Origin of the sequence: Flavobacterium frigoris PS1, from assembly GCF_000252125.1 — a bacterium.
GTDB lineage: Bacteria > Bacteroidota > Bacteroidia > Flavobacteriales > Flavobacteriaceae > Flavobacterium > Flavobacterium frigoris_A.
In genome coordinates, this window is the sequence record NZ_AHKF01000020.1 from 1 (window position 1) to 115,343 (window position 115,343).

The window sequence follows — 115,343 nt, forward strand, 5'->3', positions numbered from 1 at the left end:
GAGATGGCTGGAAGTTCGTAACCGCTCAATTTTCGGATTAACGGAAACTTGATGCGAAACGGCAATTCCACTAAACTCCAGCTATATCAAAACAGCTGTTGTAGGCAGTTTTTATTCCATTAATCTGAACCAATCTTTGACAGTTAATTCAAGTCTAACGATTTCGTCTTCTGCTAAAGGACTACAATGTGCAATTGGACCTCTTAATTGGTTCAAACTATTCATTATTTTTTGAAAAGCTCTTATTCCTCTTTTGAATAAACTTTCAAAAGCTTCCCAATTTGAAGTAACCAAAACATTTAGTTCACCGAATGTCGTATAATCTATTTTTTCTACAGATCGAATCGTAAAACCTGAATCTTCTTCACGTTTAATATTTTTCTCAACATTCTTTTTCAATTCTTCGCTCACTCTTTCATCCCACCAATTTTCTCCATATTTTTCATTCATCAAATCAACAATTAAACTCCTAATTGATTTTTCTAAACAGTAAAACACTTCATAATGATGAGCCATCATTTTAGCTTCCTTTCTATAATTAGAGCTAAATTGTAAATAGTAACTTTTGTGTTGTACTTCTAGCTTTTCTTTTCTTCCTAAATCAATTTCTAACTCGGATTCAACTTTATCTAGTTCATTTTCTGTTAGTGAATTAGCAAGTGTAAAAAGCTTTATTTTTGATAGGATATCTTGATTAATCATCTAATAAATTTTCTTTCAAGGATTTAAAAATAGCATTGTAGATTGCTGGGTCGTCAGTTTTAGGTAATACTAAATTGATTGTGTAATTAATTCCAATACTATTTTTTTTATTCCTATGTATTGGATTGTGCATAGGTTCTTCGTGTGATACTACTTCATTTACAACTTCTTTTATTTCCTTTTTTTCTTTTGTTTCTTTAACTTCGCTCTTAACGGATTTCGCTTCAAAATCAGCAAACTCTTTAGCATTAAAATATGAATTAACTATTGCTTTAACTGTTTGATTATCGTGAGCTAATCCAGTTGTGTCAGTTACTAGTTTTGTAAAATCAGGTTTGGTAAGTAAATGAGCGTATTCATTTCTGACATACAACTCTGCATATCCTTTTTTTAATGAGTTAGCCATTGATATTCCTCTATATTGAGGATTTCTAAAATCTTTGTAAAGTTGAGTTGGTGTTCCATCTTCAGCTAATAATCCACATCTTTTTGCCCATGGAATAAAAGCCCTTTGATTACCACCAGGAAAACCAAGTTTTGTTCCTAGGAAATCACCATTAAAATTTTCTGGTATGGAAGCATCACAAATCTTTTGCAAGATTTTCGATAACGTTCCCGATGAAACCATGTAAGGTAAATTTACTGCCATTTTTTGTTTGTTTTATGTTGTTCTGTTTTCGTTTTCGCTAAAATTGCCTACAACTCGTAAATAACACCAAGAACGCGTACCTGTTTTAGTACATTATTTACGTAACTGTAAATAGACACTTTAAAAACCATAACCACAATACCCACTTTTAGTGATATATGTAAATTCTGTCAAACAATGTTTAATAATGATATTATTCTAAATATCTTTACGCTTCTATAATTAGCTATTATTCAAATGAAAAAACTTTTATTTATTGCGTTTTTCGCAATTACTGCAGGCGTTTTTGCCCAAGACAACAGTGCAAGTACTGTTAGTGAAAACTACACTAAGAAGGAAGTGCAGATTAAAATGCGTGATGGCGCTACTTTATTTACTGCCATTTATTCGCCAAAAGACACTTCAAAAAAATATCCTATCATCATGCAACGTACGCCTTATAGTTGTGCGCCTTATGGAGAAACTGAGTTCAAAAAGAGCATTGGTCCCAGCGAGACAATGATGAAAGAAGGCTACATTGTAGTTTACCAAGACGTGCGTGGGCGCTGGATGAGTGATGGTTTGTATGACAACATGCGCGCTTTTATCCCCAATAAAAAAGGAAAAACCCAAGTTGATGAAGCTTCAGATACTTATGATACCATTGACTGGTTAGTGAAAAATGCAGCAAATAACAACGGGAATGTAGGTGTTTGGGGAATTTCTTATCCTGGATTTTATTCTACCTATTCTTTGTTGAGCAATCATCCTGCCTTGAAAGCGGTTTCGCCTCAGGCTTGTATCAGCGATTTCTTTTTTGATGATTTTCATCATAATGGTGCTTATTTGTTGAGCTATTGGAAAGCAACACCTTTATTTGGTATTCAAAAAACAGAGAAAACAACAAAGTCTTGGTACACACTTCCTGATGTAGGTGCTAAGGATGACTACCAGTTTTTTCTGGATGCAGGCCCTTTGTCTAATCTGGATAAATTTTACGGTAAAGACAATGAATTTTGGCAACAGCTAAAAGACCACAGCAGCTATGATGATTTCTGGCAAAAAAGAGGGATTCTACAGCATTTAAAAGACATTAAACCTGCAGTAATGACTGTAGGCGGTTGGTTTGATGCCGAGGATTTATACGGTCCTTTGAATACCTACCAAGCGATTGAAAAAAGCAGTAAAAACTACAATACGATTGTTATGGGGCCTTGGAGTCATGGCGATTGGGCTAGGAATTCGGCAACGGCTACTATTGGAAATATAAAATTTGGAGATAGCATTTCTAGCTTTTACCAAAAAAATATTGAGGCTAACTTTTTCCGTCATTTCTTAAAAGACAATGGTAAAGGAGAGAACAAATTGCCAGAGGCTTATGTTTTTGATACTGGTGCTAAAGATTGGAAAACCTATGATGTTTGGCCTCCAAAAAACGTCGTAAAAGAGAGCTTTTATTTGGCACAAGACAAATTAACCACTACGGCCCAAAATAATGGTGAATTTCAGGAATTCATCAGCGATCCTAAAAAACCAGTTCCTTTTACCGAAGATATCAACCAAAGAGGGATTACTCCACGTAAATACATGACCGATGACCAACGTTTTGCTGCGAGACGTCCTGACGTTTTGGTTTTTGAAACGGAACGATTAGAGGACGACACTACTTTGGCAGGAGAAATTTTGGCAGAATTGCAGGTTTCGACTTCTGGAACTGATGCGGATTGGATTGTAAAAGTAATTGATGTGTTTCCTAATGAAGAGCCAGAAACTACCGAGGTTGCGCCGTATTTAAAGATGAGTAATTATCATATGATGGTGCGTAGCGAGGTAATGAGAGGCCGTTTTAGAAACAGTTTTATCAATCCGGAACCTTTTGTAGCGAATCAAAAAACAGCGGTGAATATCAAACTGCAGGATGTAATGCATACATTCAAGAAAGGGCATAAAATCCAAATTCAAGTTCAGAGTACTTGGTTTCCTTTGATTGACTTGAATCCGCAAACTTTTGTAGATAATATCTTTTATGCAAAATCAGAAGATTTTAAAAAGCAAACACATCGCGTTTATTCCGACTCTAAAATATCGTTTTCTATTTTGAAATAATAGAAATTCTCGTTAAGCAGAAACCCAATCCTAGTAATAGTGATTGGGTTTTTGCTTTTAGGTATTTGGGAATTATAATTTTGCGAGTGTAAGCGCTATTGCTTTTTCGAGTAGTAGCGCCATTACTTCATATCCTGCTTTATTCGGGTGGACTCCGTCATGTGAATAGGCGAGTGGCAACCCATTTTGGTGATCAGCCATTGCTGTGTGATAATCAACAAAAGGGATTGTGTTATCATCAGCATAATTCATTAATACCCTGTTTAAGGCAATGATTTTATTGGCAGGATCTTGCTTGGGTTTCCAAGGAAAATCAGCTGCAGGTAAAACAGAACATAGGATTACTTTGATGTTATGGGCTTTCGCCAAATCAATCATGGAGAAAATATTATCTGTTATCATCACTACTGTTGAAGGTCCCGTATTGCCCGCGATATCATTTACGCCGGCAAGGATAACAACAATTGTTGGTTTTAAAGCAATTACGTCAGCTCTAAAACGCAATAGCATTTGCGGGCTTGTTTGTCCGCTAATACCACGATTAATGTATTTGTGGGTTTGAAAATATTCTGGTGCTTCACGGCTCCAAAATTCGGTTATCGAATCACCCATGAATACGACTTTGTTAGGAGTAGGCGCCATATTTTGTATTGCGAGGTTGACTTGTTGATACTTGTGTAAATTAGGCCAGTCTTGGGCTATTGATTTTGTCCCCATAAAATTGATTAATAAAGGAATACTAAAAATGAGTTTTAATAGTCTAATTGCGCATTAGGATTATTGTTTAAAATGAGTTTGTTAAAGTAGCAAAACCAATTGCTATCTTACAAATAACTAAAAATGATTAGCTAAAAACAACTCCATTTTAATTATATTTTTCACCTTACATAAAAAAAGTATTTGTTAATACTTTTTATTTTTGTGAATTAAAAATTAAAAATGGAATAGTACATTTATAAAGTAATAGGAAAGTAAAGTTTTTGAAATCAAAATTACCTTTTATACTCAATATTTTAAAATCGGTAACATTTATGCTTTTATATAAAAAATTATCCAAAATTAGTTTTCTTCGTAAGAGGTATGTTTTTAAGTTTCTTTTTGTAGCTTTTATCGGAATTCATATGCCTCTAATTGGATTGTTATTTTTTGTCCTTTATGGAGATTTTTCGATCGCGCCTAATACCATTTTAATTTTTGCTCTTTTTATAACCTTATTAGCAACAGGGATTACACTTTTTATTTTAAAACAATTGATTATACCTATAGAGATTGCGTCAAAAGCGTTAAGAAGTTATCGAGATGAAAGACAATTACCAGACTTACCATTGAATTACTATGACGAAGCCGGTTTTTTAATGCGCAATATTCAAGAGTCTATTCAAGAGCACGAAAAATTCATAGTCGAGAAACAAGACTTAATTTATTTATTATCGCACGATTTAAAAACGTTTGCGGGCCAACCACAGTCACTTGCAAGGTTAATACTAGATGAAAAGCCCACGGATACAATTAAAGAATTGGCAGAACTAATTTACCTGTCTTCTAATCAGCAATTCATGTATATTGGAAATTTTTTAAAGTTGCTTAAAGATCAGGATGAGGTAGTAAAAACGAGTACAGATTTAAAACTGCTACAGTTTCAACCTATGATTGCAAATGTTGAAAAACTCGTGAAACAGTTATTAGAAATAAAAAAGATAAAACTAACAGTATCAATCGAGGTTCAAGAAATAGAGCTTTTAATTGGAGAAGAGTTATTAGTTCGTGTCCTAATGAATTTAATAAACAACGCTATTAAGTTTTCATATCCCAATAGTGAAATTCAGTTAAAAATTTATCAAGAAAATACAAAGACAATAATTAGTGTTTTGGATAATGGAGTTGGATTTAATCAAAATCAAAGTGAAGAATTATTTAAAAAATTCACGAAAATGAGTCACCTTGGAACTTCAAATGAAGCTTCAACCGGAATTGGTTTGTACTTGTGTAGAAAGATAGTTGAAAAAAATCGAGGTCAACTTAGTTGCATAAGTGCCGGTCATAATAAAGGAGCTGTTTTTACGGTTACTTTTTAATGAGTGAAGTAAATTTAATCAATAGAATAGTTGGTTGAGAGCGTATTGTAAAAAGGGCAGATTGTTATTTATTAGGGAAAAATAACGAATACTTGATTTATTGTAACCTAAAACGGGGTAATAGAATCGCCTAAGAGTATCACTTTATTAGTAGTAGGCTCCTTATTTTGCATTAAGAAATCGTCTTTTTGATACTTGTTTAAATTAGGCCAGTTTTGTGGCTATAGTTTTTGTCCGATAAAAGAGGGTATGAGTAGTATTTCTAAAAATAATCTGTAAACCCTAATACGCAATCAGATTAAGTGGTTGAAAACAAACTTAGTAATACAGAAACAATAAACTAGAGATCATTTATGAAAGAGTAGGCATGAATCTCTGCCGGAGCATAAACTAAATTTTAGTTAAAAAAAGTATGGACTGAAAAACTTACATTTTAAAAATGTTAGCTTTGAGAAAACTAAAAAAGAACTCATTATGAAAAGAAATGCAACAGCAGTGTGGAACGGTTCCCTAAAAGAGGGAGCAGGAAAATTGACGACTCAAAGTACACTTATCGAAAACGCACAATATTCATTTAAATCCCGTTTTGAAGAAGGAGTGGGTACAAACCCAGAAGAATTAATCGCAGCAGCGCACGCAGGTTGCTTTACAATGCAGCTTTCGGCTTTTATTGGCGAATTGGATTTTGAAATTGAAAGTATCGAAACCAAATGCGATATCGAATTGGTAGATGGTACAATTACCACTTCTCATTTGACGGTGAGTGCTAAAATAAAAGGGATCTCAGATGATGATTTTCAACAACAGGTGACCAAAGCTGAGAAGAATTGCCCAATTTCTAAAGTGTTGAATGCCGCTATCTCTACAACTGCGACTTTAGTATCATAATTCCTGTTTTAGTTTTGATACGATATTCTTTAGAAAGTTATTCGAACTAACAAAGGTTAAAATTAAATTGCCCTTATTGGGCTGAAAATTTATAAACAAAGGGCGCTACTTAGCTAAGTAGCGCCCTTTTTATAATTTAAATGATACTGATTTTAGGAGATTGTCTTCTGAAAGCAAACACTGTCTTCAATCAATTCATATTGTCCGTAATTAGCTATTATGCCGTATCCGTTTTTCTTGTACAGAGCAATAGCTTCAGGATATTTTTTACCAGTTTCTAAAATGCAACTTTTGAAGTTTTCTTCTCTCGCCCATGATTCTAGTTCTTTCAGTATTTTTGAGGCAACCCCTTTTCCACGATCCTCTGGATTAACAAACATCCTTTTTATTTCGGCAACTTCGTCCTTATACGCTTTAAAAGCGCCACAACCAATGGCTCTTTGGTCTTCATAAACCACTATCGCATGTTTGATGCTGTCTGTTTTATTAAACTGCGCAAAGAAGGGGTGTTCCGCTCCATCTCGTTTTTCAATATCGATGTCGAGATCTTGTATTAAGGTAACGAAATCAACGTTGTCAGGAGAAGTCCTTGTAATTTGTATCATATTAATCAAATAAATCTGATGATAAATAGCGATCACCTCTGTCGCAGATTATTGCAACAATTACACCTGATTCTAGTTCTTCTGCAATTTTCAAGGCCGTAGCCACTGATCCACCACTGCTCATTCCTGCAAATACTCCTTCTTCAATTGCCAGTCGTTTGGTCATGTCACGCGCTTCTTGCTCGCTTACTTCAACGATTCGATCTACTTTAGAAGCATCGAATATTTTAGGCAAATATTCCTGAGGCCATTTCCTGATTCCCGGAATTTGAGAGCCGTCACTGGGTTGTGCTCCGATGATTTGTATGGCTGGATTTTTCTCTTTCAAATAAGTTGAAGTCCCCATAACCGTTCCTGTGGTTCCCATTGCCGCAACAAAATGGGTTACTGTCCCATTAGTATCGTTCCAAATTTCTGGGCCGGTAGTTTTGTAATGGGCTTTCCAGTTGTCATCATTAGCAAACTGGTTTAGCATCACATAACCGCCTTCGGCCACTTTCTTGTCTGCATAATCTCTAGATCCTAAAATTCCTTCCTTTGCAGAGGTTAAAATGACTGTTGCACCATAGGCACGCATGGTTTGAGTACGTTCTTTGGTAGAATCTTCTGGTAGGACTAATTCTATTTCAATATTGAATAGCTGTGCTATCATTGCTAATGCAATTCCTGTATTTCCACTGGTGGCTTCAATCAGTTTGTCCCCTCTTTTTATGTCTCCTCGTTCTAAGGCCGCTGCAATCATGTTGTATGCTGCACGGTCTTTGACGCTTCCTCCTGGGTTGTTCCCTTCAAGCTTCAATAGAAGTTTTACTTTTTTGTTTTTGATCAAATTGACACTTTCCATTAAAGGCGTATTCCCAATCAGATCTAATAGTTTTTTTGGCTCCATATTATTTTAGCTCTTTTATTTTTACTTCTGTCGTTGTGGTATTGGTAACCAGTGATCTTGGCGGAATGGACTTCGTAATCCATGCGTTTCCTCCAATAATACTGTTTTTGCCAATGACTGTTTCTCCTCCTAAAATCGTTGCATTGGCATAAATGCATACATTTTTCTCTACGGTAGGATGTCTTTTATTATCCTTCATGTCTTTGCTGACGCTCAGTGCCCCCAAGGTTACCCCTTGATATATTTTTACGTTTTTTTCGATCACGGTGGTCTCTCCAATTACAATACCAGTTGCGTGGTCAATAAAAATAGGCGAATCGATACGAGCGCCTGCGTGAATGTCTGTTCCGGTGATGCGGTGGGCGTATTCGCTCATCAATCTGGAAAACAGCAGCAGATCTAAAAGATATAATTCGTGACTCAGCCTATAGATCGCAATGGCATAAAATCCTGGATAGGCTAGATATACTTCCTCAATACTATTTGAGGCAGGGTCATTTTCCATAAAGAAGTTGGCATCTTGATTTAGCTTTTCGAGGACGGAGGGTAATTTTTCAAGAAAATTATCCCAAATGGAATCGCATATGCCTTTGGGCTTTTTACAGGCAATTACTGATATTTCTTTGAAAAGAAACTTCAGTTCGTCAATGCTTTCACTTAAAGGGGCATTCGAATCAAACAAAGTGTAGAAGAGTTTTTCTGTGAAAACTTCCGTTTTTGTTTTGATTCCGTAATTAATGTTCGTGTGACTCTTTAAAGAGGCAATATTTTTGATAATCAGATCTTTTGTCATGATTACGGGATTGAATTGTTAGTAGAAAAGGACTTGAAAAAAAGTGTTTTTAAGAGGGGCAACAACAATTCCAAGAGGAAATCGAAAAGGTAATGTTGGAAAATAGGTGATTGTTGCTCATGACTGTATTTTTTTGGTTCAAATAAAAAATGAAACAAATATATTGAACTATTTCGAATAATAGGGTAAGATCCTATAGAGTCTACTAATAGCTTTATAAATAACAATTTGAGCTAAGCATGTCGACACTATTATTTTAACATAAATAATTTTAAATGCGTAAATTAGCTAGGTAAAAATAGTAGAAATGAAGCGGATTCCAACATTTATCAGTGATTTATCAAAGAATGAATTTCCATTGACTGATAAGGTTTCTGGGAAAATCATTCGCAAACCCATTTTAGCTTTGTTGAAAGCCGATTTTCCAGATTTCACCACCGATCAGTTCTTATCGATCACGGAGCTGAACTTGTATAGGGAAAGATATATTTCTAACTATTTATCCAATGAAATAGGAGAGCTGTCTAAAATAGAAGATACCGTTTCGGAAGAATTTACGGAATCTAGCTCCACGGTCAGTAAAATGGAAGAAAAGCTGGAAGTGAGAACTTTTGGGCAATTGGTAGCAGATAACGTAGCCGATTTTGGTGGAAGTTGGAAATTTATAATGCTGTTTGGCGTGTTCATCGTACTCTGGATTTTGGCTAATATTTACATTCTGTACAATAAAGGATTTGATCCCTATCCTTTTATTTTACTAAATCTGATATTATCTTGCCTTGCCGCACTTCAGGCTCCGGTGATTATGATGAGTCAAAATCGTCAGGAGGAAAAAGATCGAGAAAGGGCCAGGAAGGACTATATGATTAATTTAAAATCAGAACTCGAAATCCGAATGCTGCATGAAAAACTAGATCATTTGGTGAGGCATCAGCAGGAAGAATTAATAGAAATTCAGAAGATACAAATCGAAATGATGAATGATATATTGGGTAGAATAAATAAGTAAGTCTGTTTTTTAACTACGATATTCAAATCAAATGTGTTTGTAAATATAGCCAGCAATCATAAAAAGGACGTTAATGATAGCAACTATAAAAATTAATTTTTGAGAAAAAAAGCGGCTGTTCATAAAATGAAATCCAATAAAACCTAAAAATAAAAGGGTCGTAAATAAGGCGGGATAAATCTGGAAAGAGGCTGCGTATTCTCCTTTAAAAAGCAGGACCAATGACCTCTGAAAACCGCAGCCCAAGCACTCCACTCCAAAGAGTGTTTTGCTAATGCAGGGGAACATGTATTTTTCTAAATTCAATGGTTTTGTTTTTTTGCAATTTACAAAATAATAGCAATCGTGATTAATAAAAAAGGAAGGCTATTTTAAATTTATTACTTTTGGAATCTGATATGTAAAGAAATGAAAAAAATTATAATTCCAATTATGATTGTCGCGATAGTGGTTGCTTTTTTTGAGCAGGTGAGTGACGATAAAAACGTGTATATAACGGTTATTGCAATCGTTATATTTATGTATGGGATGATGCGGTTAAGTGCAAAAACACCAAGTAAAAATCAAGAAAAAGACGATAAAGATGTTCAATAAGGGAGACAAGGTGACAGTGCTCGACGAAGCCATCAATGGAGTGGTGTTGTCAAGCAAAGATAAGGAGGTAACGATAGAAACGGAAGATGGATTTGTGATGACATTTTTTGTCAACGAATTACTTAAAGTAAACGAAACCAGTAATTTAATGGATTCTATTAGAAGAATTGATATAGATGAAATTGCAAAGGAGAAAGCGATACCAAAACCGCGTAGTTTCGTTAAAGAGCGCAAGGATAAACACGAAATTTCGGCTCCTGAGTTCGATTTGCACATCGAAAAACTAGTGCCTAACAAACGGGGAATGTCAAATTATGATATCCTGACTTTACAATCGGAAACGGCAAAACGTCACATCGAATTTGCCATTCGAAATCGCATCCCTAAAATTGTTTTTATTCACGGAGTTGGTGAAGGAGTGCTTAAAGCAGAGCTTGATTTTTTATTAGGACGATATGATAATATTGCTTTTCAGGAAGGCAATTATCAAAAATATGGACAAGGTGCTACGGAGGTTTTTATAAAGCAAAACAGCAAATAAAAGTCTTGGATATTAAATAAAAAGCTCCCTTTTACAATTGTAAAAGGGAGCTTTTTTGTGAGGTGTTTTAGGTAAATATTTAGACTTAATTTGTCGTCAAAAGTTCGCCATAAATAAAATTATCACCTAGTAAAAAACTGTTGTTTGCTTTCTTTAAAGATACTTTTTTAAGTACGATTGTATGCTTGAAGCTGCCTGGTCCGTTAGTTGTTGTGGTTACCTCAACGACACCACTTATTCCTGTCACGCCAGTTACACCATTCCATTCTTGACTCAAAGCTGGAGTAGTGGGTGTTATTGCATTACAAAAATAAGCAGCCGTAAGTAGTCCCGAAAATAAACGATAGGTAAGGATATTTGTAGTAGTTCCAATAATTCCTGTTCGCGGACTATTTAATGGAGTTACTTCATTAACAATTAAACTTGGATCGATATTTAGCATCAAAGCTTCGCTACTGGTATAGTTATATATTTGATTTGAAGTAGAGCATTTTTCTACCGTTTCATCAAAAAGGAAAGGCAAAGCTGTTGTTGTAGTTACGTAATCTCCAAAAGGGAATGTCTCATATACTTGTGTGCCAGTACTCTTGGCAAAAGTGATATTCTTGAAAACAATATTATGATTGTATCCTGTAATTCTAGTGCTATTGTCAGTAGTATTTGTTGTTTTTATCGCCGTAGTGAGGATTTGAATTGTGCCATCAGTTGCGGTCCATTGATCAGTTACAATGGGTGTTGCTGCTGGTATTGTCTCGCAGATGTTATCTGCTGATACGGTACCATTAAAAAAGCGATAAACTACCCGATTGCTGCTGCTTATGCTAATTTCTTTTGGGGTATTAGTCAAAGATGGCTCTGTTGTAAATGAAGTTACCGGAATTTCAAGAAGTAAAGCTTCTTTGTCGTTTAACTTGTAAATAATATTATTAGTATTACAACTTTGCATCGTCGCAGATTCAAAATTGATATCTTCTTGAATTAAATTACCGTCATCACAACCATTCAATAGTACCGCAAAAACCAATAGGCTTAGAACTCTTTTCATCTTAAAATATATTTTTACAAAAATAGCGAAAAAAATGACAATTGATAAGTGAGAATACACAATTGATATTTCATAACTTTGCAGTAATGAAAAAAGTATATCTCGATAACGCATCAACGACAGCCATTCGCGCCGAAGTCATTCAAGAAATGACAAAGGTAATGGCGGAAGATTTTGGAAACCCTTCCTCAACTCATAGTTTTGGCCGCAATGCAAAAAGCGTTTTGGAACTCTCTAGGAAATCAATCGCCAAGCAACTGAATGCAACGGCTCAAGAAATTATATTCACATCCTGCGGAACAGAAGCTAACAATTGGATTCTTCGTTCAGCTGTTGTAGATTTGAAGGTAAAACGCATTATAACAAGCAAAACCGAGCATCATGCTGTTTTATACACAGTGCAGGCGCTGCAAAAAGAATTTGGTATTCAGGTTGATTATGTTGCTGTCAAGCCGAATGGTGACATCGATATAACGGATTTGGTGGAGTTGTTAAGGCAGGATCATAAAACGTTAGTGAGCCTGATGCATGTGAACAATGAAACAGGGACTGTATTAGATATAAAGAGAATAGGGGTGATTTGTGCAGAACACAATGTCTTGTTTCATTGTGATACGGTACAATCCATAGGGAAAATAGAATTGGACGTACAAGCGTTTCCTATTGACTTCCTTGTTGCCAGCGCCCACAAATTTCACGGGCCTAAGGGTGTTGGGTTTGCATTTGTGAGGAAAAATTCAGGATTACAGCCTCTTTTTTATGGCGGTGAACAAGAAAAGGGATTGCGTGCAGGAACGGAAGCGGTACATCAAATTGCAGGCATGGCAAAAGCATTAGAGCTTTCGTATGCTAACTTAGACACAGAAAGGATACATATATCCGAATTAAAGAAATATTTGATAGAGCAGCTTGAAATTGAGTTTCCGGGCTATGCTATAAACGGAAATCAGGACGGGTTTTATAATATACTAAATGTTTTGTTGCCTTTGTCAGCTGATAAAACGGCAATGATTTTATTTCATCTGGATATGAAAGGAATTGCAGTTTCCAGAGGAAGCGCCTGTCAGAGTGGTAGCATTAGAGCATCGCATGTTTTAGCGGAAATGCTCTCCCGAGAGGATTTAAAAAAGCCAAGCCTTCGTATTTCCTTTAGCCATTACAACAGCAAGGAAGATATCGATTTGCTGATAGAAGGCTTAAAGAATATCTAAAAACAGAAAAACTGCCATATGGCGGTTTTTCTGTTTTTAGATGATAAAGGTTCGGTTTTATTCTACAACGCCTTCTTTTGCTTCTTTATCTTCTTTAGCCTTTTTTCTTTTTAACAGAATTGATTCTCTAGTTTTGGCAGTGACCATCAGTCCAACCATCATGACCAAGGCGGTTAATAGGATAACTTGAATAATCACGGATTTATTAATCAATAATATGTTATGCTCAGGAGCAATCGAAAGGAATAATAGGATGGTTATAAGTCCTCTTGGTGCCACGAATAGTAAAGGGAAAAGTGGGATTTTTGAAATTTTTAGTTGAATTATTCTCAGAGCAAAAACGCCTAGCACAATACCAACAGACCACACTAAAGTATCTAAGTTTATTATTTCTGAAGTCTTTATCAAATATCCAAATAAAAGAAAGAATAAGGCTCTAACTAGAAAAGTGGCTTCAACTGTAAGTTCTTTAAACTTAGAAACTTCCTTATTTAATAACAATAAATCAAGTCTGAAATTTTGGATCCATTTGAAATGCTTTAGCTCATCCAAGTTCCCAATTGATAATCCAAACACCAAGATGAAAATTAGCGCTGGTAAATGGAATATTTTTGAAATTTCATAAATAAGTATGATAAGTAAGATGATAGGTACAAATTTGATATGATGGTCAATTTTCTTTAGCAGAAAAGAAAGCAAAATAGTTGCTACAAATGAAATCGCAATAATAATTAAGATCTCTAGACAGAAATACCCAAAAGTTTCTAAACCAAAACTAGTGTTATAGATAATAAAGTTGAAAAATATTACCCCAAAAATATCAGACAAACTGCTTTCATAGATAATAAATTCTTTTTGACTTGAAGATAGGTTTCTTACGCTAGGAATGGCAATGGCGCTGCTTATTACACAAAAAGGGATTGCATTTGTTAAGCTGTCTTTAAACGAATATCCTCCATAATAATGCAATAGGTAGGCTAGGGAAAAGGCCAAAATTATCAAAGGAAGAAATGCTCCTAATGATGATTTTTTTATAAGTCCAATTTTAGACTTGTTAAGTTCAAGTTCCAATGAACCTTCGAGTACGATAAGAATAAGTCCTATGGTACCCAATACTGGAAGGGTAGAGGAAAGATCAGGAACATCAATACCGAATAAGTATGTAGCTTCCCTTACTATCCAGCCCAAAAGAAGTAATAATATTACAGAAGGTATTTTAGTCCTTGCCGCAGTAAGATCAAATAAATAAGCAACCAGTAACAATAGACAAAGTGAAATTATTATTGTCATAGAAAATTTTATTTTTTTATAAATTTTATTGGGTGTCCAGTAATAGTAATGGATTCAGCCGACCCGAAATATAATACATTTGATTGTTAAAACATAAAAATTAGTTTAAATATCAAAAAATAGTTGCCATTTGTTAATTTCATTTCCTTCACTTAGCTGTGTGTCAATGAGTCATTTTTTTCGTACGTTCTTTTTTATCATATACAGCATTGCTAAATATTATGAATATTTTTCCATTCTCTCGACAATATTCATTGGGCCATCCGTCTTGGCATAGCCTATGCAGGATAAATTTCCATCTTGAACTGCCCTGAATAGAATATGAAGTGTGTTTCTGTCTTTATACACCGCTGGATTTAAGAAAGTAGTGTTTTCAAATTCGAAATTCCAAGGATTTAGTATCGCACTAAGCTTTTCTATAGTAACCGTAATTGGGTATTTGGGGTTTCTTTTTGTGTACTATTTCCTTGCCCTATTTTCTCTGTTCACGTAATTTTTCTCTTTCCAATTTTCTAAAGTATCCTCGGAATAGAAAATTGTGTTTTAAGGCTTCTAAATCCTCATTCAAACGTATGCTTGCTTCGTTCAGGTTGGTCATTGTAGAATCAATTTTTCGCACTAATCCAGGATCATTTGAAAGATAGTTCAACGCCCCTTTACCGTCTTTTATATTTAAAATAGTTTTATTCACATTGCCAACCGTTTTATTAATCTCGACAGTTGTCTTGTCTAAATTGCTTACTATAGCTTTCATCCTATTGGCTACAGCCGTATCTTTTAAAATACCGATGACATTGTCCTTATTGTTTAAGGAAGCGATGAGTCGATTCAGATTTGATATCGATTCGGAGGTTTTTTGACTTGATGTTTTCAAATAGCTCATAGTTGTTTTTAGGTCTTTTGCCATGGCCATATCATTGATAAGTAAGCCCACAGTTCCTTCTCCTTCGTTAATTTCATTTGTGATTTTAAGTAAATTCTCTGTAAGCCGTTCGGCATTTTTATTCGTTTTACTAAACGTATTTAAAAGGTCATCTGTGCGGATCCGATTTAGGGAACTGATTTCATATCCTGGCTCAACTAAAGCTGCCGTTCCACTTCCTGGTAAGATATTTATGACCATGCTTCCCACCAATCCATCTGAACCTATGGTGGCAACTGCATTTTTTTTAATGTGTTTAAATATGTCTTCGTCGATAATCATATCTACTCGAATATTGGTATCTCCAATCATTTCAATGTTTCGTACCGTTCCTACATTGACGCCAGAATAGCGTACATTATTGCCTAATTGCAAACCATTAACGTTATTGAAACTAGTTGCTAGGTGTACAGTATTTCCAAACATTTTTTGCTTATCGCCAATTAAATAAGTGGCTAAAATGAAAATTAATAGCCCAATTATTACAAAGAGGCCTAGTCTTATTTTTTGTGATGTTGTTTTTTCCATGTCTGTAGTTATTTAAAGAAAGCCTGAACTTTAGGGTCAGCATATTTTGATAGTTCTTCAAAAGTGCCTTCTGCGTAATTGATGCCGTCGACGAGTAAAATCATTCTATTTGAAATCACTCGAGCACAATCGACATCATGGGTAATTATAATTGCTGATGTATTGTATTTATCTTGGATTGATTTCATAAGGATCAATATTTCTTTGGCCGTTATGGGATCTAGTCCAGTTGTTGGCTCATCATAAAGTATAATTTTGGGTTGGAGGATTAAGGTTCTGGCAAGGGCGATCCTTCGTTTCATTCCTCCTGAAAGCTCCGCAGGCATTAAGTTAACTGCATGTGCCAATCCTACGCTCTCGAGCGCCTCCATTACTAAGGGCGTCGTGTCTTTTAATACTCCAAATTTTTTGGTATGTCGGCGTAATGGGAATTCTAAATTTTCGCGAACGGTCATAGAGTCATAAAGTGCACTTCCCTGAAATAGAAAACCAATCTCCGTTCGGAGTTCATCTAGTGCAGTCCGGCTTAGCTCTGCGATGGTTTCTCCCATAACCTCTATAGTACCACTGTCAGGTCTTTCTAATCCAATCAAGCATTTTATCATTACAGATTTTCCGGAACCAGATTTTCCCATGATTACCAAGTTTTCTCCTTCATTTAACTCCATATGAAAACCATTCAATACATGATTGTCACCATAACTTTTTCTCAAGTCTTTGATTTCTATAATGGGTTTATTATTTGGAATGGTTGTACTCATAATTAGTTATAAATCATAAAAAATATCGGTAACGAAAACAGCTATAAAGTCAATAATAAAGAGGAGCATGGAGGTGAAAACTACCGCTGAGTTAGCAGCAACACCAACACCCGCTGTGCCTTTTTTGCAGTAATACCCTTTGAAACAACCTACAAGTCCTATTGCAAAACCGAAAAAGAAAGTTTTGATTGTTGCTGGCATCAAATCTCCAAATTCCAAGGCATTAAAAACTTGATTGAAATACAATAAAAAGGAGACGTTTCCTTTTACGTTTTCAACGAGATAGGAGCCAAATAGTGCTATTGCATCTCCAAAAAATACCAGTATGGGTAGCATAAATGTAGTTGCCATAATTCGAGTGACAACCAGATATTTGAATGGATTGGTACCAGACACTTCCATGGCATCAATTTGTTCTGTTACTCTCATAGAACCTAATTCGGCACCTATGCCTGAACCTATCCGGCCTGCACAAATAAGTGCTGTTATAATGGGCCCAATCTCTCTTATGATAGAAATACTCACCATTGAAGGCATCCAAGAAACCGCACCAAACTCCTGAAGTGTGGGACGTGATTGCAGGGTAAAAACCAATCCGATAATAAATCCTGTAACAGCAACAAGTAATAGAGAACGGTTTCCCATATTATAACATTGGCGAAGAAATTCCTTAAATTCTACAGGACGTTTAAATGATTCTCTGAAAAAGCGGGCGGCAAAAAAAGAGAGCTCACCAATTTCAAGTAAAAAAGATTTGAAAACTTCGGTTATTTTAAAAATAGCATTCATAGGCATCATGAATAAATTTTTAATAGTAAAGTGGCTACTCAAATATACGTACTATTATGTTGAATATCAGATATTTCTGCTGTTGTTAATCCATTTTTTTGATAGTTTTGTCGATAAAGTGAGTTTAAGGGAAGGGTAATTTGAAGTTTATTAAATAAATTCCCTCAAAAATTAAAGGAATAAAGAAGTAAAGTGATTTTAGTATTGCAAGAGATTTTTTCTGTAAAAAGACAGGAGCTACTTACGGAGAGGAGTAGGTAACACTGTGGTAAGAAGCTAGTTTTATGTTTTGTAATTTTATTTTAAAAATAAGATTGTTTTTTAATTCAGAGGATCGATCAGTAAATCACTAATGTCGATCTGGTTGCTTTCGTGAGGAATAGTGTTGCAGGTAATGATTTCCTTTGCACCTGAACTTTTAATTTCTTGGAAAGCATTTCCTGCGAAGACGGCATGTACGCCAATACAAATAGCAGGTTTCATTCCTACAGTTTTTAAATGACCGATGGTCTCGATCATGGTACGTCCGGTAGAAATAATGTCATCTACTAAAACGGGGATATGGTTTTTGTAAGTATGAAAATTAGGAATAGAAACTTCCACTTCGCGATCGCCATGTCTAATTTTTGTCAAAATTATGTAAGGAGCATTGGCATTTCTAGCCACTTCTGAGACCCATTGTTCACTTTCACTATCAGGACCGATTAATAGGGGGCTGGCAATATTGTTTTTTATCCATTCTGAAATATGATTTGCCGCATGGGCTACTTTGGAGGGAATGGTATAAATTTCAGATAAGGAAGGTCTTCGATGTAAGTGTGGATCAATCGTGATTAAAGAATCTACAAAACCTGATAGCAGATGGGCAAAATAAGTAGAAGTAACTGCTTCTCCTGGATTAAAAATGGTGTCTTGCCGCATATAGGAAAGATATGGAGCAACTAGCTGCACACTCTTCGCACCCAATTCTTTTGCTGTTTTAGACAAAAAATAAAGAGGGAGTAATTTAGCGTCTGGTTGATGGAGGGTACAGACTAAAACGACTATTTTATTACTTACACTTGATAATATCCTAATGTAGGTTTCTCCATCGGGAAACTGTCTGATATCAACGTTTCCTTTGTCCGCATTTTCTCTTTGAACAAGTATATCAGTCAGGTCTTCGTTTCCTGGTAAAGCAAAAAATATCTTTTTCATGACACTGATTCTAATAAAATAATATCCGGTTCGGTTTTCATATACTCTAATGCGTATTTTAATTCTCCTTCTGTTTCTGCATAGATACAAAAAAGCACATCTCCCTTGTTGACCATAGTATTCAAAGGGGTATAAAGTAGTACGCCTGCCATGCAATCATGCGGAGCACCTGCAAGCTTTGCGATTTTAGCAAGTTTCCGGTTATCAATTTCGGTTACGATTCCTGATTTTTCAGCATGGATATCGATTTTATAAATGGCATATTCAGGTTCCTTGAAGCCACCTTGGGCGATACAAATAGCCATGAATTTTTCGTATGCCTTTCCTGAGGAAAGTATTTCTTCGGCTAGATCGAACCCATTTTCATTTGGTTTATTATGTACGAGATCTATTATACTTGCCGCAATATCTAATGCTTTTTTTCTTAAATCTTGGGGAGCATTTTTTTCATTTCGCAATACGCTTAGCACGTCCATGGCTTCCAATGAGGGACCAATTCCCCTACCTATGGGTTGCGAACCGTCAGTAAAAAGTACTTTTACTTCTATACCAATTGCTTTTCCGACCACATTGAAGTAGTATTTAAGTTTTTCGGCGTCTTCTTCTGTTCTCACCTTGGCTGTTTTTCCAATTGGAATATCAATAACTACATGAGTGGAACCTGCCGCTGATTTTTTTGATAATACGGAAGCAATCATTTGCCCTTCTCCATCTACATCAAGAGCTCTTTCAATACGAATTAGAATGTCATCGGCGGGACTTAATTTTATTGAGCCTCCCCATACAAAGCAACCATTTTCTTTTCTCACCACTTTTTGGATTTCTTTAATCGAAAGGTTTACTTCTGTCATAGTCTCTAAAGTGTCAGCCGTTCCAGCTGGAGAAGTAATGGCACGAGAAGAAGTTTTGGGTATAGTAAGTCCAAATTCAGCAATGATTGCGACAACAATTGGTGTTGTGCGGTTTCCAGGAAGGCCACCCACACAATGTTTGTCAACAACAATTTTTTTATTCCAAGACAACTTTTTACCTGAATTAACCATTGCTTTTGTAAGGCCAATTATCTCGTGAATGCTGAGGTTGTCTCCACCACAAGCAGTTATGAAAGCGGCAATTTCAATATTGGAATATTGTCCCTTGACAATATCATCAATAATGTTTTGGAAGGCTTCATAGTTTAATTGTTTCCCGTACATTTTAGCGCGAATGCTACGCATAGAAATGACAGGTTGTACATGAGAAAAACTGACTTCATCATCTTCTTTTGCATTTAAATCGTTCCATGCACTTTCAGAGATCCCCGCTTTCCCAGGTTTCAGAATTCCATCTGTAATAATATATAAAGTTGCTATTAAAGATTTTTCTTTTACTGTTATTAATACCCTGTTAAGTGCCTCAAAACCTTCGGATTTGCAGATGTAGCAGTCCTTACGCATGAATACAACATGTTCTTTTTGGGTATCAATACCAAGATGAACCAGTTTTAGGCTATTGAATTTAGTTTCCATTCCAATTAATTTAAATAAGAATTAAAGTTTAAATAAAAGAAGGCAGTGCTAAGTGGTTAAAAGAATGGTATGATATTAATTCTTAAAATCAGACTTTAGCGAAGTCTTCGAATTAATTGTTTCAGTATGCTTTAAAAGAAATGACAACTATTTCTTTATTCAATTAACACCTAAGGAATTATTTTTTCAATTTTCATACAAACGCAACCTGTTTCTAACAGCCGTCAATTCTTCTTTCAAAGAATCTATTTTTTGTAGTAAATTAAATACCACATCGATACCTTCGAGATTGACATCTAGTTCTTGGTGCATTCGAATCATTTTCTCAATTTCATAAATGGAATCCTGATGAATATATTGGATTTGCTCAACCATTTGGATTTCTATCAATCCAATTTCGTTTAAATTAGAGAAAAAAGATAGTTCCACGTTATAATGGGTACATAAGTTTTCTAGGGGAATGAAGTTTTCTGTGCTCATATGGTTCTTAACTTTGAAAGTTCGGTGAATAGTTCCTTCTCTTTTTCAGAAAGGGTTGTGGGTATTTGTATTTGATAGCTGATGTATAAGTCGCCAAATTCGCCTTCCTTTTTATAAATAGGAAAGCCTTTTCCTTTCAGTTTTATTTTTGTATCATTTTGCGTTCCCATAGCCACTTTTAGTTTTACTTTTCCGTCAAAAGTATCGACTGTAATTTCACCGCCTAATATCGCGGTATATAGATCTAGGGCTATTGTTGAGTATAAGTTACTTTTGTCTCGCTTGAAATTAGTGTGATTTTCTATGGTGAAGGTGATATACAAATCTCCCTTTGGACCGCCGCCAGATCCTGCAGCACCATGACCGGTAATTTTTATTACCTGACCATTTTCAACCCCTGCCGGAATAGTGAGTCTAATGTTTTTGCCATTAATGGTTAAGGTACGCTTGTGTGTAGTATAGACTTCCTTTAGGTCAAGGTGAAGTTCAGCATTAAAGTCTTGGCCTTTAAATTGAGGACTGCGTCGCCCACTGCCTCCTCTAGCAGATTGATCGCCAAACATAGATTCAAAAAAATCAGAGTAATCGCCACCGCCACTGAAGCCTCCAAAACCGCCTTGTTGGCCATTTCCTTGATATTGCTGCTGTTGCTGCCTTTTCGATTGTTCATACTGTTCCGCATGTTGCCAATTTTCCCCATATTCGTCATATTTTTTGCGGTTTTCGGCATTGCTCAATACTTCGTTGGCTTCATTTAGTTCCTTGAATTTTTTTTCTGATTCTTTATTGTTCGGATTTAAATCAGGATGGTATTTTCGGGCCATCTTACGATATGCCTTTTTTATTTCAGCTTCTGTGGCCTTTTTGTCCACCTCAAGAACTTTGTAATAGTCTATAAATGCCATTTATGATGTTTTTTATAATTATTATTTGATATTTTAAGTTTTCTTGGTTTATGTAAATTTTTGACATTTAATTGAATCTGCAGCTATAGGTTAGCTTAAATAATCAGCATATAAAAAGACCATCTTGATTTGTGATTTATTCAAAGTTGAAAGCAAATAGCACGATTTTTCAATGACAGATTTATTGTCAATAGCTATTACTATTTTTTGTGTTTTCCATGTCATTTAGATTGTTTGATGATTGCTGTACATATCAGTTTTTTTGATACTTGGATATAGCCCAATTCGAACAAATGTACTATCAAATTTAATCAATTTTTAACGGATAAAACAGAATAAATAGTTTTATTTCAATAAGTTATAAGGGTGGTTGTTTGGGTTTATACTCTTTTAGATGTTAAAAGAATTGAGTTTATCACTTCAATCAAATAATGCGAATTTCATACGCTCCCGTGTTTATTTATGATAGACATTTGTCCGGAATAGTATGCCGTACGAGAAATAATTATTCCAAAAGCTTCGACTTTTGTTTTACAGCTAAATTCTTTTGTTGTAATTGTGGATTCCCAATTTTCATCAGTTTGTTGTTCGATAATTGCCAATACGCTTTTGAAGACATAATCAGAATATTCTTTTAATTCAGCGATATTAGTCCATTCTCTAGTATCTTTTTCTGTAATATCTGTTTTTATAATTAGCTTAAGATTAATAGATCCCAATACGTTTTTTGCAAATAGCAATTCCACATCCCTAATATGACGTGTAAGAAATTCAAAATTATAAGAAAAAGGAATTAGTTTCTTTGTTAAATCATTTTCTGTAATTTGTTTTCACTTATTTGTAAAGTGAGCTCCGGTTTCTTGCCAAAGTTCAATAAGTAATTGTTTATTTGGTTTCATATTAAATGGAATTTTTAAATTAGCTCGTATTGAAAATCTTCAATTATTTGTAATAAAATAGTGTGATTCAAAGCTAAAGAGTAAAATTCTTTTTGCTTCAAGCTTCATTTTATAACTTGAAAGATAGTTAGGATAATTATAAGAATCATTATCCTTGAGTAGATGCGTTTGTTGTATTTTGCTAACCAATTGGGTAGATAAATATCAAAATTGTCTTTTGTGGAATCGGAATATTTGCGCGCTATAATGGTTAATGGACAAAAGAATTTAAAGATTAATAAGATGATGCCTTCCAAGACTATTAATGCATATCCAATCCAGAGCCAAATGTCTACTTTGTTTATAATTACGGCATACAGCATGTAGAAAATCACAAAATTGAAAACTACCCAAATCAAAGTATGTAAGATCTTAATAAGTACCAGTTTTGTTTTCATTGTTGGGGCTATTCTTTATGTTGGTTTTCTAACTAAAATGCCAAGAGCTTTAAAACGGAAAAGTCTCGCGTGGGCACGTTTTGGAGGTTTGGTTTCTATCTATTGAAAAAATAACATTACATCAGCAAAGAGGCCGCTTTATTGTCGCTTGCATCTCTTTTCTTTTTTAATTCTTTGAGATAGGACTTGTAACCAATAAACTCTGTGTCTTTTGGGTTGATTTGAAGGACAAAATTTATTTTTCCGATCATGTGTTCTAGGAAGTTAGCTTGATTGATTTCTTTGTATTCGCGATGTTCATCAATACCAAATTTCTGGATGTAGTACATTGCTTGTCTCAGTGCGTTGCGTTTGTGGAATACGACTTGTGGCTTTTCATTTACAACAATTCCTGTTACGGTTTGTCTAGAGTCAGGGGTCATCAATTTTGTTTTGCTTTGGTTTATTTTTAGTCTGAGTTTCTCAACAGCTTCATTCACTATATTAAACAGTTCTTTTTCGTCAAAATCTCCAGAAAAACTCAGGTCATCTGCGTATCGGGTGTATCTTATTTTTTTCTCAAGGCAATATTCAGAAATGGTTTTATCAGCGTCTTCAAAAATGAGATTTGAAAGATAAGGGCTTGTTGGAGCTCCTTGCGGCAAACTTCCATCACGAGTGCATAATTTGGATAATAAATCGGAAATGCCTTTGGTATAGCCCAAATCGGTGAAGACTTTTTCAACACTTTCGATGCCAATGGAGGGAAAAAAGTTTTCTAAATCCAGGGTGAAGACTTTAGGTTGGTTTTTATGAAATTTTAAGTTTTCGATAAGACTCACATTGGGTTTATAGGCTTTGGCAAAAGCACTGACCGCACGTTTGTATAGTATGTTTTTTAGAATCCACTGCTGAATTTCTTTTAAACTGGGTAAGGGCTCCGAGATTGCTCTTTTTTGACCGTTCTTTTTAAGGATTTCAAAATCACGATAAAAATATTTGGTATGGAGAGCAGCTTTTTTTAGGTATTCTTTTTTGTATCCTATTAGTCCCGCAAGATGGGAGGAATTATAAATCACTGGGACATCATTAGAAAATAATATTTCGGCATAATCCAAGCAGCGTTCTATCTTCTGCGAACTGTACCCCATTTTGGTGGCTTCCTTTGTAAAAGTATCTTCGTAGTGTGAAAAATCCATAACGTTAAAATCGTTAATGGAGTGAGGACTTTTTTGTCACTCACTCCAATTAGGAATACGGGTTTAAAAGGTTCGAAGCTCTGCGGAGAGCCTTTTAAATCCAGTGCTTGAAAAAGCATTCAATTACAGAACAGTGACTCACCGTTCCGGTGTTAGCTGGGCTGACAAAATTGTCAAAAACGAATTAGAAAGGCAGTTCTTTCTGAAGAGGGATGTATATGGTTTTCTTATCCAATTTTGGGATTTTACTCTTCAAATCCTTTGAAATCCATTCTTCTTTTTTTTTTCGTTTCAACTGCTTATTTATTTCCATTTTAAGAAAGTATAATTGGTCTCGTTTAAGTGTATTTTGTTTATAAGTATTTTTATATCAATTACTTATGTTTGACTACTGCTTAATAAAGTTACGAAAAAATATATTTACAACCCTTATTTTAAATGATTTTTTTACAGTGTTAGTTTAAGATAAAAAGCCTCCAAAATAATTATTTTGGAGGCTTTAATTTCAGACAAAAAGTATATTATTTCTCTATTTTGTAGGAACCATTATCTTTTTACTAAGTATTTGATGTTTTTGACTTTTCCGTTCACTACCGTTTTTAAGAAATAGAATCCTTTTCTTAATTTTGATAATTCTAAATTCGTTACTGATTTTCCAGCACTTACTTCTTGGGTTGTTTGGCTAACTAATTGCCCAAAGAAATTGTAAACTAAGAAGTCTACTTTGCCATTTGTAGAACTGTTAATGCTAACATTTACATCATTTACAAATGGATTTGGATACACATTAACGTTTGTAATGCTGATTGGGGTATTATTTATTGAACAGCTACCTAAAACATCCCCATGAGCTAAATGCCATTTTACCGCATGTTCATCAACACAAATAGCTTTTCCATTGTGGCAAATTTCGACTTTAGGATTTCTAGGGTTATTTCCACAACGCACATCTTCGACGTTTACCGTTCTTTCAGAAAGGGCGATGCAACCATTAGCATCAGTTACTGTTAGGGTATAAGTTGTAGTTTGTTCTGGACACACTTTGATAGTACTTGTTGTCGCATCATTGCTCCAGGCATAAGAATAAGGTTGTACACCACCCGAAATTCCTTCAGCAGTAAGCGTAGTACAAGATTTTTCATTGTATCCGCGATAAACAGTTACATCTTCAGCTGTTGGAATCTGAATTGCTGGGGCTTCAGTAAGTGTAATCTCTTTTGATATTGTATGGTTTAAAGCATCTTTAACAATAACAGAATAATTTCCAGCTGCAAGATTTGTAATGTTATTTGTAGTAGCATCTGTACTCCAAGTATAAGTGTAAGGAGGAATCCCTCCAGAAACATCGATACTTGCTGTACCATTTTCTTCACCATTACAAGTAACATTGGTTACAGTTAAATGATCAACATTCATTAGTTTCATTTGTAATCTCACTGAAACTGGGAAGTGGTCAGAAGCCGTTTTTGTATAGTCACTAGAGTAAAATTCATAATGAACTCTTGCAGATTCAGGAATATATAAATCAGATAATTCATTAGATAGTGTAATGTGATCAATCATATTTTCATACGTTACGTACGATCTAAATCCAGCATCACTTAATGATTTTGTAGGAATAAAATAATTTGTAGCATCATTTACATACGCTGCATAAGATGAAATGGTTGTAGGAACATCAGATACCGTTTGATCAACGTCGTCATTATAATCTCCCAGTAAAATTAAATTGGCATTTGGATATTGAGCATCTAATGTGTCTTTTAAGACCTCAACATCAAATTTACGCATGTCGTATTTGCCTTGAGCATCACCGCTAGTATTTGCTCTAGCATGTAAGTCAATGATATTAATTTGCTTTTTGTTACCATCAATAGTAACATTTGCAGTTAACATAAAGGGCAATCTTCCGCTGGCAAAAAAGCGAGATTTATCAGCATCTGGATAATTGGCTAAAGCCGAATTATCTCCGCCATTATAATAAGGGTGAATTGTTTCTAATAAAACTTTAGTGCTAACCGCTTCAACTGTTTTGTTTTTATAAATGAATCCTACTTTTTGTTTAGGACCAGAAGCATCATTGGGGTAAGAAGTAGCTTCAGATAATACATAACTGTAATCATTCATTTCGCTTACCATTTGTGCTAATAAAGTATCATCAGAAACTTCTTCTACAGCATAAATGTCTGCATCTAAAGTTTGCAATATGTTTTTGACAGCTTCTTTTTGTATCGCATCTGAGTCCGTTTTTCCAGCTGCAGGTGAATTGGTTTCATCTCCAAACCAAGCTACGTTCCAAGTTGCGATATCCAAAGTTTTATCTTTAGAAATACTCAAATCACTTCCTGATTGTTGAAATTTATCTGCACAAGGGAAGTCGGTTCTCATTCTTGGTAATAGTTGTTGTGTAGTAAAATAATTACCCACAACACCAATAATTTCAGAACAAGTTTCTGGTTGACCGAGACCAACTAGCTCATTCACATCAGCATCGATTCTTAATTGTGCTGTACCGCTTGCATCAGTTATATCAGTATTTGAATTACCAAACATTATTGCTCCTGGTTTTGGGAAAGTTGTATTTTCGATACGAACTAATTCTGCAGGATGATTTACCATTTCACTCAAGGTGATTGTAATTGGTTGAATAGGCTGATTGGCTAATCCATTATTGGTAACAGCGCTTACTGGGCTAATTTGAGCTTGATCGCTATAGTTACTTCTTGTACCGGTAACTGTAATTGAATCTCCTATTTTGAAAAGTCCTGTACCGTGAACTGTTTTATCGAAAACAGCAATTGCTCCAGTTGCATCTTGTATATAAGCGGATCCTGAAAATTGATCAGAAACAGTTAAAACACCAGTTACGGTCACTATTTCCCCTTCTGTTTTTGCTCTAGCCTCAGCAATTGGGATTACGACTACTATATCAGCCGCATTTCCAAAAAACTGTCCGGAATTTATTGCTCCAAAAGTAGTGTTGGCAGCTTGCCAGATAAAATCAGCATAAGTATATCCCGCTCCTGTTAATTGAAGTGAAGTTCCAATTGCTGCTGTACTTGCTTCAGCAATACCAACATCAGTACTTGTCATTCCTGCAGCAGGACCATTAGTAGCAGTAAAACTACCTTCGTAGCTTAAAAATTGAATTACTTTTCCAGTAGCATCTACTAATGCTAAACCATCAGGAGCTCCATTTTGCAATCCAGGAATATTCACAGATACCGTTCCATAACCATTTAATTGGTCGGGGATAATTCCTGAAAGGTTGCCAGTAGGAGTATAGCTTGCCCCGCCCGAACCGTTGTAAGGAATAATACTCCATCCTGTTAAATCAGTTCCTGCATATCCAGCAATCTCAACTGCTTCACCAACATCCGTTCCTGCATTGTCGTAATGGATTTCGTTGATAAACACTAAATCTCCAAATTTCTGTCCCACATTTACTTTACTAAAAGTGCTAACTGCAGCTTCCCAAATAAAGTCAGTGTACTGAGTCCCTTTACCTACTAATTGAAGAGAAGTTCCTACTGTAGCTGTACTTGCTTCAGCAATACCAATATCAGTACTGGTCATTCCTGCAGCAGGACCATTAGTAGCAGTAAAACTACCTTCATAGCTTAAAAATTGAATTACAGTATTTGAAGCATCCACTAATGCGATTCCATCAGGTGCCCCATTTTGTAGCCCTGAAATACTCACTGAAACAGTTCCATAACCATTTAATTGATTTGGAATAGTCCCTGATAAATTTCCTACTGGAGTATAAGAAGCGCCACCATTACCATTGTAAGGGATGATTTTCCATCCTGTTAAGTCGGTTCCAGCAAGACCAGCAACTTCAATTCCTTCATCAATATCTGAACTCGCATTGTCATAATGGATTTCATTGATAAATACAGATCCAGTAGGTGCAGGTGTAACGTCATTATTAAGTGTTGTTACACTAACTTCATTACTAGCATCAGACGTGTTATCATCTGAGTCTAACGCTCTAACGGTGAAGGCATAAGTTGTATTGGTTGTTAGACCTGTAATAGAAAAGCTTGTTGCCGTTGTAGCAGCAATTTCTGTCGCTCCATTCAAAATTATATAAGAAACTCCATTCGAAGCATCCCAAGACAAATCAGTTGTTGTTTTAGTAATGTTATTAGCAACTAAATTTGTAGGAGCGGTTAACACAACTGCAGTAGTTGTGAATGCTTGTCCGTTATTTATATTTCCATATGTACTTGAAGTACCATTCTGCCATATAAAATCAGTATAGTTTGTGCCAGAACCAGTTAATTGTAAAGATAATCCTGTTGCTTCTGTCCCTGTTTGAGAAGCACCAATATCAGTACTTGTCATTCCGTTTGCAGGGCCATTTGTAGCTATAAAAGTACCTTCATAACTTAAAAACTGAATTACATTACCTAGATTGTTGACTAATGCAAGACCATCGGGAGCTCCGTTTTGCAGCCCGTTTATAGAAACGAATACGGTTCCAAAACCGTTGGATTGATTTGGAATTATACCTGATAAACTTCCCGCTGGAGTATATGGTGCTCCGCCGTTTCCATTATAAGGGATAATACTCCAGCCAGTAAGATCAGTTCCAGCAGTACCGGCAACTTCAACTCCTTCACCAACATCAGTTCCTGCATTATCATAATGTATTTCATTCATAAAAACTACAGAAGTAGCTGGTGGTGTTCCTGCAACTGTTGTAATTGAAACACTATTACTTGAATTTGAAACATTTCCTGCGGCATCAAATGCTTTTACAGACAAATTATAATTTGTGTTTGTAGTAAGCCCTGATAATACATAACTTGCAGTTGAAGAAGACCCAATTTGAGCCGTACCGTTGTACACTCTGTATCCTAAAACGCCTATATTATCAGAAGATTGAGTCCATGATAATGTAGTCTCAGTTTGTGTTGTATTTGTAGCGTATAAATTTGCAGGAGTAGTTGGCGCTTCAGTATCTAGTGTAACACTTCCGTCAAATCTATTTTGTGCTTGTGGTCCGCCCCAAATTGTTGTTGCAAATGCAGGATTGTCAATAAAAGGGTTTCTGTTTCCCTGAACTCCCTCTAAAATTGTATTTCTATTAATTTCTACTTGAGATACTGGATCTTCAACATTCCATTGTAAGAATATATCTGCCATGTCTGCGCTGTAATTTTGTGAGCTTACAGCAACTGCACTTGGTACACATTGGTCTCCGTAACGCAAATGCATGTACATTATCATACGAGCGACGTCACCTTTCCATTCATCCCCCGGATACCAGTAGGCTCCGTTAACTAGTGTAGCGTTACCTGATCCAGCACCAAAAGGGTAGTTGTTTCTTGTAGCGTTTAATGTTATATCTGAGGCTCTTAAATGATGTGCATCACTTCCAGGTCCTGTAGTTCCTAAATTTGGATTACCCAATGATTTTGCAAATACGTGTTCTCTGTTCCAGTTTCCTTGATTTCCACCGTTTAGATCTTTTGAACGAGTTCTGTCATTTGTAATGTCCGCATCTGAATCATTGTAACCATAAATAAGCAAAACTTTACTTGGGTCATTCGGATCTAAGTCTGTTTGTTTTAACGCATCCCATACTCCTGGGGTATAACTCAAGTTAGTGGTATTACTACTAATTAAAGTCGCAAGACTTGTTTTTAAGGCATTTCCCGTTTGGTTTATATTGGTTCCATTGTAATAGGAAGGAACCTGACCAAATGATAAAAGACTTAAAAAAGAAAATACTGCGACTAATAGCAGCTGCTGTCTTAAGTAAAAGTGTTTCATATATTTATAAGTTTATTAAAAAAGCAAAAATATAAATATTACTAATTTCTTACAAAAAATAATATTAACAAATTGTTATTCTTGTCAAAAAAATCAGCAAAATAGCACACAATTATTTAACAAAAGTGAGTTACTTGAATAATTATTGAATTTATCGCAAAACCATTCAATCTAATTTAAGTTTTTTGGCTACGCAGTTTGTGGATTTTAATAAAGTTTTTTGAGTCGTTTATAAGGGAAATAGGTCGCAATGTTTAAGATCATTCTTGCGGTCCAATAGGATAACCAATTAATGACATCAGAAGGTATGGTATTTCTTTTTTTAAGAGATTCCGGAGTTATTCTTTGACATTGTGCTATTATTTCGTTGAGATGCCTTATGTAGCTGCTGGAAAATGCTGAAGATTTAATTTCAACATTCATTTCAAGACTCGCATAAGAGCTCAAATTATTTAGATTGAAAGAACCAATAGTAGTCCAACTACCGTCAACAACTGCTGCTTTTCCGTGTAAAATAGTTTTATTCCACTCATATAACTCAATATTATTTTCTAGAAGTGAGGAATATATATGGTAGGTTGCCCTTTTTGAAAGAGTAACATCTGATATGCCAGCGAGGATTAATTTAATTTTGACCTTATTTTTTGCTGCTTTTTTAAGTGCATTGGTCATTCTTCTGCCGGGAAGAAAATAACTCCCCACTATGATTATTTCTTGTTGTGCATTATTAAAGGAATCGATGTAAGAATCATAAATTTCGTTTTTTCTTTTCAACCAATCATTTTGAATAATGCGAATGACCGTTTCTTCTTGACTAGGTATAATGGATTCTAATTTTTTTTTGAATAGGTATTTTTTCTTGAAAAAAAGATCCCAACAAATTAATTGAAGCGCTTTTGCCATTTTTATATCGTTTATCTGCACGGAATAATCTAGCCAAGGTTTTTTGGCAGGAGTGCCATGATATTTATCCGAAATATTTATCCCTCCTATTAAGATTACTTCTGCATCAGCTACAACTACTTTGTGATGTAATCTTCGGCCAATGTAAAAAGAGTTTGCCGAAAAGAAAGGGGAAAATAATCGGAAGTTGATACCAAGTTTTTTTAGATCAACGATCACTTCTTTTGAAAAGGAATAAGAACCAAAACCATCCAGCAAAATATATATTTTTACCCGGCGGCTGGCTGCTTTTTTTAATTCTTCTAAAATTTTAGTACCTATAGAATCATTGCTGAAAATATAGAATTGTAGGTGAATCTCATATTTGGCGTTTTGAATAATATGTTCTAATCGTGAAAAATAGTCAGTTCCACTGTGAACTAATTCTACGCTTTCAAGAGCAGCAGTAAAGTTGTTATTAATTGGCATCGACTTTTTTTATTTAACCCCTTTTATTAATAGGAACTCCAAAAGGTTTTCGGTGTCTAATGTACCTACTAGTTCATTGTTTTCCATGACTAGCATTAAATTATTTTTGTTTTTGTAAACCAATTCGAAGATATTTTCCAAAAGTGTTTCCACGTCCAAATAAATTAAGTTTTTGTTCATGGCAGAATGAATTACACTATTTTCTCCTTTTTCAGAAAGAGCCATTATAATTTGGTCTCGATTTAATGTTCCTATCGGTTCATTTTTTTCAGTAATCAAAAAAATTTTCGATTGGGAATCTAATAATAAATTGATTGCTATTTTTATGGGTTCGCCAGCATCAATGGTACTATATTGCTTCATTAATACATCTCTCACTTTGTAGCCTTGGAGGGAATATTTGGAATCGGCATGTTTACTTTCCATCTGGGCGCCCATAATGACAAATAAGCCTATAAAAATCAGAAAGGGATTATATAGAAAACCGAGAAGTATAAAACCCATCGCCAAAAATTGCCCTATCCTAGCGGCTATTTTTGTTGCTATATGCCTTTCAAATTTAAAGGATAATAATGCTCTGAGTATCCTTCCTCCATCCATTGGGAAGGCAGGGATTAAATTAAAAATAGCGAGTATGATGTTAACGATAAAAAAATTAAGGAAAAAATTACTAGCATTTACACCAGTTGATAATTCTTGAGCAAATTCTTCTGAAGTAGCTGGAAAACTGATAAATAGCCCCGTTATGAATGCAAGCGCAATATTGACTAACGGCCCAGCAAAAGTGACAATCAGCTCCTCTTTGGGTTTCTCAGGAAGACTTTCTAATCGGGATACTCCACCTATGGGTAGTAGGGTAATGTCTTTTGTTCCTATATTAAATAATTTTGCAGCAAAAGAATGACCAAGCTCATGTAAAAACACGGTTATAAAAATACAAAGGATGAACACAATAGACCAGACGATTTGTATTGCATAATAGCCTGTCCTATAGTTGATGTAAATTATAAATGCGATGAGTAATGAGAATGTCCAATGTACAAATATGCCAATGCCTCCTATTGTCCCCAGTTTGATTGATCCTTTCATCTTTTATTCAGTTAGTTGTAAAGGGATTGCAATAAAACACACAATTAATTAAAAATCAATAAATTGTAAGTTGGCTGCAGAGATTGAGGCTTCTCTTTATCTATACTAAAATACGACATTTTTTTTACAAAACTCAAAAAAATAAAGTTTAGAATATTTTCTGTTCCTTGGCAATATAGCAACTTAATAATACTTGCTATTTCGCCTAATGATCCATTTTTCTATTTCTACTGCCCAGAAAACGACCGTTGATGCGATAATGGTTACTGCTAATTCAAAAACAGTAAGTGGTTGGGTTTTAAAAATAACATTACAAAAAGGAATATAAATAATCAGTAACTGCAATGTTATGGTAATTAGTAATGCCCATAGGAGAGGTTTATTTGACAGTAAACCTATTGTGAAAAGGGAATTCCGTTTAGAACGAATGGCCATCACATGTCCCATTTGGCTAAAACAGAGGACTGTAAACGCAATGGTTTGCCAATGTGGAATTTGTTGTTGTATCGCCCATGCTTGTGTCCCAAGGGTTACCATGCCCATTAGAAATCCGACCCAAAAAATGTGATAGGCCATCCTTTTTGTAAAAATATTTTGTTTTGGATCTTTTGGTGGATGTTTCATAATGTTCAATTCCTCCGGCTCAGAGGCCAGAGCTAATCCAGGAAGGCCATCCGTTACTAGATTTATCCACAAAATATGGATTGCCAGTAAAGGAAATGGCAACCCGAAAAATGGCGCTAGAAAAATAGCACATATTTCCCCGAAATTTCCCGTGAGAATATATTTTATAAATTTCAAGATATTGTCAAAGATCATTCGTCCATGTTTAACAGCAATTACGATGGTGGCAAAATTATCGTCCAATAATATCATGTCGGCCGCTTCTTTGGAAACCTCCGTTCCATTGACTCCCATAGCAATCCCAATATTAGCAATTTTAAGAGCAGGGGCATCATTTACCCCGTCACCGGTCATGGCTACAAAATGGCCTTTGCCTTGTAAAGCTTTGATTATTTTTAATTTCTGTTCCGGATTGACACGGGCATAAACGCGCACTTTATCAACTATGTCTTTAAACTGCTGATCCGTTAAAGAAGCTAATTTGGATCCACTCAATATGATGTCTTCTTCAGAAGTAATAATTCCAAGTACCATGGCAATTGCTTTTGCAGTAAGTTTATGATCACCAGTAATCATCACAGGAATAATACCTGCTTCTTTACATTGTGCAACAGCTTGTTTCGCTTCTTCCCTTGGTGGATCGATCATTCCCGCTAATCCTACAAATAGCAGTGAGGATTCTAATACTTCGACGTCTAGAACCTCCGGTAATTCATCGATTTCTTTTATTGCATATCCAAGTACGCGATACCCTTTGTTAGCCATTTTATCTGCTTTTTGCTCAAATTCATAAAGGAGAGTCTTTTGATTTTTAATTAAATTGGGTAATAGAGCATCTACAGCCCCTTTAGTAATGGCTATATATCCTTTTTCCGTTTGATGAATTGTAGTCATGCATTTTCTGGATGCGTCGAATGGAAATTCTGCGACCCTTGGAAACTTTTTTTCCAAGTCAATTTTTTCCACCTTTTCATTAAATGCATATTGGACTAGCGCGATTTCCGTTGCATCTCCAAACCATTTATTATCACTTTTTTGTGTGACATCATTATTGAGAGCCATGGCATTGAGTAATGCATTATGCTGGAAAAAGGCTGATTTAGTTTTTATATCGGTTACAACATAAATTTCCTGTACCGTCATTTTATTTTGAGTCAACGTTCCTGTTTTATCGGTGCAGATATAAGTAACCGAACCTAATGTTTCAACTGCTGGAAGATTTCGAACGATTGCATTACTTTTTATTAACCGTTTGGCTCCAAAGGCTAGGGCAATGGTAACTAAAGCAGGTAATGCTTCAGGGATGGCTGCAACCGCTAGTGAGATAGAAGTTAATAACATGGCCAGAATATCTTCACCGCTTAGCCAGCCTATTAGAAAAATAGAAGTACAAATTAGGAGGATTACAATGGATAATTGCTTTCCAAAAGTGGCTAGTCTGATTTGTAAAGGGGTTAATGTTTCGTGTGTTTGAATCATTTCAGCAATGTGGCCGAGTTCCGTTTTCATACCGGTTGCAGTTACATAGGCAGAACCGCGTCCATTTGTTACAAAAGTACCTTTGAAACCTAAGTTTACTCGGTCTCCTAAGGGGTAATCCCCTTTTGCTAATTGTTCCACTATTTTTTCTACCGAATGTGATTCACCTGTAAGAGTCGATTCATCCACTTTTACTTGATGCGTTTCAACAAAACGGACATCAGCGGGAATTCTATTTCCGGCTTCGAGCAAAATTAGATCGCCAGGCACTAAATTGTCAGAAGGGACTTCAATCGTATTTCCGGATCTAATAACCCTTGTCTTGTTTGGTATGATACTTCTTAAGGCTTGCATTGCTTTTTCGGCTTTGAATTCCTGTATAAAACCGATTCCCGCATTGACTAGAATTATGGCTAGAATTATAATAGTATCTGTTATGCCTCCTATAAAACCAGATATAATAGCTACGACAATAAGGATGAGAATCATAAAACTGGTCAATTGTCTAAATAAAATACCTATCACGGTCTTAGTTTTCTTGTCAACAATCTTATTTTTCCCGTATTCGGCCAAGCGTTTTGAGGCATTTGTTTGCTCAAGTCCAGACGAACTTGTATCTAGTAAACGGGATACTTCGGAAAGTGGAAGTAAATGCCAATTCATTTGAGTTTATTTTAAGAGTTATTTCTTTCCCTCTTTCTTCAATTTTAATAGGATTATAAGATAGGGAAACGAACGACGAGCCATTTTTACAAAATTATAATTGACCCTAATGTCTGGTATTAAGGACAAATTTTGCAAAGGAACATTTAGTTTAATTCGTTTTCGCAAATGCCTTCGTAGCCTTCAGCTGGTTTTAAAGTATCTTCGTTTAAAGCTTGTTGAGTATATTCTAATTGATGCTTGCCATGTATCGCGTTTTCGATAAATGGTCTGTCAAAGTCATAAACGCTGTACATTAGAATTTTCATAATTTGTTATTTTATAAGTGATAGGCTATTTTATTTTTCGGCATGATCATATTTCTCATCTTTAGAAATTAGTGTCAGTTCAATACTTACTTCTGGATCTAAATGAATGTTTGCTTTAAGAGTGTTAAGAATCAAACAAGAATTTTTACTCATTTCCAATATGTATCTGACTCGTTCTGGATTTTGAAAATAGGGAATTACTACTTTTGGTCTTAGCATAATTTCAGTTATCGTATCTGTTCCTTTTATCGTTTCAATTGTGCAGCTGGAGCTACTTTCAAAGCTTATAATTTGAATAGTTGAGTTTTCGATAGCGGTTAAAAAGCTCGCCATTAGACAACTATTTATAGAAGCAAGAAGTAAATGCTCTGGTGAGCAGGTTTCTTCCATTATTTTTTGCAAATCCAGTACTGCTTTTTGTTCTGAATCTTGTGGAAATATAGATTCAATTAAAAAACCTTTTCTTTTACTTTTTGCCCTTAAATTTACTTCGAAAGTATTCATATAAAATAGTTTTCAGTTATGAAATTAGTTAATGAATTATTGGGCGACAAAGCCGCCGTCCACAGCCATTGCATGTCCGGTCACAAATGAAGCTCCGTCAGAACACATCCAAATGACAGCATTGGCGATTTCTTCAGCTTGGCCAAATCGGCCTACAGGTTCTAAATTAGTAAATTGTGCTATAGCTTCTTTATCGTTTCCGGTAAGTCGATCAATCATAGGGGTTTGTATTACTCCTGGACAAACTGCATTCACACGTATTCCTAGTTTAGCACATTCTAATGCGGATGTTTTTGTCAAACCTATAACGCCATGTTTTGACGCTACATAAGCAGGTAAACTAGAAAATCCTACCAATCCAGCTACCGAGGAGCAGTTAACTATAACTCCTTTTCCTTGTTTAATCATTTCGGGGATTTCATATTTCATGCAGAGCCAAACTCCTTTCAGGTTGACTCCAATAGTTTTGTCCCAGTTCTCTTCTGAACAATCCTGCACGGGAGCTGACTCACCCTCAATTCCAGCATTGTTGAAAGCATAATCTAATCGTCCAAAAGTCGCAATAGTTTTTTCTACCATCGCTTTGACATCAGAGGATTTAGAAACATCGCATTTAATGAACAGGGCCTCACCGCCGGATTTTGTAATGAGGTCTATTGTTTCGGTATTTTCTTTCCAATCCACCACAACGACTTTGGCTTCTTTTTTGGCGAAAGCCAGAGCTGTTGCCCTACCAATCCCAAAGGAACCACCCGTCACGATTGCCACTTTATTTTTGAATTCAGATTCCATAATTGATTTGTTTTAGGTGGTTACAACCGTACCGTATTTTTCTTTTCTGCTTCCAATATGTTTTCAATTCCTTTTATCATAGCGTCCGGATTAAAGGAAATGCTGTCGATTCCTTCCTCTACTAGGAACTGTGCAAATTTTGGAATATCACTAGGTGCCTGACCGCACAGACCTACTTTTATTTTGTTACGTTTTGCTGCATGAATCGTTTCTCGAATTAAATTCTTTACAGCTGGGTTTTCCTCGGTAAATAAATAGCTTACCAATGCTGAATCGCGGTCCAAGCCAAGGGTGAGCTGTGTCAAATCATTGGAGCCAATTGAAAAACCATCAAAAAGTTGGGCAAATTCGTCAGCCAGAATCACATTACTCGGAATTTCGATCATTACGTATATTTCAAGATTGTTTTCGCCTTGAGTCAATCCGTTTTTTTTCATTTCTGCTATTACTTTTTTCCCTTCTTCTATAGTTCTGCAAAACGGAATCATTAGTTTTACGTTTTGAAGCCCCATTTCGTTGCGTACTTTTTTCATAGCCTCACATTCCAAAGCAAATCCTTTTTTGTAAAAATCACTGTAGTAACGAGAAGCACCGCGAAAACCAATCATGGGGTTTTCCTCATCGGGTTCGAAATATTTCCCTCCTATAAGATTAGCATATTCATTACTTTTAAAATCACTCATGCGTACAATGACATCTTTAGGGTAAAAAGCGGCTGCTACGATGGATACGGCTTCCGCCAATTTATCGATGAAATAGTCTTTGCCGTCTTCGTAGCTTTTGGTTAAATTATGTATCTCGGTCGCTACATCCGAATCAGTTATTTTTTCCGGCTCACACAAAGCTAGCGGATGGATCTTTATACTATTAGAAATGGCAAATTCCATTCGCATTAAACCAACGCCTTTGTTGGGGTAAAAACTCAATTCAAATGCTCTTTCTGGGTCGGCTAAAATAAACATGGGGTCTGTTTCCGGCAAAGCTAATTGACTAAAATCCTGTTCTGTGATTTCCCATTTTAGTTTGCCGTCATAAACGTTTCCGTCTTTACCTTCGGCACAGGATACCGTAATTTGTTGTCCATTTTTGATAGATGTTGTGGCTTCTCCACATCCTACCACTGCGACAGTTTCTAGTTCCCGTGCAACAATGGCAGCATGACTAGTGCGTCCTCCTTTGTTGGTAATGATGGCGGACGCTTTTTTTAGTATAGGATCCCAATCGGGGTTCGTTAAGTCTGTTACGAGAATCTCTCCTTCCAGCAGCTGGTTTCCTTCTTGGGGGTTATGAAGTATTCTAGCTTTTCCACATGCTATTTTGTCTCCCAATGCGATTCCTTGGGTAATTAGCTGTCCTTTTTCTTTGAGTTTGTAAATCTTCCGAACTTGTTTTTTATCTTTTCCATAAACCGTTTCCGGGCGTGCCTGAACAATATACAGCTGGTTGTTGATTCCGTCTTTTGCCCATTCAATATCCATGGGTTTTTTATAATGCTTTTCTATGGCATAACACCATTTTGAAAGTTGGACGACTTCTTCGTCCTGTAGGGAAAATTGGTTTTGTCTTTCTATTGGTGTTTCATTATTTAGGGTGGTTTCTTCAGCAGAGGTTTCTTTTGATTGTCCTGCATAAATCATAGTAAATTCTTTTCTGCCACAATGCCTTTTCAGTATGGGGTTGAAGTTTTTATTTTGCAAAGTAGGCTTGAATACCATCCACTCATCAGGAGTTACGGTTCCTTTTACGATATTTTCGCCTAGCCCCCAACTGCTATTAATAATGATTGTGTTTTGAAATCCAGTATCCGGATCGATGGTAAAGGCAACACCGGAGGAGGCTTTGTCGCTTCGCACCATTTGTTGTATACCAACAGAAATGGCAATATCCATCTTTGCGAATCCCATATCATGGCGGTATTTTATGGCCCGGTCCGTAAACAGAGAGGCATAGCAGCGATGGATGGCTTCCTCGAGCTGCTTCTCTCCGCTAATGTTCAAATAGGACTCCATTCGCCCAGCAAAACTTGCTGTTGGCAAATCTTCGGCTGTGGCACTGCTGCGCACTGCAACCGCTAGATTTTTAATGCCACTTTGTTTGCAAAGAAATTGGTAGGCTGTTTGGATTTCTTTTTTTATTTCGGGAGATAGTCTGGCCGATAAAATGTATTTCCGTGTTTTTTCTCCGATTTCCGTAAGGTTAGAATAATTTTCTGAATCGAGCGAAAGTAGTAATTTAGTTAAAATCGATTCTATATTATTTTCTTTTCGAAACAATCGGTACACATCGGCAGTTATGGCAAAACCATTAGGGACGCTAATCCCCAACGGATTTAATTGATTATACATTTCACCTAATGAGGCGTTTTTACCGCCCACTTTTTCGATGTCGTTTATATTAATTTTATTAAAAAATAGGATGTGTCTTGAATTTTCCATGACTTATTTTAATTTACGCATTAGTGAGAACAAACGATGAATTATAGTAAATGGATTCTAAAGGGCAAATAATAGTATTTTCAATGTCGACTTGACCGTAGGTATTTGTAAAAGAAGGTAGTAGGATTTTCTTCTTGATGTCCGCTTTATAGTAAATTTAGTGAATATATTTTTTTTGGAAACAAAAAAACTATTTATTTACGCGTTTTTTAGTTGTAAGTAATTGGTTAATAGTATTTTGTTTTAATTTTTGATTTGAGGTAGGGAATTTCGTTTTTGAAAGGGCAATTTACTTACATTTCGATTATTATAATATCCATGTTTGCGCCTAGATCGTGCAAGTCTTTAGTAATACTTTTTACGAAGTTAGCTGGACCGCATACATAAAAATGCTGTCCAAAGTCGGAAATATGATCAATCAGGTAGGTACGATCAATTCGTCGACCTCTGAACCCCAAAACATTTTGACGGGTAAAGAGTTTAATGAAATTATCTCCTAGCATTTCCTGGAGTTCGTCCTCCATGATAACGTCTTCTGATGTTTTATTGCTGTAAATAAGGCTGTTGTTTTCAATTTTGTTTTTATGGAACAAGTCACGGAAGATTGAAATAAATGGGGTGATGCCTGCACCTCCAGCAATGAAAACACCTGGACCTTTGTATTGAATAGCCCCAAATACATCATGTAAAATCAGTTCAGCACCTGCATTCGTTCTACCTAACATATTGGTGACGCCTTCATGATCTCGGTAAATCTTTATCATAAATTCAAGTTGGCTCTGATCCCTTCGGCAGGTAAAGGTAAAAGGGCGTAATTGATTCTTCCATAAGGGTTGGTTTATGGATACTTCTGTTGCCTGACCGGGTATAAAATCAAAGTCAACAGGTTTTTCAACTGTAAAGCACTTTACATCATGGGTGATATACACTGCTTTTATCACTTTAACAATATGACTGTTCATAAGGATTCGTTTAAAATATTTATAGCAAGACTACCTATGGTTTCACAAGGATGTTTTGGTTTTTGGCTGGCATAGGTTAAGGAGGTTAATAAATTTAGTAAAATAAAACCGAAAGTCAATATTATTAAGTAGTTAAGTTGCTTGTTTTTAAAGCTTTGTTGTTTTTTGTTTCTTTAAAGGATGGATTTTTTGACATGTTTAAAACAAAATAGATATTAAATTTTGAGTATTATCTGATGTTAATTTTATTTGGTCTATTTTAATTTCATTTTTGAATAATATTATGAGTGGAAAGGGAGTTGTTAATTTAATAAAAAAAAATTATTTTTGTACTACATTAAAGTTTATTATTACTGTTAATTAGGAATTTACCCGTTTTCTAATTGGATATAAAAAACATTCTACATGAAAGAAATTCCTACTACTTCTAAAGAACAAGACCGTCTAAAGGCACTTGAAAGCTATTCAATTATGGATACTTTTCCGGAAAGTGAGTATGATGCAATAACGCAGTTGGCCTCTTATATTTGCGGAACTCCAATAGCCTTAGTCAGTTTAGTTGATAAAGACAGACAATGGTTTAAGTCAAGTATAGGGTTGGGGGTGGAAGAAACAGCCAGAGATATTTCTTTTTGTCAATTTACCATTTTGCAAGATGAGGTTTACGAGGTAAATAATGCATTAGAAAATATATTGTTTGCAGATAATCCATTAGTCACAGGGAATCCTGACATTCGATTTTATGCTGGTGCGACTCTAAAAGATGCGGATGGATTTAATTTAGGATCACTTTGTGTTATTGATACAGTGCCAAGAATATTAAAGGAAGAACAAAGAAAGTCTTTAAAAATACTGGCAGATCAAGTGGTTTTATTATTGGAACTACGAAAGAGGAATGTCGATTTATATAATACCCAAAAAGAATTTCAGAATTTTATTGAACTTTCAAAGGATTTGGTTTGCATAGCTAATGTGAGTGGATTATTTCATAAAGTAAATCCTGCTTTTACGGCCGTATTAGGATATTCAAAAGAAGAATTAGAAGGATCCGCTTTTGTTGATTTTGTCCATCCTGATGATTTAGAAGACACTTATAAAGAGGTGGAGAAATTGTCATTAGGACACAAGACCATCAGTTTTGAAAATCGCTACAGATGTAAGAATGGAGAATATATTGTGTTAAGCTGGAATACCTCTCCAGATCCGGCTACTGGAAATTTATATTGTATTGCGAGGGACATGACGGTTGAAAAACAAAGGGAGAATGAAATTCTAGAAGTTACTGCAGATTTAACGGCTATTCTAAACGCTTCTGAATTTTCTATGATAGCAACTGAGTTAGATGGAACTATTAAAGAATTTAATAGGGGGGCTGAAATATTACTGGGCTATAAGGCCGCAGAAGTGGTAGGGAAGACCTCTCCCGCTATTTTTCATATTTTAGATGAAGTTATACAACGGTCTGAAGATTTAACTCTTGAGCTTGGAGAAAAGGTGGAGCCTGAATTTGAAACCTTCGTTATTAAAGCATGTAAGACTGGGCTAGCTGATGTGAATGAGTGGACTTATGTAAGAAAAGATGGTAGTATATTTCCAATACAATTATCGGTTACGCCCATTAAGAGTGTTTTAGGAGATGTTACAGGGTATTTAGGAATTGCTAAGGATATTACAAAAGAAAAAGAAGCAGAATTAAATTTAATAAATAGTAATCATTTATTAGACGAATCTCAGAGTATTGCCAAAACGGGAAGTTGGAAATTTGATTTAGTCACAAAGGATTTAATTTGGTCCAAGGGGAATTATAAAATTTTCGAACTTGACGAATTGCCTGCCAATAAGTTATTTGAGGAATATAGAAAACTACTTCGCCCCGAAACACTGACTCGACTTGATGCAGCAATAGCAAAAAGTGTTGCTTCAGGTCAGAATTTTGAGTTTCTTACCGATATCGAATTTTCAGACAATAGGGTGAAATATGTTTTAACATTAGGCCAACTTATTAAAAATGAATTTGGGGAAGTAGTTGCTGCACAAGGAAGTACTCAGGATATTACTGAGAAAATGCTTGTGGAGCAAAATTTAATAAATAGCAATACCTTATTAGACGAATCGCAAAGTATAGCAAAAATAGGAAGTTGGAAGTTTGATTTAGCTACCACTGATCTTGTATGGTCTAAAGGACATTATAGCATATTTGAACTAGAAGAATTAAGTTCTGATAAACTATTTGAGGCATATCGGGCAAGAATATTTCCCGCTGATTTGCAGATTTTAGATAATATAAAAGGAGACAAAGACTTTAGTACTAATTATAGAATCTTACTTCCCGATGGTAGAATAAAGTATATAGCAGAAATAGGGAGACCTTTTAAGAATGAGCAAGGAAAAGTGATTGGACTTAAAGGTTCTATTCAGGATATTACAGAAAAAACTATAGCTGAACGAAAAATTAAAGAAAAGTCTAAAGAAGTAAATGATATCAGAGCAGCACTAGACGAATCTTCCATCGTTACAGTTACAGACCATAAGGGTGTAATTACTTTTGTTAATGAAAATTTTTGTTCCATATCTAAGTATTCAGAGCACGAACTTATCGGGAGATACCACTATGTTGACAACCCTGAGTATCAATTAAACAAATTCATAAAAAATATTTGGTCAACTATAGCCAGTGGGAACGTCTGGAAAGGAGATATCAAAAACAGAGCGAAAGATGGTTCCTATTATTGGGTGAATTCAACGATTGTTCCATTTTTGGATAATAAAGGGAAACCATATCAATATATTGCTATAAGCTCTGACGTTACGGATCAAAAATTAGCCAAAGAAAATTTAGATAATGTATTAGTAGATCTTGAAAAAAAGAATAAAGAACTAGATCAATTTGCCTACGTTGTATCGCATGATCTCAAGGCTCCGCTAAGAGCCATAAATAACCTTTCAGAGTGGATTGTCGAAGATATGCCAGAAATGCCAAAGATGGTTAGCGATAATTTTGGCCTTTTGCGAGGACGTGTGCAACGAATGGAAAATCTAATCAACGGGGTTTTAGATTATTCTCGCATTGGGCGAACAGAAATCGCGACAGAAGAAGTAAATGTAAAATTGATGTTACATCAAATTGCAGAAACATTAGTGCCAAAGAATGAGTTTGAAATTACTATAGCTGAAAATTTCCCTATAATTAACGAAGCGAATATTTTATTGTATCAGGTTTTCAGTAACCTAATTAGCAATGCAGTCAAGTACAATGACAAAACACATGGAATAATAAAATGCTATTATGATTCTCTGCCTAATTTTCATCAATTTACCATTACAGATAATGGACCAGGAATTGCTGAAGAGTACCATTTGAAAGTATTTAAAGTCTTTCAAACGATCGAAGCTCGAGATAAAAAGGAAAGTACAGGTATCGGATTATCAATCGTTCAGAAGATAATCGAAGAAAAAGGAGGAAGTATCAAAATCGAATCAGAAGAAAACAAGGGAGCAAGTTTTATTTTTACGCTTCCCAAATAAATGGATATGAAGGAGTTAAAGAGTAACTATGAGGAAGAGTTAAATGCTCTTAAAAAGGAATATGAAGAGTTTGTTTATATAGTGTCACATGATATAAAAACCCCAATGAGGGCTATTGTTAACATTGCAAATTGGATTGAAGATGACTTAGGTAGTAATGTAGATCAGGATATTTTAGATAATTTTAGTTTGTTGAAGAATAGGGTAGGACGTCTTGAAAACATGATGAATGCTCTACTTGAGATCTCAAGAATTAATAGTACTAAAATGGAAGTATATGAAGTCAATATTCCAAAATTAGTTAATGATTGCGTGGAAATGTTAGATAATAGGTCAAATGTAGAATTTCACATTGCCTATCATATTAAAGACGAAAAATGCATTACCTTAGGGAAAAAACTGGAAAAAGTGGTATTTAGTTTGTTGGATAATGCGATTCGATTCCATGATAAAGAAAAGAAGAATGTGACTATTGAAGTAATCGAAAATGATATAGACTATATATTTTCAATTTCTGATGATGGACCCGGGATACCAGAAGAGGTGCAGGATAAGATTTTTTCTATATTCTACACCGTAAATTCAAAAGATGTGGTTGATACAACTGGTGCAGGATTAACAATTTCGAACAGAATTTTAAAAGTGGTTGGAGGAACATTAGAGTATGCTCCAACTATAAATAAGGGGTCCCTTTTTAAATTTAATTGGCCTAAAACAATAAGCAGATAAAAATTAAAGTTATGACAAATAGATTAGTAAATATTTTATTGGTTGAAGATGATGAGGTTGATGTAATGAATGTTAAAAGGGCGTTTTCAAAAAACAACATTCAAAATCCACTTTTTGTCGCTGGTAACGGGGTCGAAGCATTGGAGATGCTAAATACTTCCATTGTTCCCTTGCCAAGAATCATTATTTTGGACATTAATATGCCTAAGATGAATGGGATCGAATTTCTTAAAGTATTGAGGGAGACGGAGAAACTTAAGAACATATCGGTATTTGTGATGACGACCTCAAATGAGGACAGCGATAAAATTGAAGCCTATAATTTGAACGTAGCGGGATATATCCTAAAACCATTGTCCTTTGAAAAATTCATCTCATCTGTGGCAACGCTAAAGAATTTTTGGCAATTATGTGAAATGTAACAATTAATAGAAATTAAGATATGATTTGCTCAAACATTTTGTTGATAGATAGTGATAAAATTGATGTTGTTAGTACTAAAAATGCTTTTTCAACACTGTGTATAGGAGCTATGTTGCATTTTGCGGAAAGCGAAAATGAAGCTTGGTCACTACTTCAGGGTGATCATAAAATATCCCCGACCCCTAAAATTATTCTGATTGATATCAATCAGAATGGTAGCAGCGGAATGGAGTTATTACATAAAATAAGGAATCATCCCGATCTAAAATCAATATTGGTGTTTGTGATAACAAAAACAAATAATGAAGAAAATAAAGTTGCCGCTTTAAATTTAAATATAGCAGGATATCTAAGGAAACCTGTTGAAAACGGAAGTAATATCGATTTTTTTTCAAGGCTAAATGATTATTGGAATATTATTGAATTTGCAAGTGAAAAAAAATAAAAGAACATGGCCACAGCTTTAAAAATTTTGATAATTGATGACGATAAAGTTGATTTAATAACTATAAATAGATCAATTTCTCAATCAGGTATAGTAGCAGATGTTGAGAATGCTTTTTCTGCCAAGGAAGCAATAAAAAAACTTGATACAGCTAATTATGATTTAATTTTCCTAGATTATCTAATGCCAGATAGTGATGGAATTTCTTTCCTAAAAAAACTACGTGATTTAGGAATCGAAACACCGGTTATTTTTGTCACTTCCCAAGGTGACGAGAAGATAGCCAGTCAGGCTATTTTGGGTGGAGCCTCGGATTATATTCCCAAAACATTATTAACTCCTGATGGTATTTCACAAAGTATCAGAAATGTACTTAAAATTCATGAGAGTGTCCTGCTTCGAAAAAAAACAGAACTGGAGTTAAGTATAAATGCGAACCGACTGTTTGAGGCCCAGAAACTAGCCAAGATAGGGAGTTGGGAAATAAATTTAAATGATGGCGATGTGTTTTTTTCGGAACAATTCTACTCTATTTTTGAAATAGATGAAAATTGTACGCCTTCCTTAGGATTATTAAAATCGCGCTTTATTAGTTCTGATGATGTAGAACTGTTTGAAAAAAATCTTAATTATGTAAAAAGCAGTAATTCGGAGATCCAGTTTAGTCATAGTTTGTTATCTAAAGGCGGAATATTAAAATACATCAATGAATACATAAAATGTTTAAATGATGAGCACAATGAGCCCTTTAAAATTTTAGGAACAATTCAGGATATAAGCGAGCAAAAACAAATAGAGAAGGAGTTGATACTTGCAAAAAATTTAGCGGAGCAATCGGTAAGGGTAAAAGAGCAGTTCCTGACAAACATGAGCCATGAAATCCGGACACCGATGAACGGAATCATAGGATTTGCAAGGATCCTAGAAGGTACAAATTTAGACAGTAGCCAGGAGCAAAGTGTAAAGGCCATAAAAACGGCAGGGAAAAACCTGATGGTAATTATTAATGACATTCTTGATTTTTCTAAAATAGAAGCCAATAAAATAGTACTGGAAGAGTTTGAATTTTCTTTATCCAAAACTGTTAAAACGGTAATAGAATTACTTTCTACAATTGCGGAAGAGAAAAACGTGAAATTATTGTTCAAAATTGATCCAAACATAAAGGATTTTTTGATTGGTGACCCAACACGACTGTCACAAATTTTAATAAATTTGGTAGGTAATGCTTTGAAATTTACTGCAAAAGGATATGTCGAATTGATCGTTTCTCAAGAGAATCAATCTAGTTCTGATACTTTTATTCGCTTTACGATAGTTGACACGGGTATTGGTATTCCTGAAAATAAGATTCACTCGATATTTGAAAGTTTTACTCAAGGATCAAATGAAACAACAAGGAAGTTTGGTGGTACTGGTTTAGGTCTTACTATTACCCGAAAGCTTATCGAATTACATGGCGGTTTAATAGTTGTAAAAAGCGAAGTGGAAAAAGGAAGTGAATTTACATTTTCAATACAATATAAAAAGGCAGAAGAGAGAAGACCTGATGGGGTTGCCGTAATAAGAGAACAATTATCTCCTGAGTTCTTAAAAGATATTAACATACTCTTAGTAGAAGATAATGAATTAAATCAGCTTTTAGCAATAAAAATATTTCAAAGATGGGATAAAGAAATCACAGTAGCTGATAATGGAAAAACAGCTATAGATAAAATTGAAAAGAATGATTATGATCTGATTTTAATGGATATCCAAATGCCAGAAATGGACGGGAACGAGCTTACCAAATATATACGCAAGAATATGGGGGCTAAATCCAATGTGCCAATTATAGCATTGACCGCACATGCCACGTTAGCGGAAGAAAAACGATGTTTAGAAAACGGCATGAATGATTATTTATCCAAACCTTTTCACTTCAACGTATTGCTTGAAAAATTACACGACAATTTAATGAATATTGATAGAAACACATCGGCTGACTCACAGGAACAAGAAATCATAACTGAAAACTTAATTAATTTCAGTTATTTAAACGAATTTGCAGATGGAGATGCCTCTTTTATAAAAAAAATGGTATCTATGTTTTTACATAATACACCAATTTCGCTACAGTTAATACTGGAAGCAAATAAGATGGATGACATAGCAGTTTTAAAATCTGAAGTCCATAAGTTGAAATCTTCAATGAGTTTGTTAGGGATATCAAAAGGATCAAAATGTATTGAAATTATCGAAAATGAAATTGAAATTAGCCCTTTAGGACAAAAAAGAAAAGCAGAAGTGGAAAAATTTAACGATATTTGTGAATGCTGTTTCAACGAATTGGAAATCACGCATGGTTTTTCTATAGTATAATAGGGTGTAGGTACGCCATAACTAATTAACTGAAAAAGTAATACTTATGATTTTAAATACTAGTTTTTAAACTATTAAATAACATTTTTGGGAAGTGTTTTTTCCCCTGAAAATACTGTACTCATTGATGTTAAATGATTATTTCCCCAAATAATAATTAACCTACGAGAGATGAAAATTTTAATTGCCGAAGATGAAGAAATGATGCTTAAAACAATGGAGTTTAAGCTTAAGAAAGAAGGATTTCAAGTAATTACATGTTCGAATGGTGAAGAAGCCATGGAAAAAATTGTATCTGAAAATCCTGACATTATTGTGACGGACATCAGAATGCCCTTTATAACGGGGCTTGATATCGTCAGAAAGGTCAAAGTTGAATTAAAAATGAATATTCCAATAATTGTTTTGTCGGCAGTTGGCTTAGAGAAAACGGTTTTAGAAGCTTTTGATCTTGGTGCGGATGATTTTATCACAAAACCATTTAGCCCAAATGAATTAATTGTAAGAGTTAGAAGGCTTTTGATATCGGTATAGTGCTTAGCTTAAATATATCACATTAAAAACAATTCTGTTACTAATACCAATAACCACCCTATGGCCTGAAAGGATCATGGAGTGGTTTTTTATGTTTTGTACTTCTAGTGAATGAAAGCGTATATTCACTAGGCCAGCTTCCTTATTATTTAAATTTAGACTGCGTTAAGCCTGCTAGAGTCTCACTATTTCAGCATTTTTACATTTCTATTGGACATCGGCTAAAAAGATTTACATTTGCAATTCTTATAAAAAGGCAAATTCAGCCTATTTCCTAAAGTAATTTTACTTTTTCTAGGTCTTGTTTAAGTGAGTGCACCTGCTTTTTATTGGTTTAGGTCAGCTGCAGATTTATTCATCTTTCCAAAACCATATATTTTACAAATTTTTACAAAAAAGAATGAAACAGTATTTAAATTTATTTGACTTTACGCAAAAAGTTAATTACAGGACCGAAATTTTGGCTGGTTTAACGGTCGCTATGACGATGATTCCAGAATCTTTGTCGTTTGCTATATTAGCGGGTTTTCCGCCCTTGGTAGGGTTATATGCGGCATTTATTATGGGTTTGGTTACCGCTATTTTTGGAGGAAGACCAGGTATGGTATCTGGCGGAGCGGGAGCAACAGTGATTGTACTAATCGCCTTAATGAAATCCAGTGGACTTGAATATGTGTTTGCAGCTGTTGCTTTAGCAGGAATACTGCAAATTTTGGTAGGGTTATTTAAGTTGGGTAAATTTATCCGACTCGTGCCGCAGCCCGTAATGTTTGGTTTTGTTAATGGATTGGCCATCATTATTTTTATGTCGCAGCTCGAACAATTTAAGACAATGGTGAACGGCGAGAGCGTATGGTTATCTGGAAATCCGCTATTTATTATGTTAGGTTTAGTACTCTTGACAATTGCAATTGTATTATTTTTTCCAAAAATCACCAAAGCCATACCAGCTTCGTTAGTGGCTATTATTGTAGTCTTTGGACTGGTTTTATGGTTGGGAATTGATACCAAAACAGTATCAGATATTGCTTCTATCAGTGGTGGGTTTCCACCGTTTCATATCCCAAATATTGAATTAACTTTTGAAACCTTAAAATTGATTTTTCCTTATGCTTTAATTATGGCTTCAGTAGGATTGACGGAAGGATTATTGACTTTAAACCTTGTTGATGAAATGACTGGGACTAAAGGAAAAGGAAATAGAGAATGTATTGCGCAGGGAAGTGCTAATGTACTTAATGGGTTTTTCTTTGGTATGGGAGGCTGTCCTATGATTGCTCAAACACTAGTAAACCTATCTGCAGGTTCTAGAGCTCGTTTGTCAGGAATCGTTGCAGCATTAACGATTCTTGTGATTATTTTATTTGGAGCGCCTATAATTGAGCAATTGCCTATCGCTGCACTTGTAGGGGTTATGGTAATGGTTGCTATTGGTACTTTTGAATGGATTAGTTTTAGGATTATTAATAAAATGCCGAAACAAGATATATTCGTAGGAATGTTGGTGGCGGTTATTACTGTATTATTACACAATTTAGCTTTGGCTGTTTTGATTGGAGTTATTATTTCTGCTTTGGTGTTTGCATGGGAAAGCGCTAAACGCATTCGCGCCAAGAAATATGTTGATGCTGATGGAGTGAAACATTATGAAATATATGGCCCGTTATTTTTTGCCTCCACTACTGCTTTTGCAGAGAAATTTGATGTCTTAAATGATCCAAATGAAGTGATTATAGATTTCAAAGAGAGCAAAATTGCCGACATGAGTGCAATCGACGCGGTTCACAAACTTACTGAACGCTATGCTAAAGAAGGGAAAAAGATTCACTTGCGTCATTTAAGTGCTGATTGTCGTAGACTACTGCATGATGCTAATGATGTTATAGATATCAATATAATTGAAGATCCTACTTACAAGGTAGCAGCAGATTAAATAAAAAAAAGGACCTGAAATTTTTCAGGTCCTTTTTCATTTTTATCCAAATTTCGGTTTTTATATGGCAGTAATTCCTTTAATGATTAAATAGGTATTGGGCTGAATTATTGTTTTGCCTTCTAAAATATTCTCCTTTGGGTTTATTTTAATTTCTATTGGTCTAGTGCTGAAATTAAAGTAACATTTGATATATTTACCATTATGATTCCTGACAAAAGAAATGCAATTATTCGAAAAGGATAATTGAGAATATTTTCCATATTGTAACACGGGTTCTGTATTGCGTAATGCTATTAGCTTTTTATACCTATTCAGCAAAGAATTGTTTTGCGCTTCTAAAGAGGCTACGTTTATTTTCGTGTAGTTTGGATTCACTTTTATCCATGAAGACTTATCCGAAAACCCTGCTAAATGTTCAGCATTCCATTGCATTGGACTTCTTGATTTATCCCGATTATGGTCGTTTCCAATTTTAAGCGCTTCCGTCTCAGATTTGCCAGCTTTTATCGCTAAATCATAGTTAATTCGTCCTTGCACGTCCATCATTTCAGAAACAGTATTAGCTTCAATATTTTCCATACCAATTTCTTCACCATAGTATATAAATGGAACCCCCTTTGCAGTAAGCATTAATGCTGCCAAGGCTTCAGCTCTTTCGGGATTGTCTTTTGCCAAACGGTCAACAAGGCGTGGCATGTCATGGCTTCCGAAAAATAGGGTAGGGTAGCTCTGCATGTTTTTCTCCATGCTTTGCAACTCATCGTATATTTTTTGTGCCGAGAATTCCTTGATGCTTCCAAAATTGAAATTAAACACCACATCTAATAATTCGGGAGATTGGTATTGTTTTAAAACTTCTATTTTATCGCTGCCTATCTCTCCCACAATAAAGCGGTTTTCATACTCGTTTACAACGGATTTAATCGATTTCATGGCGGTTTTCACGCCCTTTTGATCAATGTCATTCAGATGTTCTTGATTTCCATCTTTCATTGGATTATCTTCAGTTATTCCATCAGTAGTCAAGAAATTAATCACATCCAAGCGGAAACCATCGACACCCAAATCCAGCCAGAATCGCAATACGTTCTGAATTTCTGCAACCACTTTTGGGTTTCCCCAGTTAAGATCAGCCATTCTAGTGTTAAATTGATGGTAGTAATATTGGTTAGTCGTTTTATCTAATTCCCAAGCTGAACCTCCAAAAAATGATTCCCAATTGTTCGGTTTATCTTTCCATATGTAATAATCCCGATACGGATTGTCTTTTGATTTTCGAGACTCCTGAAACCATTTAGAATCGGTTGATGTATGGTTCACCACTAAATCCATAATTATTTTTATGTCCTTTTTATGCGCTTCCTTCAAGAAGAATTTAAAATCTTCAAGTGTGCCATAAGTGGGATCCACTTTGTAATAATTGGAAACATCATAACCATTATCTACTTTGGGAGATTCCAGGAAAGGAGTCAGCCAAATCCCTTTTATTTCCAAATTTTTTATATAATCTAGTTTAGATGTTAGCCCTTTAAAGTCGCTATATCCGTCTCCATTTGAGTCTTTATAGCTAGGCATATAGATTTCGTAGAATACCGTTTCTTTCCACCACACTTTATCCGACGAAGTTTTTTTCTCTTTATTGCAAGAGAATAGTAGGAGAATAAGTAAAAGTAGTATCGCTGGTTTCATAGTTTCAATTATTATAGTTTTCTTATTATTGTATGTACTATAGAAAATGGACGAGTAACTTACTATAGTCATCGTCCATTTTTGCTGTTAAGTAAAGAAACGGATTACCGCTTTCAGTAATTTTATTTTACTTTCTATTGAAAGAGTAATTTACAAATAAGAAACCACAATATTGTTAGCGTAATATTTTCCATCCTTTAATACAATTTTGGAACGGGAAGGGATTTCAATAATTAACCTTGACGAGAGCCCCGGTATCGTTATTTTGCCCACTTTAGAAACGTTTTTCAATAGAACTTTATGCGATATAGCATCATATAAATCTACGTTTGTGGTAGTTTGAGTCTGGTATGTCACCGTTTTTTCTCCATCGAAAGGATTGTACATTAGAAAAGTAGGGTAGGCTTCCCCACGATAAAAATCAGTAGCCAGACAATTTAGCTTTAAAATTTCAGGAACATCTGTTTTTTCTATGATGGCACCTGCTATTCCTACATGGCCACTTCCGTACACACTAAATTGGGAAACATCAGGATTACCTTCTATCCAGTTTGGACCGTCACCAATGGCAACAGGAGCTTCTAGGTTTTCATATTTTTTAAGGTGTGATTTTTTGATCAGGCCTTCATAAGCAATTACTCCTTTGGTATATTGTTTTTGTTCCGGTATCGTCTGATGTTCATCTGCGATTTCATAAGGATAAAAGAATTTGATTGCATTACTGGCATTTAGCATCCATTTCCCAACAACATTGGCATATCTTGGATCGTAACGAACCAGGGGAACCAAGGGCCACATAGAGTCATAGGTATTCATCAAAAAGGCAAAACCTCCATGATCTACCGTACTTCCCATTAAGCCAGAAACATCGTATCCGTTCCAATTGTCAAGTAACATTCCCCATCCTTCTCTACATTCTGGCGTGCCGTTGAATGTCCAATCCAGAATTTTTGAGTAGTCGTATTTTCTTCCTTCTTCTGCATTTAAACGAGCAGCCACATAGGCTCCAAAAGGCATCAATATTTCATAATAACGATTGTCTTTTTGGTTTAAAAGTGCTTGTAAAGAAGATTCAGCACCCTTTAAATACTTAGGGTCATTGAACTTTTGATATGCAGAGTACAAGACATAAGCATGACCTGCAGCGACATCTTCTTGTTTGCAAATCCAATTGTCTTTAGGTTCTAATGTTGAATAATCAAAAAATGAATGTTGGTAATTCCCTGCCATGGTTGAATCAGCTTTATAGAATTTATCCGCAACAGAACGTTGAATATCTGAATAGTCTTTTTCATTTGGATAAAAATCAGCAACAGCATAAAACATCAAATTAGGATAGACATCATACCACCAGTCTCTAGCGTAACCGCCTCCAAGAAGGGCTACTTCAGGAGAAGTGTTATTCATGATGATATTCCATTTGGTGTCGCTGTTGTAGTAATTTTTCAGCATCCCAACATAGTTCTTTCCTTCTTGGTTAGACTTGTCAATTCCCACTAAACTGGCACCCATTACAGACCCTATACTAGCTAATGATTCATGAAAAATTCCTTTATGATTTTCAACACCTTGTCTTACATCTCCCATAGCAGTGTAAATCCCGAAGGTTTCCTGATCAAAGTTCTTACGAGAGTCATCTTTCCAGATTAATGGCCAATATTTCCCAGTTTGGCTGACATCATACACTTTTGCATCATAGTCTTTTGCCAATTGGTTAAAATCAAGTATTTTAAATGGTTTTGGCAAGTTGGGCATATCCGTAATACGCTGTATTGATTCTTGTTTTACGGCAGGAATCACCGCAACCGTAGATTGAGTTGTATTACAAGAACTTAAGCTGATACAGAGAAAGAGAACTATTAAATGAATTGTTTTACGCATCTTTATTTTCGAGTTTAGTTTGTTGTTCCAAAAGTTGTTTGGCAATTAAGATTGAGAGTAATTGAATTACGGCGATGATTAATAAGGCATATCTCAAGGCATCATCTGCATTCCCGAAATAGGCAATACCTAAGAAAGTACCTGCTCCTAATAGACGTCCCACATATAATCCGAATTCATGATTTAAGATATATGAAAATTCATTTCTGTTTTCGATTACAGATAATATATCAATGACTTTTAATTGAATAGGAAAGTAGGCAATATCAAGAATGGGTCTTGCTATTAACAATAGAAATATAAAGATAATTACTCCGGTTGAATTAAACATCAAGGCATTGAAAAAGGAGGCTAAAAAGAAAAAGATAAGCCCGATACTAAAAATCACCAATCGATGTTTAGGTGACGATAGTTTACCCAGAATCAACATAATTACCGCAGCGATAATGGCTCCTACAGATTGTGCCGTTCCCAATGCGCCTTCAGAAGCAAAAAACTTCATCATAAGCATAGCTGGAGCTGTTACGATAAATCCTTGTGCCAGACCTTTCAATACAGCCATTTGAAGCATTTTTGTCCAAAGTTTATGAAACTTGAAATAGAGGAACTTTTCGTTCCTGGGCTTGTCATAATCACCAAAATGAAATACTATTGAAGCCAGAATAGTGAATATAAAAACGACTCCAGTAACGACTCTATATCCTGAATTTACACTTTCATTTGAAGTGGAGTCATTACCATTCATTAGATACCACCCAATAATTATGGGTACAATTACGGCGGTTAAAGTGTAGAAAAAGGTGTCTAGTCCGTAATAGAAATTTCGTGTTTTATCAGTTGTCGTAGCCAAAACTAGATAATCCCTGTTAGCCCAATACAAACCAAAAGACATTCCCATTATCAATCCAGCTGAAATTAATCCAGTATAACTGATTTCGTCTAAGGACATCATATATACCATAGAAACCCCGCTCAACAGCATCCCGAGTGAGAATAATTTTTTGATGTTAACCGTATTCAGTAAAAAACCATTAATAAAAAAAGTGATTGGAATACCGGTGTAAATCGCTAATTGATACATCATTACTTTAGAGGGGTCATTAGAATTTCGCATGATGTAAGATGCCACAAAAATGTCAATTACAGGTAAAACGAAGGCATAAATTAAATTGGTAAGGATTAAAATCTTGGTACTCCTCGAAAAATCCTTGAGGCCTATTCTTGATAATTTTCCCATTATACGTTTAGTGTTTTTAAGATTTCAGAAATCGAGAATGTGGCTAAGCCAACATATTCATCTGCCGCACCATAATACATTTGTATGCTATCGCCATCAACGATATGCCCATTGGTAAATATTACTTCACCAAAAAAGCCTGTTCTTTCATAGGTTTCTGTAGGTACCATAATTGGCTCCTCTGAACGGGCTAAAACGATAGAAGGATCTTTAAGGTCTAATAAAAGAGCGCCTAAGCAATATCTGTTTTCTTTTGTAGCGCCGTGATAAATTTCTAGCCAGCCTTTATCTGTTTTTATGGGTGCTGCACCAGCACCTAATCGCTTGCTGTCAAATTTTCCTTCGCGAGTTTTAGCGATACATTTATGGTTTCCCCAATGTACGCCATCAGGAGATTCGGCTAACCAAATATAATTACCACCTAGTTCAGGGCTGCTTGGACGATGCAAAGCATAGAATTTATCGTTGAATTTTTCTTCAAAAATGGCACAATCTTTATTGTGTGGACTAAAAATCATCCCTTTTTTATCAAATGATTTCCAGTCGGTTGTGGTTCTAAGTCCAACACCAACACCATTTGAAGAAACCATTGTGTAGGTAAGATGATAGGTATCTTTAATTTTAGATACACGGCAGTCTTCTATACCATAGGATTCGTATTCTCCTTCTCCAAAAAGAGAAGAATAGGCAGGATCTTCTTTGAAATCCACTCCATTATCACTCCAGACTAATCGTAAGTGAGATATGGTTGTGAGGTAATCAACGCCATCATACTGGATTACTCTAGAGTCTGAAGCATTCAATTTTGAATCGTCAAGCTTAAAATCTAAAATTTCAACTTTTCCGATATTATTATATATTGGAACAGATAGAAGACCTTCTTTCTGGACTGTTCTTTCGGCTACTCTTACAAGTAATCCTATTTTGCCATTGAATTCAAATGCTCCTGGATTCAGTAAACATTCGATAATCATGTTCCCATCACTTGCTTTTAAATCTTTAGGTGATAATATGGGATTGTTCTTATGTCGATTCGCAATATCTGTCATATGTAATTTTTTTATATTTGATAAATCAAAAGTCTAAAATGTAATATCGATTGGTTTAAAAAGAGAGAAGTAGCAATTACCAATTAACTACTTCTCAATGGTATTAATCAAATTAAACAAACGTATTTTAAATATTTAATATCCAGGATTTTGTAGTAAAAGACCTGCTGAAGCATCAATTTCTGATTGTGGTATTGGATACAACAAATGCTTGTCTTGAAAGTTTTTTCCATGGGCTGTCATTACTGTTTTTGCAATTCCCCATCTTTTTAGGTCTAACATCCTTTGGTTTTCAAAACCAAGTTCTGCTCTTCGTTCAGATATTAACCACGCTTTGATAGTGGATTTATCTGTAGAAGCTACTCTGTCTATTAAAGTTCCAACAGGCGGAATTGTTCCTAAAGCAGTTACTGTAGTTCTTGCTCGGGCTCTTATTTTATTGATAATTGCGATCGCTCCCGGATAATCTCCAGTTTCGTTAAGCGCTTCAGCTTTCCACAGCAAGGCATCTGCATAACGCAAATAAACCTTGTTTGTGGGAGCATCATCATTTCCTTTGTTGGCACCGTTAAGTGTTCCTAATATTTTATTTACATTTTGATTAGGACCATCTACAGTATATAATTTTCTTGGATCATTTGGTTCAAACGAATTGAGGAAATCGGTGCTCGGTGCAAAAAATCCCCAACCTAAGGGTGCACATATACCATTACCACTTCTTGGATTGGTTTCAGATTGGTGGTTATAAGAAAAAATAACTTCAGTATCTGTATATTCTTTTGTAGTACTGAAATTGTCAAAATAATTCGCGTTTAAACTATATCCTAGTGGAGCTAACTCATCAACTAAAGTAATAACTTCTGACCATTTTTCAGTGTATAAAGCGGATTTTGCCTGAAGTGCAATTGCAGCTCCTTTAGACACTCTCCATTTTTCAGTTGTGGAAGAATATTTTGAATTTGGCAGCAGGTCTTTTGCTAAAACTAAATCTGACTTTATACTATCCCAAACTAAACTTTTGTTAGCTCGTACTGCAAAATCAAAGGCTTCTTGATAAGTTTGAACAGAACCCAAAATTAATGGTACATCGCCAAAATTAGTAACCAAAGAAAAGTAATAATGTGCTCTTAAGAAATAAGCTTCTCCTAACAATTGGTTTTTTCTTGCTGGACTGATTCCTGTAATGGTCTCAATGTCTGGATTCGTTAGAAACCCAATGGCTATATTAGTTCTTTTGATGCCTTCATAATCGTATTTCCAAAGTCCGTTTGGTCCACCATTTGTTGAAGTAAATGTAAAATTATTGATGTCATCCATCCAAACCTGATCGCCATCTGGATTCCATTTTTTCTCCATATCGTCTGAAGCTATGTCTTGCATAACATAATCATTTTGAAATACAAGCCCTCCGTTCCAGTCCCATTCGGCCAAAATGTTCAATCTGTTAGATAATAATTGGTAAGATGAGTTGACTGAAAGTTCTACTGCAATTAGGGTAGGAGTAGTGTTCGCCTGCTCCAAAGTTGTTGCGCCTATTGGATCAGAAGTAAGTTCGTCTTGGCAACTTGTTAAAAACAGTATGCTCATTAATAGCAACAATTTTAATATATTTTTCATGACTAAATATTTAGATGTTTAATTATAGTTTGACTTGGATTCCCAATAAATATGCTTTTGATTGCGGATACGTTCCTTTGTCAATCAATGAGGTAGATTCTGGGTCTAATCCTGTGTAATCAGTAATGGTAAATAGGTTTTGACCAGAAGCATAAATACGTAGGTTTTTAACACCAATTGTTTCTGCATTAAAAGTGTATCCAATTTCAAGGTTTTTCAATCTCAAATAAGAAGCATCTTCAACAAATACGCTTGATACATTTCCACCGCCATTATTATTAAAAGTAAGTCTAGGTCTAGTGTTAGAAGAACCTTCGCCATTCCAGCTGTCTAATACTGCAGTTGTGGAATTAAAAGGGCGGCTATCGTAGTTTAAGATTTGTTTCGAATCATTATATCGATCGATTCCATTTACCCCTTGTAGTAAGAAAGAAAAGTCAAAGCTTTTATACTCTCCACTAAAGGAAAAACCATAAGTTAATTTCGGGATAGGACTTCCAATGATTGCTCTGTCATCGGCATTAATTTGTCCATCTTCATTTATATCTTTAAATCGAATGTCTCCTGGCTGTGCATTATTCGAATTAGCAAATAACTGTGTGCTTACCTCTCCGGCATTTTGGTAAATACCATCGAATACAAGTCCGTAATAAGAACTGATTGGTTGTCCAACCTCCGTTTTTGTATGTGTACCATCATCAATAATGCTTTTTACATAAGTTTGAAGTTTATCAACTCTATTCGTTAATGTTGCTATGTTTGCATTTACGCTGTATTTGAATTCGTGGCCGTAATTTTTTAAATTAAGTCCAAATTCAAACCCTTTGTTGCTTACCTCTCCAGCATTTACAATAGTCTGATTAATTACTCCCACAGAAACTGCAGGTAGGGTCACGCCCAATAAAATATCAGTTGTGTTCTTAACAAAGTAATCTGCCGTAAATGAAAGTTTATTGCTGAATGTACTCAAATCCACACCAAAATTCGTTTGTGTCGTAGTTTCCCATTTTAAATCTGGATTTCCGTAACGAATGATGTTAACCACACCGCCTGATGTAGAAACCAAAGTTTCGTAGGCGTTATTTGGTATTTCCTGATTACCTGATTGTCCCCAACTTGCTCTTAATTTTAAGTTGGAAATCCAGTCTGCTTTTGCCAAGAAGTTTTCTCTTGAAACTAACCAACCTGCAGAAACGGAAGGGAAATATCCCCATTTGTTATTTGGTCCAAAACGAGAACTTGCATCTGCTCTTACTGTGGCTGTGGCAAAATATTTACTTGCATAACCATATGTACCTGATCCAAAGAAAGATTGTAGCGCCCAGTTATTAGCAGAACCAGAACTGTAGGCATTTGTTGTACTACCGAAGTCTAGGTACCTAAACGAGTTAGAGGTGTTATCGAAATTTTGTCTGCTACCACCTATAGCAGATGATTTACTACTGATGTTTTCCATTCCAAGTAAAAAGTCTAAACTATGATCGGCGTTGATTGTTTTAATATAGTTTAAGGTATTACTGAAAGTGAAGGTCATGTTTTGACCTCTATTTTCATCTAATCCATTGGGTCTGTTAATTCTTCCCATTCCGTAATATTGGTTTGCAACATCACTAATGTCGGCATCTCCATAATTTGAAGCAAAGTTTTTGTTATGACTGAAACTAATATCTACCCCAAGGTTACTTCTAAATTTTAAAGATTTATCCCCTAGTAAAGCATATTCACCATATAAATTTCCAAAAGTTTTATAAGTATTTCGTTTGTCATCAGTAAAATGTACAATAGCAATTGGGTTTGATGTATACTCATAATTTTTGCTCCATCCATTATCAGGTCCCGTATAGAAAGGCAAATCAGTGTAAGGATTAGTTGCTGAATAAGTAGGGTCATTTATGTCTTTGTAAACCGCTAAAACTGGAGGACGAATTAAAGCGTGACGTATAATCCCTGGCGCATCACCGCTTGAAGATAATTTGTCTTGTTTTTCGTAACTGATCTGAAGATTCGTTCCTACTTGAAAACGATCTGAGACCTTAGCGTTGATGTTTGATCTGAAATTAATACGTTGGTATTGATCGTGGTCTTCCGTTACAATTCCATCGATACCATAATAACCTCCAGAAATTAAATATTGAATATTCTCTGAACCTCCACTTACTGAAGTTTGGAAGTTTTTAGAAATACCCGTTGTGAACAATTCATCTTGCCAATCTGTGTCGGCTAAACCGGTTCTGTTTCTGTCTGATGCATAAGGACTAATTGCAGATGCTGAATTCCCAGCTGTATTATGCCAAGCTTGATCTTTTACTGTCAAATATTGGTCTGAATTTAACATATCAGGAAGATTTGTAGCCACATGAAACCCAGTATAATATTCTGAACTAATAGTTGCTTTTCCAATTTTTCCACTTTTGGTTGTTATTAATACAACACCTCCAGCAGCTCTTGCTCCGTAAATTGCTCCGGCAGCAGCATCTTTCAATACAGTCAAAGATTTGATGTCTGATTGATTAAGGAAAGAAATATCGCGAGTTGAAACTCCATCAACGACGTACAATACATCATTGTTTCCAAGTGTTCCCTCTCCTCTAATACGTATTTTGATTCCGTCACCAGGAGCTCCAGTATTAGCAGCAACAAAAACACCAGCTACTTGCCCTTGAAGAGCTTGTGCAACATCTGCTACCTTTGTTTTTGATAAATCATCAACATTAACAGTGGTTACAGCACTTGAAAGGGATGATTTTTTTGCTGATGAATATCCTATAAGTACTACTTCATCCAGTTGTTGTGAATCTTGTGCTAAAGAAGCATTAACAGTACTCATGCCGTTTACCGCGATCTCTTTATTAATATAACCAATATAGCTAAAAACTAAAACAGCTTTAGGGCCTAAATTGTTTAATGTGTATTTCCCGTCAAAATCAGTTATTGTACCAGTATTCGTTCCCTTAACAATAACATTTACCTGTGGTACTGGACCGCTAATATCAGTAACAATACCTGTAACGGTTTGCGCATTCATGATGCTTGCTGATAGTATTGTTCCTAGTAAGAACAATTTATAAATAATACTTTTCTTCATCATAAGGAAGTGTTAGATTGATTAATAATTTGGTTAATTGTTTTCATGGTTTTAAATAGTTTAATTGATTTAAATTAATTTTTTTGAGTTTTAATTAGATTTAATAATCAGTTTATAAAATTACTTACAGGGCACAAGAAATTGTGTACACTATTTCATCAAAGGTGTACACAAGGATGTATGTATTTTGTTTTTAGGTGTTTAGTGCTTAGGTTTGTACTTAAGCTGGTAATTTTTTGGCGTGATGTCGTACATCTTTTTAAACTCGCGATAAAAGTATGATCGGTTGTTAAAACCTGATAAATAGCAAATCTCTGATACAGTCAAAACATTTTTCCGCAATAGTTCAGCAGCATGTTTTAACCTTATGGTACGTATCAAATCGCCTGGAGTCAAACTAAAAATTTGTTTGGTTTTTCGATACAATTGGGAATTACTGATGCCCAATTCTTTTTCGATAAAAAGACTTTGTAGGTTCTCGTTATCTATATTCTTTCGTATTAATTCAATCACCTTTTTAATAAACTCCTTTTCCTCATTCTCTATAGGAAGAGTAGACAGGTTTTCGACAAGACTGTCCTGCGCGAAGTGCTTTAGTATTAATTCCTTTTCTTCCAGTAATTTTTGAATTCTTATTAATAGGTGGTCTGGATGAAAAGGTTTCGGGATATACGAATTTGCACCGCTTTCAATGCCTTCAATTCTGTGCAGTACAGATTCTTTTGCGGTAAGCATAATAAAAGGGATGTGACAAGTTTGAATGTCTTTTTTTATTTCTTTGCAAAGCTCGATTCCATCCATCAAAGGCATCATTACATCACTGATAATGATATCAGGAGTTTCACTTTTAATATTCGCCAAAGCTTCAATACCATTGTAGGCAATACTTATTTTATACTTTTCGGATAATAATTCATTTAAAAAGGAATAGATTTCTTTTTCGTCTTCAACAATTAATATTGTTTTTCTATGATCAATAACTGCGTCAAGGGTTGAAATTTTTTCAGGTACGGCATCAATAGTAGGTATTTCTTCCAAAATACTTTTGAGGTGTTGAGAAATGAACACTTGGTTCGTCTCAGCATCAACATCTATTTCAAATTCTTTTTCAACAAAGGCTTTCTTGCCGCAAGGTATAAGGATTGTAAAGGTTGTCGTTTCGTTAGGGACACTCGAAACTTGTACTTCACCTTTGAGTACAGTCACTAGTTTTTTTATAAAAGCCAATCCAATACCAGTTCTAAACAAATCATTGTCAGCACTGGAATTCGTATCCGTTAATAAAAATTTATCAAACAGGGAGTCTAGTTTTTCTTGTGGAATCCCTTTACCAGTATTTACGACGGTAATAATTAATTTTTTAGAATTGGTTTTGTCAATGGCTATTTTAAGGTCAATTTTGCCGTTTTCAGGAGTGTATTTAAAAGCATTCGATAATAAATTGAATATTATTTTTTCAATCTTATCCTTATCAAACCAGCCATTTAGTTTGGAGGTAACTTCAAGCTTGTATTCTATGTTTTTATCCAATGCCCATTCATCAAATAATTCAGCAATTTGTTCGACTAAGTTGACCAAATCAAATTTTTTCACGACAACTTCTAAGTAATCAAACTCCGCTTTTCTGAATTCCAGTAATTGTTGTGTTAGAAAAAGCAATCGCGAAGAGTTTCGCTCAATCATTTGAATGAACTTCTGGTTTTTGTCGCTAAGGTTATTTGCTTCTGCTAATTTTTGAATGGGTCCAACAATCAATGTCAAAGGAGTCAAGAATTCATGCGCAATATTAGTAAAGAACGAAAGTCTGTTCTCATGCAGCTCTTCTTCTCTTTGACGGAAAAGAATGTTTTGGCTTAAAGATTGACGTTTTTTATAGTAGCTAACAACAAATAGGATAAAGAAGAAAAACAATATGGAGTATATGAAAATAGAAAGGTTAGATTGCCAAAAAACTGGTTTTATCCTGATGTCAATCGCGTGCACGGGATCGCTCCATATGCCGTCGCTGTTAGTCCATTTTATCCACAAAGAATACTTGCCTCTTGGTACATTGGTAAATGAAATACTTCTTCGATTATTGATGTTATTCCAATCTTTGTCAAAATTTTCTAACTTATAGGCATATTGGCATTTTTCACTGTTAATATAAGTTAATGCAGATAGTTCAATATCAAAAAAGTTTTGATCGTGGTCCAATATAATGGCAGGAGGCGCTTTTGAATCTGGAGAAATAACCAATCCTTGATAATAGGGATCTGCCTGATTTTGTCCACTAATTTTATCAATTAATAGATCAGGAACTACTGCCGATTCCTTTATTTTTTGAGGAAGAAAGTAATTGAATCCTTTTATTCCACCCATGAAAATATAATCTGATTTTGGATCCTGATAAAAGGCTCCGTCTGCAAATTCATTGTTTTGCAGTCCTTCGTTTTTTGTGTAATTAATGAATTTTGATTGTTCTGGGATAAAGTTTGATAAACCAAAATTAGTGCTTATCCACAGATTTGATTTTTTATCGGAGACAATTCCGTGAATGGTATTATTGGGAAGACCGTCCTTAACAGTATAGCTTTTGAATGTTGCACTGCCATCACTTTTTAGGTCTTCTAGTAAATTCAGACCAAAACTGGTACCTATCCAAAGCCTATTTTTGGCGTCTTTTTTCAGGCACAGTATATCATTGTTAGACAGACTTTGAAAATCATCCTTTTTGTTTTTATAAGTACGGAACAAACCTGATTCTTTGTCAAAGAGATTAAGACCTCCCAATCGGGTACCTATCCAAAGTTGGTTTTGATTCTTTGGGACGATAGAAAAAATAATATTACTGCTTAAGGATTTTCCATCCTCATTATCTGCAATGTATTTTTTGTATTGGGATAACTTTAGTTTGTTACCTGAACGTTCTATTTTACATCGAATCATACCATAACCATTAGTTCCAAGCCAAATAAAGCCCTGTTCATCCTGATAAATGGAATAAATAGATTTAAAATAGTCGCATTGTTCGCTTCCTATAATTTCAGGCCAACTAATGAGTTTCGAGTTTTTTAAATCGTAAATAGTGATGCCGTTTCCATCTGTACCAATGAATAACAATTCATTCTTTCCTTTGCACAATGAAAATACGGCATTATTAATGACGCTATTATTTTCATTGAAATTCACAAATTTTAAAGATTGTTCGCTTTGATAAAATTTAGAAGAAAATCTAAAAAGACCCTTTCCTTTTGTTCCCACCCAGAATGAATTCCCCTCTACTTCTAGAAAAGCCCTAATAATACCGCCATCCAATTCGGGAATTTGCGCTTTTGAAATAAGATTAAATGACTTTTTAAGTGGAAACATTTTAAAAACTCCGTCTCCATCTGTTCCCGTCCAGATCACATTTTCGCTACCTTGTATTAAAGCGGTTATCTTCTGATTTTTCAGATGTTTTAACCAAGATCTGCTAATTAGGTTTCCAGTGCTATCAATAATACTATAACCTTCTTTTCCTGAAATAACGAGGCCTTCAGGAATATGGCCTACAAGATTATCGATATTTTTTTCTGAAAGAACTTGTTTTTTTTTATCGAATACGGAATATATACTGGCATTTCCGGAAGTTGGTATAATGCAAATTTTCTCATTTGAGATGGTTTCAAATGTTCGAATGTTTTTTGAAATCAACTCTGATTTTGTAATTGTTTTTTCGGTTTCATTACTATTTGCAATAGACAAGCAATAAAGCTGCTCGTCTTCAAACAGAACTAATAAATCACCAGTAGAACTAAACTCCATTTTTTTGATAGCTTTTGAGGGAAGAGTTTTGGATTTTAGCAATTGGAAATCGGTGCCGTTATAATAACCAATTCCCCAATCTTTTACGGCGCAAAATACTTTTTTTGAGTCGTCAAGGGCTATGTTGAATTCAGATTCAGATAATGGGGGGGTGTTTTTTCTGGAAAAATAAAAACGTTTAAAATGGTCTGTTTTTTTATCATATTGATTTATCCCGTGCATTGTCAAAATCCAAATACGGCCTAAATCGTCTTCATCTATTTTAAGGATTACCTGATTGCTCAAGCTATTTTCATTATTTAATTCGGGTCTGAAAATTTTAAAAGTGTTTCCATTATAACGGTTTAGTCCGTCCCAAGTACCAATCCAAAGTAAATTTTCGGAGTCTTGAAAAATAGTATTCACGGAGCTATTAGATAGTCCTTTAGTGTTGTCTAATTGTTCAAGAGAGTACTTTAATTCTACTGTTTTTGCTGAGTCTGCAGCTGATTTTATGGCACCACTTTTAATTTCTTGTTCTGTGGACGTTTGAAGATTCCTATTGGCAGTATTACGCGACTGTTTTTCTTGGTCGTTACAGGCAACAAAACCTATTAAAAGAAAACAAATAAATAAAATCTTAATTTTCAATTTACTAAATTTTTTCGTGATTTTTTCGAAATACTACAATAAATGGTGCCAATTCATCAAAATAAGCGCACGGAATCGTTGTAGCTGAGTGATCAAATATACATAAAATATAAGAAAGAGAATAGTACGTGCATTTAGTCTCCCCCATAAAAGGATTATGATTTTATGGACTTAAAAAGATTGTGAAAATAGGGTAGTTCAGTCAAGTTAAACTATGGTTTCACCATTAGAATCGGTGGTCAGTAATTCGCTCATGTAATCAAAAAAGGGCATCACCGCAGTGTAGATTGAATTCACTTGTGCCAAAAAACTGTCTGAAAGTACTTCCTCATCGCTAAAATCATGTCTTAAATAAAATTGTTTGTGACGGATTAATTCGATAGCCACATGATCTTTCTGAAATCCTCTGGGCGTAGTCAAAACGGCATTTCCCTTTAAATCACCAAAATTAGACTTGATTTCCTTTGATTGAAGTATCTCATTCCACTGGGGGTAGTTTTTAGTAATATCTAAACGAATCCTTTTTAGATCTTCTGGATTTGGAGCAAAAAAGCCACAGGCTAAATAGCTATTTCCAGGCTTAATGTTCATATAATAGCCACCTCTTCTTTGTTTACCGAATCGCTTTAAACTAAAGTCAAATTTTGAGTGATAAGGTAGTTTATCTTTGCTGAATCGCATGTCACTGTAGATCCGGTGAAGGCTTTGTTTTGCAGATCTGTTTTCTAGTTGGTCATGTTTGTTGATTTTCAAGATTAACCCTTCGATGAAGGAATGCATGTTTTGCTGTGCCTCAACATAAAACTGTTTGTTCGTTTGAAACCAATCCCTGTTATTGTTTGCGGCAATATCAGTAAGGAATTTTAATGTTGATTTGTCTATGGTTTCTATTGTCATTTTATTTTAAATTTGGCAAATTGCTTAAACTCCTGTTTTCTATCTAACCTTTGCTCAGTCAAATTTATGGAACTATCCTTAATCTATACGCTAATGAACTATTAGATTAAGATTATACTTTTTAAAACACAAAATCGGAAGCTTCTTCTGGTCTTTCTATACAGTTTTCGATATCGTGAATTAGGTGGTCAATTTGTTCTTTGGTAACATTAGGCATACATATAATATGGGAGATGTCTCCTTCAGTGGCCAGTTGCCACTTCAGTTTAATTTCCTCGAATGTCTTTGGAAATACAACTGTTAAGGCATTTGGGTTTCTCCAGGCGGCGATTCCTATTTCTTTTAGTCTTCGTTCACAGTATTCAGCCACTTCTAGACTGTCTAAGTAGCGTTTTTTCAGACCTTCGACCCCCATTTTTTTTAGGGCATACCATAAAAATAAAGGGCAATGCCCGTTTCTAGAACCAGTGATGGTGGTGTCCAGCGATCCTATATAGGAAATGCCTTTTGAAATTCGGTCCCTGTTGGAGCGTTTGGTGATAATGACCCCTGTAGGTATAGGTGAGCCAATAAATTTATGTCCGCTGATTGATATACTATCTGCGCCATCAGTAAAGTCAAACGGAAAGCGAGGTTCCATAAAGGCACCGTACGTTCCAGATAAAGCGGCGTCACAATGAATGTAGCTGTCTTGTATGGCCAAACCTCTTAAGATTCCTCTAATTTTTGAAACATCGTCTTTAGCTTCCTTCATGGTAGTGCCAAAAGTCGTCAATACAATAGCTGGCTTGTGTCGGTTCATTTTTAGTGTGTTCTCAAAATCGGAATAATCGATTTCTCCATTTTCCTGAGATCGAATTACAATACTTGGTATGTTTAGAAGATGGATATTTTTACGGACGCTGTAATGGGTAGATTCAGAGTAATACACCATCGCTTTGGGATACAATTCTCTAGCCAGATACAAACCATATAAGTTACTTTCTGATCCCCCATTGGTCACATAACCCCAATAATCTTTTGGATTGGCTCGGAATAATTTGGCAAAGAAACCCACTACTTCTCTTTCCAATTCATGCGTTTGCACTTTATAAGTACAATCTTCAAAAGGGTCACCAAGGTTATTAATTGGGTATTTTAAAAAATGGGCAATTTCTGAATAGTCAAAATCTTTTGAGACAGGATAACCTAGAAAATTATCGCGGGCATTTTCTATATACTGCTCTAAAGTGTTTAAGCGTTGGTTATCTTGTTCTGACAATGATTCCGAAATTGTTTTCATTTCTTTAATTTTTTTTACAAAAGTACTTTTAATGAAATGATATTCTGTTTGTATAACAAGATTCAAAATATAATTCTATTTTTGAATATAATTACAGGATTTTAATATTGAATAACTGTAGTTTGGTTTTTTTAAAAGGAAAATTTTCTGATATGGATGCAATAGACAAAAAAATATTAATGCTGCTGCAGGAAAATGCAAAGTATAACACCAAGGAAATCGCCGATAAAGTAGGCTTATCTGTGTCTCCAACTTTTGAGCGCATTAAGAAATTGGAACAAAAAAAGTACATCAAAAAGTACGTTGCTCTACTGGATGGCGAAAAAATCGGGAAATCAATTAATGTGTATTGTCAAGTGACTTTGGCCATTCATTCTAGAGAATTGATAGATGATTTTAAGACGCAAATAGCTAAATTACCTGAAATTATGGGTTGTTTTCATGTGTCAGGGAACTACGACTTTTTATTAAAAATCGCCGTTAACGACATGAATGAGTACCAGAAGTTTATCATCGACAAACTATCTGTTATAAAAGGGATTTCTAACGTTCAAAGTTCCTTTGTAATGGAGGAAATAAAAAATGATGGCATCTATAACTTATGAAGCATCATTTCTTGAATGTTTTCTTTTTTCGAAAGCATGTAAAGTATGATGTCTCAATTTAGCAATTGTAACATGCTTTGCAAGTTGATTGAAGGCATGATTATGCAATAAAAACATTCGATTTTCTTAATTAGTTTTTGCGAGAATGCTGTCAACTAGATTCATGATATCATCAGTATTCATGGTATTAGTGTCCACGGCAACGCTATTGTTTCCATAAGGGAGGTATTTATCTACAACAGTTACCGAAAACAATCCCACAGTAGGTGTTTTTGAAGCACTGGCCAAATGCATCATGCCGCTATCCGCTCCTATGAAGATGTCTGTATTGGCAATAAAGGCTGCTATTTGCCGAATATCCTTGCTATAAAAGGAAGGCGCTTTGAAACCTATTTGCGATACATTTTCAACAGGTAATAATTCAACAATGTTGTAGTCGCTGTAATCCCTTTTCAGTCTGTCGTAGATTTCATTCCACCAAGTCTCTGAGTAGCATTTTGCTCCCGTGGCAAAAGTAAACAGACAGATTGTCTTTTTATCTTTATCGATTAGTTTTTCTAATTCAAGCTTGGCTTCTGCAAGTTCTGAAGGGCTTAATTTAATATCTAATGTCGGTATTGGATTCTCTTTATTTGGGATTCCTAGTTTAGATAAATAACTTCTTAAACTGTACACCGGATATTTAGCAATGTGTCTGTGATCTGTGTATTTCGATTCAAAATCAGTTTCTTCATCTCCGAATAGTTTATAGTCTGACTTTGCAAATTTGGTAGAAAGTCTGCCTGATGAAGAGTTCTTATCTACATTTATAACAAGGTCGTAGTGTTTTTTCTTAAGCGCTAACCAACCGTTAAGGTAAGGAAGTAAATCGTTAAAATGTTTTTTTGGCAATTTAATGATGCTGTCAACATTCTCATAATTTTCAAATATAATTGGAGCTACATTTCCTTTTACAAATAGATCTATTTTACAGTTTGGGAATGTATTTGTAACCTCTTGGACAAGTGGCGTAATTAATAATTGATTTCCCAACCGGTGATTGGGTCTGCAAATCAATACAGTCTTTACCGCATCTTTATTGATCATTGGCAGGTTTTGATTGATTGTTGAACCACTAATTTTCTTAGTCATTCCCTGCATCAAATTCCTTCTGACTGAATTTACTTTTTTTAAGATATTCATATTTGTAAAATAGTATTAGCTGTAATGTTTATTTTTTACCAAAAAAAAGACACTTTATAGTATCGGGCTGGTAAAATTGCAATAGGAATAACTTTCAGCTTGTTTTATTGACCGTAAACTAGACCTATTACTATAGTTTTTTGAAGCACAAATATAGACTAAACTTTTTGACGTCCATAAATTTTTCTTAGAATCACCAACAGTACTTCAGTTCAAATAAAATCACCCTTAGTTTGTCTTAAATTAAGCTATACACTTAATTTTCGTGTTATTTAATTAGTATATAGTACGTTACGCATATTTCACAAATTAGTAGAACCAAAATTTTTTTTGAGAAATTGCGATAGATCGTTACTGTTATAGTTTTTATCTATTAAAAAGATAATTTCGATTGTAAAAATTGTGTAAATTAGCAATAGAAATTTATATAATATTAAAATAAAAAAAATTATGGAAAATAGTAATAATGCAAACGGGGAAGCCAAATGTCCATTCTCAGCTGGCGCTCCTAAACAGAGTGTAGCATCTGGTCAAAGTAATAGTGATTGGTGGCCAAACCTTTTGAAGTTAAATATACTGCGTCAGCACTCATCCCTTTCTAATCCGATGGGTGAAGCATTCAATTACGCAGAGGAGTTTAAGAGCCTGGATCTGGCGGCGCTTAAAAAAGACATCATTGATGTAATGACTAATTCACAAGACTGGTGGCCTGCTGACTACGGGCATTATGGCCCGTTCTTTATTCGAATGGCATGGCACAGTGCAGGAACCTACCGTATCGCTGATGGGCGTGGAGGTGCGGGTCAGGGCAACCAACGTTTTGCACCACTTAACAGCTGGCCTGACAATGTAAACTTAGACAAGGCTCGTTTGTTATTATGGCCAATTAAACAGAAATATGGTAAGAAAATTTCATGGGCTGATTTAATGGTTCTTACAGGAAACTGTGCTTTGGACTCTATGGGTCTGAAAACTTTCGGTTTTGCTGGAGGACGTGAAGATGTATGGGAACCATCAGAAGATATTTATTGGGGTTCTGAAGGAAAGTGGTTGGATGACAATCGTTATACGGGCGACCGTGAGCTAGAAAACCCACTTGCTGCCGTTCAGATGGGGCTCATCTACGTAAATCCAGAAGGTCCTAATGGAGTTCCAGATGCTTTAGGATCCGCTCGTGACATTCGGGAGACTTTTGCCCGTATGGCGATGAATGATGAAGAGACTGTAGCACTAATTGCCGGAGGGCACACTTTTGGGAAAACCCATGGTGCAGCTGACCCAGATAAGTATGTCGGTAGGGAACCTGCAGCTGCTGCTATTGAGGATCAAAATCTTGGTTGGAAAAATTCATTTGGTACCGGATCTGGGGAGGATACTATTTCCAGTGGTTTAGAAGGCGCATGGACTACTACGCCAACGAAATGGAGTAACAATTACTTCGAAAACCTTTTTGGATTCGAATGGGAATTAACAAAAAGTCCTGCTGGCGCACATCAATGGCAGCCGAAAGATGGGGCTGGGGCTGGTACAGTGCCTGATGCACACAATCCTGCAAAAAGACATGCTCCATTTATGCTTACATCTGACATCGCATTGAGAGTAGATCCAATTTATGAGCCAATTTCAAGACACTTTTTTGAGAATCCAGATCTTTTTGCAGATGCATTTTCTCGTGCTTGGTTTAAATTGACACACCGTGATATGGGACCAATCTCAAGATATCTTGGACCAGAAGTTCCAAAAGAAGAATTGATTTGGCAAGACCCTATTCCGGCTGTAACGCACAAAATTATAGACGATATTGATACTGCTGCATTAAAAGATAAAATAATCGCTTCAAGACTATCTGTGCCTCAACTAGTATCTACCGCTTGGGCTTCAGCATCAACATTCCGTGGTTCTGACAAACGTGGAGGAGCAAATGGCGCACGTATTAGATTAGCACCGCAAAAAGATTGGGAAGTTAACAATCCGTCTGAACTTGCAAAAGTTTTGGAGACATTGACGGGAATTCAAACCGACTTCAACAATTCTCAGACTGATGGTAAGGCAGTTTCGATTGCTGACCTGATCGTTCTAGGTGGAAACGTAGGAATTGAGAAAGCAGCTAAAAATGCTGGTCAACATGTAGTCGTTCCATTTACAGCTGGAAGAACTGATGCATCGCAAGAACAAACAGATGTGGAAGCATTTGCAGTTCTAGAGCCTGAAGCAGATGGGTTTCGTAATTATATGAAAACTAAATACACTATTTCAGCAGAAGAAATGTTGATTGACAGAGCACAATTGCTAACACTAACAGCCCCAGAGATGAGTGCACTTGTTGGAGGTATGCGTGTTCTTAATACCAACTTCGGTCAATCACAACACGGAGTGTTTACTAAGAATGCCGAAGCGCTTACCAATGATTTCTTTGTTAATTTACTAGATTTAAGAACGACTTGGAAGGCAGTATCAGATTCTCAAGATGTATTTGAAGGTCGTGATCGTACAACATCCGAATTAAAATGGACTGGTACTCGTATAGACCTTATCTTTGGTTCCAACTCAGAACTTAGAGCAATCGCTGAAGTTTATGGGTCTGGAGATGCTAATGACAAGTTTGTACACAGCTTTATTGCGGCTTGGAATAAGGTGATGAATGCAGATCGTTTTGATCTGGCCTAATTTCTGATTAAAGCAAGTCACAAGGCCAACAATATAGCAACAATTGTTGCATAATTATGAATTAAAAAGGTGATCTGGAAACAGACCACCTTTTTCGTTTTTGATACTTTACTAAGTATTTCTCAAAAGCTGTAATTTGATATTCCTTATCGTTATATTAGGATTTCATTTTTTAGCAAATTGACCAACTTTAAAACCATTTTAGATCCAAAATACGGTTATATTAGTTATTATTTGGTGTACTATTAGAGGGATTTACTTTTCCGATTCCAGATTATTTAGCCAAAAGAACATTTCATTGCATGCCTTTTCTCTCACATTTTTGCGTGATAGGAATATATCATGTTGGGCATTTTTAATTTCTAGCAAAGTAACATGCGTACCAAGTTTTGCTCCAATTCTTTTAATATCAGTAACATCTAATACGATATCTTTAACCATAGCTTCTTCTGAAAATTTTGAAAGATTAGAGGAAGCACTAGAATACATGACTAAAACAGGGGTTTTTATATTAGAGTCTTCTAATTTTTGGTGTGCTGATCGAATGGCTAAGAGCCAAGCGAAATAGGTAGGGAAGCCTGCAATAGGTTTCCAATCTAAGTTATAGTCCCATTCACCATGAAAATCTTTATGCAAACTTTTTGCGTAAGCCGTAGGCAAGGCTCCATTGACTTTTGCATAAGGAAAGATTCCGGCAATTACTTTAGCAGCTAAATAAACAAGCGTTTTCTGAAGATTAGTCTGGTAGAAATCAAAAAAAGGAGAATTTAAAATAAGCCCTTTTATTAAATTTTTTTCCTGTCCAAAATTCATATAATTACTAGCTATTAAACCTCCCGTTGAGTGGCCCAATAGAAAGAGCTCCGCATTACCAGATTCGTGAATCTGGCGAATTGCTATTGTGATTTCTTCGAAGTATTCACTAATATCCCTGCAATAATTGGGATGCTGATAGGGCAGGAGTGAGCGTCCGTATTTTCTAAGGTCTAATGCATAAAAATCAAAATCATGCGTATTGAACTTTTCTGCCAGATGCGCCTGAAAAAAGTAATCAATATAACCATGGATATACAATACACTCCTCCTGTTTCCTATATTAAAGTTTGAAGTTATAAGTGTTGCTTTTACTTCACCTTCGTCATCTGGTTGTAAATTAATTGTTTGGCTCGTGAAGTCTTTAAGGATGTCCATGTCTGAAATGTTACTAGTTCTTTTATGTGGGATACAACGGTATTGTTGCTATAGCTGTCTTGTAAGTTATAATAACTAAAACACGAATTAAAACGATAATTCCACTAAATTCTGGGGTAGCCACAAACGTGTGTTGTCAATTGGCTTTTTGCGTTCTGCATTTCAGTCAGTTGTTATTTTTATGTCTTTATTTAATTCTAAAATTTTAACTATAAAAGTATTGTTAGTTTTTGGACTAATATAAATCTCTTCATATTTGTCATATTTTATAATCAGTCCGTTTCTTGCAATTGCAGGTTTTAAACCTGAGCATAAACTTTTTCCTTTCACTATTTCTTTTATCCGTTCGATTTCAATTTTCCCGCGTATTGGTCCACTTTTATATTTTAATTCCGTTGGAGTGAGTTCGTATTCCGTTCCGAAATTCAACCATAATAAAAATCCAATTACTAACAGCATTAAAGTATCAGGCCAAATAAATTCATAGTTTACAGTTTTATTAGAAAATGTTCGAAACAAAATTACTCCAATGAATAGTCCGCTCAATCCAAATGTTACTATTTGAAACAATATATCTTTTCTACTTTTAAATCTCATTTTCAGTTCAGTTTTTTTCAGCTTAATACTAACGACAATATCAGACTTATGATCCTAAAATGGCTGGCTATGTCTGGTAAATACCATACTTTATACTTTCTCAAATATATAACAATTATCTAATAAATAATGTAGTAGACTGCTAGTTGGTTGGTATGCTTTTGTTAATTAGACAGCGGCATATTTCTCGTGCTTTACTATTGTATGGAGTACTAATTTCGGGGAAATACATGAAAAAGAGTAGTGAAAATCCTTTTTTGTAGCGCAGTGAAAAAAAGATTGAAATTTGCAGCCTTATTATTCGCGACAAGAACGCCCAAAAAATCCGTTTTAGTCTATTTTAATGAATAAGACCAAAACGGATTCTGCATTTTAATTCTGGGTGGCTATCTGCTTTGATAACTGTATTTCTAATTTTTGCTGAAGGTTAAAAAATCAGTTATTCCATTTTTGAAGCTTTGGTCTTTTAGTTCAAAAAAGTCGGATGATTTTTCAATATTTTCCCAACCACCAATTATTTTTACAAAATGCATGGGGTAGGACAGATAGATATTGAACTTTAAATCAGTTATGATTTTGTTATTACTGTTGGCTTCGAGCATGGACCAACTGCCCTTGTAGGTGTTTGTGCCATCCGTCACTGTTAGCGCATCGTTAGCTCCAAAACTAAAATTAAATCCATTGAAATTCACCATTTCATCGCGTTCACTTTTCCAGTAGTAGCTTATTTTCCAGCTTCCATTGGTCACAATGATAGCAATAATATCGTGCTCTTCTGGAGGAGTAGTTTTGGTTTCTGGACTATCGGAAATATCTGAATTGGAATTTGGCTCAGGAATAATGGAAAAAGTGACCATTATTAATAGCGGTTCCATACTGAATTGTTTGAGGGTTTTCATAGTCAAATAGTTTAAAAGGTTAGAACTTTAACATATTTACTTATAAATACAATCGGCATTCTCAAATTTACGAATTAATAAATATTTATTTGTTAAAATGAGAATCTAATTCTAGTGGAACAGTTTTTTTAAATAAAAAATCCGATTTGCGTGAGCAAATCGGATTTTATTAAATTGTAGACGCACCTTAGAGATGTACTGCAGTGCTTCTCTACTACGCATTTTATATTTACAAATGGATCACTTCTCCATAAGCATCAGCAACAGCTTCCATAACCGCTTCACTCATTGTAGGGTGCGGATGTATCGCTTTTAGGATTTCGTGTCCTGTAGTCTCTAGTTTACGTGCTACAATTGCCTCAGCAATCATATCTGTAACTCCAGCACCTATCATGTGACATCCCAACCATTCGCCATACTTGGCATCAAAGATTACTTTTACGAAACCATCAGGAGTTCCTGAGGCTTTTGCCTTTCCCGAAGCTGAGAATGGGAACTTACCAATTTTTAATTCGTATCCTTTTTCTTTAGCTTGTTTTTCAGTCAAACCTACTGAAGCAATCTCTGGAGTAGCATAAGTACAACCTGGTACGTTTCCGTAATCGATAGGCTCTACGTGCATTCCTGCAATTTTCTCCACACAGTTGATTCCTTCGGCAGAAGCTACGTGAGCTAAAGCTTGTCCTGGAGTCACATCACCAATAGCATAATAACCTGGGATGTTAGTTGCGTTGTATTCGTTTACTAATATTTTATCTTTGTCAGTTGCAATTCCTACTGCTTCTAGACCTATGTTTTCAATGTTTGTTTTGATACCAACAGCCGATAGTAAAATGTCAGCTTCAAGAACTACTTCTCCTTTTGCTGTTTTAACGTATGCTTTTACACCAGCTCCATTAGTGTCGATTTTCTCAACAGAGGAGTTAGTCATAATTTTCACACCCGCTTTTTTCATAGAACGTTCCATTTGTTTCGAAATGTCTTCGTCCTCAACAGGGACAATATTTGGCATAAATTCAACAACAGTCACATCAGTTCCCATTGAATTGTAGAAATGTGCAAATTCAACCCCAATCGCTCCAGAGCCTACGATAATCATCGATTTTGGTTGGGTAGGCAAAGTCATTGCTTGTCTGTATCCAATCACTTTTACACCATCTTGTGGTAAGTTTGGTAATTCACGAGAGCGAGCTCCAGTAGCAACAATAATATGGTCAGCACTATATTCAGTAACTTTATCGTCTTTGTCAGTAACATCAACTTTTTTACCAGCTTTTAGTTTCCCAAAACCATAGATAACATCAATTTTATTTTTTTTCATCAAGAATTGAACTCCTTTGCTCATATCGCTTGCAACAGTTCTACTGCGTTGAACTACAGCAGGGAAATCTTTGTCGAATGATGAAACAGTCAATCCGTAATCGGAAGCGTGTTTTAGGTAATCAAAAACCTGCGCTGATTTCAACAATGCTTTGGTTGGGATACAACCCCAGTTCAAGCAAACTCCACCTAAGTTTTCTTTTTCAATCACGGCAACTTTAAAGCCTAATTGTGATGCTCTAATGGCAGTAACATATCCGCCTGGTCCACTTCCTAAAACAATGATATCGTATTTCATATTGTATTTGTTTTTCTTCGATTAAATGATTTTGCGAATTTAAGGATTTATTCTGTTTTTGGAAAGCTTAGAAGTGATAAAGTGGTAAAGTAACAAATTTTATAAAATTCACTATTATTTTTAATCAAATAAGTTCAGCTACGACCGCTCTATGCCTCTAATATAATCGCTGTGATCCTTGTGAAAACTTAGTGTTAATTGCGGTTAGAAAAGAGCACACAGATGATACAGATTAACCGAGTTTCCGCTTATTTTTTTAGTGTATTTAAAGAACCGTTTAACCTTTGCAGCTAAAAAACCCTTGCGCTCTTTGCTAAAGCTTAGGGGCCTTAATGGTTAAGCTGCTAATTAGCCACTGAAAACTGGGAATCATACAAGTTTTTATAGTACCCGCTTTTACGATTGATTAATTCCTGATGCGTTCCTTGTTCAACAATCAAACCTTTGTCCATCACCACAATTTTATCTGCAGTGACAATAGTAGCTAGTCTATGGGCAATCACAATAGATGTTCTGCCTTGTGTAATGGTTTCCGTAGCACGCTGTATTAATTCTTCTGAATAGGTATCGATAGATGAAGTTGCTTCATCCAGAATAAGAATACTTGGATTACTGACATACGCTCTCAAGAAAGCGATTAATTGACGCTGTCCAGAGGACAACATCACTCCACGCTCTTTGACGTCAAAATCATAATTATCAGGTAAACTCATGATGAAATCATGCACGCCTATTTCTCTTGCTGCAGCCAAAACATCTTCCCTAGTAATTTCTGGATTATTTAGCGTAATATTCTTGAAAATCGTGTCGGCAAAAAGGAAAACATCCTGCAATACCACCGCAATTTGTTTTCTCAATGAACTTAAAGTGTAATTTTCGATATTTTGATTATCGATATAAATTTCCCCGCTGTTGATCTCGTAAAAACGGTTTAGTAAATTGATAATTGTTGATTTTCCGGCACCTGTAGAACCCACAATAGCAACGGTCTCTCCAGCCTTAACGTTCAAATCGATGCCTTTGATTACTTCTTCGTCAGGAATATAACTGAAATGCACATCCTTAAAGCTTAGATTTCCCTTAAAAACGGGCGCCTCGATTGTTCCTGTATCCTGAATCTGATCCTGAGTGTCAATGATTTCAAAAACGCGATTAGCAGCAATCATTCCCAGTTGCATCTCGTTGAATTTATCAGCAATCTGACGCAAAGGATTAAACAACATTCCAATAAACATAGTGTATGAAAATAAATCACCAAAAGTGGTAAAAGTATCGCCGTTCAAAATCTTTAGTCCGCCATACAATACTATAAAACCAAGTGTCAGAGACGATATGATATCAGCTATGGGAAAGAAAATCGAGTTATAAAGAATCGTTTTTATCCAAGCTTTTTTATGTTTGTCGTTTATATTTTTGAATTTTTCAGACTCAATTTCTTCTCTGTTGAACAGCTGTACAATTTTCATTCCTGTAACTCTTTCTTGTACAAAAGTGTTCATGTTTGAAATCTGGTTACGTACATCCTCAAAAGCAACTTGCATTTTTCGTTGGAATATTCGGGTGATAAAGACTAAAATTGGCATGGCAACGATCACAATCCAGGTCAATTTCCAGTTCATATAGAACATAAAACCCAGTACCACGACCATTTTCATCAAGTCACTGATGATCATAAAAAGCCCTTGACTGAAGATACGAGCAATTGATTCGATATCCGAAACGGAACGTGTTACCAGTTGGCCTACTGGAACAAGATCAAAATATTTCATTCTGAAGCTCAAGATATGCTTGAAAAGTTTTGTTCGAATGTCTTTTACAATGTCCTGCCCCAGCCAGTTAGCCCAAAAGACAAAGTAAAACTGCGAAAAAACTTCGCACAAAAGAACCACTCCCATCAGGGTAATGTAAAACAAAAGTCCGTCAGCATCCCTAGTCTGGATGTACCCATCAACGGTTTGCTTCAATAAATACGGGCGCAATGCCGCAAATATAGACAGGGAAATCGCGAAGGCAATAACGCCGTTAAAACGCCATTGGTACGGTTTTGTATATTGTAATATTCGTTTGAATAATCGGGTATCGAATGCTTTTGCTTTCATTTTATTTTCAGCTGAATTTAGTTCAGTTTTAGGAGCTGTTTCCTGCTATTCGTTACAATCTTTATGTTTTTTAAAAATAAAAACATAAAGGATTTTCACTGCTATCAGGGCTATTTTGTTATGTAATCGTAATCAATTTCGGTTAAATACAAGCCGTGTGCCGGTACCGAAAAACCAGCCTTGTCTCTATTCTTGGCTTCAATTATAATGTTAAAATCATCAAGCGTAATCTTATGTAAACCTATGTTAACTAATGTTCCCACAATAGATCGCACCATGTTTCTAAGGAAACGATTTGCTGATATGGTAAATACCAATTGGTTATTTTTTTGTTTCCAATACGCTTCAAATATTGTGCAATCAAAGGTGTTGACATCCGTATTTACTTTTGAGAAACATTGAAAATCAGTATGTTTAAATAAGATTTTCGCTGCTTCATTCATCAAATCAACATCTAGTTTTTGATGGAAATACCAACTTTGTTCCTGCAAAAATACATTTTTGAAAGTATTGATGTGGTATTCGTATGTTCTTTTGGTCGCATCAAAACGAGTATGCGCTTCATCAGCAACTGGAATAATGTCATAAACAACAATATCCTTTGGCAAGTAGGAGTTGAGTTTGTGTATTAATTTTGGGATCTCAAAAGAAGTTTCGAAATCAAAGTGTGCATACATTACTTTAGCGTGAACACCAGTGTCCGTACGTCCTGCTCCCATAAGGCTGATATCTGAATTAAGTAATACAGAAAACGCCTTGTTCATGGTTTCCTGAACAGTGGAAGCATTAGGTTGGTATTGCCAGCCATGATATTGGGTTCCGTTGTATGCTAATTTTATAAAATACCTCAAGTTGTTTTTTTCAAGATGCAAAGATACTTATTAATTTTTTTGTGAGACGACTAAGCTCTAAAGTTTGTTCTATTGAATTAGATTTTTTAATTGGAATCCGAATGGTTATTTTTACCACAAAATTCTAGCCCTGATTATTCCACTAAGCATTTAATTTCATGAGAGTTCAATGAACTTCGTTTGAAGTAAAAATCCTTTTATACGTCTTTTCGAGTATAAAAAGATCGCAGTGGAAATCAGGAAATAGCTCCAAAAAATAAGTTTTGAAAAAAATTCTACTCCTTTCAGATACCCATAGTCATATGGATGACAGTATTTTAAAATATGTCAGCCAAGCTGATGAAGTCTGGCATGCAGGCGATATTGGCGACTTGAGTGTTACTGACACTTTAAAAAAACTAAAGCCATTAAGAGCAGTTTATGGGAACATTGATGATGCGACGGCACGTCTTGAATTCCCGTTGCACAACCGTTTCCTATGTGAAGGGGTTGATGTGTGGATTACGCATATTGGTGGTTATCCGGGCAAATACAACCCTAATATAAAGGCGGAAATGGCATCAAACCCTCCTAAATTGTTCATTTGTGGGCATTCTCATATTCTAAAAGTGATGTTTGATAAGAAACACGATCTTTTACATATGAATCCTGGGGCCTGCGGTAAAAGTGGATTTCATCAGGTACGTACCATGCTGCGTTTTGTGATTGATGGGGACAAAATCAGAGACTTAGAAATTATTGAGATAGAGAAGCGAGTTTAAGCTTTTTTATAGGAAATAGGCGCTTTAATGTGAATTGAAGTTCCTAATTTTACTTTGGACTGTACCGATATTTCTCCATCAATATTATTTATCCTCGCTTTGATCTGATTGAGACCAAAACCTTCAATTATATTATATTTATTAGAGTCAAAACCTTTTCCGTTATCTCTAACATGTATCAATAGTGTTTTGTTTTTCTCTTCGATTCCAACAAATGCATTTGTAGCATTACTATGTTTTGTAACGTTATTAAGGAGTTCTGTAATAATGAAATAGATTTTCATTTCGAAATCCTCGTTATAGCGTTTTGATGCTTCCGTTGTGCTAGAATATTCGAAACTGATGCTGGAGTTTGAATTTTTTTCGCACAAATCGTGGATCGCATAATATAAGCCGAAACGGGTTAACAATGAAGGTAAAAGCTCGTGTGATAGATCACGAACTTTATCATGCGCTTCTCTTAGGATTGCTTTCGTCTTAGTGATTTCTTCGGATTCCAATTGGTTTTTGGCGCTGAAAACGCTTAAATGTAGTCCGGCTGTCGATAGTAGGGCGCTAATGTTGTCATGTAAAAAATTGGCTATTTTTTTTCGTTCTATTTCCTGCCCATTCACCGAGGCATTGATGATATTCTCCTGAATTTTACTTTGTATGTCCTTGAGTTTGTTTTTTTGTTTCAATCGTGTATTTTGAAAGAAAAAGTAAAACAAGATGATAATTAAGAGTAATAGTGAAATGATTATGATGCTGATTTGTTTGTTTTTAGACTGCTTTTCTATAAGGATTTGCTGTTTTGTCTTGTATTTAGTTTCAATAATATCAATCTCCCTTTTGTACTCATCTAGTTCTAGATTGATTCCCGCAACGTTTACTTTTTTGAGCTTGTCTTCATCTACAACTTGTTCATTTATAGTATTATAAAGAGACAGATTTTGGTAGGCTTTTTGATGATCTCCATTTTTTAATAGAAATTTTGAGTATTCTAAATAGGCAAATGCCAAGTCAGATTTGAAGCCTTCTTTAATGGCAAGATTAATAGAATTATTGAAGGAAGTGTTGGCTTTTTCATTTTCATTATTATAGTTGTAATACATGCCGTTAAGCATGTTTAAGGCAGCAATTGTTGAACTGTCCCCAAATGCAGCGTGGTGTTTATTAACGAATTCTAGATAGGGTAGGCCATCTTTAAAATGCCCAATATCAAAATAGGCCCAAGTAATATTGAGTTTTGTAAAAACAATAGCTGATGAATCATGAATTTTGGTACTGTAATCGAGCGATTTCTTGTAATAAAAGATGCCTTTTGCATATTCCTTTTTGTTAAAGCAATAGATGTTGCCTAGATTGTTATACAGCCAGTTTTTGAGTTGGCTGTTAGTGGTTCTACTAGCATAGATAAGTCCTTTTTTATAGTAAAAGAAAGCTTTATCAGGCTCGGTTAGTTGGTCAAAATTGGCCGCAATGGTATTGTAGCAGGTGGCAATAGCATCGTCATCTTTGGCGGCAATGGCATATTTTAAAGCAAATCGAGATTTTATTAAAGATCTTTCAAATTTCCCTTCTTTCATCAAATTAGTAGCCTCTGTTGTCAGCTCAGTCATTGTTTTTTTTGAAAGGGTTACGGTTTGGGAAAGCAAGCCATGACCAAAAAAAACTGTAAGTAGCAGTAATAAAAAGAATCGGTTGTGAATCATGAAAAATTAATAAGAATTAGACAGTTCTTGTTTTTTTGCTTGTATTCCTTTTGGAACTGTAGTCGATTGCGCGCCGATTTAGGCTTTAATCAATTTGTTTTTAAGGGCAAACTTAACCAGACTGATGGTGTTTTTTGCTTTTAGTTTTTTCATGATATTCTTGCGATGTGTTTCGACTGTATTTGAACTGATAAATAATTGTTCACTTATTTCTTTTCCGCTATATTCTAATGCGATTAAAGTAATAATTTCAATTTCTCTAGCTGTCAACAGTAAGTCGATTGTGGGTTTGTATTTGTTTAATTTTGGAATGTTTCTAGTTGCTGAATTGAAAATTTTCTCCCTTACGGCAGTACAAAAATAATCCTCACCGCTTGAAACTGCATTTATGGCCTCGACAATGTTTTCTCCGGCACACTGTTTTGTTAAATACCCACTTACACCAAGCTTCATGACCTCTTGGATTATTTTTAAATCATCATAGCTGGACAGAATGATCACTTTACAGGGAAACCCTTTTTTTGCAAACTCTTTAACCACTTCAATACCATCTTTTTTTGGCATGCTGATATCTAGGATCAGAATGCTGGTGTTGTTAGATTTTACATCGTCGTATAGAGTACTTCCGTCCAAAGAAAAGCCAACCACCTCAAAATTAGAGACAGTGTTCAAAAGCGTTTTCATTCCATCAATAAGGACTTGATGATCATCTGCAAGATGTATTCGTATTTTATCGTTCATATAGTTTAATGCTGCTTCCAAATTTATAAAAAAATAAACCAATTAATCATTTAATTGGTGTTATTTGTTTAGTTATTCTTACTTAAAGTCACAAAAAAAACCGAATGTTTCCATTCGGTTTTTCTTCGCACTAATAAACTAAGTTTATAGGTTTACCTCAATCTGTCCACAGATTTTACAAGATCTTCATCCTTTTTGATGGCCTTATTAGCCAAGACTAATAATACGATAGCAACTATAGGTAGAAACATCCCAATACCTTTCTCAGAAACAAGAATTGTTTCTCCAGATACATTTAGTGAACGATATACAAACAATCCTAATAAAATTAAATTTAATATCATGTTCAATCTGCCAACAACAAATTGATTCTGTCTTTTTTTATAGGAAACAATACTAAAAACGGTAAGCGTTGTGCTTAATCCCAATAAGATCACATAAAATTGGTTTTGCATAAAGTAATATTCCTTCCCGTCACTCATTGTCCACAAAGGAAATAAGAACGGTAAAATACCAGTAACTACAAAAGCAAGAATTAAATAAATCGTCTGTATTCTCTGTATCATTGTTTAATTTTGTTTTACAAAAATATATTTTCTTTTTTTAAAATACTATTGTATCATTAAATTTTATTCGTATTATTGCATGACAATACCGTAAGCACTTCATACTGCGGTCAATTCGAAGTAAAAAATTACTACCTATCTTTTTATAGTGTCACCAATTTAATTAAACTCATAGAACATTCATGTTTGATATTTCTGCATTAAAAGAAATGAAGCTTGCTGAGCTTCAAGAAATAGCTAAATCAGCTAAAACCATAAAATTTAATGGTGTAAAAAAAGACACCTTAATAGGGGCAATTTTGGAACATCAAAATAGCACTGTTGATACAACATCAGATAAGCAAGCGGAAACTAAATCCGAAGATGATAAGCCTAAAAGGGCACGTATTGTACCTGTAAAAAAGGTGGCCATTCAAAAATCTAAAGTCAAACCATTATTCACAAAGGAAGAGGATTCTGTTGAAACAGAATTACAGGCTACAATTGAGGTGCCGGCAGAAGTTACTTCTCAGGTTGAAGCCGTAAATGCTCAGGCTGAAGCGGTAGATGAAGCACCAGTATCAGGTAAGAAAGTAGGGAAAGAGATTAAATTTAATAAATCAGCCTACGAAAAGAAAATTGCTTTAAAAAAAGATAAAGAAGAAGCAAAAGAAGCTTCAAAAGAAAGCGAAGAAGGCACGGATACTGAAATAAAAGCAACACCAGAAGTTAGTGCTCCTGTTAAAAAAGTAAACCCAAACCAGTTAAATAAACAAAACCAAAATCCTACTTTTAAAGCTAAAAAAAGTAATTTTAGGGATTCTGATTTTGAATTTGATGGAATTATAGAAAGTGAAGGAGTTTTAGAAATGATGGCTGATGGTTATGGTTTTCTACGCTCTTCAGATTATAACTATTTGGCTTCGCCAGATGATATTTATTTATCGACATCTCAAATTAGATTATTCGGTCTTAAAACCGGAGATACCGTTAAAGGTGTAGTACGTCCTCCAAAAGAAGGGGAGAAATTTTTCCCACTTGTAAAAGTACTGAAAATAAACGGACACGACCCTCAAGTGGTTCGTGACAGGGTTTCTTTTGAACATTTAACCCCCGTTTTTCCGTCAGAAAAATTCAATTTGGCTGCACGTGAAAGCACAATTTCTACACGTATTATCGATTTGTTTTCTCCTATAGGAAAAGGACAGCGTGGTATGATTGTAGCCCAACCAAAAACGGGTAAAACAATGTTGTTGAAAGAAATTGCAAACGCAATTGCGGCTAACCATCCTGAGGTTTATCTTATCGTTTTATTGATAGATGAGCGTCCTGAGGAAGTTACAGATATGCAACGTAGTGTGCGTGGAGAAGTAATCGCTTCTACTTTTGATAGAGAACCACAGGAACACGTTAAGATTGCTAATATCGTTCTTGAAAAAGCAAAACGTTTAGTGGAATGTGGACATGATGTGGTGATTTTATTAGATTCGATTACACGTTTGGCCAGAGCTTACAATACAGTGCAGCCTGCTTCAGGTAAAGTATTGAGTGGTGGTGTGGATGCAAATGCGTTACAGAAACCAAAACGTTTCTTTGGAGCGGCCCGTAATGTTGAAAATGGAGGTTCGTTAAGTATAATAGCCACTGCGTTGACTGAAACAGGTTCTAAAATGGACGAAGTTATTTTTGAGGAATTCAAAGGTACTGGTAATATGGAATTGCAGTTGGATAGAAAAATAGCTAATAAACGTATCTTTCCAGCAATTGATTTAACTTCTTCAAGTACTCGTCGTGATGATTTGTTATTAGACGAAAAAACCTTGCAAAGAATGTGGATTATGAGAAAGTATCTTTCTGATATGAACCCAGTGGAAGCGATGAGTTTTATAAACGACCGTTTCAGACAAACTAGAAACAATGAAGAGTTTTTAATCTCGATGAATGATTAAGATCGAGACAATAGAATAAAGAAAATAGAGTAGTTTGTTTTCTATCAAAAAAATCCTCGAAAAGTAATGTACTTACTTTTCGAGGATTTTCTATTTTATGCTATGGCTAAAAAAACACCTTCGATCGAAGGTGTTTTTTTGTTATTTATTAGCTTATGCTGTTATGCTTTAGCTTCTTTTATTTCTTTTGGTGGTTTTGCTACTTCTTCTTTTCTTTCTAAAAGTGCCATGTAAAACCCATCAAAACCAGATTCTGAAGCAAGAATTTTTTGGTCTTTTATAAAAGTAAATTCTTTTCCAATATCTGTTGTCAAAAAACGCTCTACTTGCTCCTGATTTTCAGATGGTAATACAGAACAAGTTGCATAAACCAGTTTTCCTCCCGGTTTTACGATTTTAGAATAACTTTCTAAAACTTCCGACTGAATCTTACGTATGTTATCGATGAATTCTGGTCTCAATTTCCATTTGGCATCTGGATTCCTTTTAAGAACCCCAAGGCCACTACATGGAGCGTCAATCAAAACACGATCTGCTTTTTGATGTAGCTTCTTGATAACCTTAGTGGTGTCAATTATACGGTATTCTATATTAAAAGCACCATCTCTTTTTGCTCTTATTTTTAACTGTTTCAGTTTACTTTCGTATAAATCCATAGCAATCAATTGTCCTTTGTTTTCCATCAAAGCGGCAATGTGTAATGTTTTTCCACCAGCACCAGCACAAGTATCAACAATTCGCATTCCTGGTTTTACATCAAGGAAAGCGGCTACAAGTTGAGAATTAGCATCCTGAACTTCAAAGAATCCTTGTTTGAAAACATCAGTCATGAAAACGTTGGCTCTTTCTTTTAAAACTAACGCATCTGGTTGGTTTTTTAGAGTGTCTGTTTCAATGTTTAAGTCCATCAATATGGCTCTTAAGTTTTCTTTGGTTGTTTTGAGGGTGTTGACTCTAAGAACCACTTTGGCAGGTTGGTTTTGAGCAGCTATTTCAGTAGCCCATACTTTTTCTCCCAATTCTTTTACTCCCATTTCATCCATCCAATCTGGAATAGATTCTTTTAGGGCTCTTACTTTTGAAAGTTCGTCAAAACGACCTTTTATTTTTCTTTCTGGAGTTCCTTCCAGTTGACGCCAATCTGGAATAGGATAACCTCTTAATACAGCCCATACTGAAAACATTCTCCAAAGATTATCTCTGTCAAATGGCTCTTTTACTTCGGCAATTTCTGCATATAATCGTTTCCAACGTACTACTTCGTAGATGGTTTCGGCAACAAACTTTCTGTCAGAGCTTCCCCAACGTTTGTCTTTCTTTAAGGCTCTTGCAACCACTTTATCAGCATATTCCCCTTCATTAAATATTGCATTTAGGGAATCAATAGTGGTATAAACTAAATTTCTGTGTAATCTCATTTTTAATTATTGAGGTGCAAAGGTACTATTAATTGATTGAAAGTTAAATTTTTAATAATGAATGTTGATTTTAAATTTTCAGCATAAAAAAAACACTGCTTATAAGGGCAGTGTTTTTGAATTTTATTAATTGAAATCCCTTATTTAACCCTTGTTAGCCCGATGTTTTCAGGAGCATGAAGGACCATTGGAAATTTTTCTATTTTTACAGAACTACTGTCTAAACCAAAAGCACTTTCTTCAGACAGACTTAATTTTTTAATGAAGAAATAAGAGTTCATGATTATTTTCTCATGCCATCTCATATCACTATCATTAGATAGAAACTTCTCAGATAAAACAAACTTGAAGTCGCCAATGATATTGTTCTTATTTAATGATTCATATCGACTTGTAATATCGACTTCACCTTTTTTAACCATGTCTTTGATTACTTCTCGGAACATTAGATTTATTTTTGTTGGTTCTCTAAAACCTAAATTGAAGTCTACACGATATAAATCATCTTTGATTATTTCACTTACTTTATACTCAGTTTTATAAGGTTCACTTAAAATATTTACATGGACAAACCAATATATATCAGCTCTTTTAGGTCTTTTTTGCAATATAGAATACATTACCTTTTCTTCAATTTCATCAGCGCGATTTGCATTGGTCATGTAAACTAAGTGAGTTGCATATTTTGGAATGGATAAATCAGCACTTAACTCCATTAGTACTTTTCTGTAGTCCTCAATTTTTACAATTTTAGTGTAGGTCTTACTTATTTTTTTAGCGAGATACCATGTTGTCATTACAGAGATTAATAATACAGCTATGATAAGGGTTACGTAACCTCCTTCAGAAAACTTAGTGATATTTGCGACAAGGAAACTTAACTCAATTGCTAGATATATCGAGATCAATGGTATGATAAAGTATAATTTTACTCTTTTCATTATTAAGTAAAAGTTAAGCAAGATTGTTGTCATTATCATACATAATATGATTGCAAGCCCATAAGCATGTTCCATATTACTGGACTCTTCAAAGTGAAGTACAATTCCAACACATCCAAAAAACAGCAACCAGTTGATCGACGGGATATACAGCTGTCCTTTTAATTCCGTAGGATATTTTATTTTTACTTTTGGCCAGAAATTTAATCTCATGGCTTCATTTATTAAAGTAAATGAACCGCTAATAAGCGCTTGAGATGCTATTACTGCAGCAAGTGTCGCGATTACAATCCCTATAGGTTGAAACCAGTCAGCCATTATAAGGTAGAATGGATTGCCATTAACACCACCTAAAGTTTGTAACGTTTCTCCTTCATGATGTATCAAATAGGCCGCTTGCCCAAAATAATTAAGTACTAATGTTGTTTTTACGAATATCCAGCTAATTCTAATGTTTTTTCGGCCACAATGCCCCATGTCTGAATATAATGCTTCGGCACCTGTTGTACAGAGGAATACAAAACCAAGTACAAAAAAACCGTCAGGATGAATGGATAGTAAGTGGTAGGCGTAGTATGGGTTGAAAGCTTTAAAAACTTCAGGATGCTTTGTAATTTGGATTAATCCAAGGATTCCAAGCATGCTGAACCAAATTAGCATCATGGGAGCGAAAAATTTACCGACTAGTTTTGTGCCAAATTGTTGAATTGTAAACAATACGAATAAGATTCCAATAACAATGGGGACGGTATTTATTTGTGGGTAATAGGTTTTAATTCCTTCCACGGCCGATGAAACGGATATAGGAGGGGTTATGATACCATCAGCAAGCAAGGCACTTCCTCCAATAATGGCGGGGACGATTAACCATTTAATTTTTGTTTTTTTGACTAACGCATATAAGGCAAAAATTCCGCCTTCACCATGGTTGTCTGCACTCAAGGTTATGAGGACATATTTGATGGTGGTTTGTAAGGTAAGAGTCCAAAAAACGCATGAAATACCTCCTAGGACAATATCTGCATTTATAATATTATTACTAAGTATGGCTTTCATTACATATAATGGAGAGGTTCCAATATCACCGTAAATTATTCCCAACGTAATTAATAAACCACCTAGCGTTAATTTTGAATGTAGGTTTTTATGCGATGTGCTTGTGCTCATGAATTATCTTTAAAAAACTCGTCAAATTTACTCTTTTAAAATAAATTAGAACTGTTTATCTCGAAATAAGACATAAAAAAACACGGTTCGTTAAAACCGTGTTTTCTGTTTCGTTAAAAAAGGGATTATGTTCTTCTATTACCTCCTCTTGATGAGTTATTTCCTTCTTCGTTAGAAGAAGAGTTTCTTCTTTGACTTTCAGCTCTTTGTGGTGCGTCTTGTCTAGCAGAACTAGCCCTATTTTGTGAATTGTCTCTCTGTGTTTGCGTTCTTTGTGGCGCAGCTTGTGTAGCTGAGTTTCCTCTGTTTTGTGAATTTTCTCTCTGCGTTTGCATTCTTTGAGGTACAGTTTCTCTTGAAGAACTAGTTCTGCTTTGTGAATTGTCTCTCTGCGTTTGCGTTCTTTGAGGTGCAGTCTCTCTTGAAGGACTAGTTCTGTTTTGTGAATTGTCTCTCTGTGTTTGCGTTCTTTGAGGCGCAGTTTCTCTTGAAGGACTAGTTCTGTTTTGCGAATTGTCGCTCTGCGTTTCAGTTCTTTGAGGTGCACTTTGTCTAGATGAACCTGCTCTATTTTGCGAATAGTCCCTTTGATTTCCAACTCTTCCACTTTGTTCTCTTGAAGGGCTTGTTCTATTTCTAGAATTACCATTGTCGTTGCGTGAGTTAACACTTCTGGAGTTTCTTCTTTGGTCTAATTCATAACGATTAGAAACAGTTGCGTTTCTTCTTGAAAATGCATAATCAGGATGACGTTTTTCATATCCATTTGAACGTCTTGAGCTATATAAAACAACCGCTTGGTTACTTCTTCTTGAAGTTACATAATTATAGTTGTTGTGTATGTTTAAGCTAAGTTGGATGTTGTTTCTATATCTGTAAACAGGAAAAGGATTCCATGCATAATAATAAGATGGGTAAAAGTTCCAGTACCAGTTTGAAACATATGGACGATAGTTATTAGACCATAATGAGGCATATATTACTGGAGTGCTATAATAATTAGGTTCATAAATATAATTTGGACCATACATGTATTCATTACCTACAACTTGTATGTGAACTCTATTGTATCTGTCTTTTTCTACCTCGATTGTAGCAACGTCCTGATATACATCTCGATCAAGTACAGACTGAATGATGATAACGTGAGTGTTATAATCAACAGTTTCGATAACTCGCAAGTAATCAACTTCATTATCGTAATTCAGATCCAAATTTGATATTTGAAGTTCAGGATCGTTCAAGCGTCTTTCAAAATCTTGAAGATTTCTGGAATCCCCAAAAATATCGGTAACAGCTCTTAAGTCTAAATTATCACTAATTTCGTCGTTCATTGCATTTACCCTAGTTCTGTTTTGCGCCTGCATTTGCAGTGCAAAAACGGAAGTCATAAGACTCAATAATAGTATTTTAGTTTTCATAATCAGTGTATTAAAATATAACAATTTTGGATATCCAATTACTGTGCCAATAAATTTTGAGTTGATTTGTCATTCCTATAATTAGTTGTAAATTAGCTTTAAATAAACGGATAAGGATGAAAAAAAAAATTATAGTAGGGTTAACGGTGCTTATTTTAATTTCTTGTAAAACAGCGTTGTATGAGAAAATAAGTAAGGATAAGATTATTTATAAGACAGTTGTAATTGACACGCTGTTTCAGGATAATATCAGTATCAGGGCGATATTAATTGACGAGAATAAAATCTGGTATTCTGCAAATAATTCAAGATTTGGTTTTTATGATTTGAAAACTAAACTGAAATTTGAAAGAAACATATTTAAGGACAGTTTAAAGTTGGAATTCAGAAGTAATGCACAAACGGCTCATGCTGTTTTTATATTGAATGTTGCTAATCCAGCTTTACTTTATAAGGTTTCTAAAAAAGATTTTACAACTAAATTAGTATATCAGGAAAGCCATGAAAAGGTGTTTTATGATAGCATGCAGTTTTGGAATAACAAAGAGGGAATTGCAATGGGGGACCCTATAGCGGGCTCTCTTTCTATTATCATCACGAGAGACGGAGGAAATACATGGAACAAAATACCAGCAAATGAATTACCTGAAATTGCTGAAGGCGAAGCAGCTTTTGCGGCAAGTAACACTAATATTGTAATAAAGGGAAATAATACCTGGATTGTTTCTGGAGGTAAAAAAGCGAGGGTTTTCCATTCCTCTGATAAAGGAAAGAGCTGGCGAGTTTACAATACACCGATAGTTCAAGGCAAAGCGATGGCAGGTATCTTTACTGCTGATTTTTATGATTCGGAAAAAGGATTTATTGCAGGAGGAGACTATGAGGCTCCAAATCAAAATTTCGGAAATAAGGCGGTTACCTATGATGGAGGGAAAAATTGGGAGCTTATTTCAGAGAACCAAGGTTTTGGATACGCTTCTTGTGTTCAATACATACCTCATAGCAATGGAAAGTCACTTGTTAGTGTAGGGGCATCCGGAATTCATTATTCTTGTGATGGGGGTAATTCATGGAAACAGCTGGCTAGTGATCCAAATCTCTTTACTATTCGTTTTGTAGATAGGCAAACTGCAATTGCTGCAGGGAAAAATAAAGTGATTCGGATTAAATTTTTGAAATAAAATAAAATCCCAATCTAATAATTTCATTATTGGATTGGGATTTTATTAGTTCACAAGGAGAGAATAAGATGTTATTTTCTGTTTCCTCTGTCTCTGTATTGATGCAATAATTTTCTATTGAAACCTTCTTCAGAAATTCGAAGTTTAATGATTTTTACCGCAGGTAATACCTTTCTTAGATTCTTAGTGTAATTTTTACGTAGTAAAAATAACTCCTCATCTGTGTTTTCCATTTGCGTCAATAATAGGACTGCTTGACTTTCAGTCATTCTATTTAAATCAGCCTCACCCATTCTCTGCTTATACGCTTTCATTTTTAGATGCCTTATTTCAAATTGTTTATCATCGAAGGTGTTGTAAACAGGCCAGAATTTTTCGGCTTCCTTAGTTGTTAAGTCTAGTTCGGTCGTTAAAAAAGCCACTTTTAAAGCTTTAATTTGTTCCTTTTTGTCTTTCATGCTTTCGCTTTGAGCGTAAAAATTAAAAGAGCTAAGTAGCAAAAGTATCGGTAGGATTTTTTTAATGTTCATTTTCTTTGTGTTTTTATTATTCATTGAGGAGCTGCTCCAAGTCAGGATCGCTAGCCAGCATGTCTTCAATTGTCTTGTCCTCCAAGGCAACCGTAGTGTTTATATGGTCAATATCTTCAGACTCTAATGCGTTTATCAAATCAAACTGAGTCATATTGGTTTGATAACTTAAGTAGTTTTCCAAGGTAGCCTCGTCTAATTCTTTAGTAGTAGTAGTGTCGAATAAGATTGGAACCATCAGTGCAATAATTAATATGGCAGCTGCAGCCATAAATGCATTTTTTCTTCTCTGAAAAATAGAAATTACCTTTGGTTCATTTGCAGGCAAAGTCTGCATTAACTTTTCTGAAAAATTTTCAAAGTAATGCTCCGGAGTTTTAAACCCAGATTCGATTTTCGGTTTGTTTTCTAATTTAAATGCTTTCATAACAATGGTTAGACTTAATTATTGATAAAAGGTTTAATCGGCCATGACAAATGCTTCAATTTTTTTTACTGCATGATGATAGGAAGCTTTTAGTGCGCCTACCGAAGTTCCTAAAATATCTGATATTTCTTCATATTTCAGTTCTTCAAAATATTTCATTTTGAAAACTAATTGTTGTTTTTCAGGAAGGGCCGCAATTGCTTTTTGTAATTTAATTTGAACTTCATTCCCGTCAAAATATGGATCGGATTTAAGATTGTCTATCGTTTTATTCTGCAACGATTCTGATGAAACCCCATTTTTTTTTGCTTTTTGACTTAAAAAACTAATTGCTTCGTTTGTGGCTATGCGGTAGATCCATGAAAAAAGCTTGCTTTCCCCTTTGAACTTTTTTAAATGTTGAAACACTTTTATAAATGTATTTTGCAAAACATCGTCAGTATCGTCATGATTTAACACGATGTTACGGATGTGATTGTACAATGGTTTTTGATAAGCTAACAAGAGTCTTTGAAACGCCTCATTTTGCGTTTTAGGATTCAATAACTGTTGAATAAATTCCTCTTCTTCTGGCAAAGCTATTATTTATGGAGTTAGAATAGAATTTATCGAATTGGTTTAATCAAAAAAATAATAATTAAAATTCAGATGGTTCTTCTTCTTTAACTTTGGGTACAACTGGTTTTTTAGGCTCGCTGGTTTTTAGGGGTGTTTTAATAATTTTTGCCGGTTCAGCTGCGCTTGGCAGCGGTTGTTCTGCAGAAGGCTCGGTAGCTTTTGTTACTACTGGGATGTACGCTTTTGCAGGTACAACTTTTGGAATTAGTGGTACATAAATTTCGGTAACCCACTTTGAAGGGTTTTTTATATCAGTTCTAGAGGTAATGTAGATTTCAATATGTGAAAATATAGGGTTTACTATAAGTTGGTTTTTAACACTATATTCTACCGTTTTGTCATACCCCTTTTTGGTATGCGATATATCTCCAACAACAGTGGTCTTCACGCCTTCAAATGCTTCTAGCTTTCCAGATAGGATATCGCTCCCAGAACTGGTGAATATTTCACTTTTTATGGGAATGCAAATGGATATTTTTGCTAGTCCGGTAGTTAGGTCATAAGTGTGGTAAATCACGAACGGCTTTCCGTTAATTTGGACATTGTTTTCTTGGCAAAAAGCTTCGATTTTAGGGATTACAACTTTAAAGTTTTTATTGATTTTTACGATTTCAGAGGTGAAAGTCTGGCTCAAATAAAAGATTTGCGGTTTTTTAACCACGCCATCTAATTTTATGGTAAATGTGTTTATTTCATAATCAAGAGCCTTGTCTAAATTAGACAGACTTTTTTCATACATGGTGCCTATAACTTTATCCACGCCACCATTTAAAGCAGCATAGATTTTAAACATAAAACTCATTTTTCCAATTGATCTCCAACTAACTTTTGTTCCTCCAATAGTATCCTTGAATCTCCAGGAAACATCAGCCGATGTACCGTTAAAATTCATTTTTTGAGAAATACTGTCGTTTTCTTTTACAAAGAGGGTTTGCATCTGACCGTCACCATCTTTCCCGTCCCAAGAATAGGAAGCCCCTTTGCCAATTGTTTTTTGAGGATATGATATTTTTATTTCTGGATCTTCCGTAGTCCAACTCCCAAAATCTTCCCAGTTTTTATAGTCATTTACATAATTATATACTGCTGGTTTTGCTGAATTGATAAATTTACTTCTCTCAACATTAAAATCACCTTTTTGTGTAGCCATAAAAATGGAAAGGGCCACTAAACTCAGCAATAATAAAAGAAATATGTATTTTAAAATCCTCATAATAAATTGGTTGTTTTCGGTGGTAAAGTTAGAATTTTTATCAATATCTAAGACGATTCATAAAAAAATTATAGGCAAACTAGTTTTTAAGGCATTTATTTTTTTAAAAAATGGTTTTAGCTTCAATATTTGTATTAAATAATGGGAATTTAAAAGGTCTCAAATGAATGTCGAAAGATTTTTTTAGCATGTGTATTTTGCATTTTCTTTATTTTTGAAGGACCGTAGGCGATGTTTTTTATTGTTTGTTTACAGAATATGTATATTTGCTGAATAATAGATTTATTAATCTTTAAAAACACAATAATGAAATTACTTAGAATCACAGGCATTTTCATGACTCTTGCAGTTTCTGCTACTTGTAATGCGCAAGTGGTAAAAGCAGCAGACGTAGTTAAAAAAGAAAATGTTGCTTTTGAATACGTTGTCGAGCAATTTTCCGACATAAAAGTGCTACGATACCAAATTCCAGGCTGGGAAAACCTAACGCTTAAGGAGCAAAAGCTGGTCTATTATCTTACGCAAGCTGGAACTTCTGGACGCGATATCATGTGGGATCAAAATTATAGGCACAACCTGACAATCAGAAAAGCATTAGAGAATATATACCAAAATTACGAAGGCGATAAAACTACTGAAGATTGGAAGAATTTTGAAATTTACCTAAAAAGGGTTTGGTTTTCAAACGGGATTCACCATCATTATTCAAACGAGAAAATTCAGCCTGATTTTTCGGAAGCTTATCTCGCGATTTTGATGAAAGCGACAAAAACGAAATTAGAGCCAGGTATTGCTGCAATTTTATTTAATGACATCGATACAAAAAAGGTGAATTTGGATGAATCTAAAGGATTGTTGGCTGGTTCTGCTATCAATTTTTATGAGAAGGGTATTAGCTTGAAAGAAGCAGAAGATTTTTATGCTAAAAAAACAAGTCCAGATGCTAAAAGACCATATTCTTATGGTTTAAATTCTAAATTAGTTCGCAATTCAAAAGGACAATTAGAAGAAAAAGTGTGGAAAAGCAATGGGATGTATGGAAAAGCGATAGATAAAATCATTTATTGGTTAGAGAAGGCCCAATCTGTTGCAGAAAATAAGAATCAAGGAGATGCTTTAGGGTTACTAATCTCTTATTATAAAACAGGAAGTTTGAAGACTTGGGATGATTACAATATCGCTTGGTTAGCAGCTACTGAAGGCAATATTGATTATATCAATAGTTTTATCGAAGTCTATAATGATCCTTTAGGATACAGAGGTTCTTATGAGGGAATTGTGCAGATTAAAGACTTTGACATGTCTAAAAAAATGGAAGTAGTGTCCGGCAATGCGCAATGGTTTGAAGACAATTCTCCGCTAATGCCACAACATAAAAAGAAGAATGTAGTGGGAGTTTCTTATAAGACTGTAATTGTTGCAGGTGAATCGGGTGATGCTTCACCAAGTACTCCAATTGGTGTTAACCTTCCAAACGCAGATTGGATCCGTGCCGGTCATGGATCAAAGTCAGTTTCGTTAGGAAATATTATCGATTCGTATTCTAAGGCAGGTGGAAAAGGGAAGTTGCAGGAATTTGCAAACGATGAAGAAGAAGTTGCTTTAGCGGAACAATATGGCGAGATAGGCGATAAATTACACACGGCACTGCACGAAGTTGTAGGTCATGCTTCAGGGCAAATTAATCCCGGTGTAGGAACACCAAAAGAAACCTTGAAAAGTTATGCTTCTACTCTTGAAGAGGGAAGAGCTGACTTAGTAGGTTTGTACTACTTATACAATCCTAAAATTCAAGAATTAGGTCTAGTAGATGATTGGAAGAAAACAGGAATGGAGTCTTACGATAGCTACATCCGAAATGGATTGATGACTCAATTATTCCGTTTAGAGTTGGGTGCTAACATTGAAGAAGCCCATATGAGAAACCGTCAATGGGTGAGCGCTTGGGCATTCGAAAAAGGATTAAAAGACAATGTAATTGAAAAAGTAAACCGTAATGGTAAAACATATTTCAATATTACCAATTATGAAAAACTACATGATTTATTTGGAGAATTGTTACGTGAAGTTCAACGTATCAAGTCCGAAGGAGATTATGAATCGGGTAAAGCTTTAGTCGAAAATTATGGTGTAAAAGTGGATCAAAAATTACATGCTGAAGTTTTAGAGCGCAACAAACAATTCTCTTCGGCGGCATATAGTGGATTTGTAAACCCTTTATTAGTTCCTAAATTAGATGCAAAAGGGACAATCATTTCGATAGAGGTGAAGCAACCGAATTCCTTTGTGGAACAAATGTTGTACTATTCAAAAAACTTTTCTTTTTTACCTCTTGAGAACTAAGAATATTTAGACTAAAGTGCAAATAAAAGGCCAATTTCAGTGGCCTTTTATTTATTTTAAAAAGAAAAACTACCTTTTAAAAAATACTTTTATCACAAATAATATCCCAATAAAAAGAACGAAAGCGATCAGAATCTTATAACTTCCTTTATAAAATAGGTTGTGTAATTTCAGGTCTTTTCGATAGGCATATATCATTGCGATAACAAATACAATGAAAAAAAAGCCTGCAAATCCTAATTGTCCTTGACTAAACATAGTTTGAATTATTTTTCAGCAAATTTAGCTAATTGTTTAGAAATAGTTGCTACTTTGTCTTTTCATTTAATATAATTTAATTATGCAAAAACAAATAGATTCAGTTAAGGAATTTCATATAGCATTTAAAATAGGATATAGTGAAACTCCAGTAGCGGACTTGGGTGAAAGTAAAAGTACGCTTCGCTACCATTTGATGAAGGAAGAGAATGAAGAATACCTTGAGGCAGTTCAAAACAATGACTTAGTCGAGATCGCCGATGCCTTAGGTGATATGATGTACGTTCTATTAGGAACCATTATAGAACACGGACTACAGCACAAAATAGAAGCGATTTTTGACGAGATCCAAAGAAGCAATATGAGTAAATTAGATGAAGAAGGAAATCCGATTTCTCGTGAAGACGGAAAGATAATTAAGGGGGCCAATTATTTTAAGCCTAACTTCTCCAAAATACTCAAATAGTGTTCTGAAATCGTTTGTTCAATTATAATATCTTTAACTCCTTGAAGAAAAATATAGATTTTGCTCAAACAATTTTCTTTTTGCAAATTAAAAATAGGAGTATAAAAAAAGGTGATTTTCAATTTGAAAATCACCTTTTTATTTGGGATTATTAGAACTAAACTTTAACTGTCCAACCAAAAGTATCTTCAGCTAGTTTGTGTTGCATGTTTGTTAATTCTTCTTTTAATTGAGAAGCATAAGAGTTTTCAATTTTTGGCAATTCATAATATACATCCTGATATGAGAATCCAATGATAGGATTAACTACAGCCGCAGTACCTGCACCAAAAATTTCTTTTAAAGTACCATTTTTAGATGCTTCAACTAATTCAGAAACCAGAACAGGACGAACTTCTACAGCAATACCATCTTTTTTGGCCATTTCAATCAGACTCTTTCTAGTGATACCATCAAGAATTCTTTCACTTGTTGGCGCAGTGTATAAGGTGTCATTTATTCTAAAAAACACATTCATTGTTCCTGCTTCTTCAAGTTTAGTATGAGTAGCATCATCAGTCCAAATTACTTGTTGGAAACCTTCCTTATTAGCCAAGCTTGTTGGGTAAAACTGAGCAGCATAGTTACCTGCAGCTTTTGCAGCTCCAATTCCGCCATTTGCGGCTCTACTGAAATGCTCAGCAATCAACACTTTTACTTCTCCTGAATAATACGATTTAGCAGGAGAAAGTATAATCATAAATTTATAGTCATCCGATGGGTTTGCAATTACACCTCTACCGGTAGCAATCATAAATGGGCGTATATATAAAGTGTTTCCTTTTCCTTTTTTAATCCAGGCTTCGTCTAACTGTAACAATTGATTCAGACCATCCATAAATACAGCTTCTGGAACTTCTGGCATAGCCATTCTTACAGCAGAATTATTGAAACGTCTATAGTTTTCATCAGGTCTAAAAAGCCAAACCGCATCTTCATCATCTTTGTAAGCTTTCATACCTTCAAAGATGGCTTGACCATAATGAAAAACTCGAGCTGACGGATCTAACAAAAAAGGGGCATAAGGCTTGATGACTGGTTTTTGCCATTCTCCATTTGTATAATCACATTCCATTAAATGGTCTGTAAATACGGAGCCAAAGCTTAAGTTTTCAAAATCAACTTCATTTATTTTAGAAGTTGGCGCTTTTATTATGTCAATTTTGTTGGTGTGAGTTGTGCTCATAATACTATATTGGTTTTATTTTTATTATTGTTTGAGAATTAAGTAAAAGCCTATAAAATTCAGTTTATTTTAAATTGAACTTTAATTGATGCAAAATTAAATAAAAATCAATAGATTCCTTGTGAAAATATCATTAAATATAGCTTTTAATTGTGATTTAATTATATTAAAAAAAGGAGTGTAATTTATATGAAATCTGTATAATTTGGAGTGTTTTGAACTTTCTATATTAGTTTTTGATTAGTTTTGGCGTGCAGAGGAAGGATAAAATAGTAATCATTATCAAAAATAGTATTTTGGAAAGAGAAATTATACAAACGCTCGATGGTTCGACCACGATACAAATAAAGGAATGGGATGAGTGTTACCATTCTAAACACGGTGCTATACAAGAAGCACAACATGTTTTTATAAAGAATGGTCTTTCCCTTTTTCAAAACAGGGAAGTTTCAATTTTAGAAATAGGATTTGGGACTGGATTAAATGCATTTATTACTTTTTTAGAAGGACGAAAAATGAATCAGTCCATTGAATATGTTGGAGTGGAAGCGTATCCTATATCGGCTGAGGAGTTGATTTCGATGAACTACGTGGAAGAATTAAATGCTACGGATGATAAAGGTCAATTTGAAAAAATGCATCAGTGCAATTGGGAAGAAAAAATGGTATTGAGTAAGGACTTTACTCTAACAAAAAGGAAACAGTTTTTTGAAGAAATTGATGATTTGAATCGATATGATTTAATTTATTTTGATGCTTTTGGCTATAGAGTCCAGCCCGAATTATGGAGTACTGCCATTTTTAAAAAAATGTATGAGTCCCTTAAAGACAAGGGGGTATTGGTGACTTATGCGGCTCGCGGTGTCGTAAAACGGAGCATGATTGAAGTAGGATTTACCGTCGAAAAATTAGCAGGGCCTCCAGGGAAAAGAGAAATGTTTCGTGCGAGTAAATCCCAATAGATATTGTTTTTGGTGTTTTATGTTTTATCAAAAATAGTTAGCAGGGATGAAATAATAATCAAAAATATACGTTAATTTGATAGATTGTAATTATAATAAATGTATTTTTACTGAACATTAAGAATGATAATTTAACCTAAAAACTATAGTTTATTATGTCGAAAATCATGTTTGATTACACAAAATCAATACTAGAAAGAGTAAGTTTCGATCCGATACTTTTTTGTAAGGAGTTAGAAAAAGCCATCAAATCATTATTACCTTATGAAATGGAACAATTAAGAGAATGGCTATCTACTTTTATAATTGAAAAACCAGAATTACAACAATGTTTACTAATTGTAAATCAATAAATAGAAAAAGGAACCCCTAAAAAGGTTCCTTTTTTATTTTGTTTTTTTATGTTATTCTAAAAATTTTAAAAGGACTAAATTGCTTGTAAGATTTTTAATAAAATAAATCAACAAAAGAGTTTTTAGACGGTGTTTTTTGTACTTAGTAGGCTTTTTTTATGGAATTAAGAGTTTAAATCTTTAAATTTATATTGTATTTTAATAAGAAACCTTCTTAAACCGTTTAGTTATGTCTAGAATGATTTATGATTACACAAAAGAGGTACTCGAAAGAGTTAGTTTTGACCAAAAGCTTTTTATCAAGGAATTAAAAAAGGCAGTTAAAATTTTATTACCCTATGAAATTGACCATTTAAGAAAATGGCTTTTGTTCTATACCAGTGAAAAACCAGAATTAAAAAAATGTTTGTCTATTATCAATGAATAATAAAAAGGAACCTTTTGTGGGTTCCTTTTTTATGCCTATAAATGAGTTTTTAAAGAGAAAGTTTTGTGAAACCAATGAATTATAGGAATGCGATAAGTGAAAAGCGTAGTTGATTTTAACGCGCGGGACTAATATTTATTTCAGTTTGGCTCAGCTTTTGCATTACAGGGAATCAGGGTCATTATATTTATTGTATAATTAGATCAATAACTCTTTAAATAATGCGTTATGTCCAGATTAATTTATTTTCATACCAAAGATTCTCTTGAGAGAGTCAGCCTGAATCCTGAATTATTCAGTAAAGAATTAAAAAAAGCAATAAGAAACTTATTGCCATATGAAATGGAACATTTAAAAAATTGGCTACTGTTTTATACTGACAGCAAACCAGAGTTAAAAAAATGTATTTCTTTAATCTGTGAATAAATAAAGCAATATTAAAGTCTATTTTTTTTGGATTGGGCTAACTATTTGTACATTTTGAAAAACGATTGCACCTTTTATTACTCCTGCTATTGTGCTTCTAAGCGCATCAATTATCTGGATTTTTAATTCGCTTTTCGGAAATATCAAACTCACCTCTCGAGCAGGTTTAGGCTCTTTAAAGTGTCTTAATTTCAACTTATCTGCTTCTTTTAAGTCCAATGTGTGCAAATAAGGCAATAGCGTAGTGCCCAATCCTTCATCGGCTAGTTTTATTAGAGTTTCAAAGCTGCCGCTTTCTATTTGAAAATGACTAAACTCATTTTTAGGATTATTTTTACACAAATTCAGTATTCCATCTCGGAAACAGTGTCCGTCTTGCAATAGGAGGATTTCGTCTAAGTTCAAGTCGGCTACTTCAATTTCTTCTTTTTGAAAATCGCGGTGACTTTCTGGTATGTAAGCAACAAAGGGCTCAAAGTACAAAACTACTTCCTTAATTTTCTCCTCCATCAGTGGAGTAGCAGCTATTGCTGCATCAAGATGACCGTTGTTTAGTTTTGTAATTATTTCCTCAGTATTTAATTCCTCAATTATGAGTTTTACTTTTGGATATTTTTTGATAAAATTATTTAAAAACATTGGTAGTAAAGTAGGCATGATAGTTGGGATTATCCCTAATCTAAATTCCCCGCCTACGAATCCCTTTTGTTGTTCAACAATATCTTGTATTCTTCCAGCTTCGTTGACTATGTTTTTGGCTTGAGTGACTATTTTTTCTCCAATATCGGTCAGTTGGATCGGTTTTTTTGATCTGTCAAAAATCAGAATGTTTAATTCCTCTTCAATTTTTTGTATTTGCATGCTCAATGTTGGTTGAGTTACAAAACATTTTTCTGCTGCCAAAGTGAAGTTTTTATGTTCCGCAACCGCTAAGACATATTTTAATTGAGTAATAGTCATGGATAGTATTTTATGATGCAAATATAAAAACAATCAATTTGCTTTATAGTGTAAAATCCTATTTTGTTCGTTAAATTTGTTAAAAATACATCACATGAAAACAAATATTTTAGGTTTACCAGTTCAAGAGTCAGAATTAATAGTAACGGAATTAAATACTTTATTATCAAACTATCAAGTGTACTATCAAAACCTGAGAGGGATTCATTGGAATATTAGAGGGAAACGTTTCTTTGATTTGCATGTTAAGTTTGAAGAGCTTTATAACGATTCGCAATTAAAGGTCGATATGATAGCTGAACGTGTTCTTACGCTTGGTGGGACACCACTACATACTTTTGAGGATTATATCAAAAACAATAAATTAGCTGTGGGTAAGAATATTTCCAATGATGAAAAAGCAATTCATTTAATTGTAAGTTCATTATCTGATTTATTAAGAATGGAAAGAGAAATTCTTGACAAGGCATCTGCAATAAATGATGAAGGGACAAACTCGATGATGAGCGATTTTATAGTAGAACAAGAAAAAACCTTATGGATGATGCAAGCTTGGCTTGAAGAATAAAAGAGATCGTTTTATGAAAATTAAACAGCAGCATACTAGTAAATTAGGAAGCTGCTGTTTTTTTTAAATGTTAAACTTTTATGAATTTTATTGGAGTTCCTTTTGGTTGTCTAAGTTAAAATTTACTTTTGTGCTAATGAAATTAATAGCTCGCATATTTTTATTCTTATTTATTGTCTTTCTAACAACTCCTACGATTGTTACGATGGTAAAAAAGTCATGCGATACTTCAAGATTTTTTAGTCTCTCAGAAGAAGAGCACGCTCAAAAAGAAATCAAAGTTTTTACCCGCTACGAAGAGATTCAAGTAGGATTCTTAATAGGTAAAAACAATAAATCAAGTCTTATACTTTCAGAAAATTTGTCTAAACACGATAATATTACTGCTAGCATATTTTCCCCTCCGCCAGATTTGGCATAATACTTCCGATTATATTTTAAAAAAAAATTAACTGTTTACATTTTTCAATGTAAGAGGTTTACGTATAATTTATTACAGTATTATGACAAAAAAAATTAATCTTTTTGCCAACCTTAAATCTGATTTTGCATCTGGTTTAGTGGTTTTTTTGGTGGCTCTACCCTTATGTTTAGGAATTGCAATGGCTTCTGGTGCGCCGTTATTTTCAGGAATTATTGCTGGAGTTATTGGCGGAATTGTAGTGGGATATTTAAGTACATCTCACATAAGTGTCGCAGGTCCTGCAGCTGGTTTAACTGCAATTGTTTTAACTGCAATCAGTGACTTAGGCGCTTTTGATGTCTTTTTATTGGCCGTTTTTATTGCGGGTTTATTGCAATTGATATTAGGGTTTGTTAAGGCGGGAAGTATTTCTAATTATTTCCCAACAAATGTTATTGAAGGAATGTTAGCAGGAATTGGAATTATTATCGTTATGAAACAATTGCCTCATGCATTTGGTTATGATAATGATTTTGAAGGTGATTTATCCTTTTTACAATCTGATGGGACGAATACTTTTTCTTCATTATTAGGGGTTTTTGATCATATCCAATTAGGCTCAATCGTGGTTACAAGTATATCATTGATAATATTGATTTCATGGGATAAGCTCCCTTTTCTTAAAAAAATAAAATTAATTCCTGGAGCATTAGTAGCGGTAGTATTGGGGGTTGTTTTGAATGAACTTTTTATTACTTCAGGGAGTTCATTAGCTATTGCAAAAGAACATTTAGTTTCTTTACCGGTTCCAACGTCTTTGGATGAGTTTAAATCAATAATTGTTACCCCAAATTTTTCGAGTATTCTAAACCCTCAGGTTTGGATTGTAGCTATGACCATCGCTATTGTAGCCTCTATTGAAACACTTTTAAGTATTGAAGCTGCAGATAGAATGGATGTGCAAAGACGGTATACAAACACTAATATTGAGTTGAAAGCACAAGGAGTTGGTAATGTTATAAGTTCATTATTGGGAGGTTTACCATTAACATCTGTAATTGTTCGCTCTTCAGCAAATGCGAGTTCAGGCGCTAAGTCTAAGATGTCTGCAATGATTCATGGTCTTTTATTATTGATTAGTGTTTTGGTAGTTCCGTTTATCTTGAATAAAATCCCGCTGGCTACTTTAGCCGCAATTTTAATTTTAGTAGGGTATAAATTAGCTAAACCAGCAACTTTTAAACATTTTTGGGAAAAAGGAAAATATCAATTCATTCCTTTTATCGCGACCTTACTAGCCGTTGTATTTATGGATTTATTGAAAGGTGTCGCACTGGGAATTATAATTAGTATCATTTTTGTTCTTAGAGGAAATCTAAAAAGAGCCTATAGTTTTAAAAAGGAAGAATATGAGGATGGAGATATCATTCATATCGATTTAGCTCAGGAGGTTTCTTTTTTGAATAAAGCTGCGATAAAAAGTACACTTAATGATATTCCTGAAAACTCTAAAGTAATAATAAATGCCCAAGATACTGTTTATATAGCCCATGATATCTTAGACTTAATACGTGAATTTAAAGAAACTCGAGCAATTGATGAAAATATCAAAGTTAAACTGAAAGGGTTTAAAAAGGCATATGATTTAGATAATTCACCAGAGACAGCAAATCATGTATCATTCGAACATTATTATGATGTTGCTAAAAGAGTAATAGTTAAAAAAGAAGTGGTTAAAGAAAATTTTGATAATTAATTAAAATAAGAATATTTCTATGTAATTTGGAGCTTAAAAAGAATTTTCTTTACAATGCTTTTTAAGACGAGATAGAATTGATTATTTATAAAACATAAAAAAATGAGTGATTTTTATAAAAAAATATTAGATAATAATAAGGAATGGGTTCAGAATGCTTTAGCAAAAGACCCTAATTTTTTTGCAGACTTAGCCAAAGGGCAAACACCACCATTATTGTGGATAGGATGTTCTGATAGTCGTGTGCCTGCAAATGAAATCATTGGCGCAAAGCCAGGTGAAGTTTTTGTACACAGAAACATTGCTAACATGGTTGTACATTCTGATATGAATATGTTGAGTGTACTAGATTATGCAGTTAATATTCTGAAAGTAAAGCATGTGATTGTATGTGGTCACTACGGTTGTGGTGGTGTAAAAGCTGCAATGGGAAACCAATCTATAGGGATTATTGATAACTGGATTCGTCATATTAAGGATGTTTACCGCTTACATAATGCATATTTAGATTCAATTGAAGATGAAACGGAGCGTTTTAATACTTTTGTTGAGATTAATGCTAAGGAACAGGTTTTTGACTTGTCAAAGACGTCGATCGTACAGGCTGCCTGGAAAAATGGCCAGGAATTAAGCATTCATGGTTGGGTATACGGATTGAATTCTGGTTTTGTAACCGACTTAGGTGTTAATATTAGTTCTAATAAAGATTTAGACGAAGTGTTTCAATTACAGTTTTAAAATATAAAAATCCGCTGAAAAGCGGATTTTTTTTTTATTCTATATCTAAGTTCTCGTTAAAAGCAGAGGGGAGTAATTTGGGTATAAACTTAATTAATATTGGTAACAAAAGGCTTCCTCCAGGTAATAAAAAAATGGTTAGTGAAGGAACAGATTTACAAATATCTAACAACTGTTTTTTTACTTTTTTCTTTTCTTTAGGGTCTAAATCACGACGTGTCGAAATGGCGAGTAAAATCATCAATTCTTTACTTTGAATAATTTCTTTAACTAATCTGTTTTTATTACGACTTATTAATGTGATAACGCTTTGTGTAGTCTGGTCATAGAAATGCTTAACAGGATTAGAATAATTAAAGTAGGGGATGTCTTTTTTATGCTTAACTATAAAGTCATCTGTACTTTTTATACTATCTGCTACAAAATCGTCAGAAACTGAAATTAGTTCAGCTAATTTATGTAAAAAGTAGACTTCTTCATTTTCAATTTTTCCATCACTCCACAAGGCCATGCCTGCAATGTCTATCAGATAAAATTTTTCCAAATCAGAAGTGAAATAGCTTAAGTCTAATTCTTCTAAATTCTGGGTATTTATTTTTGAAAATTTACTGTATCGTACTGATGCTTCAAAAAGTTTAATCAGTAAATCGTCATAATTGGATTTATTGGTTTTAGTTTTCAATGCGAGCGAAACAATACTGATGACAGCTTCTTCAATTTTTTTTAGATATTTTTCTGGAATTTCGCCATGCATCAAATATTGGCGAAAAGCCAAAACATCAATAAATAGTAACGCATTGGTTACGATATGTGAAAAGTTTTTACTGATTATATCGATATTGGTTTGTACTCTTTCATCAATTATTTTTTCCAAATTTAAAGAGGGGGAACCATGTGGCAATACTTTCTTAAACAAGTTGAATCCCTGTGGATTCATTTCGTCATAAAACCCCAAAACTTTAGATATAAAGGCAGCGGAATTAATTTCCTGTGTAGTTAGACCATAAATGGCATTTAAGGTGTTTAGTAATGCAACTTTCGGAATCTCATTTTGAACCCAACCTTTGGTTTCAATAGGAACATTTGTTTCGAATGACACAATATGACCATATATAAAACCTGTTTTTCTGATATTCTGATAAAAAAGTTCCGGAATCTGGTAGACAGTTTGTTCCGTTAGTTTTTGTTTAAGAAAATATTTGTCTATCCAACCTGTTGCCGAAGGGTTAATCATTGTTCTATTTTAAAAATGTAAAGCTAAGTTTATTTATGAATTTATTTAAAACGCAAGCTTCAATTAATAATTAAATTGCTGTTAATTTTTTGCTTTAAGGTTCTTCTGGCAGCAATTGATTATTTCTGTAATCTTATTGTTTCGTGTTGCTCCTCGTTTTGCTTGATTGAGCTAATAGAGTTAGTTTTTCCTTTAGGTTGGGCTCAAAGCCAAGTATTGCTAGTCTTTTTGTTGTCTTCAAATGCGATTTGTAAATCTGATGGAACTATTAAATCTGCTACTTCATCTACTGAAGTCCAAGTTCTATTTGTTTTGGCAGTTTCAAATTTGGTTAATCCACTTTGATGCATTAGGTTTTCAAGCAACAGTTTTTAAATTTACGATTCATCTAGTTTATTCCAGGTACTTCTATCTTTTCTAGGTGTAAATAATTGCTTTCTCTTTTCGGAATCTAATCTTTTTACAGTCGAATCAATTTAGCCTTAGCAAACTGCTGCTTGAACGGCCTCTTCCCAACGCATACTCTCAAAGGACTATCTACTTCATAAGTAAATAAATACCTATTGCATCCGAATGGTTTTCATGAAGGCAATTCCACCATTCTATCAAGTTTTTGAAATAATGGAGTTGTTTTTCCTCCAGACCGGTTTTTCCTTGAAATGTTTTATTTAATAATAGCTGAACAAGCTACTCTTGCACCTGCATTTCCCGAGGGCTGAGAAACAAAATCATCTGCTCCTTGATGGACAATCAATCCTTTACCAAGAATGTCTTTTGTAGGATCTCCAGATCCTATATTCCATTCGTCAGTTGTTAAAGTTATAGTTCCGTTTCCATTTGCATCAGCGGTAAAGTTACCAATATCTCCCTTGTGATATTCGCCAATACCCCACTTTCCGTGTTTTTTGAAGGTAGGATTCCAGTGTCCTCCAGCTGAGCTTCCATCTGCTGCTGAGCAATCTGATTTCTCATGAATATGGATGGCGTGAATTCCTGGCTGTAGACCTGCTAATTTAGCAACGAAAGTAACTTTACCGTTTTTTTCTATAAAAGTAGCTGTGCCAGAAACATTACTGTCGCTTTTAGGTTCAAAAGTAATTTCTAATTTTTTAGAGTCATTAGAGTTACTATTAGTTTTACAACCAATAAGGACCGCAATGATAAGTGCTGTTGAAAGTATGATTTTCTTCATGATTTTTGTTTTTTTAGAATTTTATATAAAATTACATATAAATCAGCATCATAAGGTATAATTTTAGCTAAAATATGTAGTAGGAAGATTTGGTAAATTAATTGAATTCTTTAAAAATGTTGCTGAGTAGTAAGGAACAAGACTATAGCAAGGAATTCTTTTTTTAATTATGTATTTAGCGCAAGGAAATTAGCTGTAGTTTTAGAATGATACAGTACGTATATATAGTAGTATAGCAGTTTTTTTTTGACAATAGTTAGTATAATAGCCTCTATTTGAAGTTTTTGATCTTTATTAATGCCTTTTTTTAGTAATAAAAATGTAAATTACATAAAATTAGGTTTTTATTAGTGTCATATTCTCTGAAATAACTCCTATTGCGCATTTATGGCGGTTTAGGCTACTTTTTTCACTAAATTTGCAGTCCAATATTTTGCTTTTTTAAGACTGTTTTTAATTAATCAGGTTGACATTGATTAGAGATCTTTAATCATTTACTCATTTAAGTTTTTTCTATATACACGCTATGGCTTTAGTCATTAGTACATGCTGTAATTTTGCTTTTATTCAGAAAAAAGCCTTCAGATTTACTGATTTTTATAGGAATGTAATCGGGGAATTAGTCTCCGCGGGAAGTATATATCCTTTTTTTTTTTTTGAATATCGCGGAAGGCAGTTATTTCTGCTTTAAGATTAATATTGGGTGGTTACGATTATTAGGTTTTATATATAAATGGAGGGTTAGATGCTCTCATAGAAATTAAATTACATTAAATAACAAAATGATTTATGGCTAAGAAGATTATAAGAAGTGATGAGAGGAAATCCATTTTTGGATTGGATGTTAATGGGCCTGTGTTTTTTACATCGGCGATTATCATCATCATCATAATAGCACTAACGCTGATGTTTAAAGACGGAGCGGAACACGTTTTTACCGCAATTCAGAATTTTGTCGCTAACAAAGCAGGTTGGTTTTTTATATTAAGTGTCAATATTTTTCTGATATTTATGGTTTATCTGGCCTTCAGTAAATTTGGTCACTTAAGGATTGGAGGGCAAAACGCAAAACCCGAGTTTAAAACGCTTTCTTGGTTCGCGATGCTTTTTAGTGCGGGAATGGGAATTGGATTGTTGTTTTGGAGTATTTCAGAACCAGTTTATCATTTTCTGAGTCCACCAATGGCAGAAGGCGGAAGCGCTGAAGCGGCTAAGGAAGCTATGAGGTTTACCTTTTTGCACTGGGGCTTTCACGCTTGGGCAGTCTATGCATTGGTAGGATTATCACTAGCGTATTTTACCTATTCACGCGGACTTCCACTTACTATAAGATCTATTTTTTATCCTTATTTAGGAGATAGAATTTACGGGAAAATTGGAGATGCTATTGATATTTTTGCGGTAATTGCGACTTTATTTGGTCTTGCTACATCTTTAGGAATGGGAGTGCAACAAATTGCTGCAGGATTAAATCACCTCTGGGGAATAGATAGCGGCGTACAGACTCAAATTCTTCTAATTGCAGGAATAACAGCAATTGCTACTGTTTCAGTTGTTTTAGGAGTAGATAAGGGGGTGCGAATCCTGAGTGAGTGGAATATGAGAATAGCGTTGCTATTTCTTTTGATAGTTGTGGTTTTAGGACCGACGATCTTTATTTTTAAATCGTTTGTACAAAATACAGGAAATTATTTATCTAGTATTCTAGAACTTTCAACATGGACAGAAAGCTATACTGGTTCTAACTGGCAAAATGCCTGGACCGTTTTTTACTGGGGATGGTGGATTGCTTGGTCTCCTTTCGTAGGGATGTTTATTGCTCGTATTTCTAAAGGACGTACCGTGCGTGAGTTTATTTTGGGAGTTTTATTAGTGCCTTCCCTTGTAACTTTTTTCTGGATTACAGCTTTTGGAAGCACAGCTTTACATATGACACTTCTGGGAGATGATACCATTGCAAATGCAGTGAATGATAACGTTGCCACTGCACTGTTTGTGTTTTTGGAAGATTATCCTTTTGCATTTTATCTTAACATAATTGCTATAATTTTAATTGCAGGATTCTTTATTACCTCTTCAGATTCTGGATCTTTAGTGGTTGATAATTTAACTTCCGGAGGTAAAATTGATGCTCCAGTAGGTCAAAGAATATTTTGGGCTCTTGCTGAAGGTGGTGTTGCTGCGGTACTTTTAATAGGTGGTGGATTACAGGCGCTTCAAACAGCAACCATAGTTACTGGATTGCCTTTTGCCGTGATTTTAATAGTCATGTGTTTTTCACTTTACAAAGGCTTAAGTGAAGACCTGAAGAAATTGCAAAAACGAGAATCACAAAAAGACCTCGAAAATTACGAGGAAATCGTTTCTGACATCGTTAAAAAACAAAGTATTATTAGCAAAACAAAATTAAACAACCCCAATAATGACTGAAATTAAAAACATCTTGGTCGCATTAGACCTTTCGGATATTGATAACACCCTTATTGAATATGCATCATTTATTGCAGATACGCTTAAGGTTAAAAAAGTGTACTTTGTACATAATATAAAAAAATACGAGATATCGGAATTATTTGAAGAACAGTTAAAGGATATTAACCTTGACGAAATAATAGGGGATGAGTTGAATGAAAAGGTAGAAGAGAAATTTAAATCTTCAGTAGAATGGGAAGTGCTTATTTCTGAAGACCCTTATTCTGAATCCTTGATCAATTACATTGTCAACAAATACGAAGTTCAGTTGGCTTTAATTGGTAATAAAAATAAGATAAAAGGTACTGGAGTCGTTAGCGGAAAATTATTGCGTTTGCTTAAATGTAATATTCTGTCTATCCCTAAAAATGCGAAACCTGTTATTAGCAATATTTGGGCTGGAACAGATTTTTCAAGTGCTTCTAATAAGGTTTTTGAAGTGGCTGAAAATTTACAAAAAAACACTGATGCTAAAGTAAAAGCGGTCCACGTTTACAATGTGCCGTTACAATTTTCGCCTTACATTCCAAAGGAGCACCTTGATGCGAAGATTGAAAATCATCTGAAGGAAAAATATGAGAAATTCATAAAAAAGGTGGGATATAAAGGGGAGTTAACTACAGAAATTATTCCAGGAAGAGATAGCGGGGTTGCAGAAAAACTGCGTGCAAAAGCCGCAGCTGCTAAGGTTGATCTTATTATTGTAGGAGACAAAGGCAGAAACACTTTTTCTTCTTTACTAGTAGGAAGTGTTACCGAGGAGCTTTTCAACCAAGATCTGGAAGTGCCTTTATGGATTGTAAAGTAGAAAATTAAAACTTGGGATAGCCTCTCAATATATTTTGAAATAAATTTAAAAGCTGCAATCATCTCGTTGATTGCGGCTTTTTTAAACAAATAAATTTAACTAAAAATTATTTTTTTTTCTTAAAAGTAAAACTAATTTTTAGCTACTAATTTTGATGTTATTACTATTAAAATATTTATTCTTTTATAATAATTTACGACAGCTATGATTTTGGCAATGTTATTGCGTTAAATGCTAAAAATAAATCTCATGAAAAAACTAATGTTATCACTGACCATTTTCTGTTCGGTACTTATTTCTTGTAATTCTGTAAAAACAGCCAACAGTAAAATGACTTCACTTGAAGGTTCTTGGGAATTAAATTACATATCTGGTCCACGTATAGTCTTTGATGGTTTGTATCCCAATAATAAGCCAACTATTGCTTTTGATTTGAAAGAGAACAGAGTCTTAGGGAAAAATAGTTGTAACAGTTACTTCGGACCATTGGCTGTTGATGGCAACAAAATTGATTTCAAAGGACCAATGGGAGCTACAAAAATGTTTTGTCCAGGCGAAGGTGAGAATGTTTATATGACGACACTCGAGAAAATAGATTCTTATTCTGTTTCAGAAGATGGAAAAACATTAACGTTAATAATGGACGACATCGCAATGATGCGTTTTGATAAGAAGTAACACTATGAAAAAAAATATAGTTACATTAGTAATTGTCTCATTGTCCTTTTTTAGCTGTAAGAAAGAAATAAAAACGGTAGAAGCAAAAAAAGATACAATTGCAGATGTTGTTGATACAATTACAACAGATATGCATAATTCTCAAAATGCTTTAGATTGGCCAGGAACCTACAAAGGAATGACTCCTTGTGCAGATTGTGAGGGAATTGAAACGGAACTAATCTTGAATAAAGATCTGACTTTTGTTTTGAAAACAAAATATTTGGGCAAAGAAAAGGAAAATGTTTTTGAAGAAAAAGGTGATTTTACTTGGAATGCATCTGGCTCCATTATCTCTTTAAAAGGAATATCTTATCAATATAAAGTGGGAGAAAATACGTTGACGCAATTGGATTTGGATGGAAAAGCAAGTACGGGTTTATTAGCAGATATGTATATTCTAAAGAAATATAATTAGAAATTTGAATTAAATAAAAAAACCGTCCTGTTTGTTAGAACAAGACGGTTTTTTAACAAATAAATTCAATTAAAAACTACCTTATTGCTTAGAAGCAATATTGGTTTTCTGCTACTAATTTAGTAGTAATAGCTTCTCTTAGTCCAACAACATTTGGCATATTAGTATATTTTGTGAAACGTCTCAAGCCCATTAGCATCATACGTTGTTCGTCACCTTCAGCAAAAGAGATTATGCTTTCTTTTCCTTTTAGAGTTACAACATCAACCGCTTGGTACAAGTATAATTTTGCCATTGCAATTTGTTCCACTATTTTGTCTTCACCTTCTTTTTTGGCCATTTTTTCAGTTCTTAAAATGGTACTTTCAGCCATATAGATTTCGATAAGAATATCAGAAGCTGCCATTAATAACTGTTGGTGTGCATCTAAGTCTGGTCCGTATTTTTGAACGGCACCGCCTGCAACCATTAAGAATGCTTTTTTCAACTTAGCGATCATTTCCTTTTCTTCTGCAAATAATTCAGAGTAGTCAGGAGTTTCAAAAGATGGTATTCCCATTAATTCTTCTTGTACTTTTGAAGCAGGTCCTAGTAAGTCAACATGACCTTTCATTGCTTTTTTGATCAACATTCCTACTGAAAGCATTCTGTTGATTTCGTTAGTACCTTCGTAGATACGAGCGATACGAGCGTCTCTCCAAGCACTTTCCATTGGTGTGTCTTCAGAGAATCCCATTCCACCAAAGATTTGAATTCCTTCATCAGCACAGTTTTGTACATCTTCAGATACTGCTACTTTAAGGACAGAACATTCAATTGCATATTCTTCAACCCCTTTTAATTCGGCATCTTGATGCGTAGCACCTTCTGCTTCACGAGCAGAGATTCTGTCTTCAATATTTTTTGCTGCTCTATAAGTAGCACTTTCACCTGCATAACAAGAAGTTGCCATTTCAGCTAATTTGGCACGAATCGCTCCAAATTGAGAGATTGCAGTGTTAAACTGGATTCTTTCGTTTGCATATACAGTAGCGTTAGTAATCACTCTACGTTGTGCGTCAAGACAGGCTGCAGCCAATTTGATACGACCAACATTCAGAGCGTTCATTGCAATTTTGAAACCGTTCCCTCTTTCAGAAAGCATGTTTTCAACAGGAACCGTAGTCTCGTTGAAGAAGACCTGACGAGTTGATGAAGCACGAATACCTAATTTGTGTTCTTCTTCACCCATTGAAATTCCATTGTCGTCAGAATTTTCAACGATAAAACCAGTAATGTTTTTATCATCTCCAATACGTGCAAAAACGATGAATACGCTGCAGAAACCTGCATTCGAAATCCACATTTTTTGACCTGTGATAGAATATGTTTTTCCGTCTTCAGATAAAACAGCTTTTGTTTTTCCTGAATTCGCATCTGATCCTGCACCTGGCTCAGTAAGACAATAAGCACCAAACCATTCGCCAGAAGCTAATTTAGGTACGTATTTTTGTTTTTGTTCTTCTGTACCGTATAAAGTGATTGGCATAGTTCCAATTCCTGTATGTGCTCCAAAAGCAGTCGAGAATGATCCCGTTGCTCCAGAGATATAATCACAAACTAAAACGGTGTTTACAAATCCCATTCCCATTCCACCGTAAGACTCAGGAACTGCAACGCTCAAGAAACCTAAGTCACCTGCTTTACGCATGGTTTCTTCAGTTAAGGCGTAATCTTTCTTTTCAAAACGGTCTTTATAAGGCCATAATTCTTTGTCTACAAACTCTTTTACAGAGTCACGCATCATTAATTGTTCTTCATTGAAATCTTCTGGTGTAAAGATGTCTTCACACTTGGTTTCTTTTACAAGGAATTGACCCCCTCTGGTTACGTCGCTCATGACTTTGTTATTTTAAATTTTGAATTATAAATTTTAAATTATTTTGTATTCGCTTCCTGAGAAGTTTTAATAATTTTTGTTATTATGTTTATTATATGCTCAATCTCAATTAAATAATTGGTCATCGAAATTGTTGTTAGATTAGATTTGTCCAATAAACGCAACCAATATTTGGTTTCTCTCGCTTCTTTAGAGGCAATTGCCATTTTGTGAACAAAATCTTTTCTAGATTGGGCTGCAATAGCTTCTTCAACATTTGCTCCAAGGCTTGTTGCAGACCTTAGTATTTGTTTAGAAATTATGAATTCGTTTTCCTTTTTTAAGGAGATGAAAAGATTTACTATAATCAGTGCAAAATCAAATGTTTTTGTAGCGATTATATTTTCTTTCATCTCACTTAAAATTTAGAATTCATCATTTAAAATAAATTAAAGGAGTTCATAAACCCCAGCACTTCCTTGACCTGTTCCCACGCACATAGTAACGATTCCGTATTTGTTACCACGACGTTTCATTTCGTCAAATAATTGAACGGATAGTTTAGCACCTGTACAACCTAGTGGATGTCCCATTGCGATTGCACCACCGTTTACATTGATGATATCAGGATTTAAATCAAGTTCTCTTATTACGGCAAGTGATTGTGAGGCAAAAGCTTCGTTTAATTCTATTAAGTCAATATCATTGATAGACAGTCCTGCTTGTTTCAATACTTTTGGTATTGCTTTTACAGGTCCTATTCCCATGATTCTAGGTTCAACACCTGCAGATGCAAAGTTTACTAATCTAGCGATAGGTTCTAGGTTTAGTTCTTTTACCATCTCTTCGCTCATTACAAGTACAAAAGCGGCACCATCACTCATTTGTGAAGAGTTACCAGCCGTTACGCTTCCACCAGCTTCAAAAACGGGTCTTAAACCTGCTAATGCTTCTTTTGAAGTTCCAAATCTTGGTCCTTCGTCTTTGTTTACAACGTAAGACTTTGTTTCTTTTTTACCATTTTCATTGATAAACGTTTGTTCAACAGTAATTGGAACGATTTGTTTGTCAAATTTACCATCAGCTTGCGCTTTCAAGGCTTTCATATGAGAGTTGTAAGCAAACTCATCTTGATCTTCTCTTGACACTTTAAATTGCTGTGCTACTGCTTCGGCTGTTAAACCCATTCCCCAGTAGTAGTCCTCGTTTCCTGCTTTTGCAACAGCATAATCAGGAGTCGGTTTGTAACCTCCCATTGGAATGAAACTCATACTTTCAGCACCACCTGCAATAATACAATGTGCCATTCCTGATTGGATTTTGGCTGTAGCCATCCCAATTGTTTCCAATCCCGACGCACAGTAACGGTTAACCGTTACACCCGGAACATCTTCGATTTTCAATCCCATTAAGGAAATCAAACGAGCAATGTTTAATCCTTGTTCTGCTTCCGGCATGGCATTTCCTACCATCACGTCATCGATACGAGTCTTGTCAAAATCAGGTAGCTCATTCATCATAAATTCGATGGTTTCTGCAGCTAATTCATCAGGTCTTTTAAATCTGAACACTCCTTTTGGGGCTTTCCCCACGGCTGTTCTGTATGCTTTTACTATATAGGCTGTTTTCATATTAGCCCCCTAACCCCCGAAGGGGGAATTCCTATTAGGGGTGAATAGGATTTTAAGTTAATATTATGGTTAAACCTTCTAAATTCCCCCTTGGGGGGTAGGGGGCTCTTAATTTCTAAGAGGTTTCCCTTTGGTTAACATAAACTGGATTCTTTCTAGTGTTTTTCTTTCTGTACATAGTGACAAGAAAGCTTCACGTTCCAAATCCAATAAATATTGTTCACTTACCAATGTTGGTTCAGATAAATCACCACCAGCCATTACATAAGCCAGTTTGTTTGCGATTTTCTTATCGTGTTCAGATATGTATTTTCCAGCTTCCATTTGGTCCGTTCCTACTAAGAACATTCCCAATGCTTGTTTTCCTAATACCTTAACATCCGTTCTGTGAATAGGTTGTGTATAACCTGCTTCAGCCATAATCAATGCATGTTTCTTGGCTTCAGCAATCTGACGGTCTTTGTTCACTACAATGATATCTTTTCCTTTTTGTAAAAGTCCAGAGTCAAAAGCTTCGTATCCAGAAGTAGATACTTTAGCCATAGCAATCGTCAAGAAATACTCTTGCAATACATTCAGCTCCACATCATTTTTGTGAAATAAATCAGAAGCACGCAAGGCTAGTTCTTTCGAACCACCACCACCAGGAATTACTCCAACTCCAAACTCAACTAATCCCATATAGGTTTCAGCTGCAGCGACTACTTTATCAGCAT

At 34.8% G+C, this 115,343-nt stretch carries 97 protein-coding genes (1 of these 97 running past the window's edge); 33 read left to right on the forward strand and 64 right to left on the reverse strand.

Annotated elements, in window-relative coordinates; genetic code table 11:
* Positions 1 to 111: 111 nt before the first annotated feature.
* A complete protein-coding gene (locus tag HJ01_RS12585; RefSeq protein ID WP_007138822.1) occupies positions 112 to 702 on the reverse strand; it encodes a Swt1 family HEPN domain-containing protein in 591 nt (196 codons plus the stop codon).
* Positions 695 to 1,351 (reverse strand): DUF5343 domain-containing protein, encoded by a 657-nt coding sequence (locus HJ01_RS12590; RefSeq protein ID WP_100208574.1) that lies wholly within the window; start codon positions 1,349 to 1,351, stop codon positions 695 to 697. Before HJ01_RS12590 ends, HJ01_RS12585 begins: the two co-directional genes overlap by 8 nt.
* A gap of 237 nt (positions 1,352 to 1,588) precedes the next feature.
* Between HJ01_RS12590 and HJ01_RS12595 the strand changes: the two genes are divergently transcribed.
* Entirely contained in the window at positions 1,589 to 3,436 is a 1,848-nt protein-coding gene (locus tag HJ01_RS12595) for a CocE/NonD family hydrolase (RefSeq protein WP_007138824.1), read from the forward strand.
* Between the two features lie 72 nt (positions 3,437 to 3,508).
* On the opposite strand, the gene HJ01_RS12600 is transcribed toward HJ01_RS12595, so the two are convergent.
* The gene (locus HJ01_RS12600) at positions 3,509 to 4,153 is read right to left on the reverse strand and encodes an SGNH/GDSL hydrolase family protein (RefSeq protein ID WP_007138825.1); all 645 of its coding nucleotides are present in this window, start codon (positions 4,151 to 4,153) and stop codon (positions 3,509 to 3,511) included.
* A 314-nt stretch (positions 4,154 to 4,467) separates the two neighbouring features.
* Between HJ01_RS12600 and HJ01_RS12605 the strand changes: the two genes are divergently transcribed.
* Both HJ01_RS12605 and HJ01_RS12610 read left to right on the forward strand, forming a co-directional pair.
* On the forward strand, positions 4,468 to 5,511 hold the full coding sequence (locus tag HJ01_RS12605) for a sensor histidine kinase (RefSeq protein ID WP_007138826.1): 1,044 nt from the start codon (positions 4,468 to 4,470) through the stop codon (positions 5,509 to 5,511).
* A 474-nt stretch (positions 5,512 to 5,985) separates the two neighbouring features.
* The gene (locus HJ01_RS12610; RefSeq protein WP_007138828.1) at positions 5,986 to 6,399 is read left to right on the forward strand and encodes an OsmC family protein; all 414 of its coding nucleotides are present in this window, start codon (positions 5,986 to 5,988) and stop codon (positions 6,397 to 6,399) included.
* A gap of 152 nt (positions 6,400 to 6,551) precedes the next feature.
* On the opposite strand, the gene HJ01_RS12615 is transcribed toward HJ01_RS12610, so the two are convergent.
* The 3 genes from HJ01_RS12615 to epsC are packed head-to-tail and all read right to left on the reverse strand — an operon-like array spanning position 6,552 to position 8,686.
* Positions 6,552 to 7,004, reverse strand: coding sequence for a GNAT family N-acetyltransferase (locus HJ01_RS12615; RefSeq protein WP_007138829.1), 453 nt, complete (start codon positions 7,002 to 7,004; stop codon positions 6,552 to 6,554).
* Position 7,005: 1 nt separating this feature from the next.
* Positions 7,006 to 7,893, reverse strand: coding sequence for a cysteine synthase CysM (gene cysM / locus HJ01_RS12620; RefSeq protein ID WP_007138830.1), 888 nt, complete (start codon positions 7,891 to 7,893; stop codon positions 7,006 to 7,008).
* A 1-nt stretch (position 7,894) separates the two neighbouring features.
* Positions 7,895 to 8,686 carry a serine O-acetyltransferase EpsC gene (gene epsC, locus HJ01_RS12625; RefSeq protein ID WP_007138831.1) on the reverse strand — a complete coding sequence of 264 codons (792 nt, stop codon included), beginning with the start codon at positions 8,684 to 8,686 and terminating at the stop codon, positions 7,895 to 7,897.
* Positions 8,687 to 8,993: 307 nt separating this feature from the next.
* On the opposite strand from epsC, the gene HJ01_RS12630 reads away from it, so the two are divergent.
* Positions 8,994 to 9,695 (forward strand): DUF1003 domain-containing protein, encoded by a 702-nt coding sequence (locus HJ01_RS12630; RefSeq protein ID WP_007138832.1) that lies wholly within the window; start codon positions 8,994 to 8,996, stop codon positions 9,693 to 9,695.
* A gap of 27 nt (positions 9,696 to 9,722) precedes the next feature.
* Here the strand turns inward: HJ01_RS12630 and HJ01_RS12635 are convergent, their stop codons facing one another.
* Positions 9,723 to 9,983 (reverse strand): DUF2752 domain-containing protein, encoded by a 261-nt coding sequence (locus HJ01_RS12635; protein WP_081478717.1) that lies wholly within the window; start codon positions 9,981 to 9,983, stop codon positions 9,723 to 9,725.
* Between the two features lie 144 nt (positions 9,984 to 10,127).
* On the opposite strand from HJ01_RS12635, the gene HJ01_RS17760 reads away from it, so the two are divergent.
* Together HJ01_RS17760 and HJ01_RS12645 are read left to right on the forward strand one after the other, a co-directional pair.
* Complete coding sequence (locus tag HJ01_RS17760; protein WP_238531091.1) at positions 10,128 to 10,289, forward strand: hypothetical protein; 162 nt, start codon at positions 10,128 to 10,130, stop codon at positions 10,287 to 10,289.
* Positions 10,279 to 10,830 (forward strand): Smr/MutS family protein, encoded by a 552-nt coding sequence (locus tag HJ01_RS12645; RefSeq protein WP_007138835.1) that lies wholly within the window; start codon positions 10,279 to 10,281, stop codon positions 10,828 to 10,830. Before HJ01_RS17760 ends, HJ01_RS12645 begins: the two co-directional genes overlap by 11 nt.
* Positions 10,831 to 10,915: 85 nt before the next feature.
* On the opposite strand, the gene HJ01_RS12650 is transcribed toward HJ01_RS12645, so the two are convergent.
* A complete protein-coding gene (locus HJ01_RS12650; RefSeq protein ID WP_007138836.1) occupies positions 10,916 to 11,875 on the reverse strand; it encodes a hypothetical protein in 960 nt (319 codons plus the stop codon).
* Between the two features lie 86 nt (positions 11,876 to 11,961).
* On the opposite strand from HJ01_RS12650, the gene HJ01_RS12655 reads away from it, so the two are divergent.
* On the forward strand, positions 11,962 to 13,086 hold the full coding sequence (locus HJ01_RS12655; protein WP_007138837.1) for a cysteine desulfurase family protein: 1,125 nt from the start codon (positions 11,962 to 11,964) through the stop codon (positions 13,084 to 13,086).
* Positions 13,087 to 13,143: 57 nt separating this feature from the next.
* Here HJ01_RS12655 and HJ01_RS12660 read toward each other — a convergent pair whose 3' ends face one another.
* The 21 genes from HJ01_RS12660 to HJ01_RS12750 form a co-directional block, all read right to left on the reverse strand.
* A complete protein-coding gene (locus tag HJ01_RS12660; protein WP_007138838.1) occupies positions 13,144 to 14,376 on the reverse strand; it encodes a hypothetical protein in 1,233 nt (410 codons plus the stop codon).
* 472 nt (positions 14,377 to 14,848) lie between these two features.
* Complete coding sequence (locus tag HJ01_RS12665) at positions 14,849 to 15,826, reverse strand: MlaD family protein (RefSeq protein ID WP_007138840.1); 978 nt, start codon at positions 15,824 to 15,826, stop codon at positions 14,849 to 14,851.
* A gap of 8 nt (positions 15,827 to 15,834) precedes the next feature.
* Positions 15,835 to 16,587, reverse strand: coding sequence for an ABC transporter ATP-binding protein (locus tag HJ01_RS12670; RefSeq protein ID WP_007138841.1), 753 nt, complete (start codon positions 16,585 to 16,587; stop codon positions 15,835 to 15,837).
* A 6-nt stretch (positions 16,588 to 16,593) separates the two neighbouring features.
* Positions 16,594 to 17,385: an MlaE family ABC transporter permease gene (locus HJ01_RS12675; protein WP_007138842.1), complete on the reverse strand. Its 792-nt coding sequence runs from the start codon at positions 17,383 to 17,385 to the stop codon at positions 16,594 to 16,596.
* 312 nt (positions 17,386 to 17,697) lie between these two features.
* Positions 17,698 to 18,573, reverse strand: a complete 876-nt coding sequence (locus HJ01_RS12680; protein WP_007138843.1) for a ribose-phosphate pyrophosphokinase — start codon at positions 18,571 to 18,573, stop codon at positions 17,698 to 17,700.
* Complete coding sequence (locus HJ01_RS12685) at positions 18,570 to 20,081, reverse strand: thymidine phosphorylase family protein (RefSeq protein WP_007138844.1); 1,512 nt, start codon at positions 20,079 to 20,081, stop codon at positions 18,570 to 18,572. Before HJ01_RS12685 ends, HJ01_RS12680 begins: the two co-directional genes overlap by 4 nt.
* A gap of 186 nt (positions 20,082 to 20,267) precedes the next feature.
* Positions 20,268 to 20,561 (reverse strand): chaperone modulator CbpM, encoded by a 294-nt coding sequence (locus HJ01_RS12690; RefSeq protein WP_040473948.1) that lies wholly within the window; start codon positions 20,559 to 20,561, stop codon positions 20,268 to 20,270.
* Complete coding sequence (locus HJ01_RS12695) at positions 20,558 to 21,466, reverse strand: DnaJ C-terminal domain-containing protein (protein ID WP_007138846.1); 909 nt, start codon at positions 21,464 to 21,466, stop codon at positions 20,558 to 20,560. Before HJ01_RS12695 ends, HJ01_RS12690 begins: the two co-directional genes overlap by 4 nt.
* Before the next feature lie 440 nt (positions 21,467 to 21,906).
* Positions 21,907 to 22,290, reverse strand: coding sequence for a DinB family protein (locus HJ01_RS12700; protein WP_202946664.1), 384 nt, complete (start codon positions 22,288 to 22,290; stop codon positions 21,907 to 21,909).
* A gap of 179 nt (positions 22,291 to 22,469) precedes the next feature.
* Positions 22,470 to 22,802 carry a hypothetical protein gene (locus HJ01_RS12705; RefSeq protein ID WP_040473949.1) on the reverse strand — a complete coding sequence of 111 codons (333 nt, stop codon included), beginning with the start codon at positions 22,800 to 22,802 and terminating at the stop codon, positions 22,470 to 22,472.
* 116 nt (positions 22,803 to 22,918) lie between these two features.
* Complete coding sequence (locus HJ01_RS12710) at positions 22,919 to 23,980, reverse strand: reverse transcriptase family protein (RefSeq protein WP_007138849.1); 1,062 nt, start codon at positions 23,978 to 23,980, stop codon at positions 22,919 to 22,921.
* 184 nt (positions 23,981 to 24,164) lie between these two features.
* Positions 24,165 to 24,293 (reverse strand): hypothetical protein, encoded by a 129-nt coding sequence (locus tag HJ01_RS17980; protein WP_262487902.1) that lies wholly within the window; start codon positions 24,291 to 24,293, stop codon positions 24,165 to 24,167.
* A 233-nt stretch (positions 24,294 to 24,526) separates the two neighbouring features.
* The gene (locus HJ01_RS12715; protein ID WP_007138851.1) at positions 24,527 to 29,764 is read right to left on the reverse strand and encodes an endonuclease; all 5,238 of its coding nucleotides are present in this window, start codon (positions 29,762 to 29,764) and stop codon (positions 24,527 to 24,529) included.
* A gap of 207 nt (positions 29,765 to 29,971) precedes the next feature.
* Positions 29,972 to 31,135, reverse strand: a complete 1,164-nt coding sequence (locus tag HJ01_RS12720) for a phospholipase D-like domain-containing protein (RefSeq protein WP_007138852.1) — start codon at positions 31,133 to 31,135, stop codon at positions 29,972 to 29,974.
* Between the two features lie 9 nt (positions 31,136 to 31,144).
* Positions 31,145 to 32,224, reverse strand: a complete 1,080-nt coding sequence (locus tag HJ01_RS12725) for a site-2 protease family protein (RefSeq protein ID WP_040473950.1) — start codon at positions 32,222 to 32,224, stop codon at positions 31,145 to 31,147.
* A gap of 183 nt (positions 32,225 to 32,407) precedes the next feature.
* Positions 32,408 to 34,990 (reverse strand): cation-translocating P-type ATPase, encoded by a 2,583-nt coding sequence (locus HJ01_RS12730; RefSeq protein WP_007138854.1) that lies wholly within the window; start codon positions 34,988 to 34,990, stop codon positions 32,408 to 32,410.
* 146 nt (positions 34,991 to 35,136) lie between these two features.
* Positions 35,137 to 35,298, reverse strand: a complete 162-nt coding sequence (locus tag HJ01_RS17670; protein ID WP_007138855.1) for a hypothetical protein — start codon at positions 35,296 to 35,298, stop codon at positions 35,137 to 35,139.
* 30 nt (positions 35,299 to 35,328) lie between these two features.
* The gene (locus tag HJ01_RS17180; RefSeq protein ID WP_007138856.1) at positions 35,329 to 35,802 is read right to left on the reverse strand and encodes an OsmC family protein; all 474 of its coding nucleotides are present in this window, start codon (positions 35,800 to 35,802) and stop codon (positions 35,329 to 35,331) included.
* Positions 35,803 to 35,838: 36 nt separating this feature from the next.
* Complete coding sequence (locus HJ01_RS12740) at positions 35,839 to 36,594, reverse strand: SDR family oxidoreductase (protein WP_007138857.1); 756 nt, start codon at positions 36,592 to 36,594, stop codon at positions 35,839 to 35,841.
* 20 nt (positions 36,595 to 36,614) lie between these two features.
* On the reverse strand, positions 36,615 to 39,029 hold the full coding sequence (gene ppsA / locus HJ01_RS12745; protein ID WP_007138858.1) for a phosphoenolpyruvate synthase: 2,415 nt from the start codon (positions 39,027 to 39,029) through the stop codon (positions 36,615 to 36,617).
* 293 nt (positions 39,030 to 39,322) lie between these two features.
* A complete protein-coding gene (locus HJ01_RS12750; protein ID WP_007138859.1) occupies positions 39,323 to 39,991 on the reverse strand; it encodes an FAD-binding oxidoreductase in 669 nt (222 codons plus the stop codon).
* 405 nt (positions 39,992 to 40,396) lie between these two features.
* Here HJ01_RS12750 and HJ01_RS12755 point away from each other — a divergent pair, with 405 nt between their 5' ends.
* From HJ01_RS12755 to HJ01_RS12785, 7 genes are all read left to right on the forward strand, one after another.
* Positions 40,397 to 43,516 carry a PAS domain S-box protein gene (locus tag HJ01_RS12755; RefSeq protein ID WP_007138861.1) on the forward strand — a complete coding sequence of 1,040 codons (3,120 nt, stop codon included), beginning with the start codon at positions 40,397 to 40,399 and terminating at the stop codon, positions 43,514 to 43,516.
* Positions 43,517 to 43,522: 6 nt separating this feature from the next.
* Entirely contained in the window at positions 43,523 to 44,245 is a 723-nt protein-coding gene (locus HJ01_RS12760; RefSeq protein ID WP_007138862.1) for a sensor histidine kinase, read from the forward strand.
* Between the two features lie 11 nt (positions 44,246 to 44,256).
* On the forward strand, positions 44,257 to 44,667 hold the full coding sequence (locus HJ01_RS12765) for a response regulator (protein WP_007138863.1): 411 nt from the start codon (positions 44,257 to 44,259) through the stop codon (positions 44,665 to 44,667).
* A 41-nt stretch (positions 44,668 to 44,708) separates the two neighbouring features.
* The gene (locus tag HJ01_RS12770) at positions 44,709 to 45,113 is read left to right on the forward strand and encodes a response regulator (protein ID WP_238531092.1); all 405 of its coding nucleotides are present in this window, start codon (positions 44,709 to 44,711) and stop codon (positions 45,111 to 45,113) included.
* Between the two features lie 6 nt (positions 45,114 to 45,119).
* Positions 45,120 to 47,474, forward strand: coding sequence for a response regulator (locus tag HJ01_RS12775; protein WP_007138865.1), 2,355 nt, complete (start codon positions 45,120 to 45,122; stop codon positions 47,472 to 47,474).
* A gap of 171 nt (positions 47,475 to 47,645) precedes the next feature.
* A complete protein-coding gene (locus HJ01_RS12780) occupies positions 47,646 to 48,008 on the forward strand; it encodes a response regulator transcription factor (RefSeq protein ID WP_007138866.1) in 363 nt (120 codons plus the stop codon).
* 400 nt (positions 48,009 to 48,408) lie between these two features.
* Positions 48,409 to 49,941: a SulP family inorganic anion transporter gene (locus HJ01_RS12785; RefSeq protein WP_007138867.1), complete on the forward strand. Its 1,533-nt coding sequence runs from the start codon at positions 48,409 to 48,411 to the stop codon at positions 49,939 to 49,941.
* Positions 49,942 to 50,001: 60 nt separating this feature from the next.
* Here HJ01_RS12785 and HJ01_RS12790 read toward each other — a convergent pair whose 3' ends face one another.
* From HJ01_RS12790 to HJ01_RS12830, 9 genes are all read right to left on the reverse strand, one after another.
* On the reverse strand, positions 50,002 to 51,705 hold the full coding sequence (locus HJ01_RS12790) for an alpha-glucosidase (protein WP_238531093.1): 1,704 nt from the start codon (positions 51,703 to 51,705) through the stop codon (positions 50,002 to 50,004).
* Between the two features lie 78 nt (positions 51,706 to 51,783).
* Positions 51,784 to 53,514 carry a hypothetical protein gene (locus HJ01_RS12795; RefSeq protein WP_040473952.1) on the reverse strand — a complete coding sequence of 577 codons (1,731 nt, stop codon included), beginning with the start codon at positions 53,512 to 53,514 and terminating at the stop codon, positions 51,784 to 51,786.
* A complete protein-coding gene (locus tag HJ01_RS12800) occupies positions 53,507 to 54,751 on the reverse strand; it encodes an MFS transporter (RefSeq protein ID WP_040473953.1) in 1,245 nt (414 codons plus the stop codon). Before HJ01_RS12800 ends, HJ01_RS12795 begins: the two co-directional genes overlap by 8 nt.
* Positions 54,751 to 55,800, reverse strand: coding sequence for a glycoside hydrolase family 130 protein (locus tag HJ01_RS12805; protein WP_007138871.1), 1,050 nt, complete (start codon positions 55,798 to 55,800; stop codon positions 54,751 to 54,753). Before HJ01_RS12805 ends, HJ01_RS12800 begins: the two co-directional genes overlap by 1 nt.
* A gap of 135 nt (positions 55,801 to 55,935) precedes the next feature.
* Positions 55,936 to 57,417, reverse strand: a complete 1,482-nt coding sequence (locus tag HJ01_RS12810; RefSeq protein WP_007138872.1) for a RagB/SusD family nutrient uptake outer membrane protein — start codon at positions 57,415 to 57,417, stop codon at positions 55,936 to 55,938.
* Between the two features lie 22 nt (positions 57,418 to 57,439).
* Positions 57,440 to 60,505 carry a SusC/RagA family TonB-linked outer membrane protein gene (locus HJ01_RS12815; protein WP_007138873.1) on the reverse strand — a complete coding sequence of 1,022 codons (3,066 nt, stop codon included), beginning with the start codon at positions 60,503 to 60,505 and terminating at the stop codon, positions 57,440 to 57,442.
* A gap of 198 nt (positions 60,506 to 60,703) precedes the next feature.
* A complete protein-coding gene (locus HJ01_RS12820; RefSeq protein ID WP_007138874.1) occupies positions 60,704 to 64,918 on the reverse strand; it encodes a two-component regulator propeller domain-containing protein in 4,215 nt (1,404 codons plus the stop codon).
* A 207-nt stretch (positions 64,919 to 65,125) separates the two neighbouring features.
* Positions 65,126 to 65,815, reverse strand: a complete 690-nt coding sequence (locus HJ01_RS12825; protein WP_007138875.1) for a DUF2461 domain-containing protein — start codon at positions 65,813 to 65,815, stop codon at positions 65,126 to 65,128.
* Positions 65,816 to 65,936: 121 nt separating this feature from the next.
* A complete protein-coding gene (locus tag HJ01_RS12830; protein WP_007138876.1) occupies positions 65,937 to 67,097 on the reverse strand; it encodes a histidine decarboxylase in 1,161 nt (386 codons plus the stop codon).
* A 152-nt stretch (positions 67,098 to 67,249) separates the two neighbouring features.
* Here HJ01_RS12830 and HJ01_RS12835 point away from each other — a divergent pair, with 152 nt between their 5' ends.
* Positions 67,250 to 67,702 carry an Lrp/AsnC family transcriptional regulator gene (locus tag HJ01_RS12835; RefSeq protein ID WP_040473981.1) on the forward strand — a complete coding sequence of 151 codons (453 nt, stop codon included), beginning with the start codon at positions 67,250 to 67,252 and terminating at the stop codon, positions 67,700 to 67,702.
* 126 nt (positions 67,703 to 67,828) lie between these two features.
* Here the strand turns inward: HJ01_RS12835 and HJ01_RS12840 are convergent, their stop codons facing one another.
* Entirely contained in the window at positions 67,829 to 68,884 is a 1,056-nt protein-coding gene (locus HJ01_RS12840; RefSeq protein ID WP_007138879.1) for a glycosyltransferase family 9 protein, read from the reverse strand.
* A 450-nt stretch (positions 68,885 to 69,334) separates the two neighbouring features.
* On the opposite strand from HJ01_RS12840, the gene katG reads away from it, so the two are divergent.
* Positions 69,335 to 71,551, forward strand: coding sequence for a catalase/peroxidase HPI (gene katG, locus HJ01_RS12845; protein ID WP_007138880.1), 2,217 nt, complete (start codon positions 69,335 to 69,337; stop codon positions 71,549 to 71,551).
* Positions 71,552 to 71,806: 255 nt separating this feature from the next.
* On the opposite strand, the gene HJ01_RS12850 is transcribed toward katG, so the two are convergent.
* From HJ01_RS12850 to truA, 6 genes are all read right to left on the reverse strand, one after another.
* Complete coding sequence (locus HJ01_RS12850; protein ID WP_007138881.1) at positions 71,807 to 72,742, reverse strand: alpha/beta hydrolase; 936 nt, start codon at positions 72,740 to 72,742, stop codon at positions 71,807 to 71,809.
* 162 nt (positions 72,743 to 72,904) lie between these two features.
* Entirely contained in the window at positions 72,905 to 73,339 is a 435-nt protein-coding gene (locus HJ01_RS12855; protein WP_050855233.1) for a PH domain-containing protein, read from the reverse strand.
* 410 nt (positions 73,340 to 73,749) lie between these two features.
* A complete protein-coding gene (locus tag HJ01_RS12860; protein ID WP_007138884.1) occupies positions 73,750 to 74,238 on the reverse strand; it encodes a hypothetical protein in 489 nt (162 codons plus the stop codon).
* 229 nt (positions 74,239 to 74,467) lie between these two features.
* On the reverse strand, positions 74,468 to 75,856 hold the full coding sequence (lpdA, locus tag HJ01_RS12865; protein WP_007138885.1) for a dihydrolipoyl dehydrogenase: 1,389 nt from the start codon (positions 75,854 to 75,856) through the stop codon (positions 74,468 to 74,470).
* 344 nt (positions 75,857 to 76,200) lie between these two features.
* Entirely contained in the window at positions 76,201 to 77,955 is a 1,755-nt protein-coding gene (locus tag HJ01_RS12870; RefSeq protein ID WP_007138887.1) for an ABC transporter ATP-binding protein, read from the reverse strand.
* Positions 77,956 to 78,065: 110 nt separating this feature from the next.
* The gene (gene truA / locus HJ01_RS12875; protein WP_040473956.1) at positions 78,066 to 78,806 is read right to left on the reverse strand and encodes a tRNA pseudouridine(38-40) synthase TruA; all 741 of its coding nucleotides are present in this window, start codon (positions 78,804 to 78,806) and stop codon (positions 78,066 to 78,068) included.
* Positions 78,807 to 79,069: 263 nt separating this feature from the next.
* Here truA and HJ01_RS12880 point away from each other — a divergent pair, with 263 nt between their 5' ends.
* Positions 79,070 to 79,567 carry a metallophosphoesterase family protein gene (locus HJ01_RS12880; RefSeq protein ID WP_040473957.1) on the forward strand — a complete coding sequence of 166 codons (498 nt, stop codon included), beginning with the start codon at positions 79,070 to 79,072 and terminating at the stop codon, positions 79,565 to 79,567.
* Here HJ01_RS12880 and HJ01_RS12885 read toward each other — a convergent pair.
* From HJ01_RS12885 to HJ01_RS12895, 3 genes are all read right to left on the reverse strand, one after another.
* Positions 79,564 to 81,261, reverse strand: coding sequence for an ATP-binding protein (locus HJ01_RS12885; RefSeq protein ID WP_007138890.1), 1,698 nt, complete (start codon positions 81,259 to 81,261; stop codon positions 79,564 to 79,566). The genes HJ01_RS12880 and HJ01_RS12885 overlap by 4 nt on opposite strands.
* Before the next feature lie 78 nt (positions 81,262 to 81,339).
* A complete protein-coding gene (locus HJ01_RS12890) occupies positions 81,340 to 82,002 on the reverse strand; it encodes a response regulator (RefSeq protein WP_007138891.1) in 663 nt (220 codons plus the stop codon).
* Positions 82,003 to 82,154: 152 nt separating this feature from the next.
* Positions 82,155 to 82,568 carry a DUF4293 domain-containing protein gene (locus HJ01_RS12895; protein ID WP_007138892.1) on the reverse strand — a complete coding sequence of 138 codons (414 nt, stop codon included), beginning with the start codon at positions 82,566 to 82,568 and terminating at the stop codon, positions 82,155 to 82,157.
* 182 nt (positions 82,569 to 82,750) lie between these two features.
* Between HJ01_RS12895 and rho the strand changes: the two genes are divergently transcribed.
* A complete protein-coding gene (gene rho / locus HJ01_RS12900) occupies positions 82,751 to 84,496 on the forward strand; it encodes a transcription termination factor Rho (protein WP_007138893.1) in 1,746 nt (581 codons plus the stop codon).
* A 161-nt stretch (positions 84,497 to 84,657) separates the two neighbouring features.
* Here the strand turns inward: rho and HJ01_RS12905 are convergent, their stop codons facing one another.
* The 3 genes from HJ01_RS12905 to HJ01_RS12915 all read right to left on the reverse strand — a co-directional run bounded on the left by HJ01_RS12905 (position 84,658) and on the right by HJ01_RS12915 (position 89,443).
* Positions 84,658 to 85,914 carry an RsmB/NOP family class I SAM-dependent RNA methyltransferase gene (locus HJ01_RS12905; protein WP_007138894.1) on the reverse strand — a complete coding sequence of 419 codons (1,257 nt, stop codon included), beginning with the start codon at positions 85,912 to 85,914 and terminating at the stop codon, positions 84,658 to 84,660.
* A gap of 140 nt (positions 85,915 to 86,054) precedes the next feature.
* Positions 86,055 to 88,022 (reverse strand): KUP/HAK/KT family potassium transporter, encoded by a 1,968-nt coding sequence (locus HJ01_RS12910; protein ID WP_007138895.1) that lies wholly within the window; start codon positions 88,020 to 88,022, stop codon positions 86,055 to 86,057.
* Positions 88,023 to 88,147: 125 nt separating this feature from the next.
* Entirely contained in the window at positions 88,148 to 89,443 is a 1,296-nt protein-coding gene (locus HJ01_RS12915; protein ID WP_007138896.1) for a hypothetical protein, read from the reverse strand.
* 116 nt (positions 89,444 to 89,559) lie between these two features.
* On the opposite strand from HJ01_RS12915, the gene HJ01_RS12920 reads away from it, so the two are divergent.
* On the forward strand, positions 89,560 to 90,624 hold the full coding sequence (locus HJ01_RS12920; RefSeq protein ID WP_007138897.1) for a WD40/YVTN/BNR-like repeat-containing protein: 1,065 nt from the start codon (positions 89,560 to 89,562) through the stop codon (positions 90,622 to 90,624).
* 71 nt (positions 90,625 to 90,695) lie between these two features.
* Here HJ01_RS12920 and HJ01_RS12925 read toward each other — a convergent pair whose 3' ends face one another.
* From HJ01_RS12925 to HJ01_RS12940, 4 genes are all read right to left on the reverse strand, one after another.
* Positions 90,696 to 91,154, reverse strand: a complete 459-nt coding sequence (locus tag HJ01_RS12925) for a hypothetical protein (protein ID WP_040473982.1) — start codon at positions 91,152 to 91,154, stop codon at positions 90,696 to 90,698.
* A 16-nt stretch (positions 91,155 to 91,170) separates the two neighbouring features.
* On the reverse strand, positions 91,171 to 91,581 hold the full coding sequence (locus HJ01_RS12930; protein ID WP_007138899.1) for a hypothetical protein: 411 nt from the start codon (positions 91,579 to 91,581) through the stop codon (positions 91,171 to 91,173).
* A gap of 33 nt (positions 91,582 to 91,614) precedes the next feature.
* Complete coding sequence (locus tag HJ01_RS12935) at positions 91,615 to 92,157, reverse strand: RNA polymerase sigma factor (RefSeq protein ID WP_007138900.1); 543 nt, start codon at positions 92,155 to 92,157, stop codon at positions 91,615 to 91,617.
* Positions 92,158 to 92,218: 61 nt separating this feature from the next.
* Positions 92,219 to 93,412: an SRPBCC family protein gene (locus HJ01_RS12940; RefSeq protein ID WP_007138902.1), complete on the reverse strand. Its 1,194-nt coding sequence runs from the start codon at positions 93,410 to 93,412 to the stop codon at positions 92,219 to 92,221.
* Positions 93,413 to 93,718: 306 nt separating this feature from the next.
* On the opposite strand from HJ01_RS12940, the gene HJ01_RS12945 reads away from it, so the two are divergent.
* Positions 93,719 to 95,755 carry a dipeptidyl-peptidase 3 family protein gene (locus HJ01_RS12945; RefSeq protein ID WP_007138903.1) on the forward strand — a complete coding sequence of 679 codons (2,037 nt, stop codon included), beginning with the start codon at positions 93,719 to 93,721 and terminating at the stop codon, positions 95,753 to 95,755.
* A 340-nt stretch (positions 95,756 to 96,095) separates the two neighbouring features.
* The gene (locus HJ01_RS12955) at positions 96,096 to 96,479 is read left to right on the forward strand and encodes a nucleoside triphosphate pyrophosphohydrolase family protein (RefSeq protein WP_007138906.1); all 384 of its coding nucleotides are present in this window, start codon (positions 96,096 to 96,098) and stop codon (positions 96,477 to 96,479) included.
* Between the two features lie 157 nt (positions 96,480 to 96,636).
* Here the strand turns inward: HJ01_RS12955 and HJ01_RS12960 are convergent, their stop codons facing one another.
* Positions 96,637 to 97,704, reverse strand: a complete 1,068-nt coding sequence (locus HJ01_RS12960; protein WP_007138908.1) for a branched-chain amino acid aminotransferase — start codon at positions 97,702 to 97,704, stop codon at positions 96,637 to 96,639.
* Between the two features lie 296 nt (positions 97,705 to 98,000).
* On the opposite strand from HJ01_RS12960, the gene mnmD reads away from it, so the two are divergent.
* From mnmD to HJ01_RS12980, 4 genes are all read left to right on the forward strand, one after another.
* Positions 98,001 to 98,666, forward strand: a complete 666-nt coding sequence (mnmD, locus tag HJ01_RS12965; RefSeq protein ID WP_007138909.1) for a tRNA (5-methylaminomethyl-2-thiouridine)(34)-methyltransferase MnmD — start codon at positions 98,001 to 98,003, stop codon at positions 98,664 to 98,666.
* A gap of 155 nt (positions 98,667 to 98,821) precedes the next feature.
* Complete coding sequence (locus tag HJ01_RS12970; protein ID WP_040473958.1) at positions 98,822 to 99,019, forward strand: hypothetical protein; 198 nt, start codon at positions 98,822 to 98,824, stop codon at positions 99,017 to 99,019.
* A 229-nt stretch (positions 99,020 to 99,248) separates the two neighbouring features.
* Entirely contained in the window at positions 99,249 to 99,446 is a 198-nt protein-coding gene (locus HJ01_RS12975) for a hypothetical protein (RefSeq protein WP_007138911.1), read from the forward strand.
* A gap of 228 nt (positions 99,447 to 99,674) precedes the next feature.
* Positions 99,675 to 99,872 (forward strand): hypothetical protein, encoded by a 198-nt coding sequence (locus tag HJ01_RS12980; RefSeq protein WP_007138912.1) that lies wholly within the window; start codon positions 99,675 to 99,677, stop codon positions 99,870 to 99,872.
* An 18-nt stretch (positions 99,873 to 99,890) separates the two neighbouring features.
* Here the strand turns inward: HJ01_RS12980 and HJ01_RS12985 are convergent, their stop codons facing one another.
* A complete protein-coding gene (locus HJ01_RS12985) occupies positions 99,891 to 100,832 on the reverse strand; it encodes a LysR substrate-binding domain-containing protein (protein ID WP_007138913.1) in 942 nt (313 codons plus the stop codon).
* Positions 100,833 to 100,926: 94 nt separating this feature from the next.
* Here HJ01_RS12985 and HJ01_RS12990 point away from each other — a divergent pair, with 94 nt between their 5' ends.
* The 4 genes from HJ01_RS12990 (at position 100,927) to can (ending at position 104,297) form a co-directional block, all read left to right on the forward strand.
* The gene (locus HJ01_RS12990; protein WP_007138914.1) at positions 100,927 to 101,400 is read left to right on the forward strand and encodes a Dps family protein; all 474 of its coding nucleotides are present in this window, start codon (positions 100,927 to 100,929) and stop codon (positions 101,398 to 101,400) included.
* 136 nt (positions 101,401 to 101,536) lie between these two features.
* Positions 101,537 to 101,821: a hypothetical protein gene (locus HJ01_RS12995; protein WP_040473983.1), complete on the forward strand. Its 285-nt coding sequence runs from the start codon at positions 101,537 to 101,539 to the stop codon at positions 101,819 to 101,821.
* 82 nt (positions 101,822 to 101,903) lie between these two features.
* The gene (locus HJ01_RS13000) at positions 101,904 to 103,559 is read left to right on the forward strand and encodes a SulP family inorganic anion transporter (protein ID WP_007138916.1); all 1,656 of its coding nucleotides are present in this window, start codon (positions 101,904 to 101,906) and stop codon (positions 103,557 to 103,559) included.
* Positions 103,560 to 103,661: 102 nt separating this feature from the next.
* Positions 103,662 to 104,297: a carbonate dehydratase gene (gene can, locus HJ01_RS13005; protein ID WP_007138917.1), complete on the forward strand. Its 636-nt coding sequence runs from the start codon at positions 103,662 to 103,664 to the stop codon at positions 104,295 to 104,297.
* Positions 104,298 to 104,331: 34 nt separating this feature from the next.
* On the opposite strand, the gene HJ01_RS13010 is transcribed toward can, so the two are convergent.
* From HJ01_RS13010 to HJ01_RS13020, 3 genes are all read right to left on the reverse strand, one after another.
* A complete protein-coding gene (locus HJ01_RS13010; RefSeq protein WP_007138918.1) occupies positions 104,332 to 105,531 on the reverse strand; it encodes an LETM1-related biofilm-associated protein in 1,200 nt (399 codons plus the stop codon).
* 203 nt (positions 105,532 to 105,734) lie between these two features.
* Positions 105,735 to 105,896 (reverse strand): hypothetical protein, encoded by a 162-nt coding sequence (locus HJ01_RS17675; protein ID WP_007138919.1) that lies wholly within the window; start codon positions 105,894 to 105,896, stop codon positions 105,735 to 105,737.
* A gap of 299 nt (positions 105,897 to 106,195) precedes the next feature.
* Positions 106,196 to 106,723 carry a superoxide dismutase family protein gene (locus tag HJ01_RS13020; protein ID WP_007138920.1) on the reverse strand — a complete coding sequence of 176 codons (528 nt, stop codon included), beginning with the start codon at positions 106,721 to 106,723 and terminating at the stop codon, positions 106,196 to 106,198.
* Between the two features lie 789 nt (positions 106,724 to 107,512).
* Between HJ01_RS13020 and HJ01_RS13025 the strand changes: the two genes are divergently transcribed.
* From HJ01_RS13025 to HJ01_RS13040, 4 genes are all read left to right on the forward strand, one after another.
* The gene (locus HJ01_RS13025; protein WP_007138921.1) at positions 107,513 to 109,153 is read left to right on the forward strand and encodes a BCCT family transporter; all 1,641 of its coding nucleotides are present in this window, start codon (positions 107,513 to 107,515) and stop codon (positions 109,151 to 109,153) included.
* Positions 109,146 to 110,003, forward strand: a complete 858-nt coding sequence (locus tag HJ01_RS13030; RefSeq protein ID WP_007138922.1) for a universal stress protein — start codon at positions 109,146 to 109,148, stop codon at positions 110,001 to 110,003. The genes HJ01_RS13025 and HJ01_RS13030 overlap by 8 nt, the downstream gene beginning before the upstream one ends.
* Positions 110,004 to 110,252: 249 nt before the next feature.
* The gene (locus HJ01_RS13035) at positions 110,253 to 110,681 is read left to right on the forward strand and encodes an META domain-containing protein (RefSeq protein ID WP_007138923.1); all 429 of its coding nucleotides are present in this window, start codon (positions 110,253 to 110,255) and stop codon (positions 110,679 to 110,681) included.
* Positions 110,682 to 110,685: 4 nt separating this feature from the next.
* Positions 110,686 to 111,138: a copper resistance protein NlpE gene (locus HJ01_RS13040; protein ID WP_007138924.1), complete on the forward strand. Its 453-nt coding sequence runs from the start codon at positions 110,686 to 110,688 to the stop codon at positions 111,136 to 111,138.
* Between the two features lie 88 nt (positions 111,139 to 111,226).
* On the opposite strand, the gene HJ01_RS13045 is transcribed toward HJ01_RS13040, so the two are convergent.
* From HJ01_RS13045 to HJ01_RS13060, 4 genes are all read right to left on the reverse strand, one after another.
* Positions 111,227 to 113,017, reverse strand: coding sequence for an acyl-CoA dehydrogenase family protein (locus HJ01_RS13045; protein WP_007138925.1), 1,791 nt, complete (start codon positions 113,015 to 113,017; stop codon positions 111,227 to 111,229).
* A 38-nt stretch (positions 113,018 to 113,055) separates the two neighbouring features.
* Positions 113,056 to 113,409, reverse strand: a complete 354-nt coding sequence (locus HJ01_RS13050) for a four helix bundle protein (protein ID WP_007138926.1) — start codon at positions 113,407 to 113,409, stop codon at positions 113,056 to 113,058.
* 36 nt (positions 113,410 to 113,445) lie between these two features.
* A complete protein-coding gene (locus tag HJ01_RS13055; protein WP_007138927.1) occupies positions 113,446 to 114,627 on the reverse strand; it encodes an acetyl-CoA C-acyltransferase in 1,182 nt (393 codons plus the stop codon).
* A 108-nt stretch (positions 114,628 to 114,735) separates the two neighbouring features.
* A protein-coding gene (locus tag HJ01_RS13060) for a 3-hydroxyacyl-CoA dehydrogenase/enoyl-CoA hydratase family protein (protein WP_007138928.1) crosses the window boundary here: on the reverse strand, positions 114,736 to 115,343 show its end. The gene runs 1,783 nt beyond the window's last position; only the last 608 of its 2,391 coding nucleotides appear in the window; its start codon lies beyond the right edge, outside the window; the stop codon is at positions 114,736 to 114,738.

What these genes read in the sequence shown, in the direction of transcription:
- HJ01_RS12585 (WP_007138822.1), bottom strand. Translation starts at nt 702, where the DNA reads ATGATTAATCAAGATATCCTATCAAAAATAAAGCTTTTTACACTTGCT.
- HJ01_RS12590 (WP_100208574.1), bottom strand. Translation starts at nt 1,351, where the DNA reads ATGGCAGTAAATTTACCTTACATGGTTTCATCGGGAACGTTATCGAAA.
- HJ01_RS12595 (WP_007138824.1), top strand. Translation starts at nt 1,589, where the DNA reads ATGAAAAAACTTTTATTTATTGCGTTTTTCGCAATTACTGCAGGCGTT.
- HJ01_RS12600 (WP_007138825.1), bottom strand. Translation starts at nt 4,153, where the DNA reads ATGGGGACAAAATCAATAGCCCAAGACTGGCCTAATTTACACAAGTAT.
- HJ01_RS12605 (WP_007138826.1), top strand. Translation starts at nt 4,468, where the DNA reads ATGCTTTTATATAAAAAATTATCCAAAATTAGTTTTCTTCGTAAGAGG.
- HJ01_RS12610 (WP_007138828.1), top strand. Translation starts at nt 5,986, where the DNA reads ATGAAAAGAAATGCAACAGCAGTGTGGAACGGTTCCCTAAAAGAGGGA.
- HJ01_RS12615 (WP_007138829.1), bottom strand. Translation starts at nt 7,004, where the DNA reads ATGATACAAATTACAAGGACTTCTCCTGACAACGTTGATTTCGTTACC.
- cysM (WP_007138830.1), bottom strand. Translation starts at nt 7,893, where the DNA reads ATGGAGCCAAAAAAACTATTAGATCTGATTGGGAATACGCCTTTAATG.
- epsC (WP_007138831.1), bottom strand. Translation starts at nt 8,686, where the DNA reads ATGACAAAAGATCTGATTATCAAAAATATTGCCTCTTTAAAGAGTCAC.
- HJ01_RS12630 (WP_007138832.1), top strand. Translation starts at nt 8,994, where the DNA reads ATGAAGCGGATTCCAACATTTATCAGTGATTTATCAAAGAATGAATTT.
- HJ01_RS12635 (WP_081478717.1), bottom strand. Translation starts at nt 9,983, where the DNA reads ATGTTCCCCTGCATTAGCAAAACACTCTTTGGAGTGGAGTGCTTGGGC.
- HJ01_RS17760 (WP_238531091.1), top strand. Translation starts at nt 10,128, where the DNA reads ATGATTGTCGCGATAGTGGTTGCTTTTTTTGAGCAGGTGAGTGACGAT.
- HJ01_RS12645 (WP_007138835.1), top strand. Translation starts at nt 10,279, where the DNA reads ATGTTCAATAAGGGAGACAAGGTGACAGTGCTCGACGAAGCCATCAAT.
- HJ01_RS12650 (WP_007138836.1), bottom strand. Translation starts at nt 11,875, where the DNA reads ATGAAAAGAGTTCTAAGCCTATTGGTTTTTGCGGTACTATTGAATGGT.
- HJ01_RS12655 (WP_007138837.1), top strand. Translation starts at nt 11,962, where the DNA reads ATGAAAAAAGTATATCTCGATAACGCATCAACGACAGCCATTCGCGCC.
- HJ01_RS12660 (WP_007138838.1), bottom strand. Translation starts at nt 14,376, where the DNA reads ATGACAATAATAATTTCACTTTGTCTATTGTTACTGGTTGCTTATTTA.
- HJ01_RS12665 (WP_007138840.1), bottom strand. Translation starts at nt 15,826, where the DNA reads ATGGAAAAAACAACATCACAAAAAATAAGACTAGGCCTCTTTGTAATA.
- HJ01_RS12670 (WP_007138841.1), bottom strand. Translation starts at nt 16,587, where the DNA reads ATGAGTACAACCATTCCAAATAATAAACCCATTATAGAAATCAAAGAC.
- HJ01_RS12675 (WP_007138842.1), bottom strand. Translation starts at nt 17,385, where the DNA reads ATGATGCCTATGAATGCTATTTTTAAAATAACCGAAGTTTTCAAATCT.
- HJ01_RS12680 (WP_007138843.1), bottom strand. Translation starts at nt 18,573, where the DNA reads ATGAAAAAGATATTTTTTGCTTTACCAGGAAACGAAGACCTGACTGAT.
- HJ01_RS12685 (WP_007138844.1), bottom strand. Translation starts at nt 20,081, where the DNA reads ATGGAAACTAAATTCAATAGCCTAAAACTGGTTCATCTTGGTATTGAT.
- HJ01_RS12690 (WP_040473948.1), bottom strand. Translation starts at nt 20,561, where the DNA reads ATGAGCACAGAAAACTTCATTCCCCTAGAAAACTTATGTACCCATTAT.
- HJ01_RS12695 (WP_007138846.1), bottom strand. Translation starts at nt 21,466, where the DNA reads ATGGCATTTATAGACTATTACAAAGTTCTTGAGGTGGACAAAAAGGCC.
- HJ01_RS12705 (WP_040473949.1), bottom strand. Translation starts at nt 22,802, where the DNA reads ATGAAAACAAAACTGGTACTTATTAAGATCTTACATACTTTGATTTGG.
- HJ01_RS12710 (WP_007138849.1), bottom strand. Translation starts at nt 23,980, where the DNA reads ATGGATTTTTCACACTACGAAGATACTTTTACAAAGGAAGCCACCAAA.
- HJ01_RS17980 (WP_262487902.1), bottom strand. Translation starts at nt 24,293, where the DNA reads ATGGAAATAAATAAGCAGTTGAAACGAAAAAAAAAAGAAGAATGGATT.
- HJ01_RS12715 (WP_007138851.1), bottom strand. Translation starts at nt 29,764, where the DNA reads ATGAAACACTTTTACTTAAGACAGCAGCTGCTATTAGTCGCAGTATTT.
- HJ01_RS12720 (WP_007138852.1), bottom strand. Translation starts at nt 31,135, where the DNA reads ATGCCAATTAATAACAACTTTACTGCTGCTCTTGAAAGCGTAGAATTA.
- HJ01_RS12725 (WP_040473950.1), bottom strand. Translation starts at nt 32,224, where the DNA reads ATGAAAGGATCAATCAAACTGGGGACAATAGGAGGCATTGGCATATTT.
- HJ01_RS12730 (WP_007138854.1), bottom strand. Translation starts at nt 34,990, where the DNA reads ATGAATTGGCATTTACTTCCACTTTCCGAAGTATCCCGTTTACTAGAT.
- HJ01_RS17670 (WP_007138855.1), bottom strand. Translation starts at nt 35,298, where the DNA reads ATGAAAATTCTAATGTACAGCGTTTATGACTTTGACAGACCATTTATC.
- HJ01_RS17180 (WP_007138856.1), bottom strand. Translation starts at nt 35,802, where the DNA reads ATGAATACTTTCGAAGTAAATTTAAGGGCAAAAAGTAAAAGAAAAGGT.
- HJ01_RS12740 (WP_007138857.1), bottom strand. Translation starts at nt 36,594, where the DNA reads ATGGAATCTGAATTCAAAAATAAAGTGGCAATCGTGACGGGTGGTTCC.
- ppsA (WP_007138858.1), bottom strand. Translation starts at nt 39,029, where the DNA reads ATGGAAAATTCAAGACACATCCTATTTTTTAATAAAATTAATATAAAC.
- HJ01_RS12750 (WP_007138859.1), bottom strand. Translation starts at nt 39,991, where the DNA reads ATGAACAGTCATATTGTTAAAGTGATAAAAGCAGTGTATATCACCCAT.
- HJ01_RS12755 (WP_007138861.1), top strand. Translation starts at nt 40,397, where the DNA reads ATGAAAGAAATTCCTACTACTTCTAAAGAACAAGACCGTCTAAAGGCA.
- HJ01_RS12760 (WP_007138862.1), top strand. Translation starts at nt 43,523, where the DNA reads ATGAAGGAGTTAAAGAGTAACTATGAGGAAGAGTTAAATGCTCTTAAA.
- HJ01_RS12765 (WP_007138863.1), top strand. Translation starts at nt 44,257, where the DNA reads ATGACAAATAGATTAGTAAATATTTTATTGGTTGAAGATGATGAGGTT.
- HJ01_RS12775 (WP_007138865.1), top strand. Translation starts at nt 45,120, where the DNA reads ATGGCCACAGCTTTAAAAATTTTGATAATTGATGACGATAAAGTTGAT.
- HJ01_RS12780 (WP_007138866.1), top strand. Translation starts at nt 47,646, where the DNA reads ATGAAAATTTTAATTGCCGAAGATGAAGAAATGATGCTTAAAACAATG.
- HJ01_RS12785 (WP_007138867.1), top strand. Translation starts at nt 48,409, where the DNA reads ATGAAACAGTATTTAAATTTATTTGACTTTACGCAAAAAGTTAATTAC.
- HJ01_RS12790 (WP_238531093.1), bottom strand. Translation starts at nt 51,705, where the DNA reads ATGACTATAGTAAGTTACTCGTCCATTTTCTATAGTACATACAATAAT.
- HJ01_RS12795 (WP_040473952.1), bottom strand. Translation starts at nt 53,514, where the DNA reads ATGCGTAAAACAATTCATTTAATAGTTCTCTTTCTCTGTATCAGCTTA.
- HJ01_RS12800 (WP_040473953.1), bottom strand. Translation starts at nt 54,751, where the DNA reads ATGGGAAAATTATCAAGAATAGGCCTCAAGGATTTTTCGAGGAGTACC.
- HJ01_RS12805 (WP_007138871.1), bottom strand. Translation starts at nt 55,800, where the DNA reads ATGACAGATATTGCGAATCGACATAAGAACAATCCCATATTATCACCT.
- HJ01_RS12810 (WP_007138872.1), bottom strand. Translation starts at nt 57,417, where the DNA reads ATGAAAAATATATTAAAATTGTTGCTATTAATGAGCATACTGTTTTTA.
- HJ01_RS12815 (WP_007138873.1), bottom strand. Translation starts at nt 60,505, where the DNA reads ATGATGAAGAAAAGTATTATTTATAAATTGTTCTTACTAGGAACAATA.
- HJ01_RS12825 (WP_007138875.1), bottom strand. Translation starts at nt 65,815, where the DNA reads ATGACAATAGAAACCATAGACAAATCAACATTAAAATTCCTTACTGAT.
- HJ01_RS12830 (WP_007138876.1), bottom strand. Translation starts at nt 67,097, where the DNA reads ATGAAAACAATTTCGGAATCATTGTCAGAACAAGATAACCAACGCTTA.
- HJ01_RS12835 (WP_040473981.1), top strand. Translation starts at nt 67,250, where the DNA reads ATGGATGCAATAGACAAAAAAATATTAATGCTGCTGCAGGAAAATGCA.
- HJ01_RS12840 (WP_007138879.1), bottom strand. Translation starts at nt 68,884, where the DNA reads ATGAATATCTTAAAAAAAGTAAATTCAGTCAGAAGGAATTTGATGCAG.
- katG (WP_007138880.1), top strand. Translation starts at nt 69,335, where the DNA reads ATGGAAAATAGTAATAATGCAAACGGGGAAGCCAAATGTCCATTCTCA.
- HJ01_RS12850 (WP_007138881.1), bottom strand. Translation starts at nt 72,742, where the DNA reads ATGGACATCCTTAAAGACTTCACGAGCCAAACAATTAATTTACAACCA.
- HJ01_RS12855 (WP_050855233.1), bottom strand. Translation starts at nt 73,339, where the DNA reads ATGAGATTTAAAAGTAGAAAAGATATATTGTTTCAAATAGTAACATTT.
- HJ01_RS12860 (WP_007138884.1), bottom strand. Translation starts at nt 74,238, where the DNA reads ATGAAAACCCTCAAACAATTCAGTATGGAACCGCTATTAATAATGGTC.
- lpdA (WP_007138885.1), bottom strand. Translation starts at nt 75,856, where the DNA reads ATGAAATACGATATCATTGTTTTAGGAAGTGGACCAGGCGGATATGTT.
- HJ01_RS12870 (WP_007138887.1), bottom strand. Translation starts at nt 77,955, where the DNA reads ATGAAAGCAAAAGCATTCGATACCCGATTATTCAAACGAATATTACAA.
- HJ01_RS12885 (WP_007138890.1), bottom strand. Translation starts at nt 81,261, where the DNA reads ATGATTCACAACCGATTCTTTTTATTACTGCTACTTACAGTTTTTTTT.
- HJ01_RS12890 (WP_007138891.1), bottom strand. Translation starts at nt 82,002, where the DNA reads ATGAACGATAAAATACGAATACATCTTGCAGATGATCATCAAGTCCTT.
- HJ01_RS12895 (WP_007138892.1), bottom strand. Translation starts at nt 82,568, where the DNA reads ATGATACAGAGAATACAGACGATTTATTTAATTCTTGCTTTTGTAGTT.
- rho (WP_007138893.1), top strand. Translation starts at nt 82,751, where the DNA reads ATGTTTGATATTTCTGCATTAAAAGAAATGAAGCTTGCTGAGCTTCAA.
- HJ01_RS12905 (WP_007138894.1), bottom strand. Translation starts at nt 85,914, where the DNA reads ATGAGATTACACAGAAATTTAGTTTATACCACTATTGATTCCCTAAAT.
- HJ01_RS12910 (WP_007138895.1), bottom strand. Translation starts at nt 88,022, where the DNA reads ATGAGCACAAGCACATCGCATAAAAACCTACATTCAAAATTAACGCTA.
- HJ01_RS12915 (WP_007138896.1), bottom strand. Translation starts at nt 89,443, where the DNA reads ATGAAAACTAAAATACTATTATTGAGTCTTATGACTTCCGTTTTTGCA.
- HJ01_RS12920 (WP_007138897.1), top strand. Translation starts at nt 89,560, where the DNA reads ATGAAAAAAAAAATTATAGTAGGGTTAACGGTGCTTATTTTAATTTCT.
- HJ01_RS12925 (WP_040473982.1), bottom strand. Translation starts at nt 91,154, where the DNA reads ATGAACATTAAAAAAATCCTACCGATACTTTTGCTACTTAGCTCTTTT.
- HJ01_RS12930 (WP_007138899.1), bottom strand. Translation starts at nt 91,581, where the DNA reads ATGAAAGCATTTAAATTAGAAAACAAACCGAAAATCGAATCTGGGTTT.
- HJ01_RS12940 (WP_007138902.1), bottom strand. Translation starts at nt 93,412, where the DNA reads ATGAGGATTTTAAAATACATATTTCTTTTATTATTGCTGAGTTTAGTG.
- HJ01_RS12945 (WP_007138903.1), top strand. Translation starts at nt 93,719, where the DNA reads ATGAAATTACTTAGAATCACAGGCATTTTCATGACTCTTGCAGTTTCT.
- HJ01_RS12955 (WP_007138906.1), top strand. Translation starts at nt 96,096, where the DNA reads ATGCAAAAACAAATAGATTCAGTTAAGGAATTTCATATAGCATTTAAA.
- HJ01_RS12960 (WP_007138908.1), bottom strand. Translation starts at nt 97,704, where the DNA reads ATGAGCACAACTCACACCAACAAAATTGACATAATAAAAGCGCCAACT.
- HJ01_RS12970 (WP_040473958.1), top strand. Translation starts at nt 98,822, where the DNA reads ATGTCGAAAATCATGTTTGATTACACAAAATCAATACTAGAAAGAGTA.
- HJ01_RS12975 (WP_007138911.1), top strand. Translation starts at nt 99,249, where the DNA reads ATGTCTAGAATGATTTATGATTACACAAAAGAGGTACTCGAAAGAGTT.
- HJ01_RS12980 (WP_007138912.1), top strand. Translation starts at nt 99,675, where the DNA reads ATGTCCAGATTAATTTATTTTCATACCAAAGATTCTCTTGAGAGAGTC.
- HJ01_RS12985 (WP_007138913.1), bottom strand. Translation starts at nt 100,832, where the DNA reads ATGACTATTACTCAATTAAAATATGTCTTAGCGGTTGCGGAACATAAA.
- HJ01_RS12990 (WP_007138914.1), top strand. Translation starts at nt 100,927, where the DNA reads ATGAAAACAAATATTTTAGGTTTACCAGTTCAAGAGTCAGAATTAATA.
- HJ01_RS12995 (WP_040473983.1), top strand. Translation starts at nt 101,537, where the DNA reads ATGAAATTAATAGCTCGCATATTTTTATTCTTATTTATTGTCTTTCTA.
- HJ01_RS13000 (WP_007138916.1), top strand. Translation starts at nt 101,904, where the DNA reads ATGACAAAAAAAATTAATCTTTTTGCCAACCTTAAATCTGATTTTGCA.
- can (WP_007138917.1), top strand. Translation starts at nt 103,662, where the DNA reads ATGAGTGATTTTTATAAAAAAATATTAGATAATAATAAGGAATGGGTT.
- HJ01_RS13010 (WP_007138918.1), bottom strand. Translation starts at nt 105,531, where the DNA reads ATGATTAACCCTTCGGCAACAGGTTGGATAGACAAATATTTTCTTAAA.
- HJ01_RS13020 (WP_007138920.1), bottom strand. Translation starts at nt 106,723, where the DNA reads ATGAAGAAAATCATACTTTCAACAGCACTTATCATTGCGGTCCTTATT.
- HJ01_RS13025 (WP_007138921.1), top strand. Translation starts at nt 107,513, where the DNA reads ATGGCTAAGAAGATTATAAGAAGTGATGAGAGGAAATCCATTTTTGGA.
- HJ01_RS13030 (WP_007138922.1), top strand. Translation starts at nt 109,146, where the DNA reads ATGACTGAAATTAAAAACATCTTGGTCGCATTAGACCTTTCGGATATT.
- HJ01_RS13035 (WP_007138923.1), top strand. Translation starts at nt 110,253, where the DNA reads ATGAAAAAACTAATGTTATCACTGACCATTTTCTGTTCGGTACTTATT.
- HJ01_RS13040 (WP_007138924.1), top strand. Translation starts at nt 110,686, where the DNA reads ATGAAAAAAAATATAGTTACATTAGTAATTGTCTCATTGTCCTTTTTT.
- HJ01_RS13045 (WP_007138925.1), bottom strand. Translation starts at nt 113,017, where the DNA reads ATGAGCGACGTAACCAGAGGGGGTCAATTCCTTGTAAAAGAAACCAAG.
- HJ01_RS13050 (WP_007138926.1), bottom strand. Translation starts at nt 113,409, where the DNA reads ATGAAAGAAAATATAATCGCTACAAAAACATTTGATTTTGCACTGATT.
- HJ01_RS13055 (WP_007138927.1), bottom strand. Translation starts at nt 114,627, where the DNA reads ATGAAAACAGCCTATATAGTAAAAGCATACAGAACAGCCGTGGGGAAA.